106 protein-coding genes and 1 pseudogene (1 of these 107 running past the window's edge) are annotated in these 111032 nt (G+C 72.3%); 55 read left to right on the top strand and 52 right to left on the bottom strand.

The window, feature by feature from the left end:
• Window positions 1-98: the 3' portion of a saccharopine dehydrogenase family protein gene (locus ACFY5B_RS35045; protein WP_389977785.1), read on the top strand. It extends 1120 nt beyond the left edge of the window; only the last 98 of its 1218 coding nucleotides appear in the window; its start codon lies beyond the left edge, outside the window; the stop codon is at window positions 96-98.
• A 103-nt stretch (window positions 99-201) separates the two neighbouring features.
• Window positions 202-456 carry a WhiB family transcriptional regulator gene (locus ACFY5B_RS35040; protein ID WP_389977783.1) on the top strand — a complete coding sequence of 85 codons (255 nt, stop codon included), beginning with the start codon at window positions 202-204 and terminating at the stop codon, window positions 454-456.
• Window positions 457-634: 178 nt separating this feature from the next.
• Here the strand turns inward: ACFY5B_RS35040 and ACFY5B_RS35035 are convergent, their stop codons facing one another.
• The gene (locus ACFY5B_RS35035; protein ID WP_389977780.1) at window positions 635-1078 is read right to left on the bottom strand and encodes a DUF6098 family protein; all 444 of its coding nucleotides are present in this window, start codon (window positions 1076-1078) and stop codon (window positions 635-637) included.
• Between the two features lie 146 nt (window positions 1079-1224).
• Here ACFY5B_RS35035 and ACFY5B_RS35030 point away from each other — a divergent pair, with 146 nt between their 5' ends.
• Entirely contained in the window at window positions 1225-1575 is a 351-nt protein-coding gene (locus tag ACFY5B_RS35030) for a DUF488 domain-containing protein (RefSeq protein WP_389977777.1), read from the top strand.
• A gap of 19 nt (window positions 1576-1594) precedes the next feature.
• Here ACFY5B_RS35030 and ACFY5B_RS35025 read toward each other — a convergent pair whose 3' ends face one another.
• Together ACFY5B_RS35025 and ACFY5B_RS35020 are read right to left on the bottom strand one after the other, a co-directional pair.
• Complete coding sequence (locus ACFY5B_RS35025) at window positions 1595-3268, bottom strand: FAD-binding dehydrogenase (protein ID WP_389977774.1); 1674 nt, start codon at window positions 3266-3268, stop codon at window positions 1595-1597.
• A 17-nt stretch (window positions 3269-3285) separates the two neighbouring features.
• Window positions 3286-3924 (bottom strand): TetR/AcrR family transcriptional regulator, encoded by a 639-nt coding sequence (locus tag ACFY5B_RS35020; protein WP_389977771.1) that lies wholly within the window; start codon window positions 3922-3924, stop codon window positions 3286-3288.
• Window positions 3925-4044: 120 nt separating this feature from the next.
• Between ACFY5B_RS35020 and ACFY5B_RS35015 the strand changes: the two genes are divergently transcribed.
• The 3 genes from ACFY5B_RS35015 to ACFY5B_RS35005 all read left to right on the top strand — a co-directional run bounded on the left by ACFY5B_RS35015 (window position 4045) and on the right by ACFY5B_RS35005 (window position 6815).
• On the top strand, window positions 4045-4668 hold the full coding sequence (locus tag ACFY5B_RS35015) for an alpha-ketoglutarate-dependent dioxygenase AlkB family protein (RefSeq protein ID WP_389977768.1): 624 nt from the start codon (window positions 4045-4047) through the stop codon (window positions 4666-4668).
• A 126-nt stretch (window positions 4669-4794) separates the two neighbouring features.
• Window positions 4795-5541 (top strand): MBL fold metallo-hydrolase, encoded by a 747-nt coding sequence (locus ACFY5B_RS35010; protein WP_389977765.1) that lies wholly within the window; start codon window positions 4795-4797, stop codon window positions 5539-5541.
• A gap of 41 nt (window positions 5542-5582) precedes the next feature.
• Complete coding sequence (locus ACFY5B_RS35005; protein ID WP_389977762.1) at window positions 5583-6815, top strand: DUF4032 domain-containing protein; 1233 nt, start codon at window positions 5583-5585, stop codon at window positions 6813-6815.
• 67 nt (window positions 6816-6882) lie between these two features.
• On the opposite strand, the gene ACFY5B_RS35000 is transcribed toward ACFY5B_RS35005, so the two are convergent.
• Complete coding sequence (locus ACFY5B_RS35000; protein WP_389977759.1) at window positions 6883-7764, bottom strand: universal stress protein; 882 nt, start codon at window positions 7762-7764, stop codon at window positions 6883-6885.
• Window positions 7765-7951: 187 nt separating this feature from the next.
• Here ACFY5B_RS35000 and ACFY5B_RS34995 point away from each other — a divergent pair, with 187 nt between their 5' ends.
• From ACFY5B_RS34995 to ACFY5B_RS34980, 4 genes are all read left to right on the top strand, one after another.
• Window positions 7952-9628: an FAD-dependent oxidoreductase gene (locus ACFY5B_RS34995; protein WP_389977756.1), complete on the top strand. Its 1677-nt coding sequence runs from the start codon at window positions 7952-7954 to the stop codon at window positions 9626-9628.
• Complete coding sequence (locus ACFY5B_RS34990; RefSeq protein WP_389977753.1) at window positions 9625-11070, top strand: ATP-binding protein; 1446 nt, start codon at window positions 9625-9627, stop codon at window positions 11068-11070. The genes ACFY5B_RS34995 and ACFY5B_RS34990 overlap by 4 nt, the downstream gene beginning before the upstream one ends.
• The gene (locus tag ACFY5B_RS34985) at window positions 11067-11420 is read left to right on the top strand and encodes a UBP-type zinc finger domain-containing protein (protein WP_389977750.1); all 354 of its coding nucleotides are present in this window, start codon (window positions 11067-11069) and stop codon (window positions 11418-11420) included. Before ACFY5B_RS34990 ends, ACFY5B_RS34985 begins: the two co-directional genes overlap by 4 nt.
• A 114-nt stretch (window positions 11421-11534) precedes the next feature.
• On the top strand, window positions 11535-14459 hold the full coding sequence (locus tag ACFY5B_RS34980) for an AAA family ATPase (protein WP_389977747.1): 2925 nt from the start codon (window positions 11535-11537) through the stop codon (window positions 14457-14459).
• 111 nt (window positions 14460-14570) lie between these two features.
• Here the strand turns inward: ACFY5B_RS34980 and ACFY5B_RS34975 are convergent, their stop codons facing one another.
• Entirely contained in the window at window positions 14571-15815 is a 1245-nt protein-coding gene (locus tag ACFY5B_RS34975; protein ID WP_389977745.1) for an SGNH/GDSL hydrolase family protein, read from the bottom strand.
• Window positions 15816-16042: 227 nt separating this feature from the next.
• On the opposite strand from ACFY5B_RS34975, the gene ACFY5B_RS34970 reads away from it, so the two are divergent.
• From ACFY5B_RS34970 to ACFY5B_RS34950, 5 genes are all read left to right on the top strand, one after another.
• Window positions 16043-16720 (top strand): AIM24 family protein, encoded by a 678-nt coding sequence (locus ACFY5B_RS34970; RefSeq protein WP_389977743.1) that lies wholly within the window; start codon window positions 16043-16045, stop codon window positions 16718-16720.
• 172 nt (window positions 16721-16892) lie between these two features.
• Complete coding sequence (locus tag ACFY5B_RS34965) at window positions 16893-17948, top strand: tetratricopeptide repeat protein (protein ID WP_389977740.1); 1056 nt, start codon at window positions 16893-16895, stop codon at window positions 17946-17948.
• A gap of 317 nt (window positions 17949-18265) precedes the next feature.
• Window positions 18266-19300, top strand: a complete 1035-nt coding sequence (locus ACFY5B_RS34960; protein WP_389977867.1) for a polyprenyl synthetase family protein — start codon at window positions 18266-18268, stop codon at window positions 19298-19300.
• A 125-nt stretch (window positions 19301-19425) separates the two neighbouring features.
• Window positions 19426-20385 (top strand): threonine/serine dehydratase, encoded by a 960-nt coding sequence (locus ACFY5B_RS34955; protein ID WP_389977737.1) that lies wholly within the window; start codon window positions 19426-19428, stop codon window positions 20383-20385.
• Window positions 20386-20720: 335 nt separating this feature from the next.
• Entirely contained in the window at window positions 20721-22340 is a 1620-nt protein-coding gene (locus tag ACFY5B_RS34950; protein WP_389977735.1) for a serine/threonine protein kinase, read from the top strand.
• On the opposite strand, the gene ACFY5B_RS34945 is transcribed toward ACFY5B_RS34950, so the two are convergent.
• Window positions 22332-23780, bottom strand: a complete 1449-nt coding sequence (locus ACFY5B_RS34945) for a serine hydrolase domain-containing protein (RefSeq protein ID WP_389977732.1) — start codon at window positions 23778-23780, stop codon at window positions 22332-22334. The two genes, ACFY5B_RS34950 and ACFY5B_RS34945, sit on opposite strands and share 9 nt — an antisense overlap.
• A 72-nt stretch (window positions 23781-23852) precedes the next feature.
• Here ACFY5B_RS34945 and ACFY5B_RS34940 point away from each other — a divergent pair, with 72 nt between their 5' ends.
• The 4 genes and pseudogenes from ACFY5B_RS34940 to ACFY5B_RS34925 form a co-directional block, all read left to right on the top strand.
• A complete protein-coding gene (locus ACFY5B_RS34940; RefSeq protein WP_389977729.1) occupies window positions 23853-24824 on the top strand; it encodes an LLM class F420-dependent oxidoreductase in 972 nt (323 codons plus the stop codon).
• A gap of 291 nt (window positions 24825-25115) precedes the next feature.
• Window positions 25116-26144, top strand: a complete 1029-nt coding sequence (locus ACFY5B_RS34935) for a hypothetical protein (protein WP_389977864.1) — start codon at window positions 25116-25118, stop codon at window positions 26142-26144.
• 62 nt (window positions 26145-26206) lie between these two features.
• Window positions 26207-26632 carry an SsgA family sporulation/cell division regulator gene (locus ACFY5B_RS34930; RefSeq protein ID WP_389977726.1) on the top strand — a complete coding sequence of 142 codons (426 nt, stop codon included), beginning with the start codon at window positions 26207-26209 and terminating at the stop codon, window positions 26630-26632.
• A gap of 83 nt (window positions 26633-26715) precedes the next feature.
• Window positions 26716-27348, top strand: a pseudogene (locus ACFY5B_RS34925) (DUF2238 domain-containing protein); the annotation flags it as partial.
• On the opposite strand, the gene ACFY5B_RS34920 reads toward ACFY5B_RS34925, so the two are convergent.
• A complete protein-coding gene (locus ACFY5B_RS34920; protein WP_389977723.1) occupies window positions 27349-27846 on the bottom strand; it encodes a DUF6328 family protein in 498 nt (165 codons plus the stop codon).
• A gap of 149 nt (window positions 27847-27995) precedes the next feature.
• Between ACFY5B_RS34920 and ACFY5B_RS34915 the strand changes: the two genes are divergently transcribed.
• Window positions 27996-28343, top strand: coding sequence for a hypothetical protein (locus ACFY5B_RS34915; protein WP_389977720.1), 348 nt, complete (start codon window positions 27996-27998; stop codon window positions 28341-28343).
• Window positions 28344-28352: 9 nt separating this feature from the next.
• On the opposite strand, the gene ACFY5B_RS34910 is transcribed toward ACFY5B_RS34915, so the two are convergent.
• Window positions 28353-29336 carry an aldo/keto reductase gene (locus ACFY5B_RS34910; protein ID WP_389977717.1) on the bottom strand — a complete coding sequence of 328 codons (984 nt, stop codon included), beginning with the start codon at window positions 29334-29336 and terminating at the stop codon, window positions 28353-28355.
• A gap of 139 nt (window positions 29337-29475) precedes the next feature.
• Between ACFY5B_RS34910 and ACFY5B_RS34905 the strand changes: the two genes are divergently transcribed.
• From ACFY5B_RS34905 to ACFY5B_RS34895, 3 genes are all read left to right on the top strand, one after another.
• Window positions 29476-31206 (top strand): cholesterol oxidase substrate-binding domain-containing protein, encoded by a 1731-nt coding sequence (locus ACFY5B_RS34905; protein WP_389977714.1) that lies wholly within the window; start codon window positions 29476-29478, stop codon window positions 31204-31206.
• A 314-nt stretch (window positions 31207-31520) separates the two neighbouring features.
• Window positions 31521-31889 (top strand): tyrosinase cofactor, encoded by a 369-nt coding sequence (locus ACFY5B_RS34900; protein ID WP_351640637.1) that lies wholly within the window; start codon window positions 31521-31523, stop codon window positions 31887-31889.
• A gap of 32 nt (window positions 31890-31921) precedes the next feature.
• On the top strand, window positions 31922-32743 hold the full coding sequence (locus ACFY5B_RS34895) for a tyrosinase family protein (protein WP_389977711.1): 822 nt from the start codon (window positions 31922-31924) through the stop codon (window positions 32741-32743).
• Here ACFY5B_RS34895 and ACFY5B_RS34890 read toward each other — a convergent pair whose 3' ends face one another.
• Together ACFY5B_RS34890 and ACFY5B_RS34885 are read right to left on the bottom strand one after the other, a co-directional pair.
• Window positions 32744-33457: a ribonuclease H gene (locus ACFY5B_RS34890; protein WP_389977708.1), complete on the bottom strand. Its 714-nt coding sequence runs from the start codon at window positions 33455-33457 to the stop codon at window positions 32744-32746. It lies immediately after the preceding gene.
• Between the two features lie 48 nt (window positions 33458-33505).
• Window positions 33506-34306, bottom strand: a complete 801-nt coding sequence (locus ACFY5B_RS34885; protein WP_389977705.1) for a VOC family protein — start codon at window positions 34304-34306, stop codon at window positions 33506-33508.
• A gap of 162 nt (window positions 34307-34468) precedes the next feature.
• Between ACFY5B_RS34885 and ACFY5B_RS34880 the strand changes: the two genes are divergently transcribed.
• Window positions 34469-35368: an SGNH/GDSL hydrolase family protein gene (locus ACFY5B_RS34880; RefSeq protein ID WP_389977702.1), complete on the top strand. Its 900-nt coding sequence runs from the start codon at window positions 34469-34471 to the stop codon at window positions 35366-35368.
• Window positions 35369-35385: 17 nt separating this feature from the next.
• The gene (locus ACFY5B_RS34875; RefSeq protein WP_389977698.1) at window positions 35386-36276 is read left to right on the top strand and encodes an aminoglycoside phosphotransferase family protein; all 891 of its coding nucleotides are present in this window, start codon (window positions 35386-35388) and stop codon (window positions 36274-36276) included.
• Between the two features lie 36 nt (window positions 36277-36312).
• On the opposite strand, the gene ACFY5B_RS34870 is transcribed toward ACFY5B_RS34875, so the two are convergent.
• Window positions 36313-36795 (bottom strand): VOC family protein, encoded by a 483-nt coding sequence (locus ACFY5B_RS34870; protein ID WP_389977695.1) that lies wholly within the window; start codon window positions 36793-36795, stop codon window positions 36313-36315.
• Window positions 36796-36882: 87 nt separating this feature from the next.
• Here ACFY5B_RS34870 and ACFY5B_RS34865 point away from each other — a divergent pair, with 87 nt between their 5' ends.
• The 3 genes from ACFY5B_RS34865 to ACFY5B_RS34855 all read left to right on the top strand — a co-directional run bounded on the left by ACFY5B_RS34865 (window position 36883) and on the right by ACFY5B_RS34855 (window position 38414).
• A complete protein-coding gene (locus ACFY5B_RS34865) occupies window positions 36883-37056 on the top strand; it encodes a hypothetical protein (protein ID WP_389977692.1) in 174 nt (57 codons plus the stop codon).
• Window positions 37057-37170: 114 nt separating this feature from the next.
• A complete protein-coding gene (locus ACFY5B_RS34860) occupies window positions 37171-37812 on the top strand; it encodes an ATP-dependent Clp protease proteolytic subunit (RefSeq protein WP_389977689.1) in 642 nt (213 codons plus the stop codon).
• Complete coding sequence (locus tag ACFY5B_RS34855; protein ID WP_389977686.1) at window positions 37812-38414, top strand: ClpP family protease; 603 nt, start codon at window positions 37812-37814, stop codon at window positions 38412-38414. Before ACFY5B_RS34860 ends, ACFY5B_RS34855 begins: the two co-directional genes overlap by 1 nt.
• An 18-nt stretch (window positions 38415-38432) precedes the next feature.
• On the opposite strand, the gene ACFY5B_RS34850 is transcribed toward ACFY5B_RS34855, so the two are convergent.
• Window positions 38433-38846, bottom strand: a complete 414-nt coding sequence (locus tag ACFY5B_RS34850) for a helix-turn-helix domain-containing protein (RefSeq protein ID WP_389977683.1) — start codon at window positions 38844-38846, stop codon at window positions 38433-38435.
• Window positions 38847-39059: 213 nt separating this feature from the next.
• On the opposite strand from ACFY5B_RS34850, the gene ACFY5B_RS34845 reads away from it, so the two are divergent.
• Entirely contained in the window at window positions 39060-39947 is an 888-nt protein-coding gene (locus ACFY5B_RS34845) for an RNA polymerase sigma factor SigF (RefSeq protein WP_389977680.1), read from the top strand.
• Between the two features lie 168 nt (window positions 39948-40115).
• Here ACFY5B_RS34845 and ACFY5B_RS34840 read toward each other — a convergent pair whose 3' ends face one another.
• Window positions 40116-40580, bottom strand: a complete 465-nt coding sequence (locus ACFY5B_RS34840) for an ATP-binding protein (protein ID WP_389977677.1) — start codon at window positions 40578-40580, stop codon at window positions 40116-40118.
• A 187-nt stretch (window positions 40581-40767) separates the two neighbouring features.
• Here ACFY5B_RS34840 and ACFY5B_RS34835 point away from each other — a divergent pair, with 187 nt between their 5' ends.
• Genes ACFY5B_RS34835 through ACFY5B_RS34825 form a run of 3 tightly spaced genes read left to right on the top strand, consistent with a single transcriptional unit; the run spans window position 40768 to window position 41902 of the window.
• Window positions 40768-40908 (top strand): hypothetical protein, encoded by a 141-nt coding sequence (locus tag ACFY5B_RS34835; RefSeq protein WP_389977674.1) that lies wholly within the window; start codon window positions 40768-40770, stop codon window positions 40906-40908.
• Entirely contained in the window at window positions 40905-41489 is a 585-nt protein-coding gene (locus ACFY5B_RS34830; protein WP_389977671.1) for a PRC-barrel domain-containing protein, read from the top strand. The genes ACFY5B_RS34835 and ACFY5B_RS34830 overlap by 4 nt, the downstream gene beginning before the upstream one ends.
• On the top strand, window positions 41486-41902 hold the full coding sequence (locus ACFY5B_RS34825; protein ID WP_389977668.1) for a PRC-barrel domain-containing protein: 417 nt from the start codon (window positions 41486-41488) through the stop codon (window positions 41900-41902). The genes ACFY5B_RS34830 and ACFY5B_RS34825 overlap by 4 nt, the downstream gene beginning before the upstream one ends.
• A gap of 10 nt (window positions 41903-41912) precedes the next feature.
• Here ACFY5B_RS34825 and ACFY5B_RS34820 read toward each other — a convergent pair whose 3' ends face one another.
• Window positions 41913-42923, bottom strand: coding sequence for a DUF6777 domain-containing protein (locus tag ACFY5B_RS34820; protein WP_389977665.1), 1011 nt, complete (start codon window positions 42921-42923; stop codon window positions 41913-41915).
• A gap of 353 nt (window positions 42924-43276) precedes the next feature.
• Here ACFY5B_RS34820 and ACFY5B_RS34815 point away from each other — a divergent pair, with 353 nt between their 5' ends.
• A complete protein-coding gene (locus ACFY5B_RS34815) occupies window positions 43277-44575 on the top strand; it encodes a streptophobe family protein (protein WP_389977662.1) in 1299 nt (432 codons plus the stop codon).
• A gap of 9 nt (window positions 44576-44584) precedes the next feature.
• On the opposite strand, the gene ACFY5B_RS34810 is transcribed toward ACFY5B_RS34815, so the two are convergent.
• From ACFY5B_RS34810 to ACFY5B_RS34795, 4 genes are read right to left on the bottom strand one after another with little or no spacing between them, the layout of a single operon-like run.
• Entirely contained in the window at window positions 44585-45580 is a 996-nt protein-coding gene (locus ACFY5B_RS34810; protein ID WP_389977660.1) for a serine/threonine-protein kinase, read from the bottom strand.
• Window positions 45577-46683 (bottom strand): hypothetical protein, encoded by a 1107-nt coding sequence (locus tag ACFY5B_RS34805; protein ID WP_389977657.1) that lies wholly within the window; start codon window positions 46681-46683, stop codon window positions 45577-45579. The genes ACFY5B_RS34810 and ACFY5B_RS34805 overlap by 4 nt, the downstream gene beginning before the upstream one ends.
• A gap of 9 nt (window positions 46684-46692) precedes the next feature.
• Window positions 46693-49032: an FHA domain-containing protein gene (locus tag ACFY5B_RS34800; protein ID WP_389977654.1), complete on the bottom strand. Its 2340-nt coding sequence runs from the start codon at window positions 49030-49032 to the stop codon at window positions 46693-46695.
• Between the two features lie 55 nt (window positions 49033-49087).
• Entirely contained in the window at window positions 49088-49498 is a 411-nt protein-coding gene (locus ACFY5B_RS34795) for a hypothetical protein (RefSeq protein ID WP_389977650.1), read from the bottom strand.
• A 449-nt stretch (window positions 49499-49947) separates the two neighbouring features.
• Here ACFY5B_RS34795 and ACFY5B_RS34790 point away from each other — a divergent pair, with 449 nt between their 5' ends.
• On the top strand, window positions 49948-50235 hold the full coding sequence (locus tag ACFY5B_RS34790; protein ID WP_389977647.1) for a DUF1905 domain-containing protein: 288 nt from the start codon (window positions 49948-49950) through the stop codon (window positions 50233-50235).
• 78 nt (window positions 50236-50313) lie between these two features.
• On the opposite strand, the gene mgrA is transcribed toward ACFY5B_RS34790, so the two are convergent.
• Window positions 50314-51306 carry an L-glyceraldehyde 3-phosphate reductase gene (mgrA, locus tag ACFY5B_RS34785; RefSeq protein WP_389977644.1) on the bottom strand — a complete coding sequence of 331 codons (993 nt, stop codon included), beginning with the start codon at window positions 51304-51306 and terminating at the stop codon, window positions 50314-50316.
• 117 nt (window positions 51307-51423) lie between these two features.
• Here mgrA and ACFY5B_RS34780 point away from each other — a divergent pair, with 117 nt between their 5' ends.
• The 3 genes from ACFY5B_RS34780 to ACFY5B_RS34770 all read left to right on the top strand — a co-directional run bounded on the left by ACFY5B_RS34780 (window position 51424) and on the right by ACFY5B_RS34770 (window position 54492).
• On the top strand, window positions 51424-52341 hold the full coding sequence (locus ACFY5B_RS34780; RefSeq protein ID WP_389977641.1) for a LysR substrate-binding domain-containing protein: 918 nt from the start codon (window positions 51424-51426) through the stop codon (window positions 52339-52341).
• Window positions 52342-52408: 67 nt separating this feature from the next.
• Window positions 52409-53908, top strand: coding sequence for a carotenoid oxygenase family protein (locus tag ACFY5B_RS34775; protein WP_389977638.1), 1500 nt, complete (start codon window positions 52409-52411; stop codon window positions 53906-53908).
• A 68-nt stretch (window positions 53909-53976) separates the two neighbouring features.
• Complete coding sequence (locus ACFY5B_RS34770) at window positions 53977-54492, top strand: DUF664 domain-containing protein (RefSeq protein WP_389977635.1); 516 nt, start codon at window positions 53977-53979, stop codon at window positions 54490-54492.
• Here ACFY5B_RS34770 and ACFY5B_RS34765 read toward each other — a convergent pair.
• Both ACFY5B_RS34765 and ACFY5B_RS34760 read right to left on the bottom strand, forming a co-directional pair.
• Window positions 54474-55553: an adenosine deaminase gene (locus ACFY5B_RS34765; RefSeq protein ID WP_389977632.1), complete on the bottom strand. Its 1080-nt coding sequence runs from the start codon at window positions 55551-55553 to the stop codon at window positions 54474-54476. The two genes, ACFY5B_RS34770 and ACFY5B_RS34765, sit on opposite strands and share 19 nt — an antisense overlap.
• 43 nt (window positions 55554-55596) lie before the next feature.
• A complete protein-coding gene (locus ACFY5B_RS34760) occupies window positions 55597-55989 on the bottom strand; it encodes a VOC family protein (RefSeq protein WP_389977629.1) in 393 nt (130 codons plus the stop codon).
• A gap of 138 nt (window positions 55990-56127) precedes the next feature.
• Between ACFY5B_RS34760 and ACFY5B_RS34755 the strand changes: the two genes are divergently transcribed.
• Entirely contained in the window at window positions 56128-56532 is a 405-nt protein-coding gene (locus ACFY5B_RS34755) for a tautomerase family protein (protein ID WP_389977625.1), read from the top strand.
• A gap of 91 nt (window positions 56533-56623) precedes the next feature.
• Window positions 56624-57490, top strand: a complete 867-nt coding sequence (locus ACFY5B_RS34750) for a GNAT family N-acetyltransferase (RefSeq protein ID WP_389977622.1) — start codon at window positions 56624-56626, stop codon at window positions 57488-57490.
• Window positions 57491-57511: 21 nt separating this feature from the next.
• On the opposite strand, the gene ACFY5B_RS34745 is transcribed toward ACFY5B_RS34750, so the two are convergent.
• From ACFY5B_RS34745 to ACFY5B_RS34730, 4 genes are all read right to left on the bottom strand, one after another.
• The gene (locus tag ACFY5B_RS34745) at window positions 57512-58420 is read right to left on the bottom strand and encodes an oxidoreductase (RefSeq protein ID WP_389977619.1); all 909 of its coding nucleotides are present in this window, start codon (window positions 58418-58420) and stop codon (window positions 57512-57514) included.
• A 42-nt stretch (window positions 58421-58462) separates the two neighbouring features.
• Window positions 58463-59830: a PI-PLC domain-containing protein gene (locus ACFY5B_RS34740; protein WP_389977616.1), complete on the bottom strand. Its 1368-nt coding sequence runs from the start codon at window positions 59828-59830 to the stop codon at window positions 58463-58465.
• A gap of 82 nt (window positions 59831-59912) precedes the next feature.
• Window positions 59913-60803: a glycoside hydrolase family 19 protein gene (locus ACFY5B_RS34735; RefSeq protein ID WP_389977613.1), complete on the bottom strand. Its 891-nt coding sequence runs from the start codon at window positions 60801-60803 to the stop codon at window positions 59913-59915.
• A 304-nt stretch (window positions 60804-61107) separates the two neighbouring features.
• Window positions 61108-61545: a MarR family winged helix-turn-helix transcriptional regulator gene (locus tag ACFY5B_RS34730; protein ID WP_389977610.1), complete on the bottom strand. Its 438-nt coding sequence runs from the start codon at window positions 61543-61545 to the stop codon at window positions 61108-61110.
• 79 nt (window positions 61546-61624) lie between these two features.
• Here ACFY5B_RS34730 and ACFY5B_RS34725 point away from each other — a divergent pair, with 79 nt between their 5' ends.
• Together ACFY5B_RS34725 and ACFY5B_RS34720 are read left to right on the top strand one after the other, a co-directional pair.
• Complete coding sequence (locus tag ACFY5B_RS34725) at window positions 61625-62734, top strand: substrate-binding domain-containing protein (protein ID WP_389977607.1); 1110 nt, start codon at window positions 61625-61627, stop codon at window positions 62732-62734.
• 69 nt (window positions 62735-62803) lie between these two features.
• A complete protein-coding gene (locus ACFY5B_RS34720) occupies window positions 62804-63853 on the top strand; it encodes an acyl-CoA dehydrogenase family protein (RefSeq protein ID WP_389977605.1) in 1050 nt (349 codons plus the stop codon).
• On the opposite strand, the gene ACFY5B_RS34715 is transcribed toward ACFY5B_RS34720, so the two are convergent.
• The 5 genes from ACFY5B_RS34715 to ACFY5B_RS34695 form a co-directional block, all read right to left on the bottom strand.
• Window positions 63850-65052: a serine hydrolase domain-containing protein gene (locus ACFY5B_RS34715; RefSeq protein ID WP_389977602.1), complete on the bottom strand. Its 1203-nt coding sequence runs from the start codon at window positions 65050-65052 to the stop codon at window positions 63850-63852. The two genes, ACFY5B_RS34720 and ACFY5B_RS34715, sit on opposite strands and share 4 nt — an antisense overlap.
• 206 nt (window positions 65053-65258) lie before the next feature.
• Window positions 65259-66410: an LLM class flavin-dependent oxidoreductase gene (locus tag ACFY5B_RS34710; protein WP_389977600.1), complete on the bottom strand. Its 1152-nt coding sequence runs from the start codon at window positions 66408-66410 to the stop codon at window positions 65259-65261.
• Between the two features lie 47 nt (window positions 66411-66457).
• Window positions 66458-67012 carry an NADPH-dependent FMN reductase gene (ssuE, locus tag ACFY5B_RS34705; RefSeq protein ID WP_389977597.1) on the bottom strand — a complete coding sequence of 185 codons (555 nt, stop codon included), beginning with the start codon at window positions 67010-67012 and terminating at the stop codon, window positions 66458-66460.
• A gap of 191 nt (window positions 67013-67203) precedes the next feature.
• Complete coding sequence (locus tag ACFY5B_RS34700) at window positions 67204-67281, bottom strand: putative leader peptide (RefSeq protein ID WP_351405193.1); 78 nt, start codon at window positions 67279-67281, stop codon at window positions 67204-67206.
• A 173-nt stretch (window positions 67282-67454) separates the two neighbouring features.
• The gene (locus ACFY5B_RS34695) at window positions 67455-67631 is read right to left on the bottom strand and encodes a hypothetical protein (RefSeq protein WP_179878739.1); all 177 of its coding nucleotides are present in this window, start codon (window positions 67629-67631) and stop codon (window positions 67455-67457) included.
• A 228-nt stretch (window positions 67632-67859) separates the two neighbouring features.
• Between ACFY5B_RS34695 and ACFY5B_RS34690 the strand changes: the two genes are divergently transcribed.
• Window positions 67860-68300 (top strand): SPW repeat protein, encoded by a 441-nt coding sequence (locus tag ACFY5B_RS34690; protein ID WP_389977594.1) that lies wholly within the window; start codon window positions 67860-67862, stop codon window positions 68298-68300.
• Between the two features lie 110 nt (window positions 68301-68410).
• Here ACFY5B_RS34690 and ACFY5B_RS34685 read toward each other — a convergent pair whose 3' ends face one another.
• Window positions 68411-69337 (bottom strand): NAD-dependent epimerase/dehydratase family protein, encoded by a 927-nt coding sequence (locus ACFY5B_RS34685; RefSeq protein WP_389977591.1) that lies wholly within the window; start codon window positions 69335-69337, stop codon window positions 68411-68413.
• A gap of 188 nt (window positions 69338-69525) precedes the next feature.
• Window positions 69526-70308, bottom strand: a complete 783-nt coding sequence (locus ACFY5B_RS34680) for a GNAT family N-acetyltransferase (protein ID WP_389977588.1) — start codon at window positions 70306-70308, stop codon at window positions 69526-69528.
• A gap of 148 nt (window positions 70309-70456) precedes the next feature.
• Here ACFY5B_RS34680 and ACFY5B_RS34675 point away from each other — a divergent pair, with 148 nt between their 5' ends.
• The 3 genes from ACFY5B_RS34675 to ACFY5B_RS34665 all read left to right on the top strand — a co-directional run bounded on the left by ACFY5B_RS34675 (window position 70457) and on the right by ACFY5B_RS34665 (window position 71884).
• The gene (locus tag ACFY5B_RS34675; protein WP_389977585.1) at window positions 70457-70942 is read left to right on the top strand and encodes a nucleoside deaminase; all 486 of its coding nucleotides are present in this window, start codon (window positions 70457-70459) and stop codon (window positions 70940-70942) included.
• A gap of 64 nt (window positions 70943-71006) precedes the next feature.
• Window positions 71007-71135, top strand: a complete 129-nt coding sequence (locus ACFY5B_RS34670; protein ID WP_389977582.1) for a hypothetical protein — start codon at window positions 71007-71009, stop codon at window positions 71133-71135.
• Between the two features lie 14 nt (window positions 71136-71149).
• Window positions 71150-71884 carry a class I SAM-dependent methyltransferase gene (locus ACFY5B_RS34665; protein WP_389977579.1) on the top strand — a complete coding sequence of 245 codons (735 nt, stop codon included), beginning with the start codon at window positions 71150-71152 and terminating at the stop codon, window positions 71882-71884.
• Between the two features lie 10 nt (window positions 71885-71894).
• Here the strand turns inward: ACFY5B_RS34665 and ACFY5B_RS34660 are convergent, their stop codons facing one another.
• Window positions 71895-72572: a chaplin gene (locus tag ACFY5B_RS34660; protein ID WP_389977577.1), complete on the bottom strand. Its 678-nt coding sequence runs from the start codon at window positions 72570-72572 to the stop codon at window positions 71895-71897.
• 298 nt (window positions 72573-72870) lie between these two features.
• On the opposite strand from ACFY5B_RS34660, the gene ACFY5B_RS34655 reads away from it, so the two are divergent.
• The 3 genes from ACFY5B_RS34655 (at window position 72871) to ACFY5B_RS34645 (ending at window position 77283) form a co-directional block, all read left to right on the top strand.
• Window positions 72871-74442 carry an alpha/beta hydrolase gene (locus tag ACFY5B_RS34655; protein WP_389977575.1) on the top strand — a complete coding sequence of 524 codons (1572 nt, stop codon included), beginning with the start codon at window positions 72871-72873 and terminating at the stop codon, window positions 74440-74442.
• A 50-nt stretch (window positions 74443-74492) separates the two neighbouring features.
• On the top strand, window positions 74493-75587 hold the full coding sequence (locus ACFY5B_RS34650; RefSeq protein ID WP_389977573.1) for a chemotaxis protein: 1095 nt from the start codon (window positions 74493-74495) through the stop codon (window positions 75585-75587).
• Between the two features lie 286 nt (window positions 75588-75873).
• Complete coding sequence (locus tag ACFY5B_RS34645) at window positions 75874-77283, top strand: PP2C family protein-serine/threonine phosphatase (protein WP_389977571.1); 1410 nt, start codon at window positions 75874-75876, stop codon at window positions 77281-77283.
• 16 nt (window positions 77284-77299) lie between these two features.
• Here ACFY5B_RS34645 and ACFY5B_RS34640 read toward each other — a convergent pair whose 3' ends face one another.
• A complete protein-coding gene (locus ACFY5B_RS34640; RefSeq protein ID WP_389977569.1) occupies window positions 77300-78793 on the bottom strand; it encodes a hypothetical protein in 1494 nt (497 codons plus the stop codon).
• Window positions 78794-79025: 232 nt separating this feature from the next.
• Between ACFY5B_RS34640 and ACFY5B_RS34635 the strand changes: the two genes are divergently transcribed.
• Window positions 79026-80165 carry an aminoglycoside phosphotransferase family protein gene (locus ACFY5B_RS34635; protein ID WP_389977566.1) on the top strand — a complete coding sequence of 380 codons (1140 nt, stop codon included), beginning with the start codon at window positions 79026-79028 and terminating at the stop codon, window positions 80163-80165.
• Window positions 80166-80233: 68 nt separating this feature from the next.
• On the opposite strand, the gene ACFY5B_RS34630 is transcribed toward ACFY5B_RS34635, so the two are convergent.
• From ACFY5B_RS34630 to ACFY5B_RS34595, 8 genes are all read right to left on the bottom strand, one after another.
• A complete protein-coding gene (locus ACFY5B_RS34630; RefSeq protein WP_062931252.1) occupies window positions 80234-80731 on the bottom strand; it encodes a hypothetical protein in 498 nt (165 codons plus the stop codon).
• Window positions 80732-80849: 118 nt separating this feature from the next.
• A complete protein-coding gene (locus tag ACFY5B_RS34625) occupies window positions 80850-81512 on the bottom strand; it encodes a CGNR zinc finger domain-containing protein (protein ID WP_389977563.1) in 663 nt (220 codons plus the stop codon).
• A gap of 39 nt (window positions 81513-81551) precedes the next feature.
• Window positions 81552-82457, bottom strand: a complete 906-nt coding sequence (locus tag ACFY5B_RS34620) for a universal stress protein (RefSeq protein WP_389977560.1) — start codon at window positions 82455-82457, stop codon at window positions 81552-81554.
• 159 nt (window positions 82458-82616) lie between these two features.
• Window positions 82617-82859: a DUF397 domain-containing protein gene (locus tag ACFY5B_RS34615; RefSeq protein WP_104786506.1), complete on the bottom strand. Its 243-nt coding sequence runs from the start codon at window positions 82857-82859 to the stop codon at window positions 82617-82619.
• An 82-nt stretch (window positions 82860-82941) separates the two neighbouring features.
• Complete coding sequence (locus tag ACFY5B_RS34610; protein ID WP_389977557.1) at window positions 82942-84108, bottom strand: thiolase domain-containing protein; 1167 nt, start codon at window positions 84106-84108, stop codon at window positions 82942-82944.
• Window positions 84105-85169, bottom strand: a complete 1065-nt coding sequence (locus ACFY5B_RS34605; protein ID WP_389977554.1) for a thiolase domain-containing protein — start codon at window positions 85167-85169, stop codon at window positions 84105-84107. Before ACFY5B_RS34605 ends, ACFY5B_RS34610 begins: the two co-directional genes overlap by 4 nt.
• Complete coding sequence (locus ACFY5B_RS34600; protein ID WP_389977551.1) at window positions 85166-86107, bottom strand: Zn-ribbon domain-containing OB-fold protein; 942 nt, start codon at window positions 86105-86107, stop codon at window positions 85166-85168. The genes ACFY5B_RS34605 and ACFY5B_RS34600 overlap by 4 nt, the downstream gene beginning before the upstream one ends.
• 56 nt (window positions 86108-86163) lie before the next feature.
• Complete coding sequence (locus tag ACFY5B_RS34595) at window positions 86164-86964, bottom strand: crotonase/enoyl-CoA hydratase family protein (RefSeq protein ID WP_389977548.1); 801 nt, start codon at window positions 86962-86964, stop codon at window positions 86164-86166.
• Window positions 86965-87138: 174 nt separating this feature from the next.
• Here ACFY5B_RS34595 and ACFY5B_RS34590 point away from each other — a divergent pair, with 174 nt between their 5' ends.
• The gene (locus ACFY5B_RS34590; protein WP_389977546.1) at window positions 87139-88758 is read left to right on the top strand and encodes an acyl-CoA synthetase; all 1620 of its coding nucleotides are present in this window, start codon (window positions 87139-87141) and stop codon (window positions 88756-88758) included.
• Window positions 88759-88871: 113 nt separating this feature from the next.
• Window positions 88872-90860 (top strand): sulfatase, encoded by a 1989-nt coding sequence (locus ACFY5B_RS34585; RefSeq protein WP_389977543.1) that lies wholly within the window; start codon window positions 88872-88874, stop codon window positions 90858-90860.
• Here the strand turns inward: ACFY5B_RS34585 and ACFY5B_RS34580 are convergent.
• The 3 genes from ACFY5B_RS34580 to ACFY5B_RS34570 all read right to left on the bottom strand — a co-directional run bounded on the left by ACFY5B_RS34580 (window position 90832) and on the right by ACFY5B_RS34570 (window position 94021).
• Window positions 90832-91554, bottom strand: coding sequence for an alpha/beta fold hydrolase (locus tag ACFY5B_RS34580; RefSeq protein ID WP_388133601.1), 723 nt, complete (start codon window positions 91552-91554; stop codon window positions 90832-90834). The two genes, ACFY5B_RS34585 and ACFY5B_RS34580, sit on opposite strands and share 29 nt — an antisense overlap.
• 70 nt (window positions 91555-91624) lie before the next feature.
• Window positions 91625-92458, bottom strand: a complete 834-nt coding sequence (locus ACFY5B_RS34575; protein ID WP_389977540.1) for an alpha/beta fold hydrolase — start codon at window positions 92456-92458, stop codon at window positions 91625-91627.
• 60 nt (window positions 92459-92518) lie between these two features.
• Window positions 92519-94021 carry an acyl-CoA synthetase gene (locus ACFY5B_RS34570; protein ID WP_389977537.1) on the bottom strand — a complete coding sequence of 501 codons (1503 nt, stop codon included), beginning with the start codon at window positions 94019-94021 and terminating at the stop codon, window positions 92519-92521.
• Window positions 94022-94209: 188 nt separating this feature from the next.
• Between ACFY5B_RS34570 and ACFY5B_RS34565 the strand changes: the two genes are divergently transcribed.
• Entirely contained in the window at window positions 94210-96648 is a 2439-nt protein-coding gene (locus ACFY5B_RS34565; protein ID WP_389977534.1) for a penicillin acylase family protein, read from the top strand.
• A gap of 131 nt (window positions 96649-96779) precedes the next feature.
• Here the strand turns inward: ACFY5B_RS34565 and ACFY5B_RS34560 are convergent, their stop codons facing one another.
• Both ACFY5B_RS34560 and ACFY5B_RS34555 read right to left on the bottom strand, forming a co-directional pair.
• Complete coding sequence (locus ACFY5B_RS34560) at window positions 96780-98330, bottom strand: acyl-CoA synthetase (protein WP_389977531.1); 1551 nt, start codon at window positions 98328-98330, stop codon at window positions 96780-96782.
• The gene (locus ACFY5B_RS34555) at window positions 98327-99454 is read right to left on the bottom strand and encodes an NAD(P)H-dependent flavin oxidoreductase (protein ID WP_389977528.1); all 1128 of its coding nucleotides are present in this window, start codon (window positions 99452-99454) and stop codon (window positions 98327-98329) included. Before ACFY5B_RS34555 ends, ACFY5B_RS34560 begins: the two co-directional genes overlap by 4 nt.
• Before the next feature lie 159 nt (window positions 99455-99613).
• Here ACFY5B_RS34555 and ACFY5B_RS34550 point away from each other — a divergent pair, with 159 nt between their 5' ends.
• On the top strand, window positions 99614-101395 hold the full coding sequence (locus ACFY5B_RS34550) for a serine hydrolase (protein ID WP_389977525.1): 1782 nt from the start codon (window positions 99614-99616) through the stop codon (window positions 101393-101395).
• A 4-nt stretch (window positions 101396-101399) separates the two neighbouring features.
• On the opposite strand, the gene ACFY5B_RS34545 is transcribed toward ACFY5B_RS34550, so the two are convergent.
• From ACFY5B_RS34545 to ACFY5B_RS34535, 3 genes are all read right to left on the bottom strand, one after another.
• Window positions 101400-102977 (bottom strand): phytoene desaturase family protein, encoded by a 1578-nt coding sequence (locus ACFY5B_RS34545; RefSeq protein ID WP_389977522.1) that lies wholly within the window; start codon window positions 102975-102977, stop codon window positions 101400-101402.
• 61 nt (window positions 102978-103038) lie between these two features.
• Window positions 103039-105270 (bottom strand): tetratricopeptide repeat protein, encoded by a 2232-nt coding sequence (locus tag ACFY5B_RS34540; protein ID WP_389977519.1) that lies wholly within the window; start codon window positions 105268-105270, stop codon window positions 103039-103041.
• A gap of 62 nt (window positions 105271-105332) precedes the next feature.
• Window positions 105333-106199 carry an oxygenase MpaB family protein gene (locus ACFY5B_RS34535; protein WP_389977516.1) on the bottom strand — a complete coding sequence of 289 codons (867 nt, stop codon included), beginning with the start codon at window positions 106197-106199 and terminating at the stop codon, window positions 105333-105335.
• A 178-nt stretch (window positions 106200-106377) separates the two neighbouring features.
• Between ACFY5B_RS34535 and ACFY5B_RS34530 the strand changes: the two genes are divergently transcribed.
• Together ACFY5B_RS34530 and ACFY5B_RS34525 are read left to right on the top strand one after the other, a co-directional pair.
• Entirely contained in the window at window positions 106378-107895 is a 1518-nt protein-coding gene (locus ACFY5B_RS34530; RefSeq protein ID WP_389977513.1) for an ABC transporter substrate-binding protein, read from the top strand.
• 4 nt (window positions 107896-107899) lie between these two features.
• On the top strand, window positions 107900-109654 hold the full coding sequence (locus ACFY5B_RS34525; RefSeq protein WP_389977510.1) for an ABC transporter permease subunit: 1755 nt from the start codon (window positions 107900-107902) through the stop codon (window positions 109652-109654).
• A gap of 52 nt (window positions 109655-109706) precedes the next feature.
• Here ACFY5B_RS34525 and ACFY5B_RS34520 read toward each other — a convergent pair whose 3' ends face one another.
• Both ACFY5B_RS34520 and ACFY5B_RS34515 read right to left on the bottom strand, forming a co-directional pair.
• A complete protein-coding gene (locus tag ACFY5B_RS34520) occupies window positions 109707-110690 on the bottom strand; it encodes a D-2-hydroxyacid dehydrogenase (protein ID WP_389977507.1) in 984 nt (327 codons plus the stop codon).
• A gap of 1 nt (window position 110691) precedes the next feature.
• Window positions 110692-111032: aldehyde dehydrogenase family protein (locus tag ACFY5B_RS34515; protein WP_389977504.1), on the bottom strand; the 341-nt coding region annotated here is incomplete at its 5' end.

The raw sequence follows: 111032 nt of genomic DNA, 5'->3' as shown, positions 1-111032 counted from the left end.
CCGGTGCCGGCGTGCTCGGCCCGGAGGCCTTCCCCGCCCGGCCGTTCCTGGACCTGCTGACGGACTACGGCTCCCCCTGGGGCATGCGGGAGCAGTGAACGACTGTCCTGGAACGCCCTGTTTCACCGGGCATCGACAGGTCACCCGAAAGAGAGTAAGCATCCGAGAGAGCACGTTTCTACTGCGATGCAGGTGACTTCGATGGACAACTGGCGCAACCACGCTGCCTGTCGGCACGAGGACCCCGAGCTCTTCTTCCCGATCGGCACCTCCGGCCCGGCTCTGTTGCAGACGGAGCAGGCCAAGGCCGTGTGCCGACGGCGCTGCCCCGTGCAGGAGCAGTGTCTGCAATGGGCCCTGGACACCGGGCAGTCCATCGGCGTGTGGGGCGGGACGAGCGAGAACGAACGGCGCGCGCTGAAGCGCCGCACGGCCGCCCGCCGCCGCTCCGGCTGACACCGGCCACCACCCCTGGGGGCCCTGGTGCCGCAGCGGGCGATACTCGCCACCTCGTCGGCGAACGTCGCCCGCCGCGGCACCAGGGCCTGTCGTTTGGATCATGCCGACGTCGCGGGGCGCTCGAGTCGGCCGAGAGGCGCAGTCACTCTCGGCCGACTGATTTGAACGACAGACCCTAGCGGCGCCGCAGCGGCCCCCAGGGGTTTTCCTGCCGGGCCACCTCCGCCTTCGCCTCCTCGATCACCTGCTGGTCGAGCCGGCACATCGGCCGGACGTCGGTGACCAGCGGTTCGTTGTCGGGCCCGCGGGCGGTCTCCTTGCCGGTGAGCACCCAGGGGTGCACGCCCGGCCCTTTGTCATGGAGAAGATGCACGTAATCGTGCAGGCGGCGGGCCACCCAGACCCGCACCGGCCGGTCCTCCCACCACGCCTCGACGCCGAGCGGGCTGGCGGACAGCCCCGGCAGGGGCACGCCCGTCAGGTCATCGGTGCTGGACACCTCGCGGAGATCGGTCTCGGGACCGCGCGACCAGCGGACGTACAGGCCCCGGTGCCGTTCGACGAGCTCGGCGAGTTCGTCGAGTGACCGCACGACCCGCAGATCGTCCTGGGCACTCATGTCATGACCTCCTTCCTCGACGTGGTCAGGCGGACGGAGTACCCGCCCGGCACGAGCGGAACCGGCCGTCCGGTACCGCGCGGTGCGGGCGCCGGGCCGGGGTTAGGCTCGCGGCACACCCGTGCCACCGCGGAGAGGAGCCGACCATGAGCGTGCGCGTACGCCGTGTCTACGATCCCCCCGAGCCGGAGGACGGTGCGCGGGTCCTGGTCGACCGGCTGTGGCCGCGCGGCCTGGCCAAGGACGCGGCGCGGGTGGACGAGTGGCCCAAGGCACTCACCCCCTCGACGGAGCTGCGCCGCTGGTACCACGCGGGCGAGGGGTCGTACGAGGAGTTCGCCGAGCGGTACCAGGCGGAGCTCGCCTCCGACGAGGCGTCCGCGGCGCTCGACGGTGTGCGTGAGCTGGCCCGCGAGGGCGACGTGACCCTGCTGACCGCGTCGAAGACGCCGGAGCAGAGCCACGCCACCGTGCTGGCCCGCCTCCTCGAAGGCTGAGGAGACGCGCCCGCGTCCGTCAGGCGGTCTGCTTCGCCGCCGCGCGGCCCGCCGCCCGGCCCGAGAAGAGGCAGCCGCCGAGGAAGGTGCCCTCCAGGGCGTTGTAGCCGTGGACCCCGCCGCCGCCGAAGCCGGCGACCTCGCCGGCCGCGTAGAGCCCGTCGATCGGCTTGCCGTCGGTCCCGAGCGCCCGCGAGTCCAGGTCGGTCTGGATGCCACCGAGGGTCTTGCGGGTGAGGATGTGCAGCTTGACGCCGATCAGTGGTCCGGCCGCCGGGTCGAGGATGCGGTGCGGGGTGGCGACCCGGCCGAGGCGGTCGCCGATGTAGCGGCGGGCGTTGCGGATGCCCTGCACCTGGGCGTCCTTGGCGTAGGGGTTGGCGATCTGCAGGTCACGGGCCTCGATCTGGCGCTTGATCTCGGCCGCGTCGAGCAGCGGCTCGTCGGTGAGCGCGTTCATCTTCTCGACGAGCTGCTCGACACCGGCCGCGGTCACGAAGTCGGCGCCCTTGCGCAGGAACGCGTCGACCGGTCCGGGCGCACCCTTGCCGAGGACGCGTTCCTTGAGGAATCCGGCACGGTCCTTGGCGGTGATGTCGGGGTTCTGCTCGGAACCCGACAGGGCGAACTCCTTCTCGATGATCTTCTGCGAGAGGATGAACCAGGAATGGTCGTAGCCGGCGATGTCCTCGGTGGTGCGCAGGTGCTTCAGGGTGCCGAGGGTGTCGTAGCCGGGCAGGAAGGGCCCGGGCAGGCGGCGGCCGAGGGCGTCGAACCACATCGAGGACGGTCCGGGCAGGATGCGGATGCCGTGGCCGGGCCAGATCGGGTCCCAGTTCTGCAGGCCCTCGGTGTAGTGCCACATTCGGTCGCGGTTGACCAGCCGGACGCCCGCCTCGGCGCTGATGTCGAGCATCCGCCCGTCGACGTAGGCGGGGACGCCGGTGACCATCTCGCGCGGCGGGGTGCCGAGGCATTTTGGCCAGTAGCGGCGGACGATGTCGTGGTTCGCGCCGATGCCGCCGCTGGTGACGATGACGGCCTGGGCGGTCAGTTCGAACTCGCCGATCTCGTCGCGGTTGGAGGCGACGCCCCGGGGTGCGGGGTCCTCGGCCAGGACCGTGCCGCGCACGCCCCGGGCGGTGCCGTCCTCGACGACGAGCGCGTCGACGCGGTGACGGTGGTGGAAGGTGAGCAGTCCGTCGCGGGCGGCCTGCTTGGCGTACCGCACGAACGGTTCGACGACGCCGGTGCCGGTGCCCCAGGCGACATGGAAGCGGGGCACGCTGTTGCCGTGCCCGTGCGCCGTGAGGTCGCCGCGTTCGGCCCAGCCGACGGTGGGCAGGAACGTGATGCCGTGCCCGTCGAGCCAGGACCGCTTCTCCCCCGCGGCGAACTCCACGTAGGCGCGGGCCCAGCGCACGGCCCAGGAGTCCTCGTCCTCCAGCCGGTCGAAGCCCGCGCTGCCGCGCCAGTCGCTCCAGGCGAGGTCGAAGGAGTCCTTGATCCCCAGGCGCCGCTGTTCGGGCGAGCCGACGAGGAACAGCCCGCCGAAGGACCAGAAGGCCTGGCCGCCGAGGTTGCCCGCGTTCTCCTGGTCGACGAGGGCGACCCGTCGGCCCCTGCTGGTCAGTTCGTGCGCCGCGACCAGGCCGGCGAGGCCCGCTCCGACGACGATGACATCGGCATCCATGGCGACCGTTCCCTTCTTCAGTGCTTCGTGTGATCGGGGGTGCCGCTGCCGTCGGTCAGCAGGGCCGTGAGCAGTTGCTTCAGCCAGACGCGGGCGTGCTCCAGGTCCCGGTCCAGCAGCAGTTGTGTGGTGACACCGTCGTACGCGGCGACGACGGCGTGGGCGGCGTCGTCGATGTCGCCCAGCACGGCGGGCAGTTCGGTGTGCCCGCGTGCCCGGCCGAGCCGGTCGGCGATGGCCTGACGCAGCCGCGCGCGGTGTTCGAGCAGGCTGCGCGCCACCTCGGGGTCGCGGGCGGCGTGCACGAGGAAGTCCGTCTTCACCAGGAGCCAGTCGCGGTCGAGGAGCAGCACGTCGGTGACGCGGTCCACGGCGGCGGGCACGTCGAGGTCGGGTCCGTCGAGGGCGAGCGCGCCGGACACCTGCCCGGCGATCAGGTCGGCCCGCTCCTGGTAGAGGGCGAAGAACAGCTCGTCGAGGCTGGAGAAGTTGGAGTAGAAAGCGCCCCTGCTGTAGCCGGCGGCTTCGCAGACCTCCTCGATCGAGACGCGGCCGAAGCCCTTGGCCGCGAACACGGCGAACGCCGCTGCGAGGAGGTTGGCACGGGTGTGGACCCGGCGCCTGGTCACGCGTGGGGTGGTTCCGTCGGCCGCCATGCCCTGCCCCCTTTCCGTCCCTCCGGTCGCTTCGATACAGGACTGTATTGGATACACCAATGTATCGAAAGACCGATCTCATCATCGAACACACTCTCGATTCCGAGGTAGGCTGGCGGCATGCACCTCCAGGGCTCCCTCTTCGACCAGGCCGATGAGCTGCGGCTCGGCCCTCTGGACGGGATCAGCCGAACCGACCTCGGCTTCGGCGCCTGGCTCGACGTGCTTCCCGGGTGGCTCAGCGGCTCGGACGAATTGTTCGAACAGCTGGCGGCCGAGGTTCCATGGCGGGCCGAGCGGCGCACGATGTACGACCACGTGGTCGACGTTCCGCGACTGCTCGCGTTCTACGGCGTGGACGATCCGCTGCCGCACCCGCTGCTGGCCCAGGCGAGGGACGCGCTGAGCGCCCACTACGGCGAGGAGCTGGGCGAGCCGTTCACCACGGCCGGGCTCTGCTACTACCGCGACGGCCGGGACAGTGTGGCCTGGCACGGCGACCGGATCGGACGCGGTGCGCGCGAGGACACCATGGTCGCGATCCTCTCGGTGGGAGCGCCCAGGGACCTCCTGCTGCGCCCGCTGCGGGGTGACCGGGACACCGTGCGCCGTCCGCTGGGACACGGCGACCTCATCGTGATGGGCGGTTCCTGCCAGCGCACCTGGGAGCACGCGATCCCCAAGAGCACCCGGGCCACGGGGCCGCGCATCAGCATCCAGTTCCGCCCGCACGGCGTGCGCTGACGACGGGCCGAACGCCCCCGCGACATGACCCGTTGGGGCGGACCCAGCGATTCCGGACGCCACTGCGTCTGCTTTCCTTCTCCCGTCGGACCGGTAGCGGAAACCTCACACAGGGGCAGGGCGATCATGCGGGCGGACGTACGGCACGTCGCGGACGGCACTTACCTGGTGCACGGCTCCAGCACCAACTGGCTGATCCTGAAGGAGGGTGACGCCGTCACGCTGGTCGACACCGGCTACCCCGGGGACCGGGAGCGGGTCCTCGCCTCGCTCGCGCAGGTGGGCAGCGCCCCCGAGGCGGTCGAGGCCGTACTGATCACGCACGCGCACAACGACCACCTGGGATCAGCCGAGTACCTGAGCGCCGCCCACGGCACCCCCGTGCTGCTGCACGAGGCCGAAGTGCCGCACGCACGCCGGGACTTCCTGCACCAGGTGTCCATCGGGACGGTGCTGAGGAACGGCTGGCGGCCGGGAGTGCTGCCGTGGGCGGTGCACGCACTGCGCTCGGGCGGCACGGCAGACGTGCCCGTCACCGCTCCTCGGGCGTTTCCGACGGCCGGCGCCCTGGACCTGCCCGGGCGGCCGGTGCCGGTGCACACGCCCGGTCACACCGACGGACACTGCGCCTACCACTTGCCCGGCATCGGTGCGCTGATCTCCGGGGACGCCCTGGTCAGCGGGCACCCCACCTCGGGGGTCGAGGGGCCGCAACTGCTGCCGGACATGTTCCACCACGAGCGGCCGCGGGCCCTGGCCTCCCTGGACGTCCTGGCGGAGCTTGAGGGCGAGCTGCTGCTCCCAGGGCACGGGCCGGTCCACCGCGGGCCGGTGCGGGACGCCGCCCTCCGGGCCCGGGAACGGGCCCTTTAATCTGATGTGACGATCGGCGGCGAGACAAGGACACCCGGCCCATGGCACTGCAGATCAGCGCGACCAACCCGGAGCACCCCGCGCTCCTGCTCGAACTGCCGTGGGACGTGCCTCTGGAGGAGTGGCCGGAGGAGTACCTGGTGCCGCTGCCGCGCGGCATCTCCCGGCACGTGGTGCGCTACTCCCGGGCGGGCGACGAGGTGATCGCCGTCAAGGAACTGGCCGAGCGTCCGGCGCTGCGCGAGTACGACATGCTGCGCGACCTGGACCGGCTCGGCATCCCCTCGGTGGACCCGCTGGCCGTGGTCACCGGCCGTACCGACGCGAGCGGCGCCCCGCTGGAGAGCGTCCTGGTCACCCGGCACCTGGGCGGCTCGATGCCGTACCGCTCCATGTTCGAGACGACCATGCGCCCGGCCACCATGCACCGGCTCATGGACGCACTCGCCGTGCTGCTGGTGCGGCTGCACCTGGCCGGGTTCGCCTGGGGCGACTGCTCGCTGTCCAACACCCTCTTCCGGCGCGACGCGGGCGCCTACGCCGCGTATCTGGTGGACGCCGAGACCGGTGACCTGCATCCGCAGCTCAGCACGGGGCAGCGTGAGTACGACCTCGACCTCGCCCGCGTGAACATCAGCGGGGAGCTGCTGGACCTGGAGGCGTCCGGGGCGCTGCACCCGTCGGTGGACCCGATCGAATTCGGCATGGAGATCTGCGCCCGCTACCGCGGTCTGTGGGACGAGCTGACCCGTGCCTCCGTCTACCCGGCGGGCAAGTACCACTACATAGAACGCCGGATCCGCCGCCTGAACGACCTCGGGTTCGACGTCGCCGAGATGCAGATCGAGCACGCGTCGAACGGGGACACGGTCAGCTTCGTGCCCAAGGTCGTCGACGCGGGCCACCACCAGCGGCAGCTGCTGCGCCTGACCGGTCTCGACACGGAGGAGAACCAGGCACGGCGGCTGCTGAACGACCTGGAGAGCTGGATGGCGACCCAGGACGACTACGCGCCCGGCGACCCCCTGGGAGCGCGCCCCGAGGTCCTCGCCCACCGCTGGGTGCGGGAAGTTTTCCGGCCGACCGTGCGGGCCGTGCCCGTCGAACTGCGCGGCGCGATGGACCCGGCGGAGATCTACCACCAGCTCCTCGAACACCGCTGGTACATGTCCGAGCGGGCCCAGCACGACATCGGCCTCGACGCCGTGGTCGAGGACTACATCCGGAACATCCTGCCCACGGCCCGCAAGACGCTGCAGCCGACGGCGGAGTGAGCGACCGGGGCGTGCCCGCACGGTCCCGCCGTGCGTGGCGGGACCGTGCGGACTCGACCCGGCGCCCTCACGCGGGCGGCACCACCGCCACCGGGCAGTCGGCGTGGTGCAGCATCCCGTGCGCCACCGAGCCGATGCGCGCACCGACGGCCGTGCGGTGGGCCCGGCGGCCGACGACCATCAGCTGGGCCGTCCCGGCCACCGACAACAGCACCTGGCTCGCGCTGCCCATCTCCACGTGCTCCTCGACCGGCACGTCGGGGAAGCGTTCCCGCCAGGGCCGGACGGCGGCGGCCAGGCTCTTCCTCTCAAACGGCTCCAGCCCGCCGGCCTCGTCGAGGAGCTTCAGCGAGCCCGGGCTGTAGGCGAAGACGGGCGGCAGGTTCCAGGCCCGTACGACCCGCACGGTCGCCCCCCGTGCGGCGGCCGTCTCGAAGGCGAAGCGCAGCGCGTCGGCGCTGTCCTCCGGGTCGCCCTGCTGGCCCACGACGATCTCCCGCCCGGCGGCCTCGGACGAGGGCTGGTCGCCGGCCCGGACGAGCACCACGGGCCGGACGGCCTCGGCGATCACCTGCTGGCCGATCGAGCCGAGCAGGAATCCGACGATGCGGCCGTGCCCGCGTGAGCCGAGGACCAGCATCTCGGCGTCGGCCGCGGCGGCGACGAGGGTGTCGGCCACCGCACCCTCGATGACATCGGTGGTCACCGCGAGCTCCGGATGCCGTTCGGTGACGGTCCCGACGGCCTCGGTCACCGCGCTGTGCACCCACTCGGCCTGGCTGTCCGCGTCCGTGGCGACCGCTGTCTCGATCAGCTCCGGCGTCTGCACCCGCCAGGCGTGCACCACGCGCAGCGGGCGGTCGCGCCGGACGGCTTCCCGCGCCGCCCAGGCGAGGGCCGCGAGGCTCTCCTGCGATCCGTCGACCCCTGCGGTGATCGGGCGTGTCATCCGGCTGCCTCCCTGTGGAACGTCACTGTGCCGCCCAGTCTTCACCACCGCCGGCGGTGCCCGCGCCCGTCGGAGCCGATCTTCCGTGTCGGAGCGCCGCTCGGCGATCGAACATACGATGGGCGGAGGTCGGCGCGGTGCCCCGGGGACGCCGTGCCGTGAGTCGACCGCCCGGTGTGGGGGACGTATGGCACAGGCCGCCGATTCGGCGCGGACCGTCATCATGACCGTGGACGACGACCCGGGTGTCTCCCGGGCAGTGGCCCGGGACCTGAGGCGGCGGTACGGCGCGTCGTACCGGATCGTGCGGGCGGAGTCCGGCGCGTCCGCGCTGGACGCGCTGCGGGAGCTGAAGCTGCGCGGTGATCTCGTGGCCGTGATCCTGGCCGACTACCGGATGCCGCAGATGAACGGCATCGAGTTCCTCGAACAGGCCCTAGACGTCTACCCGGGCGCGCGGCGCGTGCTGCTGACCGCGTACGCGGACACGAACGCCGCGATCGACGCGATCAACGTCGTCGACGTCGACCACTATCTGCTGAAGCCGTGGGACCCGCCCGAGGAGAAGCTGTATCCGGTCCTCGACGATCTGCTCCAGGCATGGCGGTCCAGCGATTTCCGGCCCGTGCCCAGCACCAAGGTCGTGGGGCACCGGTGGTCGTCGCGTTCCTCGGACGTGCGGGAGTTCCTGGCCCGCAACCAGGTGCCCTACCGCTGGTACTCCTCCGACGAGCCGGAGGGGCGGCGGCTGCTGGCCGCGGCCGGCGAGGACGGGTTGCGGCTGCCGGTGGTGATCACGCCGGACGGGACGCCGCTGGTCGAGCCGGAGGCCGTCGACCTCGCCGCCCGCGTCGGGCTGGCGACGACCCCGACGGCCGACTTCTACGACCTGGTCGTCATCGGCGGCGGCCCGGCAGGGCTCGGCGCGGCGGTCTACGGTGCCTCCGAAGGGCTGCGGACCGTGCTGGTGGAGCGGTCCGCGACCGGCGGGCAGGCCGGTCAGAGCTCGCGCATCGAGAACTACCTCGGCTTCCCCGACGGCGTGTCGGGGGCGCAGCTCACCGACCGGGCCCGGCGGCAGGCGGCGAAGTTCGGCGCCGAGATCCTCACCGCGCGCGAGGTGACGGCCCTGGAGGTCAACGGCGCCGCCCGGATCGTACGGTTCTCCGACGGTTCGGCGGTGGCGGCGCACAGCGTGATCCTCGCGACCGGTGTGTCCTACCGTCAGCTGGCGGCACCCGGGTGCGAGGAACTGACCGGCTGCGGCGTGTACTACGGGTCGGCCCTGACGGAGGCGCCCTCCTGCCAGGACCAGGACGTTTACATCGTCGGCGGCGCCAACTCCGCAGGACAGGCGGCGATGTACCTGTCCCGGGGCGCCAAGTCGGTGACGCTGCTGGTGCGCGGCGCGTCACTGACGGCGTCGATGTCGCACTACCTGATCCAGCAGATCGAGGAGTCGCCCAACATCCAGGTCCGGGCCCGCACGGTCGTCGAGTCGGCGCACGGCGACGGCCGGCTGGAGCGGCTGACCCTGCGGGACGTGGACAGTGGGCAGACCGAACAGGTCGACGCGCAGTGGGTGTTCGTGTTCATCGGCGCCGCCCCGCTGACCGACTGGCTCGACGGGACGGTGCTGCGGGACGAGCGCGGGTTCATCCTCGCCGGGCCCGACCTGACCCCCGACGGCCGGCCGCCGGAGGACTGGGAGCTGGACCGGCCGCCGTACCACCTGGAGACCAACGTGCCCGGCGTCTTCGTGGCGGGCGACGCCCGCTCGGAGTCCGCGAAGCGGGTCGCCTCCGCCGTCGGAGAGGGAGCCATGGCCGTCATGCTCGTCCACCGGTACCTGGAGCAGTCATGAGCGGGCAGTCGGTGCCCTGCAACCCGCAGGAGATCGGGGCGCTGTTCCTGTTCGAGAAGCTCACGCCCGAGCAGCTCGGCAGGCTGTGCAGCGAGGGGCGGGTGGAGCGGTTCGAGCCCGGGCCGGTGTACACCGAGGGCGAGCCCGCGACCTGCTTCTACGTGATGCTCGAAGGCACGGTGGTGCTGTACCGCCGGGTCGGCGGGGACGACGTGGAGGTGACCCGGACCTCTCAGCGCGGGGTGTACGCGGGGTCCATGCAGGCGTACCTGGGCGACCGGGTGCGGCAGGTCTACAACAACTCCATGCGCGTCACGGAGCCGACGCGGTTCTTCGTGCTGCCCGCCGACACGTTCGCGGGCATCATGCAGGAGTGGTTCCCGATGGCGGTGCATCTGCTGGAGGGGCTGTTCTTCGGTTCGAAGAGCGCCCAGCGGGCCATCGGGCAGCGCGAACGGCTGCTGGCGCTGGGGTCGTTGTCCGCGGGGCTCACGCATGAGCTCAACAACCCCGCCGCGGCGGCCGTGAGGGCGACGGCCACCCTGCGGGAGCGGGTCGGCAAGATGCGCCACAAGCTGGCGATCATCGCGCAGGGGTCGTACTCCCCCGAGGTCATGGCGAACCTCATCGACATCCAGGAGCGCACGGCCGAGCGCGTCGCGAAGGCACCCGCGCTGAGTCCGCTGGAGGCCTCCGACCGGGAGGACGCCGTGACCGACTGGCTGGACGACCGGGGCATCGAGGACGGCTGGCGGATCGCGCCCACCTTCGTCCAGGCCGGCCTCGACGTGGGCTGGCTGGACCAGGTCGCCGCGGCGGTGGACGAGGACATCCTGCCCAGCGCGATCGGGTGGCTCAACTACACCGTCGAGACCGAGCTGCTGATGGACGAGATCAACGACTCGACCACCCGCATCTCGCATCTCGTCGACGCGGCGAAGCAGTACTCGCAGCTCGACCGCGCTCCCTTCCAGAACGCCGACGTGCACGAACTCCTCGATTCCACCCTGCTGATGCTGTCCGGCAAGATCGGCAAGCAGATCAAGGTCGTCAAGGACTACGACCGCACGCTGCCGAGGATCCCCGCATATCCGGCGGAGCTCAACCAGGTGTGGACGAACCTCATCGACAACGCGGTCGCGGCGATGAACAGTGCGGGCGGGGAGGGGACGCTGACCGTGCGGACGGCCGCGGAACACGACCGGCTGCTGGTGGAGTTCGGGGACACGGGCGTCGGCATCCCGGCACAGGACCGGGAGCGGATCTTCGATCCCTTCTTCACCACCAAACCGGTGGGCGAGGGGACCGGACTGGGGCTCGACATCTCCTGGCGGATCGTGGTCAACAAGCACCATGGCAGCATCCGGGTGGAGTCGGAGCCCGGCGACACACGGTTCCAGGTACTGCTGCCGCTGACAGCGGTCGAGGAGGAGTCTGCATGAGTGGCGAGAACGGGATCGATCCCAGTGTGCGGCCCAGCGGCAGCGGGTGTGCCGAGTGCGACGCGGCCGGGGGATGGTGGTTCCATCTGCGGCGGTGCGCGCAGTGCGGGCACGTGGGGTGTTGTGACAGCTCGCCGGCGAAGCACGCGACGGGGCATTTCCGGGAGACCGGGCATCCGTTCGTGCAGAGCTTCGAGCCGGGTGAGGACTGGTACTGGAATTATGAGGCGAACGAGTTGTACGAGGGTGGGCCGGAGCTGGCCGAGCCGGTGAGCCATCCGGATGACCAGCCGGCGCCGGGGCCGGCGGGGCGGGTGCCCGCTGACTGGGCGAAGGTTCTGCGCGCCTAGGAGAACGAGGCTTTCCGACGCACGGCGGCCGCGCCTCGTCGGTGGTTGATCGCGACCACGCGGCAAAGCCGCACCATGTCGACGTCCCGCGCCCCTGAGAAGAGAGTTGGTTCCGTGCAGCAGGCTTCATCGGTCACGCCCGTCGTCGGGCGGGACGCCGAACTCATGCGACTCTCCCGGGTACTGGAGCGCGCGCGAGGCGGTGAGGCCCGGGCCGTGCTGATGGCCGGGGACGCCGGGGTCGGCAAGACCCGGGTACTCGACGAGGTCGGGAGGCAGGCCGCCGCGGCGGGCATGACCGTGCTCACCGGGCACTGCGTGGATCTCGGGGACGTCGGGCTGCCCTATCTGCCGTTCACCGAGGTTCTCGGGGTGCTGGCCGCCGAAGAGCGGTTCGCCGGTGCTCTGGCCGCTCATCCCGTGGTCGAGCGGCTGCTGGGGGCCGGGACCGGCTCCGTGCGGGACGTGGACGGCCGGCTGCGGCTGTTCGAGGGGATGGCGGGGCTGCTGGCCGAGGTCGCGGAGGTCGCGCCGCTGCTGCTCGTGCTCGAGGATCTGCACTGGGCGGACCAGTCGTCGCGGGACCTGCTGCGGTTCCTGCTGGGCCGGGGTGTGCTCCGGCGCCGGCTGGCGGTGTTCGCCTCCTACCGGGCCGACGACCTGCACCGCCGGCATCCGCTGCGGCCACTGCTGGCGGAGCTCGTACGCCTGCCCGTCGTCGAGCGGATGGAACTGCGGCCGCTGGCCGATCCCGAGGTTGCCCGGCTGGTGCGGGCCCTGGAGCCCCGGCCGCTGCCGGACGCCACGGTGCGGCGGATCGTGGAGCGGGCCGAGGGGAACGCCTTCTACGCGGAGGAGCTGCTCGCCGCCACCGACACCGAGTCGGGTGGTGTGCCCAGCGGGCTCGCCGATGTGCTGCTGATCCGTTTCGAGCAGCTCTCCGAGATGGCGCAGCAGGTGCTGCGGACCGCCTCCGTCGCCGGGCGCCGGGTGGAGCACGACCTGCTGCGGGAGGCGGCCGGGCTGCCGGAGGCGGAGCTGGAGTCGGCGCTGCGTGAGGCGGTGGGCCGGCAGCTGCTCGTGGCCGGCGAAGGGGACACGTACTCGTTCCGGCACGCGCTCGCCCGCGAGGCCGTCTACGCCGACTTGCTGCCCGGGGAGCGGGCGAGGCTGCACGGCGCGTTCGCACGGCTGCTCGCCGGGCGCGGACGGGCCGAGAGCGCCGCCGAGCGCGCCCACCACTACCGGGAGAGCCACGATCTCCCCGAGGCGCTGGCCGCGTCGCTGGAGGCCGCCGATCACGCCCGGCGGGTCGGTGCGCCGGCCGAGGAGCAACGGCATCTCGAAGCGGCCCTTGACCTGTGGTCGGCGGTCGGGCCCGGGGCCCGGCCCCCGGGCGTCGAACGGGTGACGCTGATGCTGCGGGCGTCGGCGGCGGCCGCGCACGCCGGGGAGCTGCACCGGGCGGTCTCCCTCGCCCGGTCCGCGCTGGCCGGACTCGGCCAGGACGCCGAGTCCGAACTCGCCGCGCGGGTCCGCTACACCCTCGCCGGGAACCTGCTGAGCGTGGACAGCCTGACGGCGGCGTTCGCCTACAGCAGCGAGGCACTGGCGATGATCCCGGAGGAGCCTCCGTCCCCGACGTGGGTGTGGGCGGCGGCCACCCATGTCCTGGCGGCACGCCACGTCGGGGAGAACGAGACCGCGCTCGAGGTCGCCCGCCGGGCCCTGGGGGTGGCGGAGCGGCTGCGGGTGACCGACGCCCAGGCGGACCTGCTGATCTCCCTGGCCGTTTTCGACGGCGAGGGGCGGCGCGGCCTCGAGGGCCGGCAGCTGCTGCTCAAAGCCCGCGAGCTGGCCCGGAGTTCGGGCAACGCGCCCGTGGAGCTGCGCGCCCTGTTCAACCTGGCCATGGGCTGTTACGAGTCCGGTGCCCTGGCGGAGTGCGTGCCCTGGCTGACGGAGGGTCTGGACCGGGCCCGGCGCGCCGGGCTGCTGTCGTCGACGTATCCGCTGGAGATGCGCTACCTGCGGCTGCTGGTGCTGAACGTACTGGGCCGCTGGGACGAGTGTGTGCGTGCCGCGGCGGCCGACGCCGACGTGCTGCCGGCCGCCGGCGGGTACACGATGGGTCCCGCCCTGTACGTGATGCTCGCGCGCGGTGACTTCGCGGCCGCCGAGCGGGCGCGTGCCCTGCTGGAGGAGCCGTTCGACTGGATGGCCACCCTGGTCGCGGGCATCGTGCTCACCGACGCGGCGGTGCTGCGCCGGGATCCCGAGGACGCGGTGCGGTGGATGCGGTCGACGGTCTCGGCCCTCGTCGACGAGTCGGGTACGCGCCCGGACGTCACGGTGCGGCTCGCCGCGCTGGCGCTGTCGGCGGTGGCCGACGCGGCGGCCGGGCTGCGGTCGGCCGGTGACGAGGCCGGAGCCCGTCGCTGGACGGACACCGCGACCGAACTGGTGGAACTGGCACGGACCACGGCCACCCGCGACGACGGCACGCCCCAAGGACCCGAAGGGCAGGCGTGGCTGGCCCGGGCCGAGGCCGAGTGGATCAGGGCCGCGTCGGGCCCGGACGCGGCCGCCTGGGCGAGGGTGGTGTCGGCGTTCGGCTACGGCGACGTCTACGAGCGGGCGCGGTGCCGGCTGCGGTACGCCGAGGCCCTGGTGGCGGCCGGGCGGCGCGAGGAGGCGGCGTCCGAGGCCCGGGCCGTGCGCGAGACCGCGGACCACCTCGGCGCCCCGCCGCTGCGCGAACAGGTGGACGACCTGATCCGTCGCGGCCGGCTGTCGGACAGGCCCGGCAGCGACGACCGGGCCGCCGTCCTCACCGCCCGCGAGCAGGACGTGCTGCGACTGCTCGCCCTCGGCCGCAGCAACCGGCAGATCGGCGAAGAGCTGTTCATCAGCGGCAAGACCGCGAGCGTCCACGTCTCCAACATCCTCGCCAAGGTGGGCGCGTCGAGCCGCGGCGAGGCGGTGGCGATCGCCTACCGCGAAGGCCTGATCGCCCCGGAGCCGACGACGTCCGGCTGACCGCCCGAGCAGCCGGCCGAGGCGACCGGGGTCAAGGGCCCGCCGTTCGGATCATGTCGGCGCCGCGGGGCGTGGCACGCCCATCTGCCGTGTCGCCCCCGGACAGCACACCTAGCCGACCCCGCAGTCGAGGCTGTCCAGGTCGACGGCGTCGGCCATCGCCCGCATCCCCTGGTCGTCGGGGTGCAGATGGTCGCCGCCGTCGAAGGCGGGACGGATCCGCTCGGGGTCCTCGGGGCTGCGCAGGACGCGGTCGAAGTCGGCGACCCCGTCGAACTCGCCGCTGTCGCGGATGAAGGCGTTGACCTGCCGCCGCACCGCTTCCCCGGCGGGGTCCCACTCCTGCCAGCCCTTGTAGGGGGCGATCGTGGCTCCGACGACGCACTTCCCGGCCGCGTGCGCCCGGTCGATCAGCTTGCGGTACCCGGCGATCAACCCCGCGCCGGTGGCGCCGGGTTCGGCCTTGATGTCGTTGACGCCCTGGAAGAGGAACACCGTGCGCACGCCCGGCAGCGAGAGCGCGTCGCGCTGCACCCGGTTCAGGGCGCTCTGCCCGGGGCCGTCGAGGAGGACCTTGTTCCCGGCGATGCCCGCGTTGGCCACCCCCTCGACACCGGTGCCGGTGGACTCGGCCAGGCGGCGGGCCAGGAAGTCGGGCCAGCGGCGGTCCCGGTCGGTCGTGGAATGCCAGCCGTCGGTGATGGAGTCGCCGAGGGCGGCCACGGCGCCCGTCCTCTCGCGGGGCCGTACGGTGACCGCGTCGAGGTAGAACCAGGAGCCGGTCCGCTGCTTCCAGTGGGTCGCGCTCTCCTCCGCGGCGTGGTCGCCGACGGTCTTGTAGGACGTCTGCATCGCCAGCCAGTGTCCGGTGAGCGCGCCGCCCGCCCGGGGCACGTACATGCTGACCGCGAGGGTGCGCCCGGCCGGAACACGGCCGGGCAGCGGGTCGCTGTAGACGATGCCACCGGCGGGGACGGTGACGGAGCGGGCGCCGTCGAAGGTCAGGCGCCTGTTGCTGCCGGGGACGAGTGCGGCACCGCCCTGTCGCAGGCCCGCGTGGACGTTGGCGAACGTCACCGGCTGGTCGCCGAAGGCGTTGGACAGCCGCACCCTGAGGTCGCCGCCGCCCACGCTGGTGCGCACCATCAGCCGGTAGCCGCGGCCGTCGGCCGCCTCGCCCACGTGTCCGGCGGAGGAGGCCCAGGTGACCACACTGGGCCCGGCCGCCCTCGGGGCGCTGGGCGGCGGGCTGGGCCGGCCCCCCTGAGGCGCCGTGCCCGTCCCGCAGCCCACCGCGACGCAGCAGGTGAGGGCGGCCAGGGCGGCTCGGCAGCGGGGGCGTGCGGTGCGGGACATCGTCGGCGCTCCTTCGGCCGGTCGGGGCGTGTGCGGGCGGAGGTCGTCCCGGCGTACCTCACCGTAGTGGTGCGGTCTGCAGCGCTGTGCAGGTGGCCTCGCCCGGGCGTGCCCCTCGACGGGCGTGCCGTCCCGCGTGGTCGGTGAAGTGGCGTGAGCCGTGGGCGGGTGAAGCCGCCTTCCGCGTGATCTTGGCGGAGGGAAACGCTCCGGGCGAGGATGCCGGTATGAAGGGTGACCTCTTTTCCAGTGAGCACATGGTGCAGCCGGCCGTGGCGCCGGGCATGACGATCGAGAACGCCAAGTGCGTCCGGTACACGGTGAACGGCGAGATGCTCGCCCGGCAGGGAGCGATGATCTCCTACCGCGGCAACCTCCAGTTCGAGCGCAAGGGCCAGGGCGTGGGCGGCATGCTCAAGCGCGCGGTCACCGGGGAGGGCCTGCCGCTGATGGCGGTGCGCGGACAGGGCGAGGCCTGGTTCGCACACGAGGCACAGAACTGTTTCATCGTCGATGTCGAGCCGGGCGACGAGTTCACGGTCAACGGCCGCAACGTCCTGTGTTTCGACGCCACGTTGTCGTACCGCATCGCCACCGTGAAGGGCGCCGGCATCACCGGCGGCGGTCTGTTCAACAGCGTCTTCACCGGGCACGGCAAGCTGGGTCTGGTGTGCGAGGGCAACCCGCTCGTCATCCCGGTCTCGCCGCAGTACCCGGTGTACGTCGACACCGACGCGATCGTCGGCTGGACCGCGGGGCTGCAGACCTCGCTGCACCGCTCGCAATCCATCGGATCGATGCTGCGCGGCGGCTCCGGCGAGGCCGTGCAACTGCTAATCCAGGGCGAGGGATACGTCGTCGTCCGGCCGAGCGAGGCGACACCGCAGAAAGCCGGTCAGCACTGAACACCCATCAGGTGATCTGCGCCTCACAGGCAACCCGGTCCGTTCCGCCGACGTCTTGATCGGCAACAGGTACTGCCCTGGCCCTTGTGGCCAGGGCAGGTTTTCACCCTTCTATGCACACCATGTATACGCACTATGTATAGACGGTGGGCATACGGACCGAAAGGCATCGATGTACGGCAAGGCATTCGCCCCGGAGTACCAGGGCGCGCTCACCACCCTGTCCGTCAACTCCTCGCTCACCGACGTCCTGGCCGCCGGTACCGAGCAGTTGAGAGCGGCCGAGCGCGCCGGACAGCCCGGGGAGGCGGCGCGTTCCGGGCTCGCGGTGGCCGAGGCGCACCGCCGGCTGGGCCGGGTCGAGGACGCGGACCGGGCCTGGAAGGCGAGCTACCGCGCGGCCCGGCAGGCCGGGGACGCCGGGGCGATGGCCTGGGCCTTGTGGAGCGGCGGCACCCTGGCCCGGCAGCGCGGCGCGCTCCGGCTGGCCCGCAGGCTGCTCCAGCTGGCCGCCGACCTCGGCGAACGCGGCGGGGACATCGTCGTGCGCGGCTACTCGCTGGCCGGTCTGGCCGAGACCGGCCGCATTCAGGGCGACTACGAGGCCGTCGGCCGGCTGCACGAGCAGTTGCTCGCCGAGGCCCGGCGGCGCGGGGAGGCACGGCACACCGTGTGGGCGCTGGAGGGCATCGCGCAGATGCACCGCAACACCGGCCGCTACGACTCGGCGTACGCACTGTTCGAGGAGGCCGCCGAAATCGCCGCTCGTGCCGACGACCGCCGCGGCCACGCGTGGGCGCTGCGCGGGCTGGCCGATGTGGTGTCGGTGCGCGACCAGGACACCGAGCGGGCCCTGGAGCTGCTGACCGAGGCGGAGACGACGTGCCGGGCGATGCGGCTGTCCAGTGCGCTCGCCTACAACCACAAGATGCGCGGCAACGTCCTGTACCGGGCGGGGCGTTACGAGCAGGCGCGTGCGCTGTACGAGCAGGCGCTCGCGGAGTTCCGCGAGATGAGCGAGCCGCGCGGGGAGGCACTCTCGCGGCTGGGACTCACCAAGTCCCTGGCCCGCCTGGGCCGCGACCGTGACGAGACGGCGGCCGAACTGGCCGACCTCGCCGGCCTGCTGGAGCGCATCGGCCTGCAGCACGCCCGCCTGATGGTGGCCCGGGCCCACGAGGAACTCGGCATACCGTCGGCCGGGCGGACGACGGGGGCGGCCCTGTGACGGCGCTGCCGACGACGGTGGAGAATGCCCGGAGGAACGCCACGGCGGCATCGGCGCCGCTCACGCAGGCCCCACCGCCCCGGGAAGCCGGACAGACGGCGCACCAGGGCACGAGGGCCCCGGCCACCCAGGCCCCACCGCCCCGGGAGACCCGGCAGACCGCACACCAGGGCACGAGGGCCCCGGCCACCCAGGCCCCACCGCCCCGGGGAGCCGGACAGGCGGCGCACGAGGGCGCGACGGCTTCGGCCCCGGCCACCGTGCGGCGGTCACGGCAGGGCACGGCGGCCGAGGCGACCGCCACCACACGGACAGCGCTGCGGGGCGAGGCGCACGATCGCGCGGCCGGCGCCCGGGACGTTCCCGCCGTTCTCGACCGCTGCCGCGCCCTGGTCCGGCCCGCCCTGGAAGAGGCCGTGGGGCGGCTGCACCCCTGGGTGGGCGAGATGGCCGCGTACTCCCTCGGCTGGTGCGAGGTCGGGGGTGCTCCGGCCGTGGCCTCCGGCGGCAAGGGCGTGCGGCAGGCGCTCGCGGTGCTCGGCGCGGAGGCGGCCGGTGCGCCGGGCCGGGCCGGGGTGGCCGCGGCTGTCGCGGTGGAGCTGGTGCACACCTTCTCCCTGCTGCACGACGACATCATGGACGGCGACGCGGACCGGCGCCGCCGCCCGGCCGTGTGGCGGGCCTACGGCACGGGTCCCGCGGTGCTGGCGGGCGACGCCCTGTTCGCCCTGGCCGTCGAGACGCTGGCCGCGCAGCCCGGTGGTGCCGCGGGTGTGCGCACGCTGTCCGTGGCGCTGGGTGACCTGGTGCGCGGGCAGGCGGACGACCTGCTGTTCGCCGACCGCCCGTGGACCGGCCCGGAGCGGGTACGCCCCGACGAGTACCGGGCGATGGCGGAGCACAAGACGGGCGCGCTGCTGGGCTGCGCGGCGGCGCTCGGTGCCGTACTGGGCGGTGCCCGCCCCGAGACGGCCGCCGCGCTCGACCGGGCGGGCCGGCACCTGGGGGTCGCGTTCCAGATCGTCGACGACGTGCTGGGCATCTGGGGTGACCCCGGCGTCACCGGTAAACCGGTCCACGGTGATCTGCGCGAGCGGAAGAAGACGTTCCCGGTGCTGGTGGCGCTCGGCTCCCCGATGGGCGGCCGGATCGCCGCACTCCTCGACTCGGGTGCGGCGACCGACACGGCGGCCGCGCTCATCGAGGAGGCGGGCGGCCGTGCCGCGGCCCTGGCGGAGGCCCGCCGGCACCTCACCGCCGTCGAGGCCTCACTCGCCGGAGCTCCGCTGGCAGCGGAGGCCGTCGGGGACCTGCGGTCGCTGCTGGAGTACCTGGTGCGGCGCGACGTCTGAACCGCCGGGGCCGGGTGCGTCCGTGACACAGGGCAGGCCCCCGCACCGCTTTGACCTCGGCCCCCTCGACACGTCAGGGTTCGATACGGCGCGTTCCGCGACCCCGCGCCGGAAGGACGACTGCCATGATCGGCATTCCGGAGATCGAAGCCGCGGCCGGGCGAATCGCCGGGCACGTCGTGCGCACTCCGACCGTGGACAGCCCGGGGCTGTCGGCGCTGCTCGGTGCACCGGTCACCGTGAAACTCGAACTGCTGCAGCGCACCGGCTCGTTCAAGGCACGCGGGGCGGCGGCGAAGCTGCTGTCGCTGAGCGAGGCGGAGCGGGCCGCCGGGGTCGTGGCGGTCAGCGGCGGCAACCACGGCATCGCCGTCGCGGTCATGGCCGCGGCCCTCGATGTGAAGGCCACGGTGGTGATGCCCCGTTCGGCGCCCGCCCGTGCCGTGGAGATCGCGGAGGAGGCCGGTGCGTCGGTGCGGCTGACCGATGACATGGACGGCGCCTTCGCGCTCATGGCGCGGCTTCAGCAGGAGGGCCTGACGCTGGTCCATCCCTTCGACGACCCCGCGGTGATCGCGGGACAGGGCACGGTCGGGCTGGAGTTCGCCGCCGACGCCGGCGAACTCACGGACGTGCTGGTGAGCATCGGGGGCGGCGGCCTGATCTCCGGTGTCGCCGCAGCACTGCGGGCGCGCCGGCCCGGCGTGCGGGTGTGGGGCGTGGAGACCGAGGGCGCGCAGGCCATGTCCGAGGCACTGGCGGCGGGCGGCCCGCTCCCGGTCGCCCTGTCGTCGATCGTCTCCACCCTCAGCGCCCCGTCCGTGTCGCAGCTGACGTACGACCATGTCTCGGCCCTGGTCACCGAGGTCCTCGTGGTTCCGGACCGGGAGGCCGTGCAGGGCGTGCTGGACCTGGCCGACCACGCCAAGGTGTGGGCCGAACCGGCGGCCGGCTGCCTGCTGCCCGCGGCCCGGCAGGTCCTGGACCGGGTCGGCGACGGGGCGCGGCTCGGTCTGGTGGTGTGCGGGGGCAACGCGACGACGGACGACGTGTTCGCCTGGTCGCGTCGCTTCGGGCTGCGCTGACGTTCGGGCCCCTCCCGGAGAATCCGTCGCGCTATTCATCGGAGGGCTCCGAGTTCAGACGTTGTACGCCTTCGCATTTACCGCCGGTTACCTCCAGGCCGGGCCCGAATTCCCGAATCAACGGGTTGCGGCGGCCGAATTCCTCGCGCCCGCCGCGCGCCGGGCTGCCGAGGTGAGCCGCGCACGGGCCCGCGAAAGACCCTCTTTCTTCGCACACTTGCTCCCACCCTTTGAACAAAAGACAGGAACGATCACGGAGTTGCGATCCGTTTGAACGCAGGCCGCCTCGCCCCCCGTACTTCTGGAAAAGGTGAGAGCCAGGTTTCCAGCGAGGGATGGCCATGGGCAGGGCGCACGTCTCCACACACCAGTTGGTCGCCGGCCGGTACCGGCTGCTCGAGATCATTCATCGCGAGACCAACCGCATCTGCTGGTATGCCGAGGACACCGGGGCCGGCGAGATCTCCCGCCCGTGCCTCGTGACCCAGATCGGGCTTCCGGAGGACCCGCGCGGGGCCGAGCGCCGGGCTGCCGCCCGCCTGCTGCGCACGACCGAGAACATGGCGCTGCTGTGCCCCGGCCGGATCGCCGCGGTCGTCGACGCGGTCGAGGAGGCAGGCACCCTGTGGACGGTCAACGAGTGGATCGACGGCACCCCCCTCGGTGAACTCCTTTCCGAGCAGGGCACGTTCAACTACGTGCGGGCGGCGCGGATCGGCCTGGAGCTGCTCGACGTGCTGGACGCGGCGCACGCCGGGGGCATCACGCACGGCGAACTCAGCCCCGGCCAGGTGTTCGTGCGCGAGGATCACTCGGTCGTCGTCACCGGCTTCGGCCTGGCCGGGGCGACCCTCGCGCCCCGGCTGACGGCGCCCGCGTTCGCCTCCCCGGAGCAGGCCCGTGACCAGCGCATCGGCCCCGCGGCCGATCTGTGGGCGCTGGGCGCGATCCTGTACACGACGGTCGAGGGGCGCCCGCCCTTCCGGGACCGGGGGCGACCGGAGAACACCCTGAAGGGCGTCGACCGGCTTCCGCTGCGCACGCCGGTGCGCGCCGGGCCGCTCACCCAGGTCGTGCAGGGCCTGCTCCGCAAGGACTCACGAGAGCGGCTGACCCGCCCGGTGGTGCGTGAGGCGCTGACCCGCGCCCTCAGTGAGGACCCCGAGGCCGCCCTGGCACCGGCCCCGCGGCTGCGCGGCGCCTACGCCGCGGTGCGGACGGGCAGCCCGGCGTGGAGCAGACGCACCATGGTGGCGGGAACGGCCCTGGCCGTCGTCACCGTGGCGGTCGCCGTGCTCGCCGCGACCCAGGGGCTGCCGGGCACGGACGGCGGCAGCGACGCGGCCGAATCGCCGGCCCGGCCACCGGCCTCCGCCGCCACGCCGGGCGAGGGCACCGGCGGCGACAGTGCCGAACCGTCCGCGGTGCCCAGCCCACCCGAGTCCCCCTCCCCCACACCCACGCGCACCCCCTCCTCCCCGGCCACGGCCCTGCCGCCCGGGTTCCAGCGCTACCGGGCGCCGGAGGGCTTCTCCGTCGCGCTCCCCAAGGGCTTCAAGCGGCTGGACACCGACCGTGACGGCGAGGCGTACCGGGTCGTCTTCGGCGCCGAGGACGACGACCGCACGCTGGCCGTCACCTACAGCGACCAGGCGGGTCCGGACCCCGTCGTCGTGTGGCGGGACGACGTCGAACCCAACCTCAAACAGGCCGACGGCTACGACCGGATCGGCGCGATCCGCGCGACGACGTACCAGGGCCGCAAGGCGGCCGACATGGAGTGGACCGCGTACGCCGACGGCACCCGGGTGCACACCTACGGCCGCGGCTTCCTGCTCGGTGGGGGCCGGAGCTTCTCGCTGCGCTGGACCACACCGGACGCCGACTGGGACGAAGCCGCCAACCAGGAGGCGCTGCGCACCTTCTTCAAGACCTTCCGGCCGGACTCAGACTGACCGGCGCGGGGCGCGCAGGGCGGTGAGGGGGCCGCCGTGCAGCGGAGTGGTGCACCAGTGCCCGGTGAGCGTCCCCTCCGCGAGGGAGCAGGTCAGCGCCAGACGGTGCGGGGTCTCCAGGAACACCACGTCCACGGCCAGCGTGCCGCCATCGGTCCAGCCGCCGCTCACCGCGGTCGGGACGGGTTCCTCGGCGACCGCCCAGCCCTCTCGCGGGATGCGCAGGCCGAGCCGGTCCGGACGGTCCGGACGGTCCCTCTCTCCGGTGAGTGTGAGCGTCCAGCCGTCGGTGCCCCGGGTGAGCCCCGCCGAGCGGACCGGTCCAGCCGCGGAGGGCGTGAAGGCGGCGGTTGCCCAGTCCCGCTCCCGTTCAGGGGGTACGGGACGGCCCGGGGCGGGCGGCAGCGCGAGCCGGTTGAGGCGCTCCCGCAGTTCGGCGTCGGCGGCCTCGCGGCCGGTCAGCGGCTCGGGGCCGAAGGCGGGCAGCAGATGCTTCCAGACCAGGTTCAGGTATTCCTGCATCCGCTCGGTCGCCGTGGTCGCCGCGATCACCACGTCGTGCTCCGGCAGCACCAGGCAGAACTGGCCGAACGCGCCGTCGCCCCGGTAGCCGTGCCGGGACGTCCAGAACTGGTAGCCGTAGCCCCGGTCCCAGTCCTGCCGGTCCACGTCGCCCATGGCGCCGGCGGTCCGTGTGCGGGGGTGCGAGGCCCGGGCCGCCCATCCCTCGGGCAGCAGCCGCTCTCCCTGCCACAGCCCGTCGCGCAGATACAGCTGTCCGAGCCGGGCGATCGCGTCGGTGGTGGCGTGCAGGCCGCTGAAGCCGAGCTCGCGGCCGGTGCGGTCCCGCAGCCAGGCCACCTCGCCGATACCCAGCGGATCCAGCAGCCGGGGCCGCAGGTACGCGGTGAGCGGCTGCCCGGTCACCCGCTGGACGATCGCGGCGAGCGTGTAGGTGGCGGGCTGGTTGTAGGCGAAGACGGTGCCCGGGTCGGCGTCGGGGGGCAGCAGCAGGAACTGCCGGACGGGCTCGGAGACGTCCCGCCCGAAGGCCTCGTCGACGGTGTCCCGCCGGTGGCCGCTCGCCATGGACGCCACGTGCCGTACGAGCACGGCCCGGCTGCGCGGGTCGGTGATGTCGGCCTCGAACTCCGGGAAGTACGAGGTCACGGGTGCGTCGAAGTCGAGCAGCCCCTCGGCCTCGGCCAGGGCCGCGGCGGTTGCGGTGAAGCTCTTGCTGAGCGAGTACAGCAGGTGGCGGCGTTCGGGCGTGTACGGCGCCCACCAGCCGGCGGCCACCAGCTGCCCGTGCCGCATGATCATCAGACTGTGCGGCTCGATACCGGGCGCCGCTTCGAGGGCGTCGAGGAAGGCGTGCACACCGCGGGCGTCGACGCCTTGTGCGGCGGGATCGGAGGAGGGCAGGGCGGAGGCGCTCATGGATGCATCCTGCACCCGTCGGCGACCTTGATCGAGCAGTTTTCAAGTCCTCCGTCAGGGGACTCGCCGGTTATGGTGCAAATCGGATACACGATGATGACCGAACAGGCCGGCCCCCGAGAGCTCGTCGACCACGTGGTGCGGGCCGAGGAGGCGGGCTTCGACTTCTCGGTGACCTCCGACCACTACTTCCCGTGGCTGCGCTCGCAGGGCCATTCGCCCTACGCGTGGGCCGTGCTCGGTGCGGCGGCCCAGGCCACGTCACGTATCCCGCTGATGACGTATGTGACGTGTCCGACGTTCCGCTACCACCCTGCGGTGGTGGCGCAGAAGGCCGCGACGCTGCAGTTGCTGTCCGAGGGCCGATTCCGGCTGGGACTGGGATCGGGTGAGAACCTCAACGAGCACGTGGTGGGCGGCGGCTGGCCGTCCGTCGACGTGCGGCACGAGATGTTCGAGGAGGCCGTGGAGATCATCCGGGCCCTCTTCGAGGGCGGCCACGTCAACCGTCGCGGCACGCACTTCGACGTGGAGTCGGCCCGGCTGTGGGACCTGCCGGACGAGGCGCCACCCATCGGCATCGCCGTCTCCGGGGAGCGGTCCTGCGAACTCGCGGGCCGGCTCGGCGACCTGGTCATCGCCACCGAGCCCAAGGCCGGGCTGCTGGAGTCGTTCGACCGGCACGGCGGCGAGGGCAAGCCCCGCGTCGGCCAGCTGCCGGTCTGCTACGACCCCGACCGGGACGCGGCCGTCAAGCGGGCGCATTCCCAGTTCCGCTGGTTCGGCAGCGGCTGGAAGGTCAACTCGGAGCTTCCGCACCCGGATTCCTTCGAGGCGGCGACCCAGTTCGTCACGCAGGACGACGTCGCCGACGCCATCCCGTGCGGTGACGACCCGGATGCGTTCGTCGAGGCCGTACGCCCGTACGCCGAGGCCGGATTCACCGAGGTCGCCCTGGTGCAGATCGGCGGCGAGTCGCAGCCGGCGTATCTGGACTGGTCGGAGAAGACCCTGCTGCCCGCGCTGCGCGACGCGTTCGGCTGAAGCCCTCGGCCGGCGCCTGCACTGTTCGCTCGACCAGTTGAGCCCTCCGCTCCGGGGGGCTCTTCTTCACGAGCGCTCTGATCCGCCGGGCCTGCTCCGTCGTGGCGGGAACCCCCTGCTCGCACGCGCACCATGGCGGGCGTTCCCCGCGCACCCCCACCCGGGGCGACACCGGTTCGGGCCGGCCGTGCGGGCGGCGAACGGCGAGGTCACAGGGTGCCGCTAGGCTTCCGTCCGCACCATGCTCCATCCGATCCGCCTTGCTCAGGAGAGTCGTCCGTGACCGTAGCCATGACCCCGCCCGAGACGTCTCCCGCCGCTCCGGCGCCCGTGTCCGACCTCGTCGTGCGGGACGCGCGGGAGTTCGGGGCGTACGCCCGGACCGGAGGGTGGGCCTTCGGGCTGAAGGTGGCGCGCAGCGTGCGGCCCGGCGGGCAGGGCGCGGACGAGACGCCGAAGGTGTCCGCGAAGGAGTTCGCGGAGCTCGCCGGCTGCTCCCCGGAGCGGGTCATGCGCTACTACAAGGCGTGGGACCGGGCGGCTGACGACGGGATGGTCCCGCAGTTCGAGGCGCTGACGCCGGGTCAGGAGGTGGATCTGCCGGACGCCGACGTGTGGCTGAGCTACTACGTCTCGCGCAACAGCGCCACGTCCGAGCGCGGCGCCGCCATCTCCGAGGCCGCCGAGGCGGAGGGCATCCGGCCCACGAAGGCGCTGGAGGTCGCGGAGAACCCCACCGCCCTGCGGGCCGCGATCCTCGCCGACCCGTCCACCGCCCGAGCGGCCCGCCAGGCCCTGCTGGACCGGGTCCGTGAGGACCCGGACCTCCAGTCGGAGCTGGCCCGCGACGTCGTGCGCACCGACGAGCTGAAGAAGGCCGTCGCCGGTGAGAGCAGGGCGGCCGACCGGATCGGATACGTGCGCCAGATCGCCGAGTCGGGTCAGATCAAGACGCCCGCCGGGCAGACCGTCGACGCGCCCGCCGACCTTCGTCAGGAGGCCGAGCGCCACCTGTCGCTCATCGACGAGCTGGACGAGGGCGAGGACGCCGGCGAGTGGGCCGCCGAGGCCTACGACACCATGAAGTCCCTCGTGGCCGAGGCCGTGGAAGCGGACCCGGGGCTGCGGGTGCAGGAGCAGCGCACGAAGTTCTACAGCAGCCTGCAGAAGGCGACGAAGGTGTTCGAAGAGCTGACCTTCGACGACGCCGGAGAGTTCTACGAGGACGACATGGTGCAGCGCCTGGAGGAGCTGCAGCGGGCGGTCGCCGTCTGTATCGAGTCGCTGCGCGGTGCCCGTGGGAATCACCCGGTCGGCTGAGCATTTCAGCAGAATCGGGGGTACTAGAGGGCTCTACGTCGGTTCTTCCCGGAGGCCCCCTCGTGAACTCGTTCGTCCACAAGACGCTGGTGGTGCAGCTCCAGGCGGGTGACACGGAACGTTTCTCCGTGCTCGCCCACCTGAGCTACGACGCCGCGGACCCGTTCGCCGTCACCGTGGTCTTCAGCCATGACGGCCGTGTCCTCGCCCGGTGGCAACTGGACCGGGAGATGCTCGGCGACGCGCTGCGCCGTCCGGTCGGAGTGGGCGACGTGCGGATGCGCCCGCAGTCGCGGGGGATGTGGCAGGAGCTGCGCATGGAGTTCCTCGGCGATGCCCGCCCCGACGGCGGCCGGCACCACGCGGTGGTGTTCGGGTGGGCGCCCGGGTTCGCGGCGTTCCTGCGAGAGACCCACGAGGTGGTCCCGCCGGGCCGCGAGGAGGTCCATGTCGACGACTTCCTGGCGGGGGTCCTCGCCGGGGGCTGAACGGCGGCCGGTATGAGTAGGCGTACTCGTGCCGGGGGCCTGCCCCCGGCACGACGATGGGCTCCCCCGAAGAGGAGCCCGCCATGTCCGCTGTGTCCGACGTACGCCCGGGTCGCCGGCCGTCGCTGCCCGCCGCCCTCGCCTGCGGTGTGCTCGGGGTGCTGGTCCTGTCCGGATGGCACCCGCACGACCGCATGACCTGGTTCCTGGAGGTCGTCTGGGTCGTCGTGGGTCTGCCGCTGCTGGTGCTGACCCGGCGGCGCTTCCCGCTCACCGGCCTGCTGTGCTGCCTGCTGGCCGCCCACGCCGTGGTGCTGATGGTGGGCGGCCACTACACGTACGCCGAGGTACCGCTCGGCGACCGGGTCCGGGACGCCTTCGGCCTGGACCGCAATCCCTACGACCGGCTCGGCCACCTGATGCAGGGCTTCGTCCCGGCCGTGCTGGTGCGCGAGCTGCTGGTGCGCACCTCGCCGCTGCGCGGCAGCCGCTGGCTCGCGCCGCTGACCCTCTGCGTCTGCCTGGCCTTCAGCGCCGTCTTCGAGATGCTCGAATGGGCCGCCGCCGTGGCCGGCGGGCACGCGGCGCACGCCTTCCTGGCCACCCAGGGCGATGTCTGGGACACGCAGTGGGACATGTTCTGCGCGCTGATCGGAGCGAGCGCGTCGCTGCTGCTGCTCAGCCGGGTGCACGACCGGCGACTGGCCATGGTGCCGTCACCGCGAGGTGTGACGGCGGCGGGTCCACAGCGGCAGGACGAACCAGCACAGCAGGTACCAGCCGACCACGCCGGCGACGAGGTAGGGCACGAATCCGTTATGCGTCGCCACGCGCAGGATCAGCAGCAGTGAGGCGGTCGTCGTGGCGAGCAGCAGCACGAGGCCGAGCAGGGTGAGCCGGGAGGCCAGCTGCACCGCCTGGGGTTTGACGCGCCGCCCGGAGACGAGGCGGTGCAGGGACACCGGTCCTATCAGCGCCCCCGTCGCGCAGGCGCCCAGGACCACCGTCACGAGGTAGATCGTCTGGTCGGTGTCGGAGAGTTTCGCGTACTTCTCGGTGAACACCACGGTGAGCAGGAAGCCGAACAGGATCTGGACGCCCATCTGCGCCACGCGGACCTCCTGGATGAGCTCCTGCCACATCCGGTCCGCTCTCTCCTCCTCCGTCTCGTTGCGCCCCCGGCGCATGGCCCCGCCCTCAGCCGCGTCCGCCACTGTTTCCTCCCGATGTGAGATCCGAGCCCTCCTCTTTCCCGGGTTCCCCGGAACGACTCCTCGTCCCGGGACCTGCGGCGGTTTGAGCGATCAGGGGACGGTTACACGGACGGCGCGAATGACGCAGAGCCCGAGGAGGTCGTGGACGCATGTCCGGTACGCAGCTCACCGTCACGCTCAGCGGCGGAGGCACCGACGACGCGCGAGCGGTCGTCCGGGCCCTGGAAGGCACGTTCGGGGCGCCGGACGAGGTCCCCGCCGACGGGAACGCGACGGTCCACACGGCGACCTTCGACGGGGAGAGCGGCGCGGGCTCCGCCGGTGGTGACGCAAAGGCCTCCGGGCGGCTGTCCGCGCCGGTGACCGTCACCGTGCAGGGCAGCCCGGAGGCCGTGCGGAGGGCGAGCGACACGCTCACCCGGGCTTTCACGGCACGCGACGACGGTGCCGCCTCCGGCGACCAGGAGCAGGAGCGGCAGCTGCTCCTCGAGCCGTGAGAGCCGGCCTCACCAGCGGGATTCGACCTGGTCCTTGATTCGCCGGTCGTACAGGTCGCGGATCGCGGCCAGGGTCTCACCGGGCAGCTCCGGGAGGCGGGCGGCGGCCGCGTTGGCCCGGGCCTGCTCGGGCGAGCGCGCGCCGGGGATCACGGTCGTGACGCCGGGCTGCTCGACGATCCAGCGCAGGGCCAGCTGGGCCGGGGTGCAGCCCTCGGGGGCGAGCGCCGCGAACTCGGCGGCCGCCTCCACACCGGTGGCGTAGTCGACGCCGGAGAAGGTCTCGCCCTGGTCGAAGGCCTCGCCGTGCCGGTTGTAGGTGCGGTGGTCGTTCTCCGGGAAGACGGTGTCCCGGGTGTACTTGCCGGAGAGCAGGCCGGAGGCCAGCGGCACCCGGGCGATGATGCCGACGCCCGCCGCACGGGCGGCCGGGAGCACCTCGCGCAGGGGCTTCATGCGGAACGGGTTGAGGATGATCTGCACGCTCGCCACGTTCGGCCGGGCGATCGCGGTCAGTGCCTCCTCGCAGGTCTCGACGCTGACGCCGTAGGCGGCGACCCGCTCCTCCTCGACCAGGGTGTCGAGCGCGTCGAACACCTCGTCCGTGGAGTAGACGGGTGTCGGCGGGCAGTGCAGCTGCACCAGGTCGATCCGGTCGACGCCGAGGTTGCGCCGGGAACGGTCGTTCCAGGCACGGAAGTTGTCGAGCACGTAGTTTCCGGGGATCTGGTCGACCCGGCGGCCCATCTTCGTGGCGACCATGACGTGCAGGTCCGGGCGGCCGCTGAGGAACGCGGCGATGGTCTGCTCGCTGCGGCCGTCGCCGTACACGTCGGCGGTGTCGAAGAAGGTCACCCCGGCCTCCGCCGCCGCCTCCAGCACCGCGAGGGCTTCCTTGTCGTCGACGTCTCCCCAGTCGGCACCCAGCTGCCAGGTGCCCAGTCCGATGACGGAAGCGTGCTGACCCGACCTGTCGAATGTGCGCTCGTCCATGGGCGTCAGTCTGTCACCTGTCACAGCACCGCGCGGAACGTATCCCTCCGTCCCGTCGAGCCCGCGCAATTCACTCACACGAGTGAATCGATGCGACAGGAACACGTCACGTGTCAACGGACCCCTAGCGTGGCCTCACGTGACCACAGGTTCAGCGAGCAACCACCCGTCGGACGCCTCGTCCTGGACGCGCCGGCGCCTCCTTCTCACCGCCGCCGCGCTGGCCGCCGTACCCGGTCTGCCGGCGGATCCGGCGGCCGCCGCCGCGGAGCTGCCCGGCTTCCCCGGGGACGTCGCGCTGTACCGCTCGGCGTACCGGAACTGGGTCGGTGAGATCACCGCCGACGGGCTGTGGGCCTGCGCGCCGGACAGCCCGGACCAGCTGGTCGCCGTCGTCAACTGGGCGTGGCGGCATGGGTGGCGGGTGCGCGCCCGGGGCGCCTCGCACGGCTGGTCACCCCTGACGGTCACGGAGGGGACGCCGTCCGGTGCGCCGGTCCTCCTCGTCGACACCACGCCCCACCTCACCGGCCTGGCCCTGGACTCCCCCACCGCCGTGCGTGCCGGAACCGGCGTGACCATGGAGGCCCTGCTGACCTTCCTGGAGGGACACGGCCTCGGCGTCACGGCCGCTCCCGCTCCCGGCGTGCTGACGCTGGGCGGTGCGCTCGCCGTCGACGCGCACGGCACCGCCGTACCCGCGCGGGGTGAGCGACGGCGGTCCGGGCACACGTACGGCTCGCTCAGCAATCTGATCCTGTCCCTGACGGCGGTCGTGTGGGACTCCGGGGCCGGCGCGTACGTGCTGCGCACGTTCCACCGTGACGAGGCGGACTGCGCCGCGCTGCTGACCCACCTCGGCCGGTCCCTGGTGACCGAGGTGGTGCTGCGGGTGGGCGCGAACACCGACCTCAGGTGCGTGAGCCGTACGGACGTCCCGGCCGGGGAGCTGTTCGCCGCGCCCGGCTCGGGCGGGGGGCGGACCTTCGCGAGCTACCTGGACGAGGCGGGGCGGGTCGAGGCGATCTGGTTCGCCTTCACCGAGCATCCCTGGCTGAAGGTGTGGAGCGTCTCGCCCACCCGGCCGCTGACCTCGCGGAAGGTGACGCGGCCGTACAACTACCCGTTCTCGGACAACATCCCGGGGCCGGTGGCGGAGCTGGTCGGCCGGATGACGTCGGACGCGGCCTGGTACCTGGCGCCGGTGCTCGGCACCGCCCAGTACGAGGCCGCTGCGCTGGGGCTGGTGACGACGCTGTCCGCCGACCTGTGGGGGCCGTCCAAGAACACGCTGCTGTACCTGAAGCCGAGCACGCTGCGGGTGCACGCCGACGGCTACGCGGTCCTCACCTCGCGGGACCGGGTGCAGGAGGTCGTCTCCGAGTTCGCCGCCTTCTACCGCGAGCGGCTGACGGCGTACGCCGCCCGGGGCAGCTTCCCGGTCAACGGCTCGGTGGAGATCCGGGTGACCGGCCTGGACGACCCGGGCGACGTGGGGGTGCCCGGGGCCCGCCCGCCCCTGCTGTCGGCGCTCCGGCCGCCCGAGGAGCACCCCGAGTGGGACACGGCCGTGTGGCTGGACGTCCTCACGCTGCCGGGCACACCGGACGCGGAGTCCTTCCTGCGCGAGATCGAGCGGTTCCTCCTGCGCACGTTCGACGGCGGTTCCGCGCTCACCCGGGTGGAGTGGTCCAAGGGGTGGGCGTACACGGACGACGGGGTGTGGAGCGACGAGGAGATGCTGGACGGCGTCGTACCGGCGGCGGTCGGCTCCGCCGAGTGGACGGAGGCGGGCAGGGTGCTGGACCGGCTCGACCCGCACCGCGTGTACGGCAACGCCTTCCTGGACCGGCTGTTCGCCAGGGCGTGAGGTACGCCTGGACGGTCGGGGCCGGTGCGCCCCGACCTCAGGCCACCGAATCGCGCCAGTTTCGCTGCGTGACGCGCACCACGGGCAACGGGCGACCCGGGCGGAAACTCGCGCCACAGCACCCTTCGCGGGTGGAATTTCCCCTTCCGCGCTCACGCCCGGCCCCCTTGAAGCAAGATCATCTTGGTTCAACCTTGCACGACATAAGGGGAATTGCCCGGATCGCAGCCAACCGGCTCGCGTGGATTTCTCCCGGTAGCGGGCGGGCCGGTAGGCATGCGGGGTCATCAGCCGAACCCACCCAGGAGGTCCGCATGCCGGAACTCAGCCGTCGCAGCGCGCTCACCGCCGCGGCCGTCCTCGCCACGAGCGCGGGGGCGTTGTCAGCCGTCACCCCGGCCTCGGCCGCCGGTCACCACGACTCCCCCGGCACCTTCGACGAGGTCTACAAGGGCCGCCGGATACAGGGCCGCCCGGCCACCGGGTCCGGTCACCACGGCCATCACGGCGCGGGCTACGCGGTGTTCGTCGACGGGGTGGAGCTGCACGTGATGCGCAACGCCGACGGCAGCTGGATCAGCGTCGTCAGCCACTACGACCCGGTCGCCACCCCGCGCGCCGCCGCCCGCGCCGCTGTGGACGAACTGCAGGGCGCGCCCCTGCTGCCCTTCCCCGCCAACTGACCCACCACGCACGGCATCTGGAGCACCCGCACATGGCTGTCCGCAAGAACCAGTCCACCCTGACCGCCGACGAGAAGCGGCGTTTCGTCGCCGCGCTGCTGGAGCTGAAGCGCAGCGGCCGCTACGACGAGTTCGTCACGACGCACAACTCCTTCATCGTCTCCGACACCGACAATGGGGAGCGGACCGGGCACCGCTCACCGTCCTTCCTCCCCTGGCACCGAAGATTCCTTCTGGAGTTCGAGCGGGCACTGCAGTCGGTGGACGCGTCGGTGACGCTGCCCTACTGGGACTGGACGGTCGACCGGACGCCGCGCGCCTCCCTGTGGGGGCCGGACTTCCTCGGGGGCACCGGGCGGGAGCGGGACGGCCGGGTGACGGACGGGCCGTTCTCCGCGTCCGGCGGGAACTGGCCGGTCAACGTGCGGGTCGACGGCCGTACGTTCCTGCGCCGCGCCCTCGGGGCGGGGGTGCGCGAGCTGCCGACGCGGGCCGAGGTCGAGTCGGTGCTGGCGATGCCCACGTACGACATGGCGCCCTGGAACAGCGGCTCGGACGGCTTCCGCAATCACCTCGAAGGGTGGCGGGGCGTCAATCTGCACAACCGCGTCCACGTCTGGGTCGGCGGGCAGATGGCCACCGGGGTCTCCCCCAACGACCCGGTGTTCTGGCTGCACCACGCGTTCATAGACAAGCTGTGGGCCGAGTGGCAGCGCCGCCACCCCGGCTCGGGCTACCTGCCCACCGCCGGGACGCCGAACGTCATCGATCTGAACGAGACGATGCGGCCCTGGCACGACATGAGCCCGGCGGACCTGCTGGACCACACCCCGCACTACACCTTCGACGTCTGATCAGACGGTCGCGCCCGAGCGGCACTCCGGGTGGCCCCAGCCGCTGTCGTTCTTGGCGATGGCCTCGCCGGCCGCGTAGGAGCGGCCGCACTGGCAGCGGCCGGGAAACTTCGCCTTGATGGTGCGCGAGGAGCCCTTCCCGCCCGCGGCCTTGGCCGTGCGGGCCGCACCGCCGCGCGGGCGGGAGCGGGGGGCCTTCGCCGGGGTGTCCGGGGAGGGCGGCGGCTCGGGAGAACCGAGGCCGCTGCCCGCGGGCTCCTGGACGACGGCGGCCTGGCTGGCGGCGCGGTCGGCGAAGTCGTTGAGCCGGTCGCCGTCGACCTGGTGGGCGGGGACGTAGCGGAACTCGACCGAGCGGCCGTCCAGGAGCTCGTCGATGCGCACGACGAGCTCCTGGTTGGCGACGGGCTTGCCGGCGGAGGTCTTCCAGCCGTTGCGCTTCCAGCCCGGCAGCCAGGTGGTGACGGCCTTCATCGCGTACTGCGAGTCCATCCGGACCTCGAGCGGCACGTCCGGGTCGGTCGCCGCCAGCAGGCGCTCCAGCGCGGTGAGTTCGGCGACGTTGTTGGTGGCCTTGCCGAGCGGCCCCGCCTCCCACCGCTCCGGTGCCTCGGAAGCGTCGGCGACGACCCAGGCCCAGCCCGCGGGCCCGGGATTTCCCTTGGAAGCCCCGTCACACGCGGCCACAACACGTTCACGCATGCGCTCGATCATGCCATGGACGCGGGCGCCGTCCGGCCGGGAGGTCCGGTGCCCGGTGCGTCACCGGTCCACGTCGGTCAGCTTCGGCATCTCTCCTTCGGTCTTCGTCGTGTCGATCACCGAGAAGCTCGCGCCTTGCGGGTCGCTGAGGGTCGCGAACCGGCCGAACGGGGTGGTCATGGGACCGAACCGCAGCACGCCGCCCAGCTTGGTGGCCTTCGCCACGGCCTCGTCGCAGTCCTCGACGGTGAAGTAGACGTTGATGTACGGCTGCACCTCGGGCGGGAACTCCGCACCCATCTTCATGCGGCCCAGCACGGTGCGCTCGCCCAGGTCGTAGACCCGGAAGTCCATCTCGCCGTCCTCCATGTCCCGCTGCCGGTAGGAGAACACGGCGGGGAAGAACGCGTCGGCCTTCTCCGGCTCACGGGTGAAGACCTCCGCCCAGGTGTAGGCGCCGGGTTCGGCCATCGCCTGGAAGCCCTCGTGGGTGCCGGCCTGCCAGACGCCGAAGACGACACCACCGGGATCGCGGCCCAGGCACATGGTGCCGAAGTCGGCGACCTGCATCGGCTCCATCAGCACCTCGCCGCCGTGGTCGCGGATGCGGGCGGCGGTGGCGGCGGCGTCCTGGGACGCGAAGTAGAGGCACCACTGCGACAGGCCCTCCTGGCCCGGCATGGGCGGAACGACGGCGGCGACCGCTTTGCCGTTCACGGAAGCCTCCGTGTAGTTGCCGAACTCCGCCGCCGCCTCGGCGAAGGTCCAGCCCAGGACGTCCCCGTAGAAGTTCTTGGCCCCTTCGAGATCATCGAACATCGCGTCGGCCCAGCAAGGGGTTCCTTCAGGTTGCACGGCCATGGCCACGGCCCTTCCCGCATGAGTGGAATCATCCGTTTCCTCACGCTAGTCACCCGGGCGCCGGCGCGCGCGCCGAGCGGGACATCCCGGCGCACTCTTCCCCCCGGCGCCCGGTTGTGCTTGCCTGAGTGCCGTTTCGGTGGCCGGGGCGGGAGTTGCCGTATGCGCAAGCCGTGGGTCGTGGGGGTACTGCTGGCCGGGGTGTTCCTCGGCGGGTGCGGGGATCCCGCGTCCGCACCCGAGGAGCCGGCGCCGGCCGCACCGCGTGCGTCGGCCACCACCCACCAGCGCGCCCCCGCCTCCCCCGGTCCGGAGCCGAAACGGGCGCCCACGGTGTTGTACCTCGGCGACTCGCTGGCGATGGAGGGCCAGAAGGTACTGGGCGAGGAGTTACGCCGGGACCTGAAGGCGAAGTACACCGGTGCCCCGTACTCCGGCACCACCCTGTGCGACTACCTGGAGGGCACGGCGGACCGCTCCCTGGTACCGGCCGCCGACAAGGCCGCCGCGCTGGTGCGCAGACTGCGGCCCGACTTCGTGGTCCTGCAGTTCTGGGGGAACTCCTGGGGCTATACGCCGTGCATGGACGGGGTCACCTACGGCAAGTCCCCGGCCCGGTACTTCACCCGCTACGACGCCGACGCGCGTCGGCTCACGGAGCAGATCGCCGCAGCCGGGGGCGACAGCCGCCCGCGGATCGTCTGGGTGTCCCAGGGCCCGGACCCGATCACTCCCGAGCGGGTGCGGCGCGTCAACGCGCTGTACGAGAAGCGTGCCGCCGCCTCGGGCGACCTCGTGGCGGACGCCGGGAAGGCGGTGAGCCCGGCCACCGGCCGGCACACCTGGACGCAGTACCTGCCGTGCACCGCTCACGAGCGCGCCCACCCCGGCCTCTGCACTCAGCCCGGCCGCGACCGCACGGCCCTGCACCGCGACGACGACTATCTGCACTTCTGCCTGGCCCCCACGACGTCCAAACCGAAGCCCTGCCCGGTCCGCTCCCCCGGGATCCTGCGCATCGCCCGGGAGATCACCAAAACCGTTCGACAGGCCGTGCGTTGACCGCTCGAATGGGCGGCATGTGTGCGGTGCGAATGCATGAGGACGAGCTGGACATCGACGTCTCGCTCGTCGGCCGGCTGATCGCCGGACAGTTCCCGCGGTGGGCCGGGCTGCCGTTGCGGCGGCTGGAGTCCTCCGGGACGGAGAACGCCATGTTCCGCCTCGGCACGGACAAGGTCGTACGACTCCCCCGGCACCCCCGTGCCGTGGAGGCCATCGCGCACGAGCTGCGCTGGCTGCCCCGGCTGGGCCCGGCGCTGCCCGTCGCCGCGCCCGAAGCCCTCGGGCGCGGCGAGCCCGGGGACGGCTTCCCCTGGCCCTGGTCGGTGTACGGCTGGCTGGACGGCCGCAACCCGGTGCCCGGCGCGATCGAGGAGCCCGCCCTGCTCGCCGGGGACCTTGCGGCGTATGTCACGGCCCTGCGCCGCATCGACGCGTCGGAGGGGCCCCCGGGTTACCGGGGCGTGCCGCTCGCGACCCGCGACCCCTTCCTGCGTGAGGCGCTCGGGGGGCTCGCGGGGCGGATCGACACCGTCGCGGTGGCCAGGGTGTGGGAGGAGACCCTGCGGGCTCCGGAGCACACCGGGCCGCCCCTCTGGGCTCACGGCGACCTGATGGCCGGGAACCTGCTGGTCACCGGCGGACGGCTCAGCGCCGTGATCGACTACGGGACGGTGGGTGTCGGTGATCCCGCCGTCGACCTCATCGGCGCCTGGTGCCTGCTGCCGGCGGCGGTCCGCGGGGTGTTCCGCGAGGCCGTGGGCGCCGGCGAGGCCGAATGGGCCCGGGCCCGGGGCTGGGCCCTGTCGATCGCGGTCATCGCGCTGCCGTACTACTGGGACACGAACCCGCCGGTCGCGGCGAACTCACGGTATGTGATCGCGGAGATCCTGGCCGAGACGGCGTAGGGCGGAGACCTCTCCCTCGATGTGCCGGGGGGCACGTCACTCGCCCGCGTACGCCTTCTCCAGTGCGGCGATGTCGAACTTGCTCATCGCCATGAACGCCTGGGTCGCCCGCGACGCCTTCGCCGGGTCCGGGTCGCTGATCATCTCGGCGAGCCGGTCGGGGATGACCTGCCAGGACACGCCGAACCTGTCCTTGAGCCAGCCGCAGGGGCCCGGCTCGCCGCCGTTCTCGGTGAGTTTGGTCCAGTAGTAGTCGATCTCCTCCTGGTTCTCGCAGAAGATCATGAAGGAGGTCGCCTCGGTGAACTTGAACTGGGGGCCGCCGTTGAGCCCGAGGAACTTCTGGCCGTTCGCCGTGAACTCGACGGTCATCACACTGCCGGCGGGCTGCATGGCTCCCTCGGGGTAGCGCGCGATTTTGCCGATGCTGGAGTCCTTGAAGATCGAAACATAGTGGTGGGCGGCCTCCTCGGCCTGGCCGTCGAACCAGAGGCACGTGGTGAAACCGTCGGTGGTCATGAGTCCTCCTGCACGCTTCGAACGCTGTCACCACTGTCGACCGGCGCTCGCCCCGGAACTCATCGGCCGGGCGGCCGGCAGATTCACGTGGCCGTTACACCGTTCGGAACCGGCATCGCGGCCCTCACGTCCAGGCCCGTCGGCAGCGGCCCCGGTGGGCACTTCGCCGCGATGGAACCGCCGGACCTGCTGGTGCGTGATATGCGGGCGTTCTTCCGCCGGTTGCGCGAGAAGGGCTGGGTGTCGGGGCTCTGCCGGTAGCGGATCTGCCGAGGGCAGAGAAATCGTTCGCGGGCATCGCCCGAGGTCAAGAGTGAAGTCGACGGCACATCCCGACACGTCAGCGGCACCTGTCGCCGCACCCGAGGAGAACCGATGACTCCACTCAGGACGCTCGCCCCGCGGGCGGAGGAGGGCGACACCCCTCCCACCCGCTTCGACGACCACCTGGCCGCGCAACTGCTCGCGCAGCGCATCGTGCTGCTGGGCACCCAGGTCGACGAGGTCTCCGCCAACCGGGTCTGCTCCCAGCTGCTCATCCTGTCCGCGGAGGACGCCCACACCGACATCAGCCTGTACATCAACAGCCCGGGCGGCGCGGTGCACGCGGGCCTCGCCATCTACGACACGATGCGGCTCATCCCGAACGACGTCTCCACGCTGGCCATGGGCTTCGCGGCCAGCATGGGCCAGTTCCTGCTGAGCGTCGGCGCACCGGGCAAGCGCTACGCCCTGCCGAACGCGCGGATCATGATGCACCAGCCGTCGGCGGGCATCGGCGGCACCACCGCCGACATCGAGATCCAGGCGGAGAACCTGGAGTTCACCAAGCGGACCATCGAGCGGATCACCGCCGAGCACACCGGTCAGAGCCCGGAGACCATCTCCCGGGACGGTGACCGGGACCGCTGGTTCACGGCGGAGGAGGCCCGGGAGTACGGCATGGTGGACCGGGTCGTGGAGTCCCTCGCGGACGTCCGCCCGGCGGCCACCCGGCGCAGGATGGGGCTGCAGTGATGGGTACGTACACGATCCCGAACGTCGTCGAGCGCACTCCGCAGGGCGAGCGGTCCTACGACGTGTTCAGCCGGCTGCTGTCCGAGCGGATCATCTTCCTCGGCACCGAGATCGACGACGGCGTGGCCAACGTCGTCATCGCCCAGCTCCTGCACCTGGAGTCGTCCTCGCCGGAGAGCGAGATCGCGATCTACCTCAACTCTCCGGGTGGCTCGTTCACTTCGCTGATGGCCATCTACGACACGATGACGTTCGTGCAGGCGCCGATCTCCACGTTCTGCGTCGGGCAGGCGGCCTCCACGGCGGCCGTGCTGCTGGCCGGCGGGGACCCGGGGCGGCGGTTCGTGCTGGAGCACTCAAGGGTGCTGCTCGGCCAGCCGGCCACCGGGGGGCAGCGCGGCATGGTGTCCGATCTGGCGCTCCAGGCCAAGGAGATGGTGCGGATCCGCTCCCAGGTCGAGGAGGTGCTGGCGCGGCACACCCACCACGACGTGGCGACCTTGCGGGCCGACATGGACCGCGACAAGGTGTTCACCGCTCAGGAGGCGGTGGGCTACGGGCTGGCCGACGAAGTGCTCAGCCGGCGCCTCGCGAGGGTCTGAGGCGCCGGCCGGTACGGCTCAAGCGGCCAGGCACATGCCGTCGTGCGACGAGGTGGACACCCCGCGGCGGCCTGCGCCCGCGTGGCGCGAGGTGACGCGGGTCAGTTCGCCCTGTGCCCTCGTCAGCAGGTCGCCGAGATTCAGTCCGAGGGCGTGGGCGGCGGCCGCGAGTACCTCCGAGGAGGCCTCCTTGCGGCCCCGCTCCACCTCCGAGAGGTAGGGCATGGAGATCCGCGCCTCGTCGGCGACGTCCTTCAGCGTGCGCTCCTGCGCGAGGCGTTCGCGGCGCAGGACGTCACCCACCAGGTCCCGCCACAGCGGCTCCTTCACCGCGGGGGCGGGCGGCGCCTGGCGCGGCGGTGCACCGGCGGGGCGCGCGCCGTGCGGGCGCAGCGGAATGACTCGGGCTTCGTTCGGCGGGTGGTTGCTCACTTCTCCAGCCTAGGAATCCCGGCCGCCGGGGGAAGGGCCCGGCGTTCCGCCCTGGGTGGAATCACCGCGCTGACGACGGGGACGGAGGACGGAAGGTTGCATTCCGCCCTATTTCACCCATGGGAAAATCGACCGGCATGATGCGCGTCGCCCCGGGTACCCGCAACTCGGGAGTACCTATGCAGATGTCCGCCGTGACTCGTGGGAGAGGTAATGGAGACCGCCGTGATCCGGTCGAAGGCACAGGTCGTCGAAGAGAACGCCGAGGCCAGCGCGGGTGACGGAGCACTGCCAGGAGTCGTGGACCCCCGGGCCGTGGCTCCGCGGGACGCGAGGCAGCTGTCCCGCCAGTTCTTCCAGCGCCTGACGGAACTCGAAGAGGGAACGCACGAGTACCAGTACGCGCGCAACACCCTCATCGAGATGAACATGTCGCTCGTGCGCTTCGCCGCCGGCCGGTTCCGCGGCCGCGGGGACGACATGGAGGACATCGTCCAGACCGGCATGATCGGCCTGATCAAGGCCATCGACCGGTTCGAGCTCTCGCGTGAGGTCGAGTTCACCTCCTTCGCGCTGCCGTACATCGTCGGCGAGATCAAGCGGTTCTTCCGGGACACGACATGGGCGGTGCACGTGCCCCGGCGACTGCAGGAGCTGCGCGTCGAGCTGGCCAAGGCCCGTGAGGAGCTCGCCAGCCGACTGGACCGCGAGCCGACGGTCGCCGAGCTGGCCACTCTGATGAACATCTCCGAGCGTGAGGTCGTGGAGGGGCAGATCGCGGCGAACGGGTACAACTCGTCGTCGCTCGACGCCGCGCTGACCGGAGACGGTCCGGAGGGCGGCGAGGCGGTCCTGGCCGACTTCATCGGCGTGGAGGAGGACGGGCTGCGGCTCGTCGAGGACTTCCACTCGCTCGCCCCGCTCATGGCGGAGCTGAGCGAGCGCGACCGGCAGATCATCCACATGCGGTTCGTGGAGGAGGCCACCCAGGCGGAGATCGGTGAGCAGCTCGGCTGCTCGCAGATGCACGTCTCCCGCCTGATCAAGCGGATCATCGCACGGCTGCGCGAGGGCATGCTGGGCGAGCTGGGCTGCGCCTGACAGGGCCGTCCGACCAGCGGGTGCCGTCCCACTCCCCCATGCGGGAGTGGGACGGCACCCGCGAGCGTTGTCCGGACAGGGTTCGTGGACGAGGGTTCGTGAACAACGGTTCCTCGACGAGGGGGGAACGATTCGTTCCGTCCGGGTGACGCATCTCACCCGGACGGCTCACCCGCCGGATCCGCCGGAGAGCGGCAGAACGGCACGCACCCGCTTGCCCACCGGTACCCGTTCCACGCTGACCTGCTCCGCGAGCGCGTGGACGATCTCCAGGCCGTGCCGGCCGATGCGCTCGGGGTTACGGGGGAAGATCCGGGGCAGTGCGGAGCTGCTGTCGTAGACCGACACCGTCACCGCGGCGTCGGTGCCCACGAGCTCCAGGATGTAGGGCCCGTTGCTGTGCCGGTCGGCGTTGGTGATCAGCTCGCTCACCACCAGCAGTACGGCGCCGTCGACCCGCTCGTCGATACGCGCGCACCACTCGGTCCTGAGCTGGTCGAGAAAGAGCGCGGCGAAGGACCGCGCCTCGGCGATGCATCCCTGCTCGCCGGTGTAGTGTGCCGCCCGCCTCAGCGGTTCCACGGGTACGTCGAAACCAGTCGGTATCACTGCCCCGTCCACGTGGTCGATCATTCTTTTCTCTCTGGGAAGCCGGACTGGCCGGACGCTCTGCACCAGTGCTCGTACCCCGAGCCGGGCTTCACAGTCCTCACGGATGCGGGCCCGGCCGGCGCCACGGGCATTGTCCCCCCTTCGCGGGGCACCCGGAAAGAATCAGGACCGGCCGAGGGCGGCCGGGCCGGATCGCCGGAGGTGCGCTGTGGTCTGGTGGACATGGCTGGTCGTGGTGATCGCGGCACTCGCCGCCGTCGCTGCGGTGACGCTCGCCGTGCAGGCGGGGCGACGGTCGGGCACCGTCATCGCGGTCCGGCGCAGGCCCGGCAGGAAGGGCCTGCGATGAACGAGCTGCTGGCTGCGCGCAGCCTGACGACCCTCCCGGTGGTCACCCTGGGCGGCGACGCCGTCGCGCAGGTCAAGGACACCGTCTTCGACGCCGCCGCCGGTCGGATCACCGGTTTCACGCTGAGCGGGCGCGGCCTGCTGAGCGGGCCGCTGAAGCAGAGCCTGCCGTGGCCGGGGGTGCACGCGCTGGGCCCTCACGCGGTCATGATCCGCGACGCCCTCACGCTGCAGGACACCTCCGTCGTGGTGGCCCGCCGCGAGGCCCAGCAGGGCCGGGTGCTGCACGCGAAGGTACTGACCGACGAGGGCGCCGAGGTGGGCACGGTGCTCGACGTGATCGTCGAGGGCGGCACCAGCGGCCGGGTCGTCGGCTTCCGGATCGCCGCCGCCAAAGCACTGGTGCAGGGTTCCAGACGCCGTCGGCACCGGGTCTACGTGCCGCGCGGCGAGACGCTCGCCGTCTCGGGCCGCGCCCTGGTCATCCCGGCGGACGCCACCCGCTACGTCGCCGACGATCTGCCGGCCTTCGTCGCCCGGGTCGGGGCCTTCCAGGCCGGGCAGGAGGGGTCGGAGCCATGATGCTGTTCTCCGAGGCGCGGGGCCTGCCGGTGCTGACACTGACCGAGGCGGAGGACATCGGCGAGCTGAGGTCGCTGACGGTCGACGCCGTGTCCGGTGTGGTCACGCACGTCCGGGTGCGGGGCCGGCACTCCCGCAGGGAGACCGTGCTGGCCTGGGGTGCCCTGCACGCCATCGGCCCGGACGCGGTCCTGGTCCGCACGACCGCCGAACCGGCCGAGGTGCCACCGCACCACGAGCTGCCGGGCCTCAGGATCCTCACCGAGACGGGCGACACGCTCGGCACGGTCCAGGACGTCGCGTTCGAACCGGAGACGGGCCGCGTCGAGGCGGTCGTCACCGCCCACGGCGACCTGCCGGGCGATCGGATGCTCGGACTCGGTGACTACGCCCTGGTGGTCCGCGCCGCTTGAACCGGCCGGGTCAGGAGGCCGGGGGCTGTTCCGTGGTGCCACCGCCGGTGTCGCTTCCGGTTTCACTCCCGGTGTTGCTGTCAGGGGGCGGCGGCTGGGTGTCGGACGACGGCGGCTCGTCCGTGGTCGGCCCCGACGTGTCCGTGTCCGAGGTCGGCGGTTCAGGTTCACTCGTGGGCGGTTGCGACGACGTCGAGTCGGCCGGTGCCGTCGGCGTGGTGACCCTCGCCGACGGGGACGGCTTGGCGGGCTTCTTCGTCTTGTGGTCCTTCCCGCCCGTGTCGCCCGCCCGGCGCTCGAACCACTCGCCGTCGGGCTCGCACATCACGAAGACGTCGACCGGCTCCGGCGCGGGCGTCACCGCGACGACGTTCGACGACTTGTACCCCGGCCACGCGTCGCCGGTCGTCTTCGGCGCGCTCTGCTGGGCGACCGGCGGGGACAGCGGGTTGCCGCACGCGCAGCGCACCCGGAGCACGCCGCGGTCGTCGACGAGGACGGCCGTGCCGGCCTGGAGGACGGCCTGATAGCTGGTGGGGGCGCCGTTCTTGTAGCCGTGGTTGGTGACGCGGGTGTCCATGCGAAGCTGCACGGGAGTGAGCGAACGCAGGTAGGCGGGCACGTCGGACGGCTGGATCCCGGCGACCGAGGCGAAGGCGCGCTGCTTGTCCGGGACGTCGTCGAGGTACGTGATCTGCTTCTCCACGTCGCAGCTGGCGACGTTGCGAGTGCCGCCGTACAGGCCGGGCGCGTCGCCCTCCACGCCGCGGACGGCGTTCTGCGGCGCCGACTCGGTGGCTCCCGAGGGCGTGACCGGCGAGGCGGAGCTCTTCTCCACGGCCGTCGACTCGGTGAACTCGTCCGGACCGGTGTCGGCCGCGGGCTGGAGGAAGACCTCACCGGTGGAGGTGCTGGTTCCGCCGTCGGACGCACCGGTGCCGCCGTTGTCGGGCCGGGAGAGCACCACGGCCAGGACCACGGCGGCCACCACGGCGGTGGCGATGATCGCGACCCGGGGCACCGACCCCCACCACGGGCGTCGGGGCTCCGGCTCCTTGCCGCCCCCGCTCGGCGGCTCCCAAGGCGGGCCGCCGCCCGAAGGAGGGCCGCCGCCCGAAGGCGGCTGGGAGGGACCCGACAGCGGGCCCGAGGGCGGTCCTGTGGGGCGGCCGGACGACGGTGGATCGACGCTCACGAGCTCTTCTCCCGCGTGGGTTGTCTGCGGCCTTCACACACCCCAGGCGATTCGCCCTGGTGTATGCCGCTTATTCCACTACGAGTTCATTGTGTGCCCCGGTCACGTGCGCCCCGCAAGCCGACGCGGACGGACCTCTCCGGCGGGCGCCCTGCACGGGGGCTGCCTAGCGTGGCAGCGTGAGTTCGCGCACCCCCTCCGGCCAGGCACGTACCTCCGGCGAGCGGGCCGTCGCCCGCCACGGCTGGGCGCATGCCCTCGTCACGGTGCTCGCCGGGCTGCTCGCCATGGCGGTGGTCGCAGCCCTCGGCCTGTGGGCGGCCGGGGCCGGTGACCTTCCGGACGGGTCCTTCGGCCCCGTCGTCGCGGCCACCGTGGTCACCGCGGTCGGCGGCACGGTGAAGCTCACCGGAAGCGCCGGCGACCTCGCCTCGGCACAGACGGGCCTGACGGTGATTCCGCTGTCCGTCACGCTCGCCGGGGCGCTGGTGCTCGCCTGGGGCTTCCTGCGGCCGCTGCGGCACCGAGCGGTCGCCGGTGCGGCGGAGCTGGCCGGTTGGGCCGGCCGGGTGGCGGCCCTGTGGCTGATCGCACTGATCGGCCTGACCCTCGCGGCCCGCCACACCTTCGACATCCCACTGGGGGACGACACGCTCGGCGAACTCGGCGACCTGTTCGGCGCATCGCCGGAGGTCGGCTTCACCACCGACGTCCCGCTGTCCGTGTTCGTCGGCGTGGTGTGGCTGGCCGGTGTGCTGGTGCTGGCGCTGCTGGTGTCACGTGGGGCGCCGTTGCCCGCGGGGCTGCTGCGCTTTCAGGCGTCGGTGCGGCCGGCCGCGTACGCGATGGTCGCGTTGCTGCTGGCCTGCGTCGTCATCGGCGTGATCGTCGCCCTGGTCGTCGCGGCGACCAAGGGGCACGCGCGGGAGACGTTCGCGGTGATCCTGCTGGGCATCCCCAACCTGGTCTGGCTGGCGCTGACGATCGGGCTCGGCGCCACCTGGAACGGCAGGGTGGAGGGACCGTTCGGGCTGCCCATGCCGCATGTGCTCGACGAGGTGCTGCGCACCCCGGACGTCTCCGAGCTGAACCTGCGGACCCTCGCCGAGCACGACGGCCGGGTGTGGTGGCTGCTGGTCGTCGACGTCGTGCTGCTGCTGGCCGCCGGGTTCGTGATGGCGGCCCGGTCACCGGCCCGGGTGCGGGCCTGGCAGCACGCGGTGCACATGGCACTCGCCCTCGGGCTCACGGTGTTCATGATCTGCCTCGTGGGGCGGATCTCCGCGCACTTCGGCCTGTCCGTGCTGGGCATCGGTGACCTGGGCGGCGGTCTTGGGGGCGAGCTGTTCCTGAGGCCCAAGCTGTGGGGTGCCGTGGGTCTGGCCGTCCCATGGGGGCTGGCGGCCGGGTGCGCCGGGGCACTGCTGGCGCGTCGCGTACGGCGGCGGGGCGAGGTGCGCACCGGCGGCGAGAGCTGACGCCGCGCCCTACGACCGCTGTACGAAGACCGGTTCGGCCCAGCGGGGCGGCTGCTTGGGCCGCTCCTCCCCCGTGTCACGCAGCTGCCGGTCCACCCGCGTGGGCGTCCTGGGGGCGCCGGTTTCGTCGCCGGTCGTCGCGGCGCGCAGTGCGGCCACGAAGGCGAGGCAGGACGGGTACCGGTCGTCGGGGCTCTTGGCGAGGGCCTGGGCGAAGACGGGGTCCACCCGCGGGTGGAGGTCGAGCCGGTCCTCGGTCAGCGGCGGCGGTTCGTCGTACTGGTGGGCCCAGAGCAGGGCCATGTCGTCGTCGCGGAGGAAGGGCGGATGGCCGGCCAGGGTCTCGAAGACGACGCAGGCGAAACCGTACACGTCACAGCGGGCGTCGACCGGCTTGCCGGAGATCTGCTCCGGGGCGACGTAGTCGAGCGTGCCGACGAACTGGCCGACCGTGGTGAAGCCGGTCAGCGACAGGGACTTCTTCGTCAGGCCGAAGTCGGTGAGGTAGACGTGCTCGGGGTGGTCGCTGTCGGTGCCGCGGGCCACCAGGATGTTGCCCGGCTTGACGTCCCGGTGGACCAGTCCGTGATCGTGGGCCGCGTCGAGTGCGGAGGCGACCTGGGCGGCGACGCGCAGGGCGGTGGCGGGCGGCATCGGGCCCTCGCGGTCGAGGACGTGCCGCAGGTCGCTGCCGGGAACGTACCGCATGGCGATGTACAGCACGCCATCCGTCTCGCCGGCCTCGAACACCGGCACGATGTGCGGGTGGTCGATCGCCGCGGCGGCCCGCGACTCATGGGTGAAGCGGCGGCGGAAGGTGTCGTTGCGGGCGAGTTCGGGGGCGAGCAGCTTCAGGGCGACGGTGCGTTCCAGGCGCAGGTCGCGGGCCCGGTACACGACGGCCATGCCACCGCGCCCGATCTCCTCCTCGATCCGGTACCCGGCGATCTGCTGCCCGACCAGCTCGGAGGGCCGCCCGGCGAACAGGCTCGTCTCGCGGGTCAACGCCCGTCACCCTCGGGCGAGACGACGCGGGTGGGTTCATGCCCCACGACCCGCGTGGGCGGCGGCGCGGCCGGACGATCCTCCTCCTCGCCTTCGCCTTCGCCCTTCCGGTCCTCGGGGGACACGAGACGCGTGGGCTCGGGAGAATCCGGAGCCACCACCCGGGTGGGCTCGGGGGGCCTGAAGGTTTCCGCCCGGGCCACCTCGGGAGCGTCCGGTGCCACCACCCGGGTCGGCTCAGGAGCATCGGCAGCCACCACCCGCGTCGGCTCAGCAGCACCCGGAGTCACCACCCGGGTGGGCTCCGGAGCCTCGGGGGGCGCAGCCCCCGTCGTCGGTTCGGGGGCCTCGGGCGCGGCCGCTTCGGAGGGCGAGGGCGCCTCGGGCGGGGCCACCCCTGACGGCGACGGCGCCTCGGGCGGGGCCGCCCCTGACGGCGACGGTGCCTCGGGTGGGACCACCCGCGTGGGCCCGGCGGGTGCGCTCTGCGCCGGTGGCGGCGACTCGGCCGGACCGGCGGCCTCCCGTGCTCGGGACGGCTCGACGGGACTCTCGGGCGGAACCACTCGCGTCGGGGGACGCACGGGTGCCGCGGCAGGGCGGGAGGACGCCGGTCCCGCTTCGGGCGTCTCGTCCGTCGCGTACGTGGTCATGCGCGTGCCGTCGGCGTACACCCAGTGCCCGTGGGAGGAGTCGTAGAGCCACACGGACTCCCCGTCGACGACGACACCGATCCGCATGCCGTAGGTGCGCGTGCGGAACGACTCCCGGTCGAGGCCGGCCGCGAGGTCCTCCACCGCGGAGCGGTAGCGCGCCAGGGCTTCCTGCGCCCGGCCCAGCAGCGGCCGCGGATCGGCGGCGCGGGTGAGCGGGCCGTCCGCGGCGGGCGGATCCTGCGGGACGGCGACCAGACGGCGGCCGTCGACCCATGCCGACCAGCCGTTGAAGCACAGCACATGCCCCCAGTCGCCGTGGCGCTCCAGCAGCTGCACCGGCAGCAGCGGATCGAGGTCCACGGTGGGCCGGGCCGGGTCGGGGGCCTCCCAGGCGGGCATCCCGTGCCGCGGGACGACGTGCGTGGGCCGGAAGCCGGGGGTCGTCATCGGCGCTCCCTACTTCCGCATAACGGCCGGTTCGTGCCGGCGCAGCAGCCGGGACACGAGGAACCCGAAGAGCACCGACAGCACGACCAGCATCCCGACGTCCAGCAGCCACGTGCCCGCGGAGTGCTCGAAGAGCGGGTCCTTCGTCAGGTCGTCGGGAACGATCCGGGCGAGCCCCACGGTCCCGGCCATCGCGGCCAGCGCCCAGCGCGCCGGCACCAGCCAGCCCAGCTGCTCGAGCCCCGGGGTGTCGGCCAGCTTCAGCAGGGCCCCGCAGAAGACCACCTGGACAATGGCGATGAGCACCAGCAGCGGCATCGTCACCTCTTCCTTGCGCACCAGCGCGGAGACGAGCAGGCCGAGCATCATCGCGGTGAACGCGAGCAGGGCGACGGCGACCGTGATCTCCACCAGGGGCGGCATCAGCACGCCTTCGCCGCCCGGGGCGTTGAGGTCCACGCCGAGCAGGGCGACCAGGGTCAGCACCACCGCCTGGAGCACGGTGATGACGCCCAGGACGATGACCTTGGACATCAGGTACGCCGATCTGGACAGGCCCACCGCCCGTTCGCGCTGGTAGATCACGCGTTCCTTGACGAGTTCGCGCACCGCGTTGGCGGCCCCGGTGAGCACCGCGCCGACGCACAGGATGAGCAGCGCGTTCATCGCCGTGTCGAGGGTCAGTTTGCCGCCCGCCAGGGCGCGGGCCATCGCGCCCATGACGAAGGGCAGGGCGATCATGATGATCAGAAAGGTGCGGTCGGCGCTCAGCGCGGCCGCGTAACGGCGTACCAGCGTGCCGAGTTGGGCGCCGCGGCTGCGCGGCCGGGGCGGGGCGGTGATGACGACGGGCTCGGAGCGGGGCCGCTGGGGTTGGGCGGAGGCGTCGGCCACGTACCGTCCGTGGAAGGGCGAGGCGAGGTACTGCCCCGCCCAGTCCCGGTCCGTGTCCCGTTCGAAGGCCTCGAAGGCTTCCGGCCACTCCTCGAAGCCGAAGAAGGGCAGGGCGTCCTCGGGCGGCCCGTAGTAGGCGATCCTCCCGCCGGGCGCGAGGACCAGAAGCCGGTCGCACACGTCCAGGCTGAGGACGCTGTGGGTGACGACGATGACGGTCCGGCCGTCGTCGGCGAGGCCGCGCAGCATGTGCATCACCGAGCGGTCCATGCCCGGGTCGAGGCCGGAGGTCGGCTCGTCGAGGAAGAGCAGCGACGGCTTCGTCAGCAGTTCCAGGGCCACGCTGACCCGCTTGCGCTGGCCGCCGGACAGGCTGTGCACGGGCTGGTCGGCGCGCTGTTCCAGGCCCAGTTCGCGCATGACCTCGTCGACCCGGGCGCGCCGCTCGGCCTTGGCGGTGTCCTGTGGGAAGCGCAGTTCGGCGGCGTAGGAGAGCGCCTTGCGGACGGTCAGCTGCGCGTGCAGGATGTCGTCCTGCGGCACGAGACCGATGCGCTGGCGCAGTTCGGCGTAGTCGCGGTAGAGGTCGCGGCCGTCGTAGAGGACGGTGCCGTGGCCTGCGGGTCGCTGGCCGGTGAGGGCGTTGAGGAGCGTGGACTTGCCGGCGCCGCTCGGGCCGACGACGGCGAGCAGGCACTTCTCCCCCACCGGGAACGACACGTGGTCCAGCAGCGTCTTGCGGCCTCGGTCGACGCTGACGGCGAGGTCCTGCACGTCGAGGGAGACCTCGCCGGTGTCGACGTACTCCTGGAGTTGGTCGCCGACGAGGCAGAAGGCCGAGTGACCGATGCCGACGATGTCGCCCGGGCCGACCGGGGAACTGGTGACGCGGCTGCCGTTGAGGTACGTGCCGTTGTGGCTGCCCAGGTCGGTGATCTCGTAGCTTCCGTCGGCCAGGGCGCGCAGTTCGGCGTGCCGTCGGGAGACCACGAGGTCGTCGATGACCAGGTCGTTGTCGGTGGCGCGGCCGATGCGGACGGTGCGGGAGGGCAACGGCCGTACGGTCGTGGGCTGCCGGTAGGTGCCGGTGTGGGCCGGCATGGAGACGGCGGAGGGGCGTTGCGGCCGGGGTGCGGCGCGGGCGGGGCGTCCCGTCAGGGTCATGCGGGGTCCGTCGGCCGGATTGCCGAAGCGGATGACGCTGCCGGGCCCGACGTCCCGTTCATGGATGCGGCGGCCGTCGGCGTAGGTGCCGTTGGTGCTGTCCTCGTCCTCGATGGTCCAGTGACCGTCCTCGGGCCTCAGCACGGCGTGGTGCCAGGAGACCCGGTCGTCGTCGATGACGATGTCGCACAACGGGTCGCGCCCTACGTGGTAGTCGCGGCCCGGGATCATCACGGTGGTGCCCGTCTCCGTCTCCAGGACGAGCTCTGGTGCTACCGAGGGTTGCGCCATGGTCAAGATTCTACCGATGTGCCCTGGTACGTGCCTGGGCGAAGAGGGGCGCAGGTCAGCCGACGGTGATGCCGACGAAGGGAGCGGTGCGCTGCATCCGCAGGGCGTCCACGGACTCGGCGAGCAGTTCGTACTCGGTGGTGTCGTCGCTGGTGGCGATGCGCACCAGCCGGCCGGCCGCCAACTCCTCGGCGACCCGCTCCTGCTGGGCGGGATCGGCGCACCAGGCGCGCAGCAGCATGGGCACGTCGGGCACGGTGGGGGCGACCGGCACGAGCGAGCCCGGCGGTAAGTGCTCGGCCTCCGGCCGGGGGTCGAGGCGCTGGGCGATCCAGGAGGCTCGGTCGCGCAGCCACCACAGGGCGAGGGCGAGGGTGGGCGCCCGGTAGGTACCGAGGGGGACTCCGATCCGGCGGCCGTCACAGACTCCGTACGCCGTGACGTGGCACAGAAACTCGTCGTGCACGTGACCCTCCCCCGTTGCCCTGCCCGTCCGCCGGCCCGGCCTCGCCCCTTCTGCGGTTCGCGTGCTGTGCGTGAGGGCGCCGTCGCTCGATGTGAAAACGCTCTCGCAGGTCAGTATGTTCACTACTGAATCACTGTCACCACGACTTTCCGGCCACTCTCCTGGCATATTCACGCCCCGAGTTGGCCGAAATCCGGCGAGCGGTGGCGACAGCCCATGACTCCGGAGGCGATCGACCCTCACAGCGGGTGCGGGCAAGGTGGTCGTACCGGGTCGAGCGAACGTATAACCCGGCCCTGACCAGCAATGACGACTTTTCCGAAGGCTGATGGTCCATGCTTCCCGGACCGGGTGCCCGCCGGGGCGTGAGTCCGGCGCCCGCGATGAGTTCTCCGGTCTCCGGCGGTCTGTCTGGATGAGGGATCAGCAGCCGAGCACCGGAGGACGTCATGGCCGGCACGGGAGAACTGGACGCGGAATTCAGCGCGGTCCTGCGCAAAAGCCCCGCCGAGGGCGGCTGGACCTATGTGGTCTGGCCCCGGTCCGTCGAGGTCTTCGGCACCCGCGGCCTGGTCAAGGTCCGCGGGACGATCGACGGGCACCCGTTCCGCGGCTCCTTCATGGCCCTGGGGGACGGCACGCACAAGCTGCCCGTGAAGGCCGGCATCCGCAAGGCCATCGGCAAGGCGGAGGGCGACACGGTGACCGTGCACCTCGAGGAGCGGATCAGCTCGTAGGGGCTCCGTTCGGGGCAGGTCACGGACGCGGGCCCGGCCATGTGCCCGGAGGCGGGCGCCCCCGGGCACACCGGTCCCTTACTGCTTGACGATGGCGTCGATCCGGGCCAGCTCCTCCGCGTCGAAGTCCAGGTCGGCGATCGCGCCGACGCTGTCCTCGATCTGCCGCGCGCTGCTCGCGCCGACCAGCGCGGAGGTGACCCGGCCGCCGCGCAGCACCCAGGCCAGGGCCATCTGGGCCAGCGTCTGACCGCGGGACTTCGCGATGTCGTTCAGGTCGCGCAGTCGGCCCACCAGGTCCTCGGTGAGGGCGTCGGAGTTCAGGAAGGGGCTGTCGCTCGCGGCCCGGGAGCCCTCGGGGATGCCGTCCAGGTAGCGGGCGGAGAGCACGCCCTGCTCCAGCGGGGAGAAGACGATGGAGCCGACCTGGAGCTCGTCGAGGGCGTCGAGCAGGCCCTCGTCCTCGGGACGGCGGTCCAGCATCGAGTAGCGCGGCTGGTGGATGAGGAGGGGGGTGCCCAGCTCGCCCAGGATGCGGGCGGCCTCGCGCGTCTGCTCCGCGGAGTAGTTGGAGACACCGACGTACAGCGCCTTGCCCTGCTGCACCGCCGAGTGCAGGGCGCCCATCGTCTCCTCGAGCGGGGTGTCGGGGTCGGGGCGGTGCGAGTAGAAGATGTCGACGTAGTCCAGACCCATCCGCTTCAGGCTCTGGTCCAGCGAGGACAGCACGTACTTGCGGGAGCCCCACTCGCCGTACGGGCCCGGCCACATCAGGTAGCCGGCCTTGGTGGAGATCACCAGTTCGTCGCGGTACGGCGCGAAGTCCTTCTTCAGGAACTCGCCCAGCGCGGACTCGGCGGCGCCGGGCGGCGGTCCGTAGTTGTTGGCGAGGTCGAAGTGGGTGACGCCGAGGTCGAAGGCGCGGCGCAGGATGGCGCGCTGCGTCTCGACGGACCGGTCCGGGCCGAAGTTGTGCCACAGGCCGAGCGACAGCGCGGGGAGCTTCAGACCGCTGCGTCCGGTGCGCCGGTAGGGCATGTCCGCGTAGCGGTCGGGGTGTGCGGTGTACAACGCGACTCCAGAGGGGTTGGCGCGGTCGGGAGGAAACCGGTGTCCACTCTGGCGTGACCTGCGCCCATGCGTCCAACAGAAGAATCCGATGGAATTCAGCGGCTACGCTTCTCAGTCATGGAACTGCGTCACCTGCAGCACTTCGTCGCGGTCGCCGAGGACCAGCACTTCACCCGCGCGGCGGAACGCCTCCTGGTGTCCCAGTCCGGCCTGTCGGCGTCCATCCGGGCCCTGGAGCGGGAGCTGCAGACGCCGCTGTTCGTACGGACCACCCGCCGGGTGACGCTCACCCCGGCCGGGCGGGCGCTGCTCGGCGAGGCGGAGCGGATCCTCGCGCAGGTCCGCTCGGCCCACGAGGCGGTGGCCGCGGTGCAGGGCGTGCTGCGCGGGATGCTCGCGCTCGGCTCCGAGCAGTGCATCGCCGGGGTGCATGTGGCGGGGCTGCTGGCGGCCTTCCGAAGACGCCACCCGGACGTGGAGATCTGTCTGCGGCAGGCGGGGTCGGGGGCGCTCGCCGAGGAGGTCGCCGCCGGGCGCCTGGACCTGGCGTTCGCCGTGCGCACCGCCCAGGAGGCCACCGACCAGCTGCGGACCGTGCCGCTGACGAGCGAGCCGATGACCGTGCTGTGCCATCCGAGCCACCGGCTCGCGGCGGCCGGGGCCGCGGTGACGCCCGAGGATCTCGGCGGTGAGGTCTTCGTCGACTTCCATCCGGACTGGGGGCCGCGGCGCACCACCGACGCCGCGTTCGCCGCGGCGGGCGTCCGCCGGAGCGTCGCCCTGGAGGTCAACGATGTGCACAGCCTCCTCGACCTCGTCGACGAGGACCTCGGGATCGCCGTCGTGCCACGTCACTTCCGGCACAAGCGCGCCTCGCTGACCGCCCTGCCGGTGAAGGGTGCCGAAGACGCCGTGTACGAGACGGTGGCCCTGCTCCCGCCCGAGCAGGCGACCAGTCCGGCGGCCCGGGCGCTGATGGGCCTGCTGGAAACAGGGGGTGTGGCACCACCCCAGGAGGGTGTCCACCCCTCCTGACCCGGCCCGTCCCGCGCACGAGACTCGTGACCGTCCCCGAAACCGACCACGGTCAGGAGTACGGCAGATGACGGATCACACACGACGGAGCGTGCTGCGCGGCGCGGCGGCGGTCACGGCGGCCGGAGCGCTCGTCGGGGCCGGTGGCGGGACCGCTCCGGCGGCCCGGGCGGCAGCCGCCGCACCGCGCCGCTCTCCCTTCCTGCAGGGCGCGTTCGAGCCGGTCACCGAGGAGCTGACGGCCTTCGACCTCCCGGTCACCGGCCGCGTTCCCCGCGAGCTGAACGGCCGCTACCTGCGCAACGGCCCGAACGTCCTGGGCCTGGAGGATCCCCGCGCCCACCACTGGATGCTCGGCGACGGCATGGTGCACGGCGTGCGGCTGCGCGAAGGCCGGGCCGAGTGGTACCGCAACCGCTGGGTGCGCTCGTCGCAGGTGGCGAAGAAGCTCGGCGAGCCCTACCCGGGCCCGGTGCCTCCGGACGACTTCCCCTGCAACACCCATGTGATCCCCCACCGGGGGCGGATCCTCGCGCTCCAGGAGAGCGGCCCGCTGCCGTACGAACTCGACGACGAGCTGAACACCGTCGGCACGTACGACTTCCGGGGCACACTCCAGGGCCCGCTCACCGCGCACACCAAGTTCGACGTCCGTGCCGACGAGCTGCACGCGATCGCCTACCACCCGACCTGGGACCACGTCCGGCACCTGGTCGTCGGCCCGGCGGGCAAGGTGGTGCGGAGCACGCGGGTCCCGGTGGCGGACGCACCGATGATCCACGACTTCGCGCTCACCGAGCACCACGTGGTGATCCTCGACATGCCGGTCACCTTCGACCCGGTGGGCGCCGAGCGCGGCGACCTCGTGCCGTACGTCTGGAACGACCGGCATCCGGCGCGAGTCGGCGTGCTGCCCCGCGAGGGCGGCCCGGTCCGCTGGTTCGAGGTCGACCCGGTGTACTACTCGCACACGCTCAACGCCTACGAGGAGGGGCCGCACCTCGTCGTCGACATGACGGTCTTCGCCCCGCCGTTCCTGGTCGCGGGCAACGGCTCGGGCGGGCCCCACACCACCGGCACCCCTCGGCTCGACCACTGGACGATCGACCTGCGGCACGGGCGGGTGCGGACCAGGACCCTCGACGACCGCCCGCAGGAGTTCCCGCGGGTCAACGAGGCGCTGGTGTCCCGCCGGCACCGGTACGGCTACTCGGCCGCGGCCGCGGAGATGTCGCTGGCCTACCAGGCGGTCGACGGCATCCCGCCCGACGGGGCCTTCACCAACGCGCTCCTCAAACACGACCTGCTGCGCGGCACCTGCGAAGTGCACCGGCTGCCGGCGGGCGCGGCGGCGAGCGAAGCCGTGTTCGTGGCGTCCGACCCGTGCGGCGGAAGGGCCGCGGAGGACGACGGGTATGCGATCGCGTACGTGCACAACCCCGACCGAGGGGCGTCGGACCTGGTGATCCTCGCGGCCCAGGACTTCACCGGGGAGCCGGTGGCCCGGATCCATCTCCCGGGCCGCGTGCCGCTGGGCTTCCACGGGAGCTGGATTCCCGACGCGTGATCACCCGGCACGTGATGACGGGCGCGCTCCCCGGCGCGTGATCCCCGGCGATGCGCGATGGTGGAGCTATGCATGCGAAGGACATCCTCATCGACGGTTTCAGCCGCATCCGCGAAGAAGTCCACGCCACCGTCGAGGGGCTCGGGCCCGACGAGCTGAGCGCCCGCGCCGCCCCCGACACCAACTCGATCGCCTGGCTGGTCTGGCATCTCACCCGCGTCCAGGACGACCACATGGCCGACGCCTTCGGGCACGAACAGGTGTGGCTGTCCCAGGACTGGGAGAAACGCTTCGGCCTGGACCTCCCCCGCCGCGACACGGGTTACGGCCACAGCCCCGCCAAGGTCGCACGCGTCCGGGTCGACTCGGGCGAGCTGCTGACCGGCTACTACGACGCCGTGCACGAGCAGAGCCTGGACGCCCTGCGGGGGCTCGCCGCAAAGGACCTGGAACGCGTCGTCGACGAGCGCTGGGACCCGCCGGTCACCCTGGGCGTCCGTCTGGTCAGCGTCCTGTCCGACGATCTCCAGCACATCGGACAGGCCGCCTACCTGCGGGGGCTGCTTCAGAGCGCGGCGGCGTAACCGGGCAGCACCACGTCCCGGACGAGTGCGTTGCGCTCGTCGAACGGGATGAACGCGCTCTTCAGGGCGTTGACGGTGACCGTGCGCAGATCCTCGACGGTCCAGCCCGCCTGCTCGACCAGCAGGGACATCTCGCGGGTCATCGTGGTGCCCGACACCAGACGGTTGTCGGTGTTCAGGGTGACGCGGAAGCCGAGGTCCTTGAGCGCGGTGATCGGGTGCTCGGCGATCGAGGTGGCGGCGCCCGTCTGGAGGTTGGACGTCGGGCACATCTCCAGCGCGATGCGCCGGTCGCGCACCCAGCCCGCGAGCCGGCCGAGCTTGCCCGCCGCGAGGTCCGGGATGTCGTCGGTGATCCGCACGCCGTGCCCGATGCGCTGGGCGCCGCACACCTGCAGGGCCTGGTGGATGCTGGGCAGACCGTGCGCCTCGCCGGCGTGGATGGTGAACGGCACGTTCTCGCGACGCAGGTGCTCGAAGGCCGCGAGGTGGTCGGCGGGCGGGAAGCCGTCCTCGGCGCCGGCGATGTCGAAGCCGACGACACCCGCGTCGCGGAACGCCACGGCCAGGTCGGCGGCCTCGCGCACCCGGTCGAACATCCGCATCCCGCACAGCAGGGTGCCGACCCGCACCGGCGTGCCCGCGGCGGCCGCCTTGGCCATACCCGCCGCGAGACCCTCCTGGACGGTCTCCACGACCTCGGCCATGGTCAGCTCACCGTTGGTGTTCAGCTCGGGGGCATAGCGCACCTCGCCGTACACGACACCGTCGGCGGCCAGGTCCAGCACGTACTCCTCGGCCGTGCGCAGCAGGCCCTCGCGGGTCTGCATCACGGCGAGGGTGTGCTCGAAGGTGGCTATGTAGCGGACCAGGTCGCCGGAGTTGGCGGCCTCGTAGTACCAGGCGGCGAGCTCGTCCGGGTCGGTGGTGGGCAGGGAATGGCCGACCGCCTCGGCCAGCTCCACGACGGTGGCGGGGCGCAGACCACCGTCGAGGTGGTCGTGCAGCACGGCCTTGGGGAGGCGGCGGATCAGGTCGGTGTCTACGCGCGTAGCAGTCATGGCGGTCTTTTCCTCGGGCAGGTGGTTCGAAGAAGCGGGATGGTCAGCCGGCGGGCTGCAGCAGGTCCCAGCGGTTGCCGTACAGGTCCTGGAAGACGGCGACGGTCCCGTACGGCTCGTGCCGCGGGTCCTCCAGGAAGGTCACGCCCGCCGCGGTCATACGGGCGTGGTCGCGGGCGAAGTCGTCGGTGTGCAGGAAGAAGCCGACCCGTCCGCCGGTCTGGTCGCCGACCCGGGCGGCCTGGGCCTCCCCCTTGGCGCGGGCCAGCAGCAGGCCGGTGCCGGTTCCCGGGGCGCCGGGCTCGACGACGACCCAGCGGGATCCGTCGGGCCGGGGCGCGTCCTCGGCGAGCCGGAAGCCGAGGGCGTCGGTGTAGAAACGGATCGCCTCGTCGTAGTCGTCGACGACGAGGGTGACCAGGGCGATACGTCGCATCGGAGCCTCTCGGAGCGGGCGGTTGACCGGAGAGGTTATACGTAAAACGGCACGGACGCCAACTCCTCGGCCGACTTCCGTGGACGGCTCTGTAACTACTAGTATGTACAGCCCTGATCAACCCTGTCCGGAGGTCCCATGCCCTTCGTCCGCATCGACGCGCTCCGCGCCGGGCCCGAGCGCCTGGCCGCACTCGGCCGTGCCGTGCACGACGCCCTGACCGAGACGATCGGCATCCCGCCCGACGACCGGTTCCAGGTCCTCGTGGACCACGACGGCACGAGCGGCACCCTTCGCTACGACGACTACCTCGGCGTACATCGCGACGAGGGCATCGCCTACATCGCGATCACCCTGCGCTCCGGTCGCACGCCCGGCCAGAAGCAGGCGCTGTACCGCCGGACCGCCGAGCTCGCCCACGCGTACGCGGGCACCGAGCCGCGGAACGTGTTCGTCGTGCTGACCGAGAACGAGTCGGCCGATTGGTCGCTGGGTGAGGGCGTGGCGCAGTATCTGGACGGCTCCGGGTCTCCGGGGGCGTAGGTCTGTCTCCGTGCCGGATGCGCCCCGGCCGGAAGGCGCACAGGATGGGAGGTGAGGGGTGGGTCGCCGTGCGGGGTGTGCTGAGAAGGGGATGGCGATCGTGGATCTCATACTGCGCCCGGGCACTGCGGACGATGCCGCAGAGTGCGGAAGGATCTGCTACGAGGCCTTCGCCGGCATCGCCGAGAAGCACGCGTTCCCACCCGACTTCCCGAGCCCCGATGTGGGTGTCGCGTTGGCCGAAGGAGCCCTGACGCACCCGGGTTTCTACAGTGTCGTCGCCGAGCTCGACGGGCGGATCGTGGGCAGCAACTTCCTCGACGAACGCTCCGCCGTCGTCGGGGTCGGGCCCATCACCGTCGACCCCGCGGTGCAGAACGCGGGCGTGGGCCGCCGCCTGATGCTGGACGTGATGGAGCGGGCCGACGAACGGGGCGCGCCGGGCATCCGGCTGTTGCAGAGCGGCTACCACAACAGGTCCTTCTCCCTGTACGTGAGCCTGGGCTTCGCCCATCGGGCCACGGTGGCCTGCGTGCAGGGCCCGCCGATCCGGCGCGCGATGCCCGGGTACGAGGTGCGGGAGGCAACGGACGCGGACCTCGGCGCCTGCAACGCCGTGTGCCGACAGGTCCACGGCGTCGACCGTGGCGGCGAGGTCGCCGACGCGCTCAAGCAGGGCACCGCCCGGGTCGTCGAACGTGCCGGACGGGTCACGGGATACGCCACCGACCTTGCCTTCTTCGCCCACGCCGTGGGCGAGACCGTCCCGGACCTCCAGGCCCTGATCGCGGCGGCCCCGCAGTTCGGCGGTCCCGGCATCCTCGTACCCGCGAGCGACAGCGCGCTCCTCAGGTGGTGCCTGTCCAACGGGCTCAAGGTCGTGCAGTTGATGAGCCTGATGACCATCGGCCTGTACAACCGGCCCGACGGGGCTTACCTGCCCTCGATCCTCTACTAGTGCGGCAGCAGGCACGGTCGCTCAACCGGCCTCGTGGCGCCGCGAGTCGAGCCGCTTCAGTTCCTCGTCGGTCAGGCGGATCGCGCCCGCCGCCACGTTCTCCGTGAGGTGGTCGGGGTTGCCGGTGCCGGGTATGGCGAGGACGTGGGGGCCCTGGTGCAGGGTCCAGGCGAGGCGGATCTGGGCGGGGCTCGCGCCGTGGGCCCGGGCCACCGCGCGGACGTCCTCGTCGTGGGCCGTGGTGGCGCCCTGCTCACCGGCCTCGCCGGCGACGGCGTAGAACGGCACGAAGGCTATGCCCTCCTCGTCGCAGACGCGGAGCAGTTCGTCGCTGTCGGGGTCGGGGCGGTCGAGGGCGTACCGGTTCTGCACGCAGACCACGGGGGCGATGGCCTGCGCCTCGGCGAGATGGCGGCGTGTGACGTTGGAGATGCCGAGGTGGCGGATCAGGCCTGCCTCGCGCAGCTCCGCGAGGGCGCCGAAGTGCTCGGCGATGGAGTCGTACCTGGGCATCCGGCGCAGGTTGACCACATCCAGGTGGTCGCGGCCGAGCTGGCGCAGGTTCTCCTCCACGTGGCCGCGCAGGTCCTCGGGGCGGGCCGAGGTGGCCCACTCGCCGTCGTAGGCCCGGTACGGTCCCACCTTGGTGACGATGACCAGGTCCTCGGGGTAGGGCGCGAGCGCGCTGTTGATCAGTTCGTTGGCGGAGCGCAGCGAGGAGAAGTAGAAGGCGGCCGTGTCGATGTGGTTGACGCCGAGGTCGATCGCCTTGCGCAGGACGGCGATCGACCGGGCGCGGTCGCTCGGTGTGCCGTGGTGGAAGGCGGCGCTGCCCGTCAGCCGCATCGCGCCGAAGCCGAGGCGGTGGACGGGCAGGTCGCCGAGTTCCCAGGTGCCCGCGGCGTCCGCGGTGATCGTCTGTGAGCTCATCGGCGGAGTCTCACACACGGCACGCGGGCCGGCGAAGCCGGTTTACGGGTACGTGTACGAGTTGAGGGTGGTGACGGCGGAGGCCGGGTTGCCGCGGTCGTAGTGGTCCACGGCGAGGAAGTTGGGCTTCTTGCGGGCGGCCGGCCGGCAGAACCGCTGGGCGCGGTCGGCGAGTTTGGTGTTGTCCGTGCCGGCCGTGCCGGGGAGCGGGACGTCACGGAAGTGGTTCATGACGAACAGCGGGCGGAAGCCGGGTTCGGTGCGGGTCAGCGGGATGTTGGTGTCGGCGCCGTACCAGCGGCTGTAGCAGGACCAGTCGGAGGTGCCGACGCCCGAGCCCATCGACCAGTAGTTCTCGACCGTCCATTCCCGCTGGTACATGACGCCGAAGCTGTCCCGGGTCAGACCCGCGGCCTGGTCGGCGGAGCGGCTGTGGTCGGTGAAGATCAGCAGCCGGTCGCCGGCGGAGATCAGGTCCGTCATGGTCGGCCAGCCGCTCTGCCGGACGCCCGTGAGGTCGGGCCGGTAGAGCACGTCCGACAGGCCGTTGACACGGGCGAGTTCGGCGCGCAGGACGGCCGGGTCGACGTAGTCCTCCAGGAAGACCGTGACGAACTGGTCGGGGTGGGCCCTGAGGAAGTCGACCATCCGCTGGAGGTCCACCCACAGGGCGACGGGCCTGCTGACGAGGGTGCAGCTGTTGTGGCAGAGGATCGCGCCGTCCGGAGTCTGGTGGATGTCCAGCATGAATCCCCGGACCCCGTCGGCGAGTTGCTGCTGGATGCCGCGGGTCTGGTTGGGCACGAGGTTGACGAAGGGCGGGGCGAAGCCGCCGTCGACGCCGTTGGCGTAGGCGTTGTGCGTGGTGAGGAACGTGACCTGGTCCAGGGTGCGACGGTCCGGGGGCGGCATGGGACCGGTGACGGGGACGACCGGGGTGAGGTACCAGGCGGCGAGGTCTCCCGCGCCTCCGAGGGTCAGGCGCGCGGGGTAGTTGGCTCCGGGGGGCTTGGGCGCCACGGTGAGGTGGCGGGCGGTTCCCGGAACTCCGAGCGTGTAGCGGTCGGCGTCGAGCGGGGTGATCTCCCACGGGGCGTCGGCGCTCGCGCAGGCTACGGTCGCGGCCTGGTCATGTGTGCGGCCGAGGCAGGTGCCGGGCGCGTCGGTGCTCTCCAGGAGATACGCGGAGCCGTTCGGCTTCAGCTGCCACTGCTGCCGGTCCTCGTTTCCCCGGGGTCTGTGCTGCTCGACCGCGCCGCCGCTGTCGGCCGCGTTGAGCCCGGTCGTGACGCTCTGGACGTAGTACGAGCCCGGAGCCGGTACGGCGGCGGCAGCGGGCTGGGGGGCCACGACCGCGGCGGCCAGCGCCGCGGTCGTGGCGAGCAGGGCGTGGGGGGTGCGTAGGCGCATGAGGGATGCCCTTCGGTCACTGGTCGGGTTTCACTGTCAGGTTCATGACATCCCGCATGACACCACGCCCTGGGGTCCGGCGTCAGCAGTACAGATTGCCGCCGGGTGACGCGCCGAGGATCTGCGTGAACCGCTGGTAGTTGTTCACACGGCTCTGGACCTGCGCCGGGTTCTTGCCGTCGCACTCCAGGGAGCCGTTGATGCTGCGGATGGTCTGGCCGAACCCGGCACCGTTCACCATGGCGTTGTGCGGGGTCATACTGCCCGGGCCGGTCTGGGTGTTCCAGTACCACAGGGCCGTCTTCCAGGCGACGGCCGAGTCGTTCTGCACCAGCCAGGGGTTGTGCAGCAGGTCGATGCCGAGCGCGTCGCCCGCCGCCTTGTAGTTGAAGTTCCAGCTCAGCTGGATCGGGCCGCGCCCGTAATAGGCGGCCTGCCCGGCCGGACAACCGTAGGGCCGGCTCCAGTCGCAGTAGTGCGGATAGTTGGCGGTGTTCTGCTCCACGACGTGCACGAGACCGCCGGTCTCGTGGCTGACGTTGGCGAGGAAGGCGGCGGCCTCCTGCTTCTTCACCGTGTCACTGCCGGTGTTGGCGAAGCCGGGGTAGGCACTCAGGGCCGCGGTGAGACCGCTGTAGCTGTAGAACGAATTCCGGTTCGGGAACATCTGGTTGAACTGCGCTTCGGTCACGACGAAGCGCGCGTTCGGCGTGCCGGGACCGCTGTCGCAGGCGTACGGCTCCCAGTACCAGGTGCTGATGACCGGGTCGTAGCCCGGGTTGGCGTGCTCGGCGATGTACGCCTTGCCGTCGGTGTAGCGGACGATGTCGCCGGCGGCGTACGACTTCCCGGCCGTCCAGTTCGGATAGCTGGAGCACGCGGCGGCCGAGGCGTTCGTGGCGGGCAGGAGCACCGGCGCGGTGCCGGCGAGGGCGAGGGTGGCCAGGACTGCGGAGATGCGGCGTCTCGACACGGGTTCAACTCCTTCGACGGAGCACGGCCGCACCCTGACGAGGGCAGGGTGAAGCAGACCCTTGACCGCACGCGCCGGTGGTCCGGTCACGGGGTGGGGGCGGCCGTGGTGGGGGGCTGGGGAGGCACACTCAACCGCTTTGGTCTGTACCAGTCAAGGGTGCAGACCAGTCAGGTACAGACCTGTCCGGCGGAGACTCGTCGGGCACGGACCGGTCGGACGCACACCTGTCCGGCACACACCTGTCCGGCACACATCTCTCGGGTTCACTCCGGGTCACGGCCCGCCGTGTCCCGCTCGGGGCTCACACGCGCGCCGAGCCCTCCAGCGTCGCCGCCAACCGGTCCAGCAGGGACCGCAGCAGGGCCTCGTCGCTGTCACCGAGCGGCGGCCGACCGGCGCGGACGGCGCGGTCGACGCGCTGCCAGTACTCCTGGCCGCGCGGGGTGAGATGGGCGAGGACACGGCGCCGGTCGAACGGATCTACCCTGCGGTGCACCAGGTTCTGGTCGACGAGCTGGTCGACCAGCTTGGTCAGCGTCGGAGGCGGCAGGAAAGCGGCCTCGGCGAGCCCCGTCATGTGGTGCCCCTCACCGTCGGACAGCTCGGCCAGGACCCGCCACGCGTCGAGCGAGCAGCCCTCCGCCTCCAGCACGCCCTGCAAACGACGCGCCGCCAGCCGTTCGGCCCGCGTGAGCAACTGCACGAGGTCGTCGGGGCGACGCGGGGTCGGGCTGGGCATCCCTGCTCCTAGGTCACGAGAGGTGTCCATCGTAGGAGACGCACTGGAGTTCGTCCGGTGGAGCCGGAATCATGACGCCATGTTCCGGCACGACCTCCCAGAGCCCGAGTGGTTCAGGGCCGACGACTCCGTGCTCGGCGTGGCCCTCGTCTTCCCCCTGCGGGGCTCGGCCGGGATCTTCGGGCCCACCTGCGAGCTGTGCGCGCGGCTGGCCGCCGAGGAGGTCAACCGGGACGGCGGCGTGCTCGGCAGGGAGCTGCGGCTGGTGCCGGTCGACGGCTCGGGGCCGCCCGACGGGATCGCGGACGAGGTCGAGGCGCTGGTGGACCTGGGTGCCGTGCAGGGCGTCACCGGCTGGCACATCTCCTCCGTACGGCAGGCGCTGGCACCGAGGATCGCGCACCGCGTCCCGTACGTGTACACCGCGCTGTACGAGGGCGGGGAGGGCACGGCGGGAGTCTTCCTGACCAGCGAGACTCCGGGCGACCAGCTTCGGCCCGCGATGGATCTGCTGGGTCGCGAGCGCCGGGTCAGGCGTTGGTTCGTGGTGGGCAACGACTACGTGTGGCCGCGGCTCACGGCCCGCTCGGCCCGCCGGTACGCCCGCAACGGCGGCGGGTGCGTCACCGGCGAGGCCTATCTCCCGCTCGGCACCCACGACTTCGAGCCGGTGCTGCGGCGCGTCGAGCGCTCGGACGCCGACGCGGTGCTGATGCTGCTCGTCGGCAGTGACGCCGTGCGCTTCAACCGGGCGTTCGCGGCATACGGCCTGGCCGCGCGCTGTCTGCGGCTGAGCACGCTGATGGACGAGAACATGCTGGTGGCGAGCGGCCCCGACGCTACGGAGGACCTCTACAGCACCGCCGGGTTCTTCGCCTCGCTGGCCAATCGCGACACCCTCGACTTCCACGGCCGGTACGCGGCTCGGTACGGCGTCCAGGCGCCCGCCCTCGGCAGCCTCGGCGAGTCCTGCTACGAGGGTGTGCTGCTGCTGGCCGCGCTGCTGAAGAGGGCCGGGACGCTGGACGTCTCGGCGATCGGCGCGACGGCGGGGGCCGGGGCGGTGTCGTACGAGGGCCCGCGCGGGCTGCTGCACCTGCGGGACGCCCATGTGCGCCAGAGGATCTACCTGGCGCGGGCCGACGGGCTGGACTTCGACGTGCTCACGGAGCTGGACACACGTCCGTGACGGGACGGTCGGTGGCCGACACGCCCCCGGATCGACGCCGCGCGCCACCGGACCGCGAGAATCCCCTCCATGACCACCACACCCCATCCCCTCGTCACCCGCGCCCGGCGACTGGCGCGTGATCTCCTCGTCCCGCAAGCGGAACGCGTCGACCAGGAGGGTGTGCCCGCCGGCCACATCGAGGAGGTGAAGCGGGCCGGGCTGCTCGGGGTGGTCGCGCCACAGGAGTACGGCGGCGCGGACGCGCCCGTGGCCGTGGCGCGGGAGACCGCGGAGATCCTGGCCGGGGCGTGCTGCTCCACCTGGTTCGTGCAGACACAGCACCACACACCGGTGAAGCTGCTCGCCACCCATGACTCGCCCGTCCGGGAGAAGCTCCTGCGTCCGCTGGCGACGGGCGAACTGATGGCCGGCATCGCCTTCGCCCATGTCCGCGCCTTCCCCCGGGTGCCGGTGCGGGCCGTTCGCCAGGAGGGCGGCTGGCGGTTCGAGGGGCGGGTGCCCTGGTACACGGGGTGGGGTCTGAACGACGTGATGCTGCTGGCCGGGGTGACGGACACGGCGGAGGTGGTGTTCGGGTTCACCGAGGCCCGCCCGCAGCCGGGGCTGACGCCGTCGGCGTCCATGCGGCTCGCGGCCCTGACCGCCGCCCGTACGGTGTCCCTGGAGCTGGACGGCCTGTGGCTGCCGGAGGAGTCCGTCGTGCTGCGCACCTCGCAGGAGGAGTTCGCCCAGGTCGATCTGCCCCGGGCCGCCAACGCCAGCCCGGCCGTGTTCGGGGTGGCGTACGCGGCTCTGGACCTGGTGGAGCAGAGCCCTGACGGCCGGGACACGGCCCGGTCGCTGCGCTCCCGGCTCGACGAGGCCCGCTCGGAGGCCTACTCCCTTGCCGACCGGCCCGCCCCGCACGACTGCGTCCCGGAACGCCTGGCCGTCAAGACCCGCGCGTACGACCTCCTGCGCGCGGCCACGACCGCGGCGATCGTGGCCGGGGGCGGCCGGTCCATGGACCTGGGCAGCCGGGCGCAACGGCTTGCGCGCGAGGGGATGTTCCTGCTGGTGCAGGGCCAGACGGCCGAGGCACGCAGGACGCACCTCGGCTCGCTGGCGTCCGGCTAGCCGAGGAGGGGCACGGCCGGTGCCCGGTCGGTCCGGGACGGGGTCCTCCCGCAGAACTCCGCTTCGACGACGTCGATGTAGAGGGAGGAGTCCGGGAGCCAGTCGCCGTTGATGTTGAACGTGAGCTGGTGTTCACCGTCCAGGGTGCCGGCCATCGCGGACAGGGAGCCGTTCGTACGGCCGCTCTTGCCCACCACCTTCACCCCGCAGGACAGTCGCGCGAACTCGACCCCGAGTCCGTACCCGGTTCCGTGCCCGGCCGGGACCTCTTCGAACATCTCCTTCATCTGCCGCTGGGGCAGCAACTGGCCCTTGAGCAGGGCCCGTTGAAACCGGTTGAGGTCGCCGCTGGTGGAGATGACGTCGCCGGCCGCGCCCAGCCAGGTCATGTTCTGTTCGGTGGCGTCGTGGATCTCGGCGTCGGGGGCGTCCTGGTGGAGCCGGGAGTAGCCGACGGGGTGGGGCTTCGGCATGCGGGGTGACGTGCCGGGGAACGACGTCCCGCGCAGCTTCAGCGGCCGGAGGATGCGGCGGGTGATCTCCTGGGCGTAACTGTGGCCCGTGGCCTTCTCGATGACCATGCCCGCGACGACGAAGTTGGTGTTCGAGTACGACGGCTCGCCCTCCGGGCCGGACTGCGGTGGACGCCGCAGAGCGATCGCCACGAGCTCCTCGGGCGTGTGGGTGTCGTACCGGTGCTCCGGGAAGCCGGGTCCCGCGCTGCCATGGAGGAAGGCGGTGTCGTCGGTGTAGTTGGCGATGCCGCTGGTGTGGTTGAGGAGCCGGCGCAGGGTGACCTTGCCGCCGTCGTAGCCGTTGCCGTGCAGCAGTCCGGGCAGCCATCGCTCGACCGTGTCGTCCAGGTTCAGTCTGCCTTCGGCCTCCAGCTGGAGCAGGACGGTGGCGACGAACGTCTTGGTGATGCTGGCCCCGCGGAAGTGCTCGCCGGCCGACCGCTTGCGGCCGGTTCCGGTGTCCGCGTAGCCCGACTCGCCGAACCAAGTCCCCCCGGCGTCATGGACCTTGGCGGCCGCTCCGGGGAGTCCGCCCTTCTCGACCAGCGCGCGTAACGCGGTCCGGGTGGCCTCATGGCCGTGCTTCCGGTCCGCCGCCTGCGCCGCCGGGGCCAGTGCCGCCGTGCCGACGGACAGCGCCACGGCCAGGGCGATCGAGACGGTGCGTGCGGCGCGCTGCTTCATGTGTGTGCCTCCTGGTCACCGACGGGCGGTCGTGCCCACTCGGTGACCAGGACGCCCGGGCCAGGCTCCAGGGTTGATCTCCGGTACGACGGTGGGGCGCCCCCTCAGCTGAGGGGGCGCCCCACCGTCGCCGTCCCGTCTCCGGTCTCCGGTCTCCGGTCTCCGGTCTCCGGTCTCCGGTCTCCCGTGACGGAACGGACCGGGTGTCAGCTCGCGACCGGCACGAAGGGGGCGGCGGCGACGGGCGTGTCGTGGCTGCCCGCGGGGTGCCGCCACAGTCCCTGCGCGGCGAGGCGCGGCAGTACTCCCTCGCCGAACCAGTAAGCCTCCTCCAGGTGCGGATAGCCGGAGAGGATGAACTCCTCGATCCCCAGGGCGTGGTACTCCTTGATCCGCTCGGCGACCTCGTCGTGGCTGCCGACCAGGGCGGTGCCCGCCCCGCCGCGCACCAGGCCGATGCCGGCCCACAGGTTGGGGTGGATCTCCAGGCGGTCGCGGCGGCCACCGTGCAGGGCGAGCATCCGCTGCTGCCCTTCGGACTCGCTGCGGGAGAGACCGGCCTGCACGGACGCCACCGTCTCCGGATCGAAGCCGTCGAGCAGCCGGTCCGCCTCGGCCCAGGCCTGCCCGGCGGTGTCCCGGGTGATGACGTGCAGCCGGATGCCGAAGCGCAGGGTGCGGCCCTGGGCTGCGGCCAGCGACCTGATCCGGGCGATCTTCTCGGCGACCTGGGCCGGGGGTTCACCCCAGGTGAGGTAGACGTCGGCGTGCCGGGCGGCGATCTCACCCGCGATGGGCGAGGAGCCGCCGAAGTACACCTCGGGCACGGGGTCGGGCACCCGGGCCAGCGCCGCCTCCTCCACCCGGACGTGCTCGCCCCGCAGGGTGACGGTGCTGCCCTGCCACAATTCCCGTACGACGTGGAGGAATTCCCCGGTGCGGCGGTACCGGCCGTCCTTGTCGAGGAAGTCACCGAAGGCGCGCTGTTCCTTGTTCTCGCCACCGGTGACGACGTTGAGCAGCAGCCGCCCGCCGGTCTGCCGCTGGAAGGTGGCCGCCATCTGCGCGGCGAGGGTGGGCGAGATCAGACCGGGCCGGAAGGCGACGAGGAACTTCAGGCGTTCGGTGTGCTGGGCGACCATCGCGGTGGTGAGCCAGGCGTCCTCGCACCAGGCACCGGTGGGCGTGAGAGCTCCCGCGAAACCCACTTCCTCGGCGGCCCGGGCGATCTGGCTCAGGTAGGCGACCGTGGGTGGCCGGTCCCGCCCGGACGCGGTGGCCGGGGTGCCGTGACCGCCGCCGACGACATGACGGCTGTCGCCGTTGGTGGGCAGGAACCAGTGGAACGTGAGGGACACGAGGAACTCCGATCGAGGGGGACGTGCGTGCGGGGCCGCGGGCGGCGTCAGCCCGCCACGGCCAGCAGCGGGGTGCGGCCCAGCGCCGCGGAGAACTGGTCGACCACCTGGTCCAGGGCCTCGGTGGCGTCCGGCGCGACGGTCAGGGAGCCGTCGTCGTGAGCGGTGAGGTGCTTGTCGAGGGTGAACCAGCCCTGCACGATGTGGGCCGCACCCATGGAGTTGAGGACCGGGCGCAGGGCGTAGTCGATGGCCAGAACATGGGCGACGCTGCCGCCGGTGGCGAGCGGCAGCACGGTCTTGCCGGTGAGGGCGTACTGCGGGAGCAGGTCCAGCAGGGCCTTCAGGACACCGGAGTAGGACGCCTTGTAGACGGGTGTGCCGATGACGATGCCATCGGCCCGGGCGAACAGTTCGGTGGCCTCGACGATGGCGGGGTGCCGGAAGTCCGCGCCCAGCAGGGCCTCGGCGGGGATGGTGCGGACGTCGAGCGGAATCACGTCATGACCCTGGGCCGCCAGCCGCTTGTCCAGGTGGCGCAGCAGTCGGCTGGTGCGGGAGGAGGCGGAGGGGCTGCCGGAGACGGACAGGACGGTGGCCATGGGCTCTCATTTCCGGGAGAAGGCGCGACTGCGCGGGGCACCGCCGAACTCGGGGACGCCGCGTCCCAAGGACGTGCGAAAGTGCCGAATCAGGCGGGGGGGGAACATCACCGTTCAGGGCATGCCGCGGACACGGCGGACGGAGGCCGGCGGCGGAAACTGCGGTGAGGAGAAGCGGCGAGCCGGGAGACTCAGGCTGCGGCGCGACAGGAAGCGCTGGAGACACGCGCGAGGTCGACGTGGCGTCGCCGCGTGAGGTCCAGTCGCATGGTCATGCCATGGATCGTGGCAGTGCCGGTCGAGGGCCGTCAAGGAAATCGCGGCTCATCTCGTATTCCGGACCGGCCCGTTCACGAAAGGCGGTCCGGAAAAACCGTGCGCGCCCTCCCGGTTCGACACGAGCCGAGGGGCGCGCTCCGTTGCTGCGCGGACGGCGCAGGCCTCAATCACCGTCCGCCGGAACGACCACGAGGAAGGCGTCCGACTCCAGGTCCATCACGACGGTGGCCGGCTCTCCCTCGGCGCGGCGGCGTGCCGCGTACTCCTCCGCGGGCCACGATCCGCGCGGAGACCCCGCCGGGAACCGTTCCAACACCTTCGCGCTGATGGCCGCAGTCACGTCCGCTGCCCTCCCCTGTCCCGCGCCACCCCGCCGGGCGACGCCGATCGGTCACTGTCGTACACATCCGGATGCCCCCGATCCGCCCGGACATGTACCACCGGGTAGATTCCTCGCCCCCTTCGAGCTCTACACATAAGGGGGAAATAAGTGCAGAATGACGCTTACGCGGCGTTTACCGCACACCCCTCCAGACGCGGTCGCCCTGCACCATGAAGGAGACGAGTCATGGCCAACGTCTCGCCCACCAGAGGTGACATCACCACCCACCCCGACGCCTCCGAGATGCGGGACCGTTACGCCCGTGTGCTCGGCGGCCGCGATGTGGCGCTCGTGGACGGACCGGTGTTCCTGCTCGGTCTGTACTGCGCCGCCTCCCCGTGGATAGTCCACTACACGACCAGCCAGCCGGCACTCGTGACCCACAACCTGATCATGGGTATCGCGATCGGCCTGCTGGCGCTCGGGTTCACTCGCGCTCCGGAGCGCATGTACGGCCTGAGCTGGGCCATGTGCGCCCTCGGGGTGTGGATGATCGTCTCGCCTTGGATCGTCGGCGAAAGCCCGGACGCCGGTGTCGTGTGGAACAACATCATCATCGGTGCGCTGGCCGTGGTCCTGGGGCTGGTGTGCGCCGGAACGGCGGCGAAGGCCTCGACCAGGCCGTAGCACCCGCCGGAAGTCGACAGGCCGGTCCGCGTCCCGGACCGGCCCGTTCATGCCCTGCCCGCTGCCGCCCGGGGCCGGGCCCGGGAAGCCTCAGCCGGGCCCGGGATGCCTCAGGAGTGACCGCCCGACCGCATCGCGGCGAGCCCCTCGCCGCTCGACGCGAGGGACGGCCTCCAGCCGAGTTCGCGTTCCGCCTTGGCACAGGACAGGCGGATCCGGGACGACATCATGGTGTGCGCGTACGACATGGGTTTCATCAGCCACAGCGGTACGGTCGTCGGCCTCGGCAGCCCGAAGGCCCGGGCCACGGCCTCGATGTGCGTGCGGAACCCCATCGGAGTGAGGTCCGCGATGTTGTAGGCCTGTCCCGGCCGACCGCGTTCCACGGCGGCGAGCACCGCACGAGCGGCGTCGCCGAGCTCCACCCACGGCAGCACCCGGCCCCGGTCGCGGGGCACGGGCAGCTGCCGCCGGCGCAGCAGGGGCAGCAGGGCATCGGTGCCGCCGGGGCCGTAGAAGAGGCCGAAGCGGAGTGCGACGCCCTCCAGCGCCTGCGCCTCGAAGGCGAGCCGCTCCTTGGTCCGCATGGCCGCGAGGTGCCGTTCGAGGCGCGGCGTGCTGCCGGGCGGGCCGAAGGGGTCGTCCTCGGTGAGTGGGCGGTCTCCGTGGTCGCCGTAGCCGTATCCGAAGGCCATCGACTCCACGACGAACCGGCGGGCGCCGGTGGCTCGGGCGGCCTCGACCAGGTGGGCCGTGCCCTGGGTGCGCAGCGCGTCGGTGGCGTACATGTCGCGGTCGCGCATGGGGGGCTTGCGCAGGGCGGTCGCGGCGTGGATCACGGTGTCGAAGTGGTGTCCGTCGACGGCGCGCAGCAGCGCGTCACGGTCCAGGAGGTCGGCGCGGAGGCCGTTCTCCGCGCTGCGGCCGAGGCCGGTGACCTTGTGGCCCGCCTCGGTGAGGGCGTGGGTGACGTGCCGGCCGAGAACGCCGCTCGCGCCGGCGAGGAGGATGCTCTGGCTCTTGTCGTTCGTCGTCATGCCAGGGCGACGAACCGGACGGACGCGGATGTGACATCCGCTTCCGGAGACCACCGCCGCACCCTTGAGGCCATCTCCTGGGAGCACCGCACCGATTCGCCCCGGCGAGATCTCCCCGAGGAACTCGGCTCGTTCCGCACCGCCCACAAGCGGTCATCCGGGCACGCCGATGACCACGGAACAAGAACCTAGATGTAGGTCGTGTACACGTACGGCGTCGTGGTCGTCAGCGCCGCGAAGCCGAGCCGTTCCAGGATCGGCCGGCTTTCGCTGGAGGCGTCGACCTGCAGGTAGCGGTAGCCACGGGACGCGGCGGCCCGGGCGCGGTGGGCGACCAGGGAGCGGTAGACGCCCTGGCCGCGCCAGCCCGGGACGGTGCCGCCGCCCCACAGGCCGGCGAAGGGGGTGCCGGGCACGAGTTCCATGCGGGCCGCGCTCACCGGCCGGTCGCCGGCCATGGCCACGACGGCGACGACGGTGTCCGGGTCGGCCGACAGCCGGGCGAGGAGCTGGTGTCGCAGCCAGGAGCTGTCCGCGCCGAACGCCTTCTCGTGGACGTCGGCCACGTGATCGACACCCGCCGGGTCGGTGACCGGCACGACGCTCACGCCCTCGGGCAACTCGGCGTCGAGGGCGAGAGCGCCGATTTCGCCGATCATCAGCGTCTCCTCGGCCCCGGGCGTGAACCCGGCCGCGCGCAGCCGCCGCCCGAGGTCGGCCGGCCGGTCGTGCCCGTACAGCTTCCACTCGAAGTTGAGGCCGAGCCCGGTGTAGTGGCCGATCTGCCCGGTGATCGCCGCGTCCGCCCCGGCCTCGTCGAGGGCGGACCACACGATGCCGTTCCAGCCCCCCACGGAGGCGACCTGACGTACGACACCGCCGGTCCGCTCGACACGGGCACCGGGACCGTCCGGCCGGGCTCCCACACGCAGGTCGTGGTCGAAGAGGGCGAGCAACTCCGCATGATTCATGAGCAGACCTCAGCAGGCACCGGAACGAAGGGCAAAGGATTTTGCGGCGCAGCGGCCGCCCCTCCAGCCCGCAGCCCCGCTCCTTTCCCTCGGTGCACAGGCGCCATAAGGTCCCGGTGATCACGTCGTCTCGCGAAGGGCCCGTCCCATGGTCGTGAAGGACACGGAACTGCCGTATCTGCGCCGCTGCGTGGAGCTCGCGGCCGAAGCCCTGGAGGCCGGGGACGAACCGTTCGGTTCGGTCCTGGTGGGCGGTGACGGCACCGTCCTGGGCGAGGACCACAACCGGGTGGCCTCGGGCGACCGCACCCGGCACCCCGAGTTCGAGCTGGCCCGCTGGTCGGCGGCGCACCTCACGCCCGGGGAACGGGCGGCCGCCACGGTCTACACCTCCGGCGAGCACTGCCCGATGTGCGCGGCCGCCCATGCCTGGGTAGGCCTCGGCCGGATCGTCTACGTCGCCTCGTCCGAACAGCTCGGCTCCTGGCTGAGCGAGCTGGGTGCCCCTGAGCCACCGGTCCGGCCACTCCCCGTGCGCCAGGTGGCACCCCATGTAGCCGTGGACGGCCCCGTACCCGAACTGAGCAGCCGAGTAAGGGAGTTGCACGTGAGGTTCCACCTCGGACGCAACTGAGGACCTGGACGCGCCCGGCCCGGGCGGGCGGCTGCCCGAGATGCAGGGCCACTCGGGCGAACCTATGATCGATTTCAACTGGACCCAGGCGTACGACCAGGCGTACACCCCGGTCTCCCCGACGGAGGGAGGCACCATGGGGGACATCTACGTCGTGCCGGCCGCCTCCGCCCATGCCTCCCCCCGCGGCTGAAGGACTGGCCGACCATGACGACGCACAACGACGACGTGGACTGGGACCGCTGGCCGGTTGCGGACTACCTCGCGGAGCACTACCGCGAGGTGCATCCCTGGGACGCGGCGGTCATCGCGCACCACAGCGCCTACTACCGGCGCCTTCCGCCCGGCGGGATCGCCCGCTCGGTGGAGTTCGGGGCGGGCCCCAACCTCTACCCGCTGATGCTCGCGTCGGCGGCGAGCCGCGGGATAGACGCCGTCGAGGCGGGAGCGAGCAACGTCGCCTATCTCACGGACCAGATCTGTCACCGTCCTGACGCGAGCTGGCTCCCGTTCCACGCGCTGTGCCGGGAACTCAACCCCGAGGTGCCGGCGACCCTGGCCGGGGCGCTGGCACCGGTCGACGTCGTCCACGCCGACGTCCGGTCCTTGCCACCGGGTGCGTACGAACTCGCCTCCATGCATTTCGTCGCCGAGGGCGCGACAGAGGACTTCGCCGAGTTCGCCGACTTCTGTCGCACCTTCGTCCGAACGGTCCGGCCGGGCGGCCGCCTGGTCGCCGCCTTCATGGAGAACATGCCGACGTATCGCATCGGACCGGCCTCCCGCTGGCCGGGCTGTCCGGTGAACCCGGCCACCGTCACGGAGGTCTTCGCGCCCCTGACCCGGGAGCTGGACGTGACCCACATCGACATGGACCCGACCCTGCCGGACCACGGCGACTCGGGAATGGTGCTGCTCACGGCGGTGGCGGAGGAGGTGTAGCCCGTGCGGGTCAGTCGTCCGCCCCCGGACGGAACCGCCGGCGCAGCACCACTCCCCCGGCGACCAGTGCCGCGCTCGCCGCGACGGCCTGGAGGGCGTGGTCCGTGCCCGTGTGGGCCAAGGCACCCCTGGCGTGCGGGACGGTGCGCGGAGCCGGTTCGGGGGCCGGGTCCGGGCGGGACGGTGAGGTCGGCTTCGGGACGGGCTTCGGGACCGGCTTCGGCGGATGCTGGGGACGGGCCGGGCGGTGGTCGCCGGGGGTGTTCGAGGACTCGTTGCCGGTCGACGCGTTGCCGATGCCGGCCACGTCGACCGAGTTGCCCGTGACGTTGACGGGGAGGTCGACCGGCAGCTGCACGACGTTGCCGGAGACCACTCCCGGTGAACCCTTTCCGCTGCCCTCGGCGACCGCGCCGCCGGACCCGCCCGGCCGGCCGCCCCGCCCCTCGTCCCGGTTCGCGCAGCTGTTGCCGACGGCGGGGTTCAGCAGCCCCACCACGTTCACGGTGTTCCCGCACACGTTCACGGGCACGTGCACCGGCAGCTGGACGGTGTTGCCGGAGACCACCCCCGGCGAACCGGCGGCCGAGCCGTCCGCACCGGAACCGGCGTACGCGGGGACGGTCACGGCCATCGCGCCCGAGGCGGCGGCGACGGCGATCACTCCGTTTCGGGTCATCCTTCGCATGGACCCCTGCCTTCCAGACATCGTCGCGGGCACTCACCCGCATCCGGGAGAACGCCGGGCGCCCGGTCCGAGTTATGGCTTATCGGCCTTTCACTCCATCGAGCGGGCCGGTTGTCGAACTAGCGGTAAAGCCCTTCGTATACCGCTCCGGGGGCGGGCTCGTACGGGGGCGAGCCCCGCGGGGAACGGTTCGCCGCGCGGCCCCGCCCGCCCGGAGGCGAGGCCTTCGGGGCGCGCATATGGTGAGCGAGGGCGTCCCCGGTCCGCTGCGGGTCGCCCCGCGTCCCTGGAGGCATCGATGCTGGCCAAGCTGTCCACGCGCCCTTCGATACGGCGCTGCGCGGTCACCGGCACGGCCGGGCTCGCCCTGCTGGGCACGGCACTGCCGGCCGCAGACGGCCCTCCGCCCGGCCTGTCGCGCTTCTACGACCAGAAGGTCACATGGTCGAGGTGCGAGGGCATGGACATGCCGAAGGACCTCCAGTGCGGGAAGGTGACCGTCCCGCTCGACTACGCCAGGCCCGGCAAGGGCACCCTCGACCTCGCCGTCGCCCGTTACCGGGCCACGGGCCGGTCCCGGGGCTCGGTCCTGCTGAACTTCGGCGGCCCCGGCGGTCAGGGCGTGGCCCAGCTCGCCATGGGCGGCAAGGACTTCATGGGCCTGACGAACGGCTACGACGTCGTCTCCTTCGACCCTCGCGGCGTCGGCCGCTCCTCACCGGTCAGCTGCGGAAACGCCTCGGACAACGCCCTGGACGCGACGGACGGCAACGCCGACGTGGCCGATCCCGGTGCCGTGCTCGAAGAGCTGCGCGCGGCGGCGGCCGAGTGCACCGAGCACTCCGGCCCGGTCCTGCCCCACATCGGCACGGTCAACGCCGCCCGCGACCTGGATGTCATACGCGACGCGCTCGGCGACGACAAGCTCAACTACCTGGGCTTCTCCTACGGCAGCCGGCTCGGCGCGGTGTACTCGGCCCAGTACCCCGAGAAGGTCGGCAGGATGGTGCTGGACGGCGTCGACACCCTGACCGAACCGCTGGCCGACCAGGGCCTGGCGAGCGCCAAGGGGCAGCAGACCGCGCTGGAGAGTTTCCTCACCTGGTGCACCGAGGACATCGCCTGTCCGTTCGGACGGAATCCCCGAGAAGCCCGGGAACACGTCGTACAGGTGGTCGAGTCCCTCGACCAGGACCCGCTGCCGACCGATTTCGGTGAGGCGTTCACCGGCCAGGACTTCGCGGGCGCCCTCGGGCAGGGCCTCTACAGCAGGGAGCTGTGGCCGTCGCTGCAGAGGGCCGTCGGCCAGTTGCTCGAGGACGGCGACACACGCGGCCTGGAGGCGTTCCTGTCCGGTGGCTTCACCCTGCCGCTGCGGCGCGCTCCGCACGCCGGACTCACCGACCCGGCGGACATCCCCCTCGACAACCTGCCGGCGGCACTGATGGCGGTCAACTGCGCGGACGATCCCGACCGCCCCGCCGCCGCGCAGGTCACCGAGGACCTCGGCCGGTTGCGCGCCCGCTACGAGCAGGCGTCACCGGTGTTCGGGCGGTACCGGCTCACCCAAGTACTGATGTGCTACGGCCGCCCCAGGGGCACCGACTACATCCGCGACGACGTCAAGGACGTCGACACGCCGAGGATGCTGCTCGTCGGCACGCGGGGCGACCCGGCCACGCCGTACCGCTGGACGGTGGAGACGGCGAGGCGGCTGGGCTCGTCGGCCGTGGTGCTCGACAACCGGGGCGAGGGCCACACCGGCTACGGCTCGTCCAAGTGCGTCCACGGCAAGGTCGACGCCTTCCTGCTGTACGGAACGCTCCCGCCGGACGGCAGCTCCTGCGGCTCCGACCGCGACGACGAATGAGATCCATTGCCCCAAATGCCCCCACCGTGGATTCGCTCTATCGTTCTGTCATGGAGAGCGTTCTGAGTCCCGCGACCCTTGCCGAGCTGCGGCGCCCGCGCCCCTACCCCGCGGTCTCCGTGCTGACGCCGACCCACCGGCGTGATCCCTACAACACCCAGGACCAGGTCCGGCTGCGCAACGTGGTCGCCGAGGCCAAGAGGCAGCTGGAGGCCGATCCGGCCGTCACCCGCGAGCGACGCACCGAGGTCGCCGGGCACCTCGACCGGGCTCTGACCGAGGTCGACCTGACACACGCCGAGGACGGCCTGGCGATCTTCGCCGCTCCGGGCGAACACCAGGTGTGGTCGCTGGCCAGGTCCGTACCCGAACGCGTGGTGCTCTCGGACACCTTCCTCACCCGCAACCTCGTCTCCGCCCAGACGGCCGGGCGGCCCTTCTGGGTCCTGTCGCTCGCCGCGGACCGCGCCACGCTGTGGAACGGCGGCGTCGACCGGGTCGCCGCGGCCCGCCTCGGCGGCTTCCCGCTGACCCGGCGCGTCGAGAACTTCGACCCGGAGCGGCAGCAGCGGATCGGCGACACCCCGAGCGCCTTCCGGGAGGAACGCACGCGCCAGTTCCTCCGCGAGGCCGACACCGCGATGAGCGCCGTGCTGCGCGACCATCCGAGGCAGCTGTACGTCACCGGCGAGCCGGCCGCCCTCTCCCTGCTGGACGAGGTCGGCACCGCCGCCCGGAGGGCGGTGCACATCCCGCACGGCGGGCTCGCCCACGGGACCCCCGAGGTCGTGTGGCAGGCCGTGCGGCCGGTGGTCGAGGCGGAGGCCCGCAGGAGCACGGACGCCGTGACCCGCGCCCTCGAAACGGCCCGCGGGCGACGGGAGTTCGCCGCCGGTGTCGACGAGCTGTGGCAGAGCGCGCGGGACGGCCGCGTCCGGCTGCTGGCCGTCGAGGAGAACTACCGGGTGACGGTCCGCGACGCCGGGGACCATCTGATCCTCGCCGAGACCGGCGACCTCGACTCCCGTGAGGACATCGTGGACGAGATCGTCGAACAGTGCCTGGAGACCGGGGCCGACGTCCGCTTCGTACCGGACGGCGCGCTCGGCGAGGCGGACGGCATGGCCGGGGTACTGCGGTACTGACGGAGCGCCGCCGACCACGCTCGAACACAGGACCGTCGAACACCCGAAGCAGCCTCGCACCGGCGTCCCGACGGATCGTCAAATGCCGTGTGTAATCTACGACTTGGATCTCCGGGTGGCACACTCCGCGCCTACCTCGGAGTAACTCCGTGAGACTGTGGCATATGCCAGAAGCACCACCGTATCGTGTGTCGTCGAATCCCTTACAGGGCGTCGCGGGCTGTGCAACAGTCGTAACGGTCCCTCCGTCCGCCTTGGTCGTACCGTCCCCGCATCGGAGTGCGTCATGCCGTCCCACCTCTCCGCGGACCGCCCAGCCGCCCAGCCGCCCCCGCGCGGCTCGGTCGACGCGCTCATATCGCAGACGCGGCGGCTCAAGGGCGACGTGGACGCGGTGCGCCGCGACGCCGAGGGGGAAGGAACGGATCACCCGCGCGAGCGCTGGCAACGCGCCCTGTGCGACCTGGCCCTGCACCAGCTCAACGACCTCGACGAGCACCTGGCCCAGTTGCGGGACGGCCCCCTGCCCACGGCGGCGGACCCGGAACCGGCCGCATCCGCACCGGGCTCACTGCTCAGCCGGGTCGGCAGCGCCGAGTGGAACCTCCTGACGGACGAGGCCAGTTGGTCCGGGGAGCTCTACCGGATCCTGGGCCGCGACCCGGCCGCTCCCCCCCTCACTCTGGACGAACTGCCGTCCCTGGTGGTGGACGAGGACCGGCCGAAGCTGACGGCGATGGTCACCGACTGCCTCGTCGACGCGAGGCCCATCGACGGCGAGTTCCGCATCACCCGCCGGGGCGGCGACATACGGACCGTCCACATGATGGGCGAACCGGTGCTCGACACTGACGGCAGCACCGCCTCGATGTGGGCCGTGCTGCGCGACGTCAGCGAACTGCGCCGCAGCCAGCGGGTGGTGAGCGAGACCCGTGACTCGCTCCACCATCGGCAGGAGGCCGCGCGGAGCGAGCAGCGGCTCGCGGTCGAGCTGCAGGAGGCCGTGCTTCCGCAGTGGCGCGGCTCCCTGCGGCTCCCGCGCCGGGGCCCCAGGACCCTCGACCTCGCCTCCCAGCACCTGCCGGCGTCCACGCACACGATGATCGGCGGCGACTGGTACGACGCGCTCGAACTGACCGACGGTGAAACGCTCCTCAGCGTCGGCGATCTCACGGGCCAAGGCGTCGGCGTCACGTCGAACATGACCATGCTCCTCGGTGCCGTACGCGGCATGGCGATGGCCGGTGCCCAACCGGGGCAGTTGATGGCCTGGCTGAACCAGTTACTCGACGCCACCGTGCAACCCGCCCTGGGCAGCGCCGTCTGCTGCCGTTACCGGCCCGCGACCCGGACCCTGGTCTGGGCGCAGGCCGGACACCCCGCCCCGCTGCTGTTCCGCGACGGGACGGGGCGGGTACTGAACGCACCCGACGGCGTCCTGCTCGGCGCCACCTCGGGCGCCGTCTACGGGCAGGCCGAAGAGACGCTCGAGGTGGGCGACCTGCTGCTCCTGCACACCGACGGGCTGGTGCCCGGGCACACGGGATCGGCGGCCGCGCAGCTGCTCCTCGGTCTGGCACCCCGCCTGGACGCGAACCGCACCGCGGAGGACTGCGTACGGACCGTGGTCCAGGAGTTCGGCGAGGGCGCGCGCGAGGACAACGCCTGCGTGCTCATGGCCAAAGTGACGTCTTAGGGAAACTCGGGCCTGCTCAGGTCCGTGCGCGGTCGGCACCCCTGCCCTTCGTCCTCGGCAGGGCGAGCTTGATCTCCTCCCGCAGCTCCTGGATCTTCGGGTAGCCGGAGTACTCGGCCGTCAGCCGGTACATCTGGCGCAGCCGGTCCCACGTGCGATGGGAGGAATTGGAGCCCATCGACACCAGGGCCAGGCGCGCGTACCGGTCGGCCTGTTCGGGGTCGTCCGCGATGAAGCAGGCCGACGCCATCGACAGGTAGTCGAAGATCTTCGACCGCTGCCGGCCGTCGACCCGCAGGGCGAGGGCCTTCTCCGCGTAGTGCTGAGCATGCGCCGCAGCGCCCGGCTCGAACTCCGCGAGCGTGCGGTAGGCCAGTGCCTGCATGCCGTACAGGTCCTCCTCCTTGAAGGTCTGCATCCAGTCCGGCGGCGGGACGTCGGCCTTGTCGGAGACGAACAGGTCCTCCGCCCGCCCGAGGGTGCGGCGCATCGCCTGGCCCTTGCCCATGGAGGCCTGCGCCCAGGCCTCGACGGTGTAGAGCATCGCCCGGGTGCGGGGCAGCACCTCGTCACCGGAACCGGACGTGGCGAGCTTCATCAGGTGCAGGGCGTCGTCCGGCCTGCCCAGGTGCACCATCTGGCGGGCCGCGCGGGACAGGGCCTCGCCCGCGCGGGGACGGTCCCCGCCCTCTCGGGCGGCGTGCGCGGCGATGACGAAGTACTTCTGGGCCGTGGGCTCCAGACCGACGTCGTGCGACATCCAGCCCGCGAGGACGGCGAGGTTGGCGGCGACGCCCCACAGGCGCCGCTGGAGATGGGGTGGGTGACGGTAGGCGAGCATGCCGCCCACCTCGTTGAGCTGGCCCACCACGGCCTTGCGCTGGAGCCCGCCGCCGCGGGCCGCGTCCCAGGCGCGGAACACCTCGACCGAGCGCTCCAGTTCCTCGATCTCCTGCGACCCGATGGGGGCGGCCTCGTAGCGGTCGAACCCGGCGGGGTCGGCGTGCAGGGGATGGTCGAGATCGGGGGCGTCGGCAGCCAGGGAAGGGTCGGTGTGCAGCCAGTCGTACATGGCGCTGCTGAGTGCGGATCCCGCGGCGAGCGCGGCGCCCGCGCCCACCAAGCCGCGTCGGTTGAGCATGAGGTCCATTCCCGTGAATTCGGTGAGGACCGCAGCCGTCCGCTCGGGCGCCCACGGCACGCCGTCGGGAGCATCCGCGCTCCCGCCGCCCTGCCGTTTCCCCGCACGCCCGTGCCGGACCAGACCGAGGTCCTCGATGGTCACGACACGGCCGAGACGCTCGGTGAACAGAGCCGCCAGCACCCGCGGCACCGGATCGCGCGGGATCTCTCCCGTGTCGATCCAACGCCGCACCCGGGAGGTGTCGGTCGACAGCTGGGGATGGCCCATGGCCGCCGCCTGCCGGTTGACCAGCCTCGCGAGTTCGCCCTTGGACCAGCCGGCCAGGCCGAACAGGTCCGCGAGCCGGGTGTTGGGTTGTCCGCTCACGTCAAGCCCCCAGGTTCTCGGCTGAGTTGACAGTAGCCCGGGGAGACTTGCCGGGCGACTATTCGCCAGGGTTCGCCAGGGTGCGCCAGATGGTGTGCCACCGGCCATCCGGTGTCAGGTAGGAACGCGCCACCCCGACCCGGTCGCCAGGGACACTCCCCAGGGTTCTCCCGGGCATCCGGGCCGGGTGGTGCGCTGTCGTCGCAGGCACACGAAGGGATCTGTTTCGCCCATGTACGCAGCATCGTCCTCCGTGTCCGCACCGCCCCGGTCGCTGCACCCGCGTCCCACGGACAGCGGCCCCTACCTCGCCCCCGCGCGGTCGGCGGCCCCCGTGCTCGGTGCGGGCAGGGCTCGGCGCGGCGCGGTCCTCGGCACCCAACCGCTCAGCGGGAGACTCGACTTGTCCGGCCCCCAGGGCGCGCAGCTGCGCACGGCGATCGCCTCCGTGCACCGCATCTGCCCGGAGTTCGCCCCGGTGCAGGTGCTGCGCCGCAACGGACGGTCCGTGCTTTTGGTCGGCACGACCGGTCGCAGCACGGCTGTCGCCAAGTGTTTACTGGACCACTCGCCCGCCTGGTCGGAGCGGATCCGCCACGAGATAGCGGCATACCGCTCGTTCGTCCGGCACCGCCCACCCGTGCGGGCGCCGAGACTGATCGCGGCGGACCCGGACAACTGCACGCTGGTGATCGAGCGGATGCCGGGCCGGGTGGCGGCGCTCCAGCGGCACCCGGCGGAGGCACCGCCCCGGGCGGACATCAGAGCGGCACTCGGCGCGATCTGCCGACTGAACGCCTGGAAGCCGCCCGCGGGTACGTTCGACGCCCCGCTCGACTACGCGGCCCGCATCTCCCGGTACCACGAGCTGGGCCTGCTCACCGACCGAGACCTGGGCGACCTGCAGAAACTGCTGCACGGAATCGCGCAGGCCTCCGGGCGGCAGGGCATGGGCCAGTTCTGCCACGGCGACGCACTGCTGTCGAACATCCTCCTGTCACCGGCCGGTCCAGTGCTGGTGGATTGGGAGCACGCGGGCTGGTACCTGCCGGGATACGACCTGGCGACCCTGTGGTCGGTGCTCGGGGACGCACCGGTCGCCCGTCGCCAGATCAGCCAGATCGCGCAGTCGGCGGGGCCCGCGTCCAGGGATGCCTTCCTGGTGAACCTGATGCTGGTGCTGACCCGTGAGATCCGGACCTACGAGACGGCCGTGCAACGCTCGATGCACGATCCGGCCCCGGCGGCACCGGGCATGGCCCACCCGGGTGCTGCGCCGACCGGCGAGGAGCAGAGGCTGCTGCTGCGGCGGCTGCACGACGACTGCCAGTTGGCCCGGCGCGCCGTGCGCGCGGCGGTCGGCACTCGCTGACGGGGACGAAGGGGCCGCTGTACACCTGCCCCGGTGTACAGCGGCCCCTTCGTGTGCGGCGGTTCTGCTCAGCCCTGCTGGAAGAGTTCCGCGGGCAGCGGCTTGAGGAGGGCGTAGAGGTCGTCCGTGATGGGGCGGTCCCAGGCGGCGATGGTGACGAGGACGTTGTCGCTGCGGTCGAACTGCACGCAGGAGATCCGGCTCTCGGAGAGCTTGACGCGGCGCACGATCAGCAGGTTGTCGCCCTGCATGACCGGTACGTCCTCGGTGCTGACGACGGTGACCTCCTCGTCGTTCTCCAGTGCCAGCAGCAGCTGGGCGACCTCGAAGGGGACCTCCCCCTCGGGGACCTCACGGGCCGGGGAGCCCTCCGGCAGGTTGCCGATGATCATCGCGGGGCCGCGGCCACCGAACAGGTCGTAGCGCAGGAAGACGCCCTGGCAGGTGCCGTCGGGCGCGGGCAGCAGTCCCGCACCGAGGTTGCCGGGCCAGTCGCCCGGGTCCATGGCCAGTACGTCGAAGTCGGGCCCGGCGGGAGTGGCGCTGCGGCGGCGGAGGAACGACATGTCGCCCATGGTACGTGCCGCGGCCTGCGAAGTGCGGGGCGGGCGGCGGACCGGGTGGCCGGGTTGTCGCCCTGTGCCCGAAGTGGTGTCGGACCACTCGGGCGGGCCCCGGCCGGGTCTAGGCCGTCGCCCTGTGCCGCTGGTGGTGGCGGGCCACGCGGGCACGGTTGCCGCACGAGGGCTTGCACCACTCCTGGCGCGGGTGCTCCTTGAGGAAGTACCGCACGCAGCGCGGCGCGTGGCAGGCCCGCAACCGGTCGCGGTCGGGGCTCGCGAGGAACGCGATCACGGCGTGTGCGAGGGACGCGGTCAGATCGTCACCGGCACCGAGGGGCCTGCGGTGGACGACCGGGACGGCGCCCTCGGGCCAGTCGAGGGCCGGAACGGTGGGGATGCGGGCGGCCGCCTCGTTCAGGTGCCGCACCGCTTCCGGCAGGGGCATGAGGCGGGCCGCGTCCGCGGGGCTCGGCTCGCCGGGGCGCACGGCCCGGGCGAAGAGCGCACGGACGGCGTCCCGCAACGCGCGGACGGCGGTGAGCTGCGCGGCGTCGGCGGTGAATCCGGCGGCGTGACGGTAGCCGTCGCCTGGCCGCGGCGTCGCGCCCGGGGCGTCGGCCCGGCTGCGACCACCGGTCGGCAGGACTTCGGGATGGGCCCGGACCCACACGGTCAGGCCCGCCGGGTCGGTCAGATCGTCGGCGACGCCGCCGTTGCCGTCGTGGCGGATGGTGAGGGCCAGGTCCAGGGCGAGCCGGGCGTCCCTGCTGATCGGTTCCCGCATGCGGCTAATGATAGGCCCGATCGTATCCATTACGGCGGGTCAGTCCTCGGAGGGTGACGGCGGCACCACGGCGACCGGGCTCACGGCGTGCAGCAGGACGGCGTGGGTGACCGAGCCCATCATGCGGACGGGCGAGAGCAGACGTCGCCGGTGGCGGCCCACGACGACGAGGTCGGCGTCCCGGGAGGCCGCGACGAGGTGACCCGCCGCGTCGCCCGCCGACGGGAGCACCTCGATCGCGACCTCCGGGTGCCGCTCGCGGTACGGGGCGAGAAAGCCGTCGGCGAGGACCCGGGTCTCGTCCTCGATGACGTCCTGGTCGACGATCGGCGGGGGCATGTCCCCGGGCATCATCCAGGGCTGCGCGGGCCAGGGGTAGGCGGCGACCGCCTGGAGCCGGGCGCCGCGCCGGGCGGTCTCGGCGAAGGCGAACTCGAGGGTGGCCTCGTCGGGGCCGTCCACCTTCAGGCCGACGACCACGCGCGAGCCGGGACCCCCCGTCGCCTCGCCGTCGACCTCGCGTCCGGGCCGGGGCACCACGACGACGGGGCACTCGGCGTCACGGGCGGCGGCCATGCCGGTGGAGCCGAGCAGCAGACCGGCGAAGCCGCCGCGGCCCCGGGAGCCGAGGACCAGCAGCTGGGCCGTGGCTCCCAGTCCGGGCAGGACCGCGCCGGCCGCGCCCTCCAGGCCGACGTACTCCGTGTCAGGCTGATCGGCGCGCCCCTCCAGATGGGCGCGGACCCGGTCGAGAACGGGGTCGTCCTGCGGGTCCGCGCGCAGGGCGGCCAGCACATGTGAGTGCTGTGCCCAGTGTGCGTACTGGCGGACGTGTGCCACGCGCAGGGGTGCCGCGCGCCGGCGAGCGGCGTCGACGGCCCACTCCAGGGCGCGCAGGCTGTCGTCCGAACCGTCGACCGCCGCGACGACGGGCAGGGTGCTCATGGGTTCCTCATCTCCGGGATCCGGCCGTCCCCTCCCGGGGCCAGCCTGACTCAGGCGGTGGCTCCGGGAGGACGCCTCCGGTCGCGTGTCCGGAAATGCGGACGGAACACCCCCGGATCGGCCGTCGGGTCCAGGCCGTCCGGACGCTGCGCCCCGTCCTCAGGTGAGGTCGAACTCCCCCTCCCGCGCTCCCGACACGAAAGCGCCCCACTCGGCGGGCGTGAAGATCAGCGAGGGGCTCTCCGGGCGGGCACTGTTGCGCATGGCGATGAAGCCCTCCACGAAGGCGATCTGGACATCCCCCCGCCCTCGGCTGCTGGACTGCCACTGTGCGTCTGTGAGGTCAAGCTCCGGCTTGTCCCAGCCTGTGAGCGGGCGCTGCTGGGTGGTGGTCTCGGCCACGTCCGTGCTCCTCCCGGTTCGTCGTCCGCGGCCAGCCTAGCCATCGTGTCCCACGGCCAACAGGGCACGTGAGGGGGACCTTTCAGGAGTCCGGGGGACGGTCGCCCACGAGCCACATCGAGAAGAACTGCGAGCCGCCGCCGTAGGCGTGTCCCAGGACCCTGCGAGCCCCGTCCACCTGGTGTTCTCCGGCCTGCCCCCGCACCTGCAGCGCCGCTTCCGCGAAGCGGATCATGCCGGAGGCGCCGATGGGGTTGGTGGACAGCACACCGCCCGACATGTTGACGGGCAGGTCCCCGTCCAGTTCGGTCACGCCCGCCTCGGTGAGCTTCCAGCCCTCCCCCTCGTCGGCGAAGCCCAGGTTCTCCAGCCACATGGGTTCGTACCAGGAGAACGGCACGTAGATCTCGGCGCCGTCGATCTCGCGGCGGGGGTCGGTGATCCCGGCCTGCCGGTAGACGTCGGCGGCGCAGTCCTGCCCGGCCTGCGGGGAGACGAAGTCCTTGCCGGCGAAGAGGGTCGGTTCGCTGCGCATCGCACCGCCCAGCATCCAGGCGGGCGGCCGTGGCGCCCGGGTGGCGCCGGCGCGGTCGGTGAGGATCATGGCGCAGGCTCCGTCGGAGGAGGGGCAGGTCTCCGAGTACCGGATCGGGTCCCACAGCATGGGCGAGGCCATGACCCCGTCGAGGGTGATGTCGTGTTCGTGCAGGTGGGCGTAGGGATTCTTGAGCGCGTTGCGGCGGTCCTTGTAGGCGACCAGGGCCCCTATCGTCTCGGGCGCGCCGCTGCGGCGCATGTAGGCGCGGATGTGCGGTGCGAAGAACCCGCCGGCCCCGGCCAGCAGGGGCTGCTGGAAGGGGATGGGCAGGGACAGACCCCACATGGCGTTCGACTCGGACTGCTTTTCGAAGGCGAGGGTGAGGACCGTGCCGTGGACGCGGGCCGCGACGAGGTTCGCCGCGACGAGCGCGGTGGAGCCACCGACGGAACCGGCGGTGTGCACACGGAGCATGGGTTTGCCGACGGCGCCCAGGGCGTCGGCGAGGTAGAGCTCCGGCATCATCACGCCCTCGAAGAAGTCGGGCGCCTTGCCGATGACGACGGCGTCGATGTCGGCCCAGGTCAACTCCGCGTCCTGGAGGGCGCGTAGCGCCGCCTCCCGGACCAGTCCCGCGAGGGACACGTCCCGGCGTGCCGCGACGTGCCTGGTCTGGCCGATGCCGACGACGGCCACGGGCTCCTTGCTCATCGGGGTTCCCCTTCGAGTACGGCGACCAGGTTCTGCTGGAGGCACGGGCCGGACGTGGCGTGGGCGAGGGCGCGGCCGGACGCGCCGCGGTGGATGCGGGCGGCGGCCTCGCCGATGCGGATGAGGCCGGCGGCCATGATCGGGTGGGCGGCGAGCGCCCCGCCGGAGGGGTTCACGTGCACGTCGTCGCCCAGCCGGAGGGCCTTGCGCAGGACGATCTCCTGCGCGGTGAAGGGCGCGTGCAGTTCGGCGGTGTCGACGGGCCGCTCGAAGGCTCCGGCCCGCTCGGCGGCCAGGCGGGTCGACGGCGAGTCGGTCAGGTCGCGCACGCCCAGGGCGTGGGCCTCGATGCGGTGGTCGATGCCGCGGATCCAGGCGGGGCGTGCGCACAGTTCACGGGCCCGGTCCCCCGCCGCGAGGATCACGGCGGCGGCGCCGTCGCCGATGGGCGGGCAGTCGCCGGTGCGCAGGGGCTGTACGAGGTAGTCGCCCTGCGGCACGGGGGCGCGCAGCTGTGCGTGCGGGTTGGCGCGCGCCGCCTCACGGTTGCGTGAGGCGACAGCGGCGAAAGCGGGCTCGTCGGCGTCGCCTGCGTCGATGAGGGCCTGCGCCTGGAGGGCGGCGAGCGCCACGGAGTCGGGCCACAGGGGGGCCACGTAGTACGGGTCGAGCTGACGGGTCAGGACGTCGCGGACCGGGCCGGGCGAGGACTTGCCGTAGGAGTAGACCAGGGCGGTGTCGGCGTCGCCGGTGAGGAGTTTAGTCCAGGCCTCGTACAGGGCCCAGGCGCCGTCCATCTCGACGTGCGACTCGGAGATCGGGGGCCAGGCGCCCACGCCGTCGAGAGCGAGGGTGAAGGAGAAGGCGCGGCCGGCGAGGTAGTCGCTGGAGCCGGAGCAGGTGAAGCCGATGTCGGCGGTCTTCAGGCCGGTCCGGTCGAGCACCTCGTGCAGCACCGGCATCAGCATCTCCACCTCGGAGAGCTCCTCGGTGGTGCGCCGGTGGTCGGTCTGGGCGAAGGCGACGACGGCGATCTCGCGGTCCCGCGGTGCGCTCGTCACAGCAGCTCCTTGTAGGTGTCGTAGTCCGCGTCGGGTTCGCCGGTGGGCCGGTAGTGGTCGGGGTAGCGGGCGCCCTGGGTCCAGACGGGTTCGACGCGCAGGCCCATGCGGACCTCGTCGTAGGGGATGCCGCCGATCCGGCCGTGCAGCGCGAGGCCGGCGCCGTCGAGGGCGATGTGGGCGTAGACGTACGGCACCTCGATGTCGAGGTTCTTCGCTTTGATGTTGACGATGCAGAACGTGGTCACCGTGCCGCGCGGCCCGACCTCGACCTGCTCGGACGTGGCGACCCCGCAGGTGGGGCACGCCCCCCTCGGCGGGACGTACACCTTGCGGCAGGCCGGGCAGCGTTCGCCGACGGTGCGTCGGACGGAGAGGGCGTTGATGTAGGCGGTCTGGGCGCGGCCGGGCGAGTAGGTGTAGTCGAGGCGGGCGGCGGCGACGATGCCGGTGACGGGGTCCTCGAACGCGCCGGTGCGTCCCGTCGGTTCGGCCCGGTGGCCGTCGTAGGGCTCGAAGCAGGCGATGTCGGTGACGGCGCCGGTGCGTTCGCCCGCCCAGCGGATGCGGACCGGCATGCCGGTGTGCACGGCGGCGGGGCCGGGGGCGTCGAGGGCGTGCAGGAGGGCGGTGTCGGCGCCGTCGAGGCGGACCAGGACCCAGGCGAAGGGCGTGGTGAGGGGCTGGCCGCGGCGGGGGGCGGGGTTCCAGGCCCAGGTGGTGACCGTGCCGGTGGGGGCTACCTCGACCAGGTCGCCGAGTTCCTCGGCGGTGACGGGGTCGTACTCGACGGGCGGGACGAGGACGCGGCCGTCGCCGGTGCGGACCCCGAGGACGACGCGCTCGCGCAGGCCGGTCAGGAACGCGCTCTGGACGGGTCCGAGGGAGCGGGTGAAGGGGAACTCGACGACGAGGGGGGCTTTGAGGACTTCGGCCATGCCGGAGGGCTCCTTCTCTCGGGCGCGCACGGTCGGGCTCGCTTGAACGCGCACGGTCAGGCTCGCTTGAAGACGGGCGGTCGCTTCTCCGCGAAGGCGCGGGCGCCCTCCTTGGCGTCGGCGGTGTCGAAGACCGGCCAGCCGCGGGCGAGTTCGGCGGCGAGGCCGTCGGACTCGGTCATCTCGGCGGTCTCGTAGACGGAGGCCTTGACGGCTTCGACGGCCAGCGGACCGCAGGAGTTGATCCGCTCGGCGATCTCCAGCGCCGCGTCGAGTGCCGTGCCGTCGGGGACGACGTGGCCGACCAGGCCGATGGCGGCGGCCTCGCGAGCGCTGTAGGCGCGGCCGGTGAGGAGCATCTCCAGGGCGTGGGTGCGCGGGATCTGGCGTTGCAGGCGGACCGTGGAACCGCCGATCGGGAACAGGCCTCGCCTCACCTCGAACAGGCCGAAGGTGGCGGACTCGGCGGCGACGCGGATGTCGGTGCCCTGGAGCATCTCGGTGCCGCCCGCGACGCACGCCCCCTCGACGGCGGCGATCACCGGTTTGCGCGGGCGGTGGTGGCGCAGCATGGCCTTCCAGTGCAGGTCGGGGTCGGCCTTGAGCCGGTCGCGGTACTCCTCTCCGGCCATGCCGTTCCCGGCGAGGGCCTTGAGGTCCATGCCGGAGCAGAACGAGCCGCCCGCGCCGGTGAAGACGATCGAGCGGACCGAGTCGTCCGCGTCGGCCTCCAGCCACCCGTCGTGGAGGCCGACGAGCATCGGCAGCGAGAGCGCGTTCCTGGCTTCCGGCCTGTTGAGCGTGAGCACCAGTGTGGCGCCTTCGCGCTGCACGGTGAGGTGTTCCGTCCCGCCCATGGCGAACTCCCGTCTCCTGGAACGAGAACAGGTTGCAGTAGGGCGGCAAGCACTTCAAGGGTTTTCTGACAGTCAGTCAGATTCTCTCGCGCGGACCCTTCACACTTGGACCGCCCTTTGCTCTGATGACCGCGAACCGTCCGATGCCAGGCACGCCCGGGGTCAGGAGGAGCGGTGGAGTACAACCTTGCCGACCTGTTCGAGTCGGTCGTCGACGTCGTTCCCGGCCGTGAGGCGCTGGTGTACGCCGACCATCCCGGCACAGGGGCGGAGCGCCGCCTGACCTACGCGGAGCTGGACGCCGCGGCCAACCGTGTCGGCCACCATCTGCTCGACAGCGGGATACGTCCCGGTGAACACCTCGGGCTCCACCTCTACAACGGCGTGGAGTACCTGCAGACGGTGCTGGGGTGCCTGAAGGCACGGATCGTGCCGGTCAACGTCAACTACCGCTATGTGGAAGAGGAGTTGGTCTACCTCTATCGGGACGCGGACCTGGTGGCGCTCGTCTTCGACGCCGAGTTCACGGACCGGGTGGCGGCGGCACGTCCCCGGGCGGAGAAGCTGCGGCATCTGATCCGGGTGGGTGCTCCCGCGCCGGGGGCCGCGGAGGTGCCCTGTGTGGAGTTCGCACAGGTGGAGGCCGTCGGGTCACCCGAGCGCGGCTTCCCGGCCCGTTCGGCCGATGACCAGTTCATCATCTACACCGGCGGCACCACCGGGATGCCCAAGGGCGTGATGTGGCGGCAGGAGGATCTGTTCTTCGCGGGGCTCGGCGGGGGAGCCCCCACCGGGGAGCCGGTGAAGAAGCCTGAGGAGCTCGCCGAGCGGGTCGCGGCCGGCGGTGCGGGGATCACGTTCTTCCCGACGCCACCGCTGATGCACGGCACCTCCACCCTCACGGCGTTCATCGGGTTCAACTTCGGGCAACGGGTGGTGATCCACCGCAAGTTCGTGCCCGAGGAGGTGTTGCGGACCGTGGAGAAGGAGAAGGTCAGCAGCATCTCGCTGGTGGGGGACGCCATGCTGCGGCCGCTGATCGACGCGCTGAGCGGGCCGCTGCGGCACATCGACCGCTCGTCGCTGTTCAGCGTGTCGTCATCCGGCGCGATCATGTCGGACACGGTGCGCCGGCAGTTCCGGGAGCTGGTGCCGAACGCCATGCTGCTGAACAACTTCGGTTCGTCGGAGTCGGGCTTCAACGGGACGGCGACCGAGGACTCCGGGCCGGAGCGGGGCTTCCGGGTGCGGGTCAACGCCCGGACCCAGGTGGTCGACCCGGGCACGTACGCGCCGGTCCCGGCCGGTGAGGTGGGCCGGATCGCCCAGTGCGGACACGTGCCGCTCGGCTACTACAACGACCCGGTCAAGACCGCCGCGACCTTCTTCGTCAGGGACGGCGAGCGGTGGGTGCTGCTCGGCGACATGGCCACCGTCGACGAGGAGGGCGTGGTCACCGTACTGGGCCGGGGCTCGCAGTGCATCAACACCGGCGGCGAGAAGGTGTACCCGGAGGAGGTCGAGCAGGCTCTGAAGTCCCACCCGGACATCTACGACGCGCTGGTGGCCGGGGTGCCCGACCCCCGGTGGGGCCACCACGTGGCGGCGGTGGTGCAACTGCGCGAGGGGGCGGCACGGCTGTCGCTGGAGGACATCCGCACGCACTGCCGTGACCGGCTCGCCGGCTACAAGATCCCGCGCCGGCTGGTGATCACCGAATCGATCCGGCGGTCGCCGAGCGGCAAGGCGGACTACCGGTGGGCCCGGGAGGTGGCAGTGGCGGCGGACGGGTGATTCTCCGGCCGGAACATTGAACCCCGGATGACGTGCGGACGTACTGGTGGTGGCAGGCTCGGGCTCCGGGCTCTGTCAGCCATGCCAGCAAGACCGCACGGAAGGACCACCGGGTGTCGCCTTTCACTCGCTCCCGTCAGCTCTCGGACCCGACCGAGGGCGGAGCGGAACCGGATGACGACAGGGCGACGAAGGAACCGGCCGGAGATCAAACGGAGTCAGAGAAGCCGGATGCGGAACCGGACACGGGTGCGGAGACGGCACCGGACACCGCCCCGGAGGCGGAACCGGACACGGCTGTGGAGACCGCACCGGGCACTGCTCCGGAGGCGGAACCGAACACGGAGACCGCACCGGACATTGCTCCGGAGGCACAACCGGACACGGCTGTGGACGCCGGCCCGGACACGGCCCCCCACACGGGTTCCGACGAGCTCCCCGGTGCGCCGAAGCCCGGCTGGTTCGGCTGGCGGCGCCGCTACCCCCGCGTGGCCCGCGGCGTCAGCGTGGGGACCACCGTGCTGGCGGGTGCCCTCGTGCTGTTCGCGCTGCTCGTGCCGAACCAGGTCGACAAGATCGAGTTCGCCTCGTTCGTCAGGATCCCCGCCGAGGGCGTGCTGCTCGCGGGCCTGTTGCTCGCCCTGCCGCCCAAGGCCCGCCGGATCACCGCCGTGGTCATGGGCGCTTTCCTCGGGCTGGTCACGATCCTGAAGTTCGTCGACATGGGCTTCTACCAGATCCTGGCCCGCCCCTTCGACCTGGTGCTGGACTGGATCCTGATCGAGAACGGCACGGACTTCCTGCGGGAGACGTTCGGCCGTACCGGCCAGGTGCTGGCCGTGACCGGCGTGATCGTGCTGTTCGTCGCTGTGCTGGTCCTCACGACCCTCTCCGTGGTGCGGCTGACCCGTCTGATGGTCCGGCACCGGCCCGTCGCCGCCCGTACGACGCTGATCCTCGGCACGGCGTGGATGACCTGTATGACCCTGGGCCTCCAGATCGGCACGGTGCCGATCGCCACCAAGGGCAACGCGGAGTTCCTGGGCAACCGGGTGGAGCAGGTCCGGGCGGGCCTGAAGGACGCACGGGTCTTCGAGAAGCAGGCCGCCGTCGACGCCTTCGCGAAGACGCCGCCCGACCAGCTGCTCACGGGCCTGCGCGGCAAGGACGTCCTGTTCACGTTCATCGAGAGCTACGGCCGGGTCGCGATCGACGACCCGGCGATGGCGCAGCAGACCGACGCGGTCCTCAAGGAGGGCACCGGCCGGCTGAAGGCGGCCGGGTTCGCGTCGCGCAGCGGCTGGTTGCAGTCGCCGGTGACGGGCGCGGGCAGCTGGCTCGCCCACTCGACCTTCCTGTCCGGCCTGTGGATCAAGAACCAGCAGCGGTACCGCAACCTGACCACGAGCGATCGCATGACGCTGACGAAGTACTTCGGGAAGACGGGTGCCTGGCGGACCGTCGGCATCGTGCCGGGGGTGCGGCGGGCCTGGCCGGAGGGGAAGTACTTCGGCCTGGACCACATCTACGACTCCGAGCACCTCGGCTACCACGGCCCGTACTTCAGCTGGACCCCCGTGCCCGACCAGTTCAGCATGGAGGCCTTCCAGCGCCTGGAGCACGGCAAGAAGGACCGCGAGCCGATCATGGCGGAGATCATCCTGGCGTCGAGCCACAACCCCTGGTCCCCCATCGCGCGGATGATCGACTGGGACGACCTCGGTGACGGCTCGGTGTTCCACCGGATCAAGAAGGAGGGCACCAACCCCACGGAGGTCTGGAAGGACCCGGAGAGGGTGCGCACCGAGTACCGGCGGGCCATCGAGTACTCGATCCGGAGCCTGACCGAATGGGTCGAGCGCTACGGCGACGAGGACACGGTGCTGGTCTTCCTCGGCGACCACCAGCCGGTGCCGACCGTCACCGCCGGGGACACCGGCAAGGACGTGCCGATCACCATCGTCGCCAAGGACGAGAAGGTCCTGGACCGGGTCGCCGACTGGAACTGGACGGACGGCCTCAAACCGGCCGCGAACGCCCCCCGGTGGGGCATGGACAAGTTCCGCGACCGCTTCATGACGGCGTACGGTCCGCAGGGCTGAGGAAGTCCTCCACGGCCGCGAGGAACTCCTCCGGGCGGGCCTCGTGCACGAGATGCCCCGCGTCGACGGTGATGTGCCGGGCGTCGGGCAGCAGTTCGGCGAAGGCGGCGATCTGCTCCTGCGGGATCAGGCTGCTCGGCCCGCCGCCGATCAGCAGCGTGGGGCTCGTGATCCGCCCCATGTGCTCCCACCACTCGGGGTTCGGTGCGTTGCGCTGTTCGTCGGTGGCGAGGATCATCGCCCAGTCGTACGGCAGGTCCCCGGCGGGCCGTTCGGCGGGTGGGCGCGGCGGGTCCAGCGGGAAGGGCGCGGGCACGTCCTCCAGGACGAGCCGCCGGACGAGTCCCGGGCCGCGCTGGGCGAGCAGGTAGGCGACGGCGCCGCCGAGCGAGTGGCCCACGACGTCGGCGCTCTCGATGCCGAGCCCACGGAGGAAGGCGTGAACGTCGTCGCGCAGCGTCTCGTAGGCGTATCCGCCGGGCCAGTCGCTGCGGCCGTGTCCGCGCAGATCAGGGGCGTACACCCGGCGGGGTCCCGCGGGTCCCGTGGCGAGAGCGGGGGCGATCTCCGCCCAGTCGCCGCCGTCGGCCCCGCGAGCGTGCAGCAGCAGGAGGGGCGGTGCGTCCTGCGGTCCCCAGACGCGGTAGGCCTGGGTGATGCCGTTCGCCCGTAGGGTGCGCGGTCGGTTGTCCATACCGGCACGGTAGGCGAGGGACGTGCGGGGCCGGGGCCGCTCTGCCGAGAGCAGAGGGGTGCCCGCCGCGTCAGGCGAAGAAGCCGGCCACGCGCCGCACGAACCGGTCCGGGTCGTCGAGCCACGGGTAGTGCCCCGCCCCCGGCTGCACCGCGAACTCGGCGGCCGGGAAGGCCTGTGCGGCCTGCCGGGCGAGCGCCGGGCTCGGGCCGCCGTCGACCCCACCGGCCAGGACGAGTACGGGGGTTCGCACGCGGGCGAGCGCGCTGCGGGTCGTGTCCGGTTCGTAGGCGCCGTCGGCTCCGTAGATCTCCGCCGCGTCGTCGTTGGTCTCGGCCTCTTCCCGGTCGGCGTGGGCCCGGGCGGTGTCGTCCCACCGCCCGTGGAAGAACGGCAGGAACGCCGGGTCGAAGTCGCCCTTGCCCTCCAGCCAGGCTTCGAACGGCGGGAACGCGTCCGCGAACCAGGGTTCGGACGCGCGCAGCCGGGCCGCCGCCAGCCGGTCCCGGGCCGTCGCCGGCATGCCGAGGGCCCACGGCGTGGCGGTGATCAGCGCCAGCCGTCCCAGCCGCTGCGGATGCCGGGCCGCGTACAGCATGGCGAGACTGCCGCCCGCCGAGTGCGCGAGCACGTCCATCCGCTCCCGACCCAGCTGGAGCCGCAACGCCTCGACGTCGTCCACGAGCCGGTCGCAGCGGTACGTGCCCGTATCCGCCGGTACCTCGGACTCCCCCGTGCCGCGCAGGTCGAGCAGCACCAGCTGCCGCTGGGCGTCCAGCCCGCCCAGGTTCCCCAGGTAGGCGGAGGCCCGCATGGGTCCGCCGGGCAGCACGACGAGCGGCTCGCCCTCGCCGCGCAGGTGGTAGGTGAGTCGGGTCCCGTCCGGGGCACGGAAGATCGGCATGCCGCCGATCCTGGTGTCCGGAGCCGGTCCGGCACAACCGGGTTCTGCGGCCCGTGCGCGCTACCGCGGCCCGAGTTCGTTCCTCAGCTCACGCTTGAGGATCTTCCCGCTGGCGTTGCGCGGGAGTTCGGACACGAAGACCACCCGCTTCGGGGCCTTGAAGGGGGCCAGTTTCCCTCGGACGTGGTCGATCAGTTCCGCTTCCGAGACCTCGCCCCGCGGCACGACGACGGCCGTCACCGCCTCGATCCAGCGCTCGTCCGGCAGTCCCACGACTGCGGCCTCGGCGACGCCGGGGTGGGTGTACAGCGCGTCCTCGACCTGCCGTGAGGCGATGACGACCCCACCGGAGTTGATGACGTCCTTCACCCGGTCGACGATCGTGTAGTAGCCGTGCGCGTCGCGCACCGCGAGGTCGCCGGAGCGGAACCAGCCGTCGCGGAAGGCCTCGGCGGTCTCCTCGGGCTTGTCCCAGTAGCCCTCGCACAGTTGCGGGGAGCGGTAGACGATCTCGCCGGGGGTGCCGTCGGGTACGTCCTCGCCGTTCTCGTCGACCACGCGCGCGTCGACGAACAGGACGGGCCTGCCGCAGGAATCCATACGGCCCTTGTGCTCGTCCGGCGCGAGGACCGTGGCCAGCGGGCCGATCTCGCTCTGGCCGAAGCAGTTGTAGAAGGCCAGGCCCGGCAGTCGCTCCCGCAGCCGTTCCAGTACCGGGACCGGCATGATCGACGCGCCGTAGTACGCCTTGCGCAGGCCGTTCAGATCGCGGGTGGCGAAGTCGGGCCGACCCGACAGGGCGATCCAGACGGTGGGCGGGGCGAACAGGCTGTCCACGCGGCCCGCCTCGATCAGATCGAAGAGCCGGTCGCCGTCGGGTGCGTCGAGGATGATGTTCGTCGCGCCGACGGCGAGACAGGGCAGCAGGAAGACGTGCATCTGCGCCGAGTGGTACAGCGGCAGGGAGTGCGCGGGGCGGTCGCCCGCACTGAGGTCGAGGGCGGTGATCGCGCTCAGGTACTCGTGCACCAGGGCCCGGTGCGTCATCATCGCACCCTTGGGCAGGGCGGTCGTCCCGGAGGTGTAGAGCAGTTGCACGAGGTCCTCGGCGCGCGGCTCGGGGCCGTCGTGGACGGGTGCCCCGGGCAGCCGCGCGAGCAGCGAGTCGTCGGCGTCTCGCAGCGGCAACGTTCGTACACCACTGGGCAGTTGCGCCGCCAGGTCCGGGTCGGTGAGGACCAGGGCGCTGCCGGACTGGCCGACGATGTAGGCGAGGTCGTCGCCGGTCAGGTTCTGGTTGACGGGTACGTGCACCAGACCCGCCCGGGCGCAGGCCAGGAAGGCGATCAGATAGGCGTCGGAGTTGTGGCCGTAGGCGCCGACCCGGTCCCCCGGGGCCAGGCCTTGGCCGATCAGGACGCTCGCCGCGCGGGAGACGGCGATGTCGAGTTCGTCGTACGTCCAGGTCCGCTCGGCGTACTCCACCGCGACGCGCGCCGGTGTGCGCCGGGCGCTGCGCCGCAGGACTCCGTCGACCGTGCTGCCGTGTCCGGGCGTCGTCATGACACATGATCTTCGGTCGACGGCCCGAGCAGGTCAAGGACCCCGGGCAGGCCGGGAGCGGGGGACGGTGATCGGCCACGGGCAACCCTGACGCCGTCGACGGCGTCCGGTGTCATGAAAACCGACGGACGTTCGAACCAGGTCGGTACACACGACACTCCTTTCCCTCGACGATGTTGGAGGGCACGATGCGCAGCCGTCTGAGACGACTCGTTCTGGGGGCCACGGCCCTGTTCACCGCCGCGTCCGCGTTACCCGCGGCGGCCGCCACGACCCAGCAGCGACCAGAGCAACACTCCTCCCGCGACGGCCACTCCGCCGTCATCCGCTACACCGAGTACGGCATTCCGCACATCCTCGCGAAGAACTACACCGACCTGGGCTTCGGTACGGGCTGGGCGCAGGCCGCCGACGAGGTGTGCACTTTGGCCGACGGGTTCGTGACACTGCGGGGCGAGCGGTCCCGGTACTTCGGCTCCGACGCGCCCGCCGGCGGCGACCTCTCGGCGGCCAGGACGAACCTGGCCAGCGACCTGTACTTCGGCGGGGTCCGCGAGAGCCGCACCGTAGAGAAGCTGCTTGCCGAGCCCGCGCCCGTGGGCCCAGGCCGGCAGGTCCGGGACATGATGCGCGGCTGGGCCGCCGGTTACAACGCCTGGCTGAAGCAGCAGAAGATCACGGACCCTTCCTGCGCGGGCGCGTCCTGGGTCCGGCCGGTCTCGGAGCTGGACGTGGCGGCCCGGGGTCTGGCGATCGCCTCGATCTCCGGCGAGGGGCGGTTCGTGGAGACGATCACGACCGCGCAGCCGCCGGCCGGAGCCTCCACCGCCCCCGGCTCCCCGTCCGCCCGCACGCCGGGCGGCAAGGCGGCGGCGAAGGCCGTGGCGGACGCGGCGGAGGAGCTGTGGGGCGACCCAGGCATGGGCTCCAACGCGGTCGCCTTCCGCGGTGACACCACGGCGAACGGCCGTGGCCTGCTGCTGGGCAACCCGCACTACCCGTGGGACGGCGGACGGCGGTTCTGGCAGTCGCAGCAGACGATCCCGGGCGAGCTGAACGTGTCCGGCGGTTCCCTGCTCGGCACCCCGGCGATCTCCATCGGGTTCAACGCACACGTGGCGTGGAGCCACACCGTCTCCACCGGCATTCCGGCCAACTTCCACCAGCTGGCGCTCGATCCGGCCGATCCCACGACCTACCTGGTGGACGGCAGGCCGGAGCGCATGAGGAAGCGGACCGTGACGGTCGCGGTGAAGGGTGGCGCGCCGGTCACCCGCACCCAGTGGTGGACCCGTTACGGCCCCGTCGTCACCTCCCTCAGCTCCCAGGTCCCGCTGCCATGGACCGCCAGGACGGCGTACGCCCTGCACGATCCGAACGCGGCGAACCTCCGCTTCTCCGACACCTCGCTCGGCTTCGGCAAGGCGCGAAGCACGGCCGACGTCCTCGCCTCCCTCGACCGGCACCAGGGCATCCCCTGGGTGAACACGCTCGCCGCCGACCGCGCGGGGCACTCCCTGTTCACCCAGTCCCAGGTCCTCCCCCGCATCACCGACGAGCTGGCGCAGCGCTGCTCCACGGATCTGGGCAGGACCACGTACCCGGCGTCCGGGATCGCGGTCCTCGACGGCTCGCGCGGCGACTGCGCGCTCGGCAGCGACCCGGGCGCCGTCGCGCCGGGGATCTTCGGACCGTCGAGGATGCCGACGCTGAAGGACGCCCCGTACGCGGAGAACTCCAACGGCACGGCGTGGATGACCAACGCCGACCGGCCGCTCACCGGGTACGAGCGGATCTTCGGCACGGTGGGCACACAGCTCGGCCTGCGCACCCGTGGCGCGGTCGAGGACGTCGCGGCGATGGCGGACCGCGGCGGACTGACCGTACGCGACCTGCAGAAGCAGCAGTTCGCCAACAGGGTGCCCGCGGGCGACCTCGCCGCCGAGGACGTGGCACGGGCGTGCGCCGCGCTGCCCGGCGGTACGGCGACGGGCAGCGACGGCAGGGCCGTCGATGTGTCGGCGGCCTGTGGGGTGCTGAGGACGTGGGACCGCACCATGGACACCGGCAGTCGGGGAGCGCTGCTCTTCGACCGGTTCTGGCGCAGGCTCGAACAGACGGTTCCGGCGGACCGGTTGTGGAAGGTGCCGTTCTCGGCTTCGGATCCGGTCCGCACGCCGAACACCCTGAACACGGAGGCGGCGGGCTTCCCGGCCGCACTGGCCGACGCGGTGGCCGAGCTGCGGAGCGCGGGCATCGCGCTCGACGCGCCGCTCGGCGTGCACCAGTTCGTCGTCCGCGACGGCGAGCGCCTGCCCGTGCCGGGCGGCGCGGGGCGGCTCGGCGTGTGGAACGTGCTCGAGCCGACGTGGGACGCGGCCGGCGGCGGCTACACGGAGGTGCCGTTCGGGTCCAGTCATCTGCAGGCGGTCGGCTGGGACGGCAGCCGCTGCCCGGTGGCCCGTACGCTGTTGACGTACTCCCAGTCGTCGAATCCGAAGTCGCCGCACTTCGCCGACCAGACCCGGCTGTTCTCCGGCGAGAAGTGGGTCGCGTCGCGCTTCTGCGAGAAGGACATCCTGTCCTCGCCGAAGCTGAAGGTCGTGCGGGTGCACGAGCGCCGCTGACCCGTGCGCGGGGTGCCGATCCCGTGGGGCAGCACCCCGCACGCGATGCCGATCCCGTGGGGCAGCACCCCGCGCACGGTGCCGTTCTCCTCGGCCGGCGCCCCGCGCACGGCAGGCTCGGCGAAGGCGGCTCACATCGGTCGCGTACGGCGCTCCCAGTACGGCTCCCGCAGCCGCCGCTTGTACAGCTTGCCGTTGGGGTCACGGGGCATCTCGGTGATGAAGTCGACGCTCCTGGGCCGCTTGTACCCGGCGAGCCGGTGGGCGCAGTGGTCGAGGAGGTCGGCCGCGAGGGCGGGCCCGGGCCGGTGCCCGGGGGCCGGTTCGACGACCGCCTTGACCTCCTCGCCCCAGTCGTCGTGCGGGATGCCGAAGACGGCGGCGTCCGCGACGGCGGGGTGGGCGAGCAGGGCCGACTCGATCTCGGCCGGGTAGATGTTGACCCCGCCGGAGATGATCAGATCGATCTTGCGGTCGCGCAGGAAGAGGTAGCCGTCCTCGTCGAGATGGCCCAGGTCGCCGACGGTGAAGAAGTCGCCGATGCGGTTCTTGCGGGTCTTGGCCTCGTCCTTGTGGTACGAGAAGCCGCCGGTGGTCATCTTCATGTAGACGGTGCCGAGTTCTCCGGGTGGCAGCCGGTTGCCGTCGTCGTCGAAGATCGCGAGTTCGCTGATGGGCCAGGCCTTGCCGACCGTGCCGGGCTTCTTCAGCCAGTCCTCGGCGGTGGCGAAGGCGCCGCCGCCCTCGCTGGCCGCGTAGTACTCCTCCACGCAGGGGCCCCACCAGTCGAGCATGGCGCGCTTCACGTGGTCGGGGCAGGGTGCGGCACCGTGGATGGCGTGCCGCATGGAGGAGACGTCGTAACGGTCCTTCACCTCGCCGGGGAGGGCCAGCAGGCGATGGAACTGGGTGGGGACCATATGGGTGTGGGTGCAGCGGTGGGCGTCGATGAGCCGGAGCATCTCCTGGGGTGTCCACTTGTCCATGAGGACCAGCCGGTGGCCGATGTGCAGGGACGCGCCGGCGAATTGGAGCACGGCCGTGTGGTAGAGCGGCGAGCAGACCAGGTGCACGTTGTCGTCGAACGGCCGGATGCCGAAGATGCCGAGGAAACCGCCGAGGTAGGCCTCCTCCGGGGGTTTGCCGGGCAGCGGGCGGCGGATGCCGCGGGGGCGGCCGGTGGTGCCCGAGGTGTAGTTCATGACCCAGCCGAGCGTGCGGTCGGCCGGCGCCGATTCGGGCTGACGGTCCAGGAGTTCGGCGTACGGGCGGAAGCCTTCGACCGTGCCCGCGGCGTACCGGTGCGTGGCCGGCAGGCCGGCCTCGTCGGCGGCGTGGCGGGCCGCTTCGGCGAAGCGCTCGTGGGCCAGGAGCACCTTGGCGCCGGAGTCGGAGACGATCCAGGCGATCTCGGGCCCGACGAGATGGTGGTTGACGGGGACGAGGTAGAGGCCTGCCTGGCTGGCGGCGAGGTAGGCGGTGAGGAACTCGACGCCGTTGGGCAGGACCACCGCGAAGGTGTCGCCGCGTTCCAGTCCGGCCGCGCGCAGGCCGTGCACGAGCCGGTTGGCGGCGGCGTGCAGGCGTCCGGCGGTCCACTCCTCGCCGTCGGGCGCGACGAGTACCGTGCGGCCGGGATCCTCGGTGGCCTGGGCCCAGAAACCCACGGGGGGTGTGCTCACAACTGTCCGCTCCTTCCGGCGATGCGGTTGACGCGGTCCACGGCCTGCTCGAAGCCGCGGGTGAGGTCGTCGAAGACGGCACGGACGCTGCGTTCGCTGTTCATCCGGCCCACGATCTGGCCGACCGGGGTGCCGAGCAGCGGGTCGACCTCGTACTTCTGGATGCGCGACACTGCCTCGGCGACCAGGAGCCCCTGCAGGGGCATGGGGAGGGTGCCGGGCCCGGCCGGGTCGTCCCACGCGTCGGTCCACTCGGTGCGCAGCTGACGGGCGGGCTTGCCGGTCAGCGCTCGGGAGCGGACGGTGTCGCCGGAGCCGGCCGCGAGAAGCTTGCGGGTCAGGGCGGGCGAGTGCAGGTCCGCTTCGGTGGTGGTCAGCCACAGGGAGCCCAGCCACACACCCTGGGCCCCGAGAGCGAGGGCGGCTGCCACCTGCTGACCGCTGCCGATACCCCCGGCGGCCAGGACGGGCAGCGGGGCGACGGCGTCGACGACCTCCGGGGTGAGCACCATGGAGGCGATCTCGCCGGTGTGGCCGCCCGCCTCGTAGCCCTGCGCCACGACGATGTCGATCCCGGCGTCCCGGTGCTTGCGGGCGTGCCGGGCGCTGCCCGCGAGTGCGGCCACCAGCACGTCCTGGTCGTGGGCGCGGGCGATGACGTCGGCGGGCGGGGAGCCGAGAGCGTTGGCGAGGAGCCGGATCGGGTAGTCGAAGGCGACGTCCAGCTGGCTGCGGGCGACCTGCTCCATCCAGCCGGTGATGCGCCAGCCGGACGCCTCCCCCTCGGCGAGTTCGGGCACGCCGTGCTTGGCGAGGGTGTCCCGGACGAACTGCCGGTGGCCCTCGGGGATCATCGCCTCCACGTCGGCCTCGGTCAGTGTTCGATGGTTCGGGGCTTCGACCTTCTTCGCCGGCATCACGACGTCCAGCCCGTACGGCCTGCCGTCGACGTGCGCCTCGATCCAGTCCAGGTCGCGTTTGAGTTCGTCGGGGGCGGTGTAGCGGACCGCGCCGAGCACGCCGAAGCCGCCTGCCCGGCTGATGGCCGCGGCGACGGCGGGGAAGGGCGTGAAGCCGAAGACGGCGTGCTCGATTCCCAGTGTCTGGCTCAGCTCCGTCTGCATGGGCGCAGGATGCCGGAGTCCTCCTGAGGACGGAAGGGTTTTTCTGATGCTCCGTCAGATTCAGGATTCGGGTGGTTCCCGCGTGCGGTCTATGGGCGGCGGCGGGCGGCGGACATACTTCATGGGACATGCGAGTCGGCAGAGGCGAAGGGGTACGCGGTGACCGACGAAGCGGCGAGCGGCGAACCGACCCGGCGTCAACTGGGCAGAACGGGACTGGCTCTGGGTGGTGCGCTCGCACTCGCCTCGCTGCCCGCCGGGCCCGCCGGGGCATCCCCGGCGGGCACCGGCCGCCGCCCCACCCTGCGGCACGGCTCCGCCGCTCGCGCCGGGCTGCTCCCCTCCCATCTGCGCCGCCTCGTCACCGACGCGGAGGCGTTCCTCGGCCCCTCCCCCAAGCACCCCTGGTACGCGGGCGCCGTCCTGCTCGCCGGGCGCGGCGGCACCGTCGCGCTGCACCGGCCCATCGGCATGGCGGTCCGCTACCGCGCCTACGACGAGAAGACCGACACGGGCGTCGAGTTCCCGCCCGGCGAGCAGATCCCCATGGCCGAGGACACCGTCTTCGACCTGGCGTCGGTGTCGAAGCTGTTCACCTCGATCCTCGCCGTGCAGCAGATCGAGCGGGGCGCACTGGAGCTGGAGGCGAAGGTCGCCTCGTACCTGCCGGACTTCGCTCGCGCGGGCAAGCAGGACATCACGATCCGCCAGCTCCTCACCCACACCTCGGGGTTCCGCGCCTGGATCCCGCTGTACAGCGCGCCGACGTACGAGGAGAAGCTCCAGCGCATCTGGGACGAGGCGCCGGTCAGCGCGCCGGGCACGGCGTACCTGTACTCGGACCTGAACCTCATCTCGCTCCAGCTCGTGCTGGAACGGGTCACGGGCCGCACGCTGGACGTCCTGCTCCGCGACGAGATCACCGCCCCGCTCGGCATGCGCCGCACCCGCTACAACCCGCCCGCGTCCTGGCGGCCGAAGATCGCGGCCACGGAGGACGCGCGCGCGCCGTGGTCCGGCCTCGACCGTGGCCTGGTGTGGGGCGAGGTGCACGACGAGAACGCTTTCGGTCTCGGCGGCGTCGCGGGCCACGCGGGCGTGTTCTCCGACGCCTGGGACCTCGCGGTCTTGGGCCGTACGCTGCTCAACGGCGGTGTCTACGGGCGGGCCCGGATCCTGCGGCCGGAGTCGGTGGAGCTGATGTTCACCGACTTCAACACCGCCTTCCCCGGGGACGAGCACGGTCTCGGCTTCGAGCTCTACCAGCACTGGTACATGGGCGCGATGGCCACGCCGCGCACCGCCGGGCACACCGGTTTCACGGGCACTTCGCTGGTGCTCGACCCGACCACCGACTCATTCCTGATCGTCCTCGGCAACTCGGTTCACCCGGTGCGTAGTTGGCGTTCCGGGTCAGCGCCCAGGGGCGCCGCGGCAACCAACATGGCGCGGGCCGTGCCGGTCCGGCCCGTGCAGGGCCGCACGGCCTGGTTCTCCGGCATGGCCCTCTCCACGACGGCGACGCTCACGCTCCCCGCGCTCGACACGTCCGCCGGCCGGGCGCGGCTGCGCTGCGCGCTGTGGTGGGACACCGAGCCGACGGCCGACGTGCTGACCCTGGAGACCTCGGCCGACGGCGGCACGAGCTGGCAGCCCGTGCCCTTCACCACGTCCCGCCGCGGCCAGGCCCGCGAGCGGCACCCGTCGGGCTCGGTCACCGGCTGGTCCGGCCGCGTCTGGCACGAGCTCACCGCCGACGTGCCGGCCGGGCGTGAGCTCACCCTGCGCTGGCGGTACGCGACGGACCGGCTGTACGTGGGGCGCGGCTCTTACGTGGACGGGTTGCGTGTGGAGGCCGCCGACGACGTCCTGTTCGACGAGCGGCGCCCGGCGGACGCGGCACGCCTGACGGCGGTGGGGTGGACGCGCGAGGCCGACTGAGGGGTCACTCGGGGGTGTTCTCCAGCACCGCCATGGCGGCGTTGTGTCCCGGCACGCCGCTGACCCCGCCCCCGCGCACCGCGCCCGCCCCGCACAGCAGCACGTTCGCGTGGCCGGTCTCCACACCCCAGCGGCCGGTGCCTTCCTGGCCGTAGGGCCAGCTCAGCTCGCGGTGGAAGATGTTGCCGCCGGGCAGCCCGAGGTCCCGCTCCAGGTCGAGCGGAGTCCTGGCCTCGATGCAGGGGCGTCCGTCCGCGTCGGTGGCCAGGCAGTCGGCGAGGGGTTCGGCCAGGGGGGCGTCGAGCTGGGCGAGGGTGGACTTCAGCAGGTCCTCGCGTACGGCGTCGTTGTCCCGCTCGAACAGGCGGGCCGGGGTGTGCAGGCCGAAGAGGGTGAGCGTCTGGTAGCCCTGCTCGGCCAGGTCGGGGCCGAGGATGGTCGAGTCGGTGAGCGAGTGGCAGTAGATCTCGGAGGGCGGCGCGGCGGGCAGGTGGCCGGCGGCGGCCTGGGCGTGGGCGGCGGCCAGTTGTTCGTAACCCTCGGCGATGTGGAAGGTGCCGGCGAAGGCCTCGCGCGGGTCGACGGCGCTGTCGCGCAGCCGCGGCAGCCGCTTCAGCAGCATGTTCACCTTCAGCTGGGCGCCCTCGGCGGGGGCCGGGGGCGTGTCGCCGGTCAGTTCGGCGAGGGCCCGCGGTGAGGCGTTCACCAGGACCTGCCGGGCGGCGACGGTGCCTTCGCCGTCGGCCGTGCGATACGCGACCTCGGCGGTTCGGCCGTCCGTGGCGATGCGCAGCGCCTCGTGGCCGGTGGCGAGGACCGCGCCCGCCGCGCGCGCCGCGTCGGCGAGGGCGTCGGTGAGCGCCCCCATCCCGCCGACCGGTACGTCCCAGTCGCCGGTGCCGCCGCCGATCACGTGGTAGAGGAAGCAGCGGTTCTGCTTCAGGGAGGGGTCGTGGGCGTCGGCGAAGGTGCCGATGAGGGCGTCGGTGAGGACCACACCGCGCACCAGGTCGTCGTGGAAGTGCTCCTCCACGGCGGCGCCGATCGGCTCCTCGAACAGCATCCGCCAGGTCTCCTCGTCGTCGAGGCGGCGGCGCAGCTCGTCGCGCGTGGGCAGCGGCTGCGTGAGGGTCGGGAAGATCCGCTGGGCGGCGCGGCCGGTCCTGCCGTAGAAGTCCTGCCAGGCCCGGTATTCGCGGTCGGAACCGGTGAGCCGGGCGAACGCCTCCCGGGTGCGCCGCTCGCCGCCGCCGACGAGGAGTCCGGTGGGCCGGCCGTCGCGTTCGGCGGGTGTGTAGGAGGAGACGGTACGGGTGCGGACCCGGAAGTTCAGTCCGAGGTCCCGGACGATCTTCTTCGGCAGCAGGCTGACCAGGTACGAGTAGCGGGACAGCCGGGCGTCGACCCCGGTGAAGGGCCGGGTGGACACCGCCGCGCCGCCCGTGTGGTCCAGCCGCTCCAGGACCAGCACGGAGCGCCCGGCCCGGGCCAGATAGGCGGCGGCGACCAGGCCGTTGTGGCCGCCGCCGACGATGACGGCGTCGTAGGTCCGGTGTGCGCGGGGTCCCTCGGGTGCGGTCATGGTTCTTGGTAACACGGGGTGATCCGGGTCGGCCAGACGGCGCCTGCCCGCCCTGCCGGGGTCAGCGTCCGGCCGCGGCCCGCTGCTCACGCAGGGCCGCCACTCTTCGGTACAGGGCCATGGCCTCGGCGCTGCGACCGAGCTGTTCGAGGCAGTGGGCCTCGTCGTTGCGGCTGGCGAGGGTGTCGGGGTGGTCGGCGCCGAGGACGCGCTCACGGGCGGCGGCCACGCGCCGGTACTCGGTGAGCGCGTCGGCCCAGCGGCCCAGCCAGCCGAGGCCGACGGCGACCTCGCGGCGGCTGACCAGGGTGTCCGGGTGGTCGGGGCCGAGGGCCTGCTCGCGGAGCGCGGCCACGTCACGGGATTCGGTGAGGGCCTCCTCCCAGCGGCCGAGCCGGCCGAGGTTGACGCAGCGGCCGTGACGGGCGCGCAACGTCTCGGGGTGGGTGGGGCCCTGGCTGCGGGTGCGGTCCGCGATCAGGCCGCGGTAGAGGTCCAGGGCTTCCGCGCTGCGGCCGAGACGGCCCAGGCTGATGCCGATCTCGTGCCGGGCGGCGAGCGTGTCGGGATGGTCGGGGCCGAGGGCCCGGCCACGAGCCTCGGCGACGTCGCGGTAGGTCTCCAGGGCTTCGGCCCAGCGGCCCAGCTGGCCCAGCGTGTAGGCGACTTCGTAGCGGGTGACGAGCGTGTCGGGGTGGTCCGGGCCGAGCACGCGGGCGCGGGCGGCGGCCACCTCGCGGGCCATGCGGTACGAGTCCTCCAGGCGGCCGAGACGGCCGAGGTTGAAGGCGAGGTTGTGGCGGCAGCGCAGGGTGTCGGGGTGTTCGGGGCCCATGAGCTGCTCGCGGGCCGTGAGCACCGAGGTGTAGACGCGGTGGGCGTCGAAGGGCCGGCCCAGCTGCCCGAGGACGTAGGCCATCTCCTGGCGGGCGGCCAGGGTGTCGGGGTGATCGGCGCCGAGGGTGCGGATCCTGGCCCCGGCGACGTGCTTGTACTCGCGCAGGGCGTCCGCGGCCCGGCCGGTGCGGCTGAGGGTGAAGGCGACCTCGTAACGGCTGGAGAGGGTGTCGGGGTGGTCCGGGCCCAGGAGGTGCTCGCGTTCGGCGGCGACGGCCCGGTGCACCTCGCCCGCCTCCGTCCAGCGGCCGAGCCGGCCGAGGCTCAGTCCCGCGTTGTGCCGGCCGGCCAGGGCGGTCAGGACCTCCGTGGGCGGGGCGGGCCGCTGCGCGGGGACGGGTTCGGCGACGACGGGGCCGGTGGCGGGCCGTGCGATCCACTCACCGGACAGGCCCGCCGCCGGGTCCGGTGGGGTGGTGCGCAGTCCCGTGCCGGTCGCTTTGTGGCCGGTGGTCATGCCGCGCGTCCAGGACGGCAGCCGGACCGTGCCCGCGGCCCCGCCGGGAGCCGGGCGGGCCGCCGCGCCGGCGGGCGCGTAGGCCGGCGCGGCCCGGTGTGCGCTGATCCGGCGGGCCAGTTCGCGGGCGTCGTCCGGGCGCTGCGCGGGTTCCTTGGCGAGCAGGTCGAGGATGATCTCCTCCAGGTACTCGGGCAGGTCGGGCCGGTGCTCGCGCGGCGGGCGGGGCGGGGTGTCGCGGTGGCCGACGAGGATCGCCCAGGCGTCGCCGAGGTCGAACGGCGGTACGCCGGTGGCGATCTCGTACAGCACGCACCCGAACGAGTAGAGGTCGCTGCGCTGGTCGACCTCGGTGCCGCCGATCTGCTCGGGGGACATGTAGTGCGGGGTGCCCATGGCGATGCCGGTGCCGGTCAGCCGGGAGGTGAAGCCGATGTCGTGGCCGAGGCGGGCTATGCCGAAGTCGCAGATCTTCACGGTGCCGTCGCCGAGCCGCACGATGTTCGCGGGCTTCAGGTCCCGGTGGACGATGCCCTGTTCGTGGCAGTAGGCGAGGGCGGCGGCGACCTGCTCGGCGATCTCCTCGACGTCCGCGACGGGCAGCGGGTGCTGCTTGTTGTCCTCCAGCAGCTGGCTGAGGTTGCGGCCGTCCAGCAGCTCCATGACGAGATGGAGGACGCCGTCGGACTCGCCGAAGTCGTGCACGACGGTGATGCCCCGGTGCTGCAGCGCGGCGGCCACCCGGGCCTCGCGGCGGAACCGCTCCCGCAGCACGCGGGTGAACGCGTGGTCGTGGTTCGGGCCCAGCGGTTTGAGGCACTTGACGGCGACGTGCCGGCCCAGGGACTCGTCCCGGGCCCGCCACACCTCGCCCATGCCGCCGCGCCCGATCAGATCGAGCAGCCGGTACCGGCCCTGGATGAGCCTGTTGTCCCCCATCTCGCGCGACGCTCCCCCCGGTAGCTGTCCGCCCGCCCCTCGGCTCCACCCAGTATGGCGGCCTATCGTCCGAGTTTGTACGGTGCCGGACGCGCGTCGGGGCCGAGCCTCGCCATGGCCCGCAGGATGTGTTTGGGCGGGAGTTGCCACCGGACACGTGCGGGAACGCGGCGCAGCAGGAGGCCGGCGAGGCGCAGTTGACGGGTGGCGGTGGCCGGGGCGGGGCCCGGCCTGCCGTACAACTCTTGGGCGTACGGCGGCAGGGAGGCGTACGCCAGGTGTGCCACGCGCCGCCAGAGCACCTCGCGCGCCGGTATGAGGAGCGGGTGTGTCGGCGGGCGGAGCAGGAAGTCGTCCACCTCACGCGCCTCGGGTCCCGCGGCCAGATCAGGGCGCACCTTCTCGAAGTAGGCGGCCATCTCGGCCCGGTCCCCCGGTACGGCACCGGGGTCGAGGCCCACCAGGCGTGCGCTCTGCCGGTGTTCGGCGATGTAACGGTCGGCCTCGGCGTCGGTGAGCCGGAATCCGGACCGGCGCGCGACGTGCAGATACGAGTCGATCTCGGCGCAGTGCACCCACATCAGCAGGGCGGGCTCGTCGACGCCGTAGCGCATCCCCGTGGCCGGGTCGGTCGCCGTCAGATTGCGGTGGATCTTCCGGACCCTGGCCCCCGCCCGCTCGGCCGCCTCGGTGGTGCCGTACGTCGTCGTACCGACGAAGTGCGCCGTGCGCATCAGCCGGCCCCACGCGTCGTGACGGAAGTCGGAGTTCTGGGTGACGCCGCGTACCGCGCGCGGGTGCAGGGCCTGCAGGTACAGCGCCCGGATGCCGGCGATCCACATCATGGGGTCGCCGTGCAGCTGCCAGGTCACCGATGCCGGACCGAACAGTCCGGGGTCCGCGCCGGTCGTGCGTTTCGTCTCCGCCACGGCACTCACCCTGGCACACACCGAACAGTGGTCGATACCCACAAACCGTCCGGTTGTTGAGATTTCACCTTCCCCGTGACAGGTTTGGTAAGCCTCCCCTTATATGGTGAGTGCTGTCGATCAAGGCCCGGACCGGGCCCGAACGGCATGCCCGGCCTCGCACACGACAGGACCCCCCATGCGCACCACCTCCCGCCGCCTCATAGCGGCGTTCGCCCTCACTCCCCTGCTGGCCGGCTGCTTCGCGCCGGGCGACGACGGCGCGAATGGTGGGAACGGATCGCAGGGACGGCTGCGGATCGCCCTGGCCATCCCTCCCGTGCAGGCGCTCTCCCCCTACAGCAACGACGCGACGGTGCTCAGCAAGCTGTCCGTCGCCGAAGGACTCACCGTCCTCGGCAAGAACGGTGCCGCCGCGCCCGCGCTCGCGAAGTCCTGGAAGCAGGACAACGCGACCACCTGGACCTTCGAGCTGCGCAAGGCAGAGTTCCAGGACGGCACCCGGCTCACCGCGAAGTCCGTCGTCGACGCGCTCGGGCACGCGAGCGCCGCCGAACCCAAGCCGCGCGTGCTGAGCGACGTGACGCTCACCGCCAAGGCCGACGACGCCGACACCGTCACCCTCACCACCAAGTCGCCCGACCCGGTGCTGCCGCTGCGACTGGCCAGCCCCGCACTGGCGATCCTGTCGGCGAAGGCGTACGCGAAGGACGGCACGGTCAGCCCGGTCGGCACCGGGACCGGCCCCTTCGTGATCAGGAAGCTGAGCGGCAAGACCGGGGCCACGCTCGACCGGTTCGACGGCTACTGGGGCGGCAAGGCGAAGGCGCCGGGCCTCGACGTGACGTGGATCCCGGACGGCACCGCCCGCGCCAACGCGCTGCGCGGCGGCGAGGCCGACATCGCCGAGTGGATCCCGACCTCACAGGCGAAGCTGCTCGACGCCGACACGCGGCACGTGGTCTCCTCGGTCCGTACCGACAGCCTGATCCTCAACACCGGCAAGGGCATGTTCACCGACCCCGGCCTGCGGGCGGCCGCCCGTGAGGCCGTCGACGGCACCGACCTCGTCGACTCCGTCTTCGGCGGCTACGCCGACCCCGCCCAGGGCCTCTTCGGACCCGCCGTCCCCTGGGCCGCCGACCGGCGCGTCGCGGTGACCGGACGGGCCGAGGCCGCGGCCCCCGCCCGGGTCAAGGCCGAGACCAAGGGCAAGACGCTGCGCCTGGCCGCCATCACGAACCGCGCGGAGCTGCCCGAGGCGGCGACCGTCCTCCAGCAGCGGCTGGAGAAGGCCGGGTTCACCGTGAAGCTGGACGTCCGCGAGTACACACAGATGGAGGCCGGCCTCCTCGCGGGCCGCTACGACGCCCTGGTCTTCTCCCGCGTGACCCTCCTCGACACCGGCGACGCGGTCGCCTACCTGGCCAGTGACTACACGAGTGACGGCGTCTACAACATCGCCCGGCTGAAGGACGCCGGCGTGGACAAGGCGATCCGGGCGGCCGCGGCGGAGGGCGACACGGAACGGCGCCACCAGAAGATCATGAAGGCGGAGGCGGAGATCCTCCGCACGGACGCCGTCGTGCCGCTGGTCCACGAGAGGGTCGTCCAGGGCGTCGCCGCCGATGTCGAGGGCGTGGTCCTCGACCCGCGCGAGCGGTCCCTGGTCGACCTCGACACGCACCTGAAGTAGCGGTATGGCCGTCGCTCACCTCCCGGCCGCCCGCCCGTACCCCGGGCGGCTGGCGGCCGGCCGGGCCCTCGCCGGGGCCGCCCTGCTGGCGGCGGTGGCCACGCTGCCGTGGCTGTCCGGCAGCGACCCCGCGCGCACCGTGCTGCGGGCCCGCTCGGCGGACGTGGATCCGACACCCGCGCAACTGACCGCCATACGGGAGCAGCTGGGCCTGGACGAGGGCCCCTGGGTCCACCTCGCACACTGGCTGGGCGGCCTCCCGCGCGGGGACGCGGACGTCTCATGGGTCTCCGGCGCGCCCGTCATGCCGCAGGTGGGCACGGCCCTGTCGGTCTCCCTGACGCTGATGCTGGGCGCGTTCGCGGTCACGGCGCTGGTCGCCGGACTGGTGTGCGCCCGTACGGTCTTCCTCGGATCCCGGCGCCGGCTGCGGCAGGACCGGGCCGGCACCGCCGCCGCCGTCCTCGCGTCGCTGCCGAAGTTCCTGCTCGCCTCGGTGCTGGCCACCGTGTGCGGGGTGTGGTGGGGATGGTTCCCGTCCAGCGGGTGGGAGGGGCCGCAGTCGATGCTGCTGCCCTCGCTCGCCCTCGGCATCCCGTCGGGCGCGATGCTCGGCGGCATGCTCGACCAGGCGCTGCCCGCCGCCTTCCACGAACCCTGGGCACGCACGGCGTACGCCGTCGGCCTCCCGCCCGGCCGCATCGCCCGCAACGCGCTGCGCCGCACCCTGCCCGGCATCCTGCCGCAGCTGCTGCCGACCGTCGTGGCGCTGGTCGGCGGTGCGGTCGCCGTGGAGAAGATCTTCAACATCCCGGGCCTCGGCCGGCTCTCGCTCGACTCCGCCGTCGCGCAGGACCTCCCGGTGCTCCAGACCGCGACGCTGGCTCTGGTCCTGCTCGGTGTGTGCGCGGGCATCCTGATCCGCGCCCTGCGTCACGCACTTCTCGGCCGGACCCTGCTCGACGGCGCCCTGCCCGCCCTGCACCGGCCCCCGCTCACGGTGCCGCCCTCCCTGCGCTGGATCACCATCGCCTGCGCCCTCGTCCTGCTGGCCCTGGTCACGGCGGGCCTGTTGCGCGACCCGCTCCAGGTCGACACGACGGCCCGGCTGCTGTCGCCGTCCCTCGACCACCCCCTGGGCACGGACGCCCTCGGCCGTGACCTGCTGGCCCGGCTGGGCCACGGGGCGCTGCGCACCGCTGGGGTCGCCCTGGCCGTCACGGCGGTCAGTGCCGTCACCGGGCTGCTGCTGGGCATGGCACCACGGGTGAGCGCCGGCCCGACGGAGGTCGTGTCGACGCTGCCCGCCGTCCTCGCGGGCCTGCTGATCGCCGGTGTGACCGGGCCCTCGGTGTGGGGCGCCGCGAGCGCGGTCTGTGCGGTGGGCTGGACTCCGTACGCCGCCCAGACCGCCGCGCTGCTGGAGCAGGAACGCGCGAGCGGGCACATCGCCGCGTCCGTCGCGCTCGGCGCCGGGCGGCTGCACCTGCTGCGCCGCCACCTGCTCCCCTCGGTGGTCCCGGCGCTCGTCCGCAACGCCCTGCTCCGGCTGCCCACGACCGTCCTGGTCCTGGCCTCGCTCGGCTTCCTGGGCCTGGGCGAGCAGCCGCCCACCCCCGAGTGGGGCCGCCTCCTCTCGGAGAACCAGCCGTACGCCGAACTGGCCCCCTGGACCGTGCTGGGCCCGGCAGCCGCGCTCGTGGTGCTGTCCGTGCTGGCGGTGACGGGCAGCGTGCGGGGAGGGGGGAAAGGCGCATAGCGAACGCCCCGGCAGGTGGAGACCACCGGCCGGGGCGTCAACTCCTCGCCTTTCAGGCGGGGGACTCCTCGTGGATCACGTAACCGCGCTGCTTGTCCACGACGTTGCGCAGGGGGCGGCCCTCGACGTGCCGGGTGAGGTTGTCGAGGAACACCTCGACGAGCGCCTCCCGCTCGCTGGTGGTCTCGCCCGCCGTGTGCGGGGAGATCATCACGCCGGGCATGTCCCACAGGGGGGACCCGGCCGGCAGGGGCTCCTGACCGAAGACGTCCAGGGCGGCACCGGCGAGTCGCCCTGCGGCGAGGTGGTCGATGAGCGCATCCTCGTCGACCAGGCCGCCCCGGCCGACGTTGATCAGCCGTGCCCCGGGCTTCATCGCGGCCAGCACGGGAGCGTCGACCATGCCCCGGGTGTCCTGGGTGAGGGGCGCGGCCAGGACGACGTAGTCCGCCTCCGCCAGGGCGGAGGGCAGGGTCGACGCACCGTGGACCGTGCCGAAGTCGGGATCCGCCGTGCGGGCCTTGCGGCCCGCACCGCATACGCGCATCCCGACGGCGCGCAACAGCCGGGCGACGGCCCGCCCGATGGGGCCCGTGCCCCAGACCAGCACGGTGCGTCCGGTGATGCCGTCACTGGGGCGCGGACGCCACTCGCGGCGCCGCTGGTGCTCCCACGTGCCGGGGAAGTCCTTGGCGAGGGCGAGGATCAGTCCGAGGACGTACTCGGCGGCGGGCTGGTCATAGACGCCGCGGGCGTTGGTCAGAGTGACGCCCGGGTCATCGACGAGGGCCGGGAAGAGGAACGAGTCCACTCCCGCGGAGGACGCGTGGACCCAGCGGGGTGCTTTCTCCGGGTTGTCGGGCCAGGCCTCGCGAATGGCTGGGGTGATGCTCACCCAAGCCATGAGGATGTCGGCGCCCGGAAGGAGGTAGGGCAGTTCCTCTTCGGTGGCGTACACGGTGTCCGCGAGCCGCTCGATGAGTTGGGTGGCCGGTGGCCGGTTGCCCCGGTAGAGGACGACGAGTCGGTCCGGCATGTCAGGCTCCGACGGGTACGGCGATGTACTTGTATTCGAGGAACTCGTCGATGCCGACGGTGCCGCCTTCGCGGCCGAGGCCGGACTGCTTGATGCCGCCGAAGGGGGCTGCGGGGTTGGAGACGAGGCCGGTGTTGAGGCCGATCATGCCGCTTTCGAGGCGTTCGGCGACGCGCAGGGCGCGGTCGAGGTTCTGGGTGAACAGGTAGGAGGCCAGGCCGAATTCGGTGTCGTTGGCGGCTGCGACGGCTTCGTCCTCGGTGTCGAAGGTGCGGATGGCGGCGACGGGTCCGAAGATCTCGGTGTCGATGATGGCGGCGTCGGGGGTGATGCCGGTGAGGA

The organism is Streptomyces sp. NPDC013187 (assembly GCF_042899705.1).
GTDB classification, from domain to species: Bacteria; Actinomycetota; Actinomycetes; order Streptomycetales; family Streptomycetaceae; genus Streptomyces; species Streptomyces hawaiiensis_A.
Note: the sequence above shows the minus strand (reverse complement) of the source record. Positions and strands in the feature narration are given on the sequence as shown.

Excerpts from the sequence above, each read along its gene's own strand:
- ACFY5B_RS35040 (WP_389977783.1), top strand. The coding sequence starts at position 202 with ATGGACAACTGGCGCAACCACGCTGCCTGTCGGCACGAGGACCCCGAG.
- ACFY5B_RS35035 (WP_389977780.1), bottom strand. The coding sequence starts at position 1,078 with ATGAGTGCCCAGGACGATCTGCGGGTCGTGCGGTCACTCGACGAACTC.
- ACFY5B_RS35030 (WP_389977777.1), top strand. The coding sequence starts at position 1,225 with ATGAGCGTGCGCGTACGCCGTGTCTACGATCCCCCCGAGCCGGAGGAC.
- ACFY5B_RS35025 (WP_389977774.1), bottom strand. The coding sequence starts at position 3,268 with ATGGATGCCGATGTCATCGTCGTCGGAGCGGGCCTCGCCGGCCTGGTC.
- ACFY5B_RS35020 (WP_389977771.1), bottom strand. The coding sequence starts at position 3,924 with ATGGCGGCCGACGGAACCACCCCACGCGTGACCAGGCGCCGGGTCCAC.
- ACFY5B_RS35015 (WP_389977768.1), top strand. The coding sequence starts at position 4,045 with ATGCACCTCCAGGGCTCCCTCTTCGACCAGGCCGATGAGCTGCGGCTC.
- ACFY5B_RS35010 (WP_389977765.1), top strand. The coding sequence starts at position 4,795 with ATGCGGGCGGACGTACGGCACGTCGCGGACGGCACTTACCTGGTGCAC.
- ACFY5B_RS35005 (WP_389977762.1), top strand. The coding sequence starts at position 5,583 with ATGGCACTGCAGATCAGCGCGACCAACCCGGAGCACCCCGCGCTCCTG.
- ACFY5B_RS35000 (WP_389977759.1), bottom strand. The coding sequence starts at position 7,764 with ATGACACGCCCGATCACCGCAGGGGTCGACGGATCGCAGGAGAGCCTC.
- ACFY5B_RS34995 (WP_389977756.1), top strand. The coding sequence starts at position 7,952 with ATGGCACAGGCCGCCGATTCGGCGCGGACCGTCATCATGACCGTGGAC.
- ACFY5B_RS34990 (WP_389977753.1), top strand. The coding sequence starts at position 9,625 with ATGAGCGGGCAGTCGGTGCCCTGCAACCCGCAGGAGATCGGGGCGCTG.
- ACFY5B_RS34985 (WP_389977750.1), top strand. The coding sequence starts at position 11,067 with ATGAGTGGCGAGAACGGGATCGATCCCAGTGTGCGGCCCAGCGGCAGC.
- ACFY5B_RS34975 (WP_389977745.1), bottom strand. The coding sequence starts at position 15,815 with ATGTCCCGCACCGCACGCCCCCGCTGCCGAGCCGCCCTGGCCGCCCTC.
- ACFY5B_RS34970 (WP_389977743.1), top strand. The coding sequence starts at position 16,043 with ATGAAGGGTGACCTCTTTTCCAGTGAGCACATGGTGCAGCCGGCCGTG.
- ACFY5B_RS34965 (WP_389977740.1), top strand. The coding sequence starts at position 16,893 with ATGTACGGCAAGGCATTCGCCCCGGAGTACCAGGGCGCGCTCACCACC.
- ACFY5B_RS34955 (WP_389977737.1), top strand. The coding sequence starts at position 19,426 with ATGATCGGCATTCCGGAGATCGAAGCCGCGGCCGGGCGAATCGCCGGG.
- ACFY5B_RS34950 (WP_389977735.1), top strand. The coding sequence starts at position 20,721 with ATGGCCATGGGCAGGGCGCACGTCTCCACACACCAGTTGGTCGCCGGC.
- ACFY5B_RS34945 (WP_389977732.1), bottom strand. The coding sequence starts at position 23,780 with ATGAGCGCCTCCGCCCTGCCCTCCTCCGATCCCGCCGCACAAGGCGTC.
- ACFY5B_RS34940 (WP_389977729.1), top strand. The coding sequence starts at position 23,853 with ATGGTGCAAATCGGATACACGATGATGACCGAACAGGCCGGCCCCCGA.
- ACFY5B_RS34935 (WP_389977864.1), top strand. The coding sequence starts at position 25,116 with ATGACCCCGCCCGAGACGTCTCCCGCCGCTCCGGCGCCCGTGTCCGAC.
- ACFY5B_RS34915 (WP_389977720.1), top strand. The coding sequence starts at position 27,996 with ATGTCCGGTACGCAGCTCACCGTCACGCTCAGCGGCGGAGGCACCGAC.
- ACFY5B_RS34910 (WP_389977717.1), bottom strand. The coding sequence starts at position 29,336 with ATGGACGAGCGCACATTCGACAGGTCGGGTCAGCACGCTTCCGTCATC.
- ACFY5B_RS34900 (WP_351640637.1), top strand. The coding sequence starts at position 31,521 with ATGCCGGAACTCAGCCGTCGCAGCGCGCTCACCGCCGCGGCCGTCCTC.
- ACFY5B_RS34895 (WP_389977711.1), top strand. The coding sequence starts at position 31,922 with ATGGCTGTCCGCAAGAACCAGTCCACCCTGACCGCCGACGAGAAGCGG.
- ACFY5B_RS34890 (WP_389977708.1), bottom strand. The coding sequence starts at position 33,457 with ATGATCGAGCGCATGCGTGAACGTGTTGTGGCCGCGTGTGACGGGGCT.
- ACFY5B_RS34885 (WP_389977705.1), bottom strand. The coding sequence starts at position 34,306 with ATGGCCGTGCAACCTGAAGGAACCCCTTGCTGGGCCGACGCGATGTTC.
- ACFY5B_RS34880 (WP_389977702.1), top strand. The coding sequence starts at position 34,469 with ATGCGCAAGCCGTGGGTCGTGGGGGTACTGCTGGCCGGGGTGTTCCTC.
- ACFY5B_RS34875 (WP_389977698.1), top strand. The coding sequence starts at position 35,386 with ATGTGTGCGGTGCGAATGCATGAGGACGAGCTGGACATCGACGTCTCG.
- ACFY5B_RS34870 (WP_389977695.1), bottom strand. The coding sequence starts at position 36,795 with ATGACCACCGACGGTTTCACCACGTGCCTCTGGTTCGACGGCCAGGCC.
- ACFY5B_RS34860 (WP_389977689.1), top strand. The coding sequence starts at position 37,171 with ATGACTCCACTCAGGACGCTCGCCCCGCGGGCGGAGGAGGGCGACACC.
- ACFY5B_RS34855 (WP_389977686.1), top strand. The coding sequence starts at position 37,812 with ATGGGTACGTACACGATCCCGAACGTCGTCGAGCGCACTCCGCAGGGC.
- ACFY5B_RS34845 (WP_389977680.1), top strand. The coding sequence starts at position 39,060 with ATGGAGACCGCCGTGATCCGGTCGAAGGCACAGGTCGTCGAAGAGAAC.
- ACFY5B_RS34840 (WP_389977677.1), bottom strand. The coding sequence starts at position 40,580 with ATGATCGACCACGTGGACGGGGCAGTGATACCGACTGGTTTCGACGTA.
- ACFY5B_RS34830 (WP_389977671.1), top strand. The coding sequence starts at position 40,905 with ATGAACGAGCTGCTGGCTGCGCGCAGCCTGACGACCCTCCCGGTGGTC.
- ACFY5B_RS34825 (WP_389977668.1), top strand. The coding sequence starts at position 41,486 with ATGATGCTGTTCTCCGAGGCGCGGGGCCTGCCGGTGCTGACACTGACC.
- ACFY5B_RS34805 (WP_389977657.1), bottom strand. The coding sequence starts at position 46,683 with ATGACGACCCCCGGCTTCCGGCCCACGCACGTCGTCCCGCGGCACGGG.
- ACFY5B_RS34800 (WP_389977654.1), bottom strand. The coding sequence starts at position 49,032 with ATGGCGCAACCCTCGGTAGCACCAGAGCTCGTCCTGGAGACGGAGACG.
- ACFY5B_RS34790 (WP_389977647.1), top strand. The coding sequence starts at position 49,948 with ATGGCCGGCACGGGAGAACTGGACGCGGAATTCAGCGCGGTCCTGCGC.
- ACFY5B_RS34780 (WP_389977641.1), top strand. The coding sequence starts at position 51,424 with ATGGAACTGCGTCACCTGCAGCACTTCGTCGCGGTCGCCGAGGACCAG.
- ACFY5B_RS34775 (WP_389977638.1), top strand. The coding sequence starts at position 52,409 with ATGACGGATCACACACGACGGAGCGTGCTGCGCGGCGCGGCGGCGGTC.
- ACFY5B_RS34770 (WP_389977635.1), top strand. The coding sequence starts at position 53,977 with ATGCATGCGAAGGACATCCTCATCGACGGTTTCAGCCGCATCCGCGAA.
- ACFY5B_RS34765 (WP_389977632.1), bottom strand. The coding sequence starts at position 55,553 with ATGACTGCTACGCGCGTAGACACCGACCTGATCCGCCGCCTCCCCAAG.
- ACFY5B_RS34760 (WP_389977629.1), bottom strand. The coding sequence starts at position 55,989 with ATGCGACGTATCGCCCTGGTCACCCTCGTCGTCGACGACTACGACGAG.
- ACFY5B_RS34755 (WP_389977625.1), top strand. The coding sequence starts at position 56,128 with ATGCCCTTCGTCCGCATCGACGCGCTCCGCGCCGGGCCCGAGCGCCTG.
- ACFY5B_RS34750 (WP_389977622.1), top strand. The coding sequence starts at position 56,624 with ATGGCGATCGTGGATCTCATACTGCGCCCGGGCACTGCGGACGATGCC.
- ACFY5B_RS34745 (WP_389977619.1), bottom strand. The coding sequence starts at position 58,420 with ATGAGCTCACAGACGATCACCGCGGACGCCGCGGGCACCTGGGAACTC.
- ACFY5B_RS34740 (WP_389977616.1), bottom strand. The coding sequence starts at position 59,830 with ATGCGCCTACGCACCCCCCACGCCCTGCTCGCCACGACCGCGGCGCTG.
- ACFY5B_RS34730 (WP_389977610.1), bottom strand. The coding sequence starts at position 61,545 with ATGCCCAGCCCGACCCCGCGTCGCCCCGACGACCTCGTGCAGTTGCTC.
- ACFY5B_RS34725 (WP_389977607.1), top strand. The coding sequence starts at position 61,625 with ATGTTCCGGCACGACCTCCCAGAGCCCGAGTGGTTCAGGGCCGACGAC.
- ACFY5B_RS34720 (WP_389977605.1), top strand. The coding sequence starts at position 62,804 with ATGACCACCACACCCCATCCCCTCGTCACCCGCGCCCGGCGACTGGCG.
- ACFY5B_RS34715 (WP_389977602.1), bottom strand. The coding sequence starts at position 65,052 with ATGAAGCAGCGCGCCGCACGCACCGTCTCGATCGCCCTGGCCGTGGCG.
- ssuE (WP_389977597.1), bottom strand. The coding sequence starts at position 67,012 with ATGGCCACCGTCCTGTCCGTCTCCGGCAGCCCCTCCGCCTCCTCCCGC.
- ACFY5B_RS34700 (WP_351405193.1), bottom strand. The coding sequence starts at position 67,281 with ATGCGACTGGACCTCACGCGGCGACGCCACGTCGACCTCGCGCGTGTC.
- ACFY5B_RS34690 (WP_389977594.1), top strand. The coding sequence starts at position 67,860 with ATGGCCAACGTCTCGCCCACCAGAGGTGACATCACCACCCACCCCGAC.
- ACFY5B_RS34685 (WP_389977591.1), bottom strand. The coding sequence starts at position 69,337 with ATGACGACGAACGACAAGAGCCAGAGCATCCTCCTCGCCGGCGCGAGC.
- ACFY5B_RS34680 (WP_389977588.1), bottom strand. The coding sequence starts at position 70,308 with ATGAATCATGCGGAGTTGCTCGCCCTCTTCGACCACGACCTGCGTGTG.
- ACFY5B_RS34675 (WP_389977585.1), top strand. The coding sequence starts at position 70,457 with ATGGTCGTGAAGGACACGGAACTGCCGTATCTGCGCCGCTGCGTGGAG.
- ACFY5B_RS34670 (WP_389977582.1), top strand. The coding sequence starts at position 71,007 with ATGATCGATTTCAACTGGACCCAGGCGTACGACCAGGCGTACACCCCG.
- ACFY5B_RS34665 (WP_389977579.1), top strand. The coding sequence starts at position 71,150 with ATGACGACGCACAACGACGACGTGGACTGGGACCGCTGGCCGGTTGCG.
- ACFY5B_RS34660 (WP_389977577.1), bottom strand. The coding sequence starts at position 72,572 with ATGCGAAGGATGACCCGAAACGGAGTGATCGCCGTCGCCGCCGCCTCG.
- ACFY5B_RS34655 (WP_389977575.1), top strand. The coding sequence starts at position 72,871 with ATGCTGGCCAAGCTGTCCACGCGCCCTTCGATACGGCGCTGCGCGGTC.
- ACFY5B_RS34650 (WP_389977573.1), top strand. The coding sequence starts at position 74,493 with ATGGAGAGCGTTCTGAGTCCCGCGACCCTTGCCGAGCTGCGGCGCCCG.
- ACFY5B_RS34645 (WP_389977571.1), top strand. The coding sequence starts at position 75,874 with ATGCCGTCCCACCTCTCCGCGGACCGCCCAGCCGCCCAGCCGCCCCCG.
- ACFY5B_RS34635 (WP_389977566.1), top strand. The coding sequence starts at position 79,026 with ATGTACGCAGCATCGTCCTCCGTGTCCGCACCGCCCCGGTCGCTGCAC.
- ACFY5B_RS34630 (WP_062931252.1), bottom strand. The coding sequence starts at position 80,731 with ATGTCGTTCCTCCGCCGCCGCAGCGCCACTCCCGCCGGGCCCGACTTC.
- ACFY5B_RS34625 (WP_389977563.1), bottom strand. The coding sequence starts at position 81,512 with ATGCGGGAACCGATCAGCAGGGACGCCCGGCTCGCCCTGGACCTGGCC.
- ACFY5B_RS34620 (WP_389977560.1), bottom strand. The coding sequence starts at position 82,457 with ATGAGCACCCTGCCCGTCGTCGCGGCGGTCGACGGTTCGGACGACAGC.
- ACFY5B_RS34610 (WP_389977557.1), bottom strand. The coding sequence starts at position 84,108 with ATGAGCAAGGAGCCCGTGGCCGTCGTCGGCATCGGCCAGACCAGGCAC.
- ACFY5B_RS34600 (WP_389977551.1), bottom strand. The coding sequence starts at position 86,107 with ATGGCCGAAGTCCTCAAAGCCCCCCTCGTCGTCGAGTTCCCCTTCACC.
- ACFY5B_RS34595 (WP_389977548.1), bottom strand. The coding sequence starts at position 86,964 with ATGGGCGGGACGGAACACCTCACCGTGCAGCGCGAAGGCGCCACACTG.
- ACFY5B_RS34580 (WP_388133601.1), bottom strand. The coding sequence starts at position 91,554 with ATGGACAACCGACCGCGCACCCTACGGGCGAACGGCATCACCCAGGCC.
- ACFY5B_RS34575 (WP_389977540.1), bottom strand. The coding sequence starts at position 92,458 with ATGCCGATCTTCCGTGCCCCGGACGGGACCCGACTCACCTACCACCTG.
- ACFY5B_RS34570 (WP_389977537.1), bottom strand. The coding sequence starts at position 94,021 with ATGACGACGCCCGGACACGGCAGCACGGTCGACGGAGTCCTGCGGCGC.
- ACFY5B_RS34565 (WP_389977534.1), top strand. The coding sequence starts at position 94,210 with ATGCGCAGCCGTCTGAGACGACTCGTTCTGGGGGCCACGGCCCTGTTC.
- ACFY5B_RS34555 (WP_389977528.1), bottom strand. The coding sequence starts at position 99,454 with ATGCAGACGGAGCTGAGCCAGACACTGGGAATCGAGCACGCCGTCTTC.
- ACFY5B_RS34545 (WP_389977522.1), bottom strand. The coding sequence starts at position 102,977 with ATGACCGCACCCGAGGGACCCCGCGCACACCGGACCTACGACGCCGTC.
- ACFY5B_RS34540 (WP_389977519.1), bottom strand. The coding sequence starts at position 105,270 with ATGGGGGACAACAGGCTCATCCAGGGCCGGTACCGGCTGCTCGATCTG.
- ACFY5B_RS34530 (WP_389977513.1), top strand. The coding sequence starts at position 106,378 with ATGCGCACCACCTCCCGCCGCCTCATAGCGGCGTTCGCCCTCACTCCC.
- ACFY5B_RS34525 (WP_389977510.1), top strand. The coding sequence starts at position 107,900 with ATGGCCGTCGCTCACCTCCCGGCCGCCCGCCCGTACCCCGGGCGGCTG.
- ACFY5B_RS34520 (WP_389977507.1), bottom strand. The coding sequence starts at position 110,690 with ATGCCGGACCGACTCGTCGTCCTCTACCGGGGCAACCGGCCACCGGCC.